Genomic DNA, 111,112 nt, shown 5'->3' with positions numbered 1-111,112 from the left:
GCGAGGCGCTGGGCACCGACTGGGTGAAGCTGGAGGTCGTCGCCGACGAACGCACCCTCCTCCCCGACCCCATCGAGACGCTGGACGCCGCCGAGACCCTGGTGGACGACGGCTTCACGGTCCTGCCGTACACCAACGACGATCCGGTGCTGGCCCGGAAGCTGGAGGACGTCGGCTGCGCGGCGATCATGCCACTGGGCTCGCCGATCGGCTCCGGCCTCGGCATCCGCAACCCGCACAACTTCCAGCTGATCACCGAGCGCGCCGGGGTCCCGGTGATCCTCGACGCGGGCGCGGGCACGGCGTCCGACGCCGCGCTGGCCATGGAGCTGGGCTGCGCGGCCGTCATGCTGGCCTCGGCCGTGACACGCGCCCAGGAGCCGGTGCTGATGGCGGGTGCCATGCGGCACGCGGTCGCCGCGGGGCGGCTGGCGCACCGGGCGGGCCGTATCCCCCGCCGCCACTTCGCCGAGGCGTCCTCCCCCGCGGAGGGCCTGGCCGCGCTCGACCCGGAGCGGCCCGCGTTCGCGTAACGGGCTGAAACGGACCGGCATACCGTGGGAGGCGGAGGTGGTCGCCGTGACCGTGACCGTGGCCGACCGGATCGAGCGCGAGATCTACGTCCCCGCCCCCGCCGACCGCGTCTGGCGGGTGCTGACCACTCCGGAGCACATCCGCACCTGGTACGCCCCCGGCGGCTGCGAGATCGATCCGCGCCCCGGCGGCACCGTCCGCTTCCGCTGGGACGAGCACGGTGAGTTCCACGGCCAGGTCGAGCGGGCGGTCCCGGACGCCCTCTTCCGCTTCCGGCTGGCCCATGCGCCCGACCGCGCCCCGCTCGGGCCCGGGCAGACCACCGTGGTCGAGTTCACGCTCTCCCCGGAGGGCGCGGGCACCCGCCTCCGCCTCGCCGAGACCGGCATCCGCGCGCTCGACCTCCCCGACGAGGCCAAGGCCAAGCACGCCGAGTACGCCGCCCTGGCCTGGACCTCCGCCCTGGAGGAGCTGACCGCCCTGGCCGCGGCCTCCCACAACTGACGCCGCCCGGGGCTGGGGGCTGGGAACGGTCTACGCACAGGTCACCGTTCTGTCGCAGTACGTACCGGACATCCGGGCACCGGTCCAACGCGTCGGTGACGGATCGTAGACTGCACTCTCGTGGATACGACGCTCCAGGACCCCCTTGTCGGGCAGGTGCTCGACGGCCGCTACCGCGTTGAGGCGCGCATCGCCGTGGGCGGGATGGCGACGGTCTACCGGGCCGTCGACACGCGGCTCGACCGCGTGCTCGCCCTGAAGGTGATGCACCAGAGCCTCGCCTCGGACACCGCCTTCGTGGACCGCTTCATCCGCGAGGCCAAGTCCGTCGCCAGACTCGCGCACGCCAATGTGGTCGGCATGTACGACCAGGGCACGGACGGCGCGCACGTCTACCTGGCCATGGAGTACGTCGCCGGGTGCACCCTGCGGGACGTGCTGCGCGAGCGCGGGGCCCTCCAGCCGCGCGCCGCCCTGGACATCCTGGAACCGGTCCTGGCCGCCCTCGGCGCCGCCCATCGCGCGGGCTTCGTCCACCGCGACATGAAGCCGGAGAACGTCCTGATCGGCGACGACGGCCGGGTCAAGGTCGCCGACTTCGGCCTGGTCAGGGCCGTGGACACCAACACCAGCGCCTCCACAGGGTCCGTCCTGGGCACCGTGTCCTACCTCGCGCCGGAGCAGATCGAGCACGGTACGGCCGACACCCGCGCCGACGTCTACGCGTGCGGTGTCGTCCTGTACGAGATGCTCACCGGCTCCAAGCCGCACGGCGGCGACACCCCAGCGCAGGTGCTCTACCAGCACCTCCACCAGGACGTCCCGCCCCCGTCCGTCGCCGCGCCCGAGGTCGCCCCGGAGCTGGACGCGCTGGTCGCCTCCGCCACCGCGCGCGACGTGGCCCTGCGGCCCACGGACGCCGTCGCGCTCCTCGGCCAGGTCCGGACCGCGCGGGCCGCCCTCACCGACGCCCAGCTGGACGCCGTACCGCCGCAGGCCCACGAGGAGGCGCCGGGCGGCGGCTCCGAGGACCGTACGACGGTGATCCCCCGGCCCGCCGGTGCGGCCCAGCAGGACGACCTGCACCACACCAGCCGCCTGGACCTCCCCCAGGACCCGCCCGAGCCCCCGCGGCAGCGCCGCCGGATGCCGCGCCGCGGCGTGGTGACGATCGTCGCCGCCGTGCTGCTGGCGCTCGGCATCGGCGCCGGGGTCTGGTACATCAGCGCCGGGCAGTTCACCAATGTGCCGTCCGTGCTGAAGATGACCCGCACGGACGCGGAGAAGAAGCTGCACAGCGCCGGTCTGGACGTCAAGGTCGTCCAGGATTACAGCGACGTGGTCGACAAGAACAAGGTCATCAGCTCCAACCCCGGCGTCGGCGAGCGCATCCGCTCCACCGGCACCGTCACCATCCACGTCTCCCAGGGGCCGCCGCGCGCCGAGGTCCCGAACGTCGTCGGCCGACCGCTCACCGAGGCCAAGCAGAAGATCGCCGACGCGGGTCTGACGGTGGGCACCATCACGCGCGACTTCAGCACCGAAACCCCCCAGGACTCGGTGCTCTCCACCACCCCCGGCCCGGACTCCGTACGCCGCCCCGACACGCCCGTGAACATCCGGGTCAGCAAGGGCGAGAAGATCAGCATCCCGGACGTCACCGGCGACGACCCGTCCGACGCCCGCTCCGAGCTGAGCGACGCGGGCTTCAAGGTCAAGTTCGCCGAGCGCGGCGTCTTCTCGGACGAGGACAAGGGCACGATCGCCGAGCAGTCCCCCTCCGGCACCGAGGGCGCCAAGGGCGACACCGTGACCCTCACCCTCTCCAAGGGCCAGGAGATGATCGAGGTCCCGGACGTCGTGGGCGACAAGATCGACGACGCGAAGCAGCAGCTGGAGGACGCGGGCTTCACGGTGAACGTCGACAAGCCGCTGCTGTTCCCGGGCGACACGGTCAAGGACCAGTCGGTGTCGGGCGGCGACAAGGCGCCGAAGGGGAGCGAGATCACCATCACCGTGAAGGGCGGGGTCTTCTGACCCTCCCCGCCCGGCGTGGCGTGGTCGGTGTCAAAGCCGTGTAAGCCGTATGTCAGGGCCGTCGGCGAGGGTGGCCGCAACAGCGGCCACGAAAGGACTCCGATGAGTCGGACGGTTCCCCTCCCGCACGGTCTCCCCATGCAGCGCGACGCGGGTCCCTTCGACCCGCCACGCCAGATCACCCGGCTGCGCGAGGCTCGCCCCGTCAGTCCCCTGGTCTTCCCCGACGGTCACGAGGGCTGGCTCGTCACCGGGTACGAGGCGGTCCGCCAGCTCATGGCCGACACCCGGTTCAGCTCCCGCGGGGACATCGGCATTCTCCACCTGCCGTACGAGACCCCCGGCATGCCCGCCCCCACCGAGCCGTCCCCGCCGGTGCCGGGCCTGTTCATCAGCATGGACCCGCCGGACCACACCCGGATGCGGCGCAAGCTCACCGGCGCCTTCACCGTCAAACGCATGAAGACGCTCGAAGAGCAGATCACCGAGATCACCGAGCGGCAGCTGGACGATCTGGCGCGGCTGGCTCCGCCGGTCGATCTGGTCAAGGAGTTCGCGCTGCCGGTGCCCTCGCTGGTGATCTGCGAACTGCTCGGCGTCCCCTACGCGGACCGGGAGACCTTCCAGGCCAACTCCGCCACGTTCATGTTGAAGGACGTGACGCTCGACGAGAAGATGGCCGCGTACGGGGCCATGACCTCGTACCTGGCCGAACTGGTCACGCGCAAGCGCGCCGAACCCGGCGAGGACATCCTGTCCGACCTGGCCCGCGATGACGACCTCAGCATCGAGGAACTGACCGGCGCCGCCTTCCTGTTGCTGCTGGCGGGCCACGAGACCACCGCCAACATGCTGGCGCTGGGCACCTTCGCGCTCCTGGAGCACCCCGAGCAGATGGCCGAGCTGCGCGCCCGGCCGGATCTGATGCCCGGTGCCGTCGAGGAATTGATGCGCTATCTGTCCGTCGCCGACGTCTTCTACCGCTACGCCACGGAGGACATCGAGCTGGGCGGCGAGACAATCGGCAAGGGATCGACCGTCGTTGTCTCGCTGCTGGCCGCCAACCACGACCCCCGGCGCTTCACCGACCCCGGCACGCTGGACATCCACCGCAAGGCCCGCGGCCATCTGTCCTTCGGTCACGGCGTCCACCAATGCCTCGGCCAGCAGCTTGCCCGCATCGAGATGCGCGCCGGTTTCGACGGGCTGCTGCGCCGCTTCCCGACTCTCGCGCTCGCCGTCCCCGCGGACGAGGTGCGGCTCAGGACCGACATGAACATCTACGGCGTCCACGCGTTGCCGGTCACCTGGACGGAGACGGCGGGGTAAGCGGAGCCCGGGTCGGAGGGCGGGGCCGGGCTGGGATGCTGGAAGGGTGAGTACGAACCGCAGTCGCAATCCCATCGGCGGCCACATCCGCGTGGCCGGTGGCCTCGCCACTACCGGGCTCCCGCACGCGCAGGACATCGGCGCGGAGGCCGTGCAGGTCTTCGTCGCCAATCCGCGCGGCTGGGCCACGCCGACCGGCACCCCGGCGCAGGACGAGGCGTTCCGTACGGCCTGCGCCGAGCGGTCGGTGCCGGTGTACATCCACGCCCCGTACCTGATCAACTTCGGGTCGCACACCGAGGCCACCGCCGACCGCTCCGTGGAGTCGCTGCGGCATTCCCTGCGCCGTGGGCGGGAGATCGGAGCGCTCGGGGTCGTCGTGCACACCGGGTCGGCGACCGGTGGGCGGGCACGCGCGACGGCGATGGCGCAGGTACGGGAGCGGATGCTGCCGTTGCTGGACGAGCTGACGGACGACGGCGACCCGCCGCTGCTGCTGGAGCCGACGGCGGGGCAGGGCACGTCGCTGTGTGCGCTGGTCGAGGATCTCGGCCCGTACTTCGAGGCACTGGACCGGCATCCGAAGCTCGGCGTCTGCCTCGACACCTGCCATGTGTTCGCCGCGGGCCACGACCTGGCCGCGCCCGGCGGGATGAAGCACACGCTGGACGAGCTGGTGGACGTCACCGGCAAGGGGCGGCTGAAGCTGATCCACGCGAACGACTCCAAGGACGTGGTAGGCGCGCACAAGGACCGGCACGAGAACATCGGCGCGGGGCACATCGGCGAGGAGCCGTTCCGGGAGCTGTTCACGCATCCGGCCACGGCAGGGGTCCCGCTGGTGGTCGAGACGCCGGGCGGGGCCGACGGGATCGAGGGGCACGCGGCGGACATCGCCCGCCTCAAGGCGCTGCGGGACGGGTAGAGGGCTTCCGGGAATACCCCCTAGGGGTATAGCGTTCCTTCCGGCGAAGGTTCGCTACTACCCCTGGGGGCATCCGTCATGGATCACAGCACGGAGCACGCGCACCACCACCACGGCGCCACCTGGCCCATGGCCGCGCAGGCCACCCTGCACTGCCTCACCGGCTGCGCCATCGGCGAGATCCTGGGCATGGCCATCGGCACGGCGCTGGCCTGGCACAACGTCCCGACCATGATCCTGGCGATCGTGCTCGCCTTCGTCTTCGGCTACTCGCTCACGATGCGCGGCGTCCTGCGCGCCGGGCTCGACCTGCGGAGCGCGCTACGGGTCGCCCTCGCGGCGGACACCGTGTCGATCATCGTGATGGAGCTGGCGGACAACGGAACGATCCTGCTGTTCCCGGGCGCGATGGACGCGACGCTCTCCGACGCGCTGTTCTGGCTGAGCCTGGCCCTCTCCTTCGTGGTCGCCTTCGCCATCACCACACCGGTCAACAAGTGGATGATCGGGCGGGGGAAGGGCCACGCGGTGGTGCACCAATTCCACTGAGAACGACAGCTTCTACTGAGGACTACAGCTCGGGACCGTCGCCCGGCTCCTCCTGGTACGTGTAGCGCTGCTCCCGCCACGGGTCGCCGATGTTGTGGTAGCCGCGCTCTTCCCAGAAGCCGCGCCGGTCGGCGGTCATGTACTCGACGCCGCGGACCCACTTGGGGCCCTTCCAGGCGTACAGATGCGGGACGATCAGCCGCAGCGGAAAGCCGTGCTCGGCGGTCAGCAGCTCGCCGTCCTTGTGGGTGGCGAACATGGCCGCCTCGGTCATGAAGTCCGACAGCCGCAGATTCGAGCTGAAGCCGTACTCCGCCCACACCATGACGTGCGTGACGCCGGGCGCCGGCGGCGCCAGCTCGACGATCTCGCTCGCCGCGACGCCGCCCCATTCCGCGCCCAGCATGGAGAACTTGGTGACGCAGTGCAGATCGGCGACGACCGTCGAGTACGGCAGCGCGGAGAACTCCTCATGGGTCCAGCAGTGCTTGTCCCCGTCCGCGGTCGCGCCGAAGACGCGGAACTCCCAGCGGTCCGGCCGGAATTTCGGCACCGGTCCATAGTGCGTAACCGGCCACCCGCGCTGGAGTCGCTGTCCCGGAGGCAGCTGCGCAAGCTCTCCCTCACGGTGCTCCGACTGACCCATGGACTCCATGCTCTCAGACCGCCGGGGGTGGTCGGGACCAGGGCCGTGCGGCGCCGGGGCAACGCGCACTAAGCGTGCCCTTGCTGGACGCCCTAGCTGCGACGATGCAACGATGCCCGGAACCTGGCATTCCCCCTTCTGACGGGAAGGAGCCCCTTCGATGCAGGGCGACCCCGAGGTTCTGGAATTTCTCAACGAGCAGCTGACCGGCGAGCTGACGGCCATCAATCAGTATTTCCTGCATTCGAAGATGCAGGACAACAATGGCTGGACTCGGCTCGCGGCCTACACCCGGTCGGAGTCGTTCGATGAGATGAAGCACGCGGAGATGCTCACCGACCGCATCCTCCTCCTGGACGGTCTCCCCAATTACCAGCGGCTCTTCCACGTCCGGGTGGGCCAGACGGTCACCGAGATGTTCCAGGCCGACCGCCAGGTGGAGCTGGAGGCCATCGACCGGCTCAAGCGCGGCATCGAGCTGATGCGGTCCAAGGGCGACATCACCTCGGCCAACATCTTCGAGAGCATCCTCGCCGACGAGGAGGAGCACATCGACTACCTCGACACCCAGCTCGAACTGATCGAGAAACTGGGCGAGGCGCTCTACATCGCCCAGCAGATCGAGCAGCCGAGCAGCTGACCCGCTACGCCGCCTCGGCAGCCTCGACCGCCGCGGCAGGGAGCACGACGGGTTCGAGCGGGGTCTCGCGGCGCGGGCACGCGCCCCGGCCCAGCAGCGCCTGGATCTTGCGTACACAGGAACCGCAGTCCGTGCCCGCCTTGCAGGCACCGGCGATCTGGCGCGGTGTGCACGCGCCCGTGGCGGCGTGCTCGCGCACCTGCTTCTCGGTGATCCCGAAGCATGAGCAGACGTACACGGGCAGACTCTCCAGCGTTGATCAATAAGGTAACCCTTACCTTACCTTCCATGCCGGAGGCTTACAACGCCGTGGGGCGCGGATCGATGTGTGATCCGCGCCCCACCTGCGTAAATGATCTCTGCCAGGGTTACTGGTCCCGGTACATCTCCGCGACCAGGAACGCCAGGTCCAGCGACTGGCTGCGGTTCAGCCGGGGGTCGCAGGCCGTCTCGTAGCGCTGGTGCAGATCGTCGACGAAGATCTCGTCGCCACCGCCCACGCACTCCGTGACGTCGTCACCGGTCAGCTCCACGTGGATGCCGCCCGGGTGGGTGCCCAGCTCCTTGTGGACCTCGAAGAAGCCCTTGACCTCGTCCAGCACATCGTCGAAGCGGCGCGTCTTGTGGCCCGACGCGGCCTCGAAGGTGTTGCCGTGCATCGGGTCGCACACCCACGCCACCTGCGCACCGGACGCGGTGACCTTCTCCACCAGGTGCGGCAGCTTGTCGCGTACCTTGTCCGCGCCCATCCGCGTGATGAAGGTGAGGCGGCCCGGCTCCCGGTCCGGGTCGATCTTGTCGATCAGCGTCAGCGCCTCTTCCGGCGTGGTCGTCGGGCCCAGCTTGACGCCCACCGGGTTACGGACCTTCGACGCGAACTCGATGTGCGCCCCGTCCAGCTGCCGGGTGCGCTCGCCGATCCACACCATGTGGCCGGACACGTCGTACAGGTCGCCGGTCCGCGAGTCGGTACGGGTCATCGCCGACTCGTAGGCCAGGATCAGCGCCTCGTGCGACGAGAAGAACTCGACGGTCTTGAACTCCTCCGGGTCCACCCCGCAGGCGTTCATGAAGTTCAGCGCCCGGTCGATCTCGCGCGCCAGCGCCTCGTAGCGCTGACCCGACGGGGACGACTTCACGAAGTCCTGGTTCCAGGCGTGCACCTGCCGCAGATCGGCGTAGCCGCCGGTGGTGAAGGCGCGGACCAGGTTCAGCGTCGACGCCGACGCCTGGTACATCCGCTTCAGCCGCTGCGGGTCCGGGATCCGGGCCGCCTCGGTGAACTCGAAACCGTTGACGGAGTCGCCGCGGTACGTCGGCAGGGTGACCCCGTCGCGGGTCTCGGTCGGCTTCGAGCGCGGCTTGCTGTACTGACCGGCGATCCGGCCGACCTTCACCACCGGGACGGACCCGGCGTAGGTCAGCACGGCGCCCATCTGGAGGAGCGTCTTCAGCTTGTTGCGGATCTGGTCGGCGCCGACCCCGTCGAAGGCCTCGGCGCAGTCGCCGCCCTGGAGCAGAAACGCCTCACCCCGGGCCACGGCCCCCAGACGGTGCCGCAGCTGGTCGCACTCGCCCGCGAAGACGAGCGGCGGATAGGCCTCGAGCTCAGCGATGACATCGCGCAGAGCCTCTTGGTCCGGCCAGTCAGGCTGCTGCGCCGCGGGAAGGGACTGCCAGGTGTTGCCACCGGCGTGGGATTCAGCGTTCACGGTCACCCGGACAAGGTTACGGGGTCTTCATCCGTGTCCAGCCCGCCGCCCACGGTATGAGACGCCCCGACTCACGCTTTGATCTCGAACCACACCGTCTTCCCTGGTCGGTCCGGGTCCCGCTCCACGCCCCACGCGTCCGTGGCCAGCTCCACCATCGCCAGCCCCCGCCCGTTCTCGTCCCACGGCCCGGCCGCACGTTTCGCGGGCACGGCGGCCGAGCCGTCCCCCACCTCGACCCGCAGCTTCCCCTCCTGTGCGAGGAGCACCACGGTGCAGCTCCGGTCCGGCACGTGCTTGATCACGTTCGCGAGGAGTTCGGTCACGGCCAGCCCGGCGGGCTCGGCCAGGTGCGGCATGTCCCACATGGCGAGGAACGTACGGACGATACGGCGGATGTGGCAGGCCGCGTGCGCGGACAGCGCGGTGAAGTTCAGGTGGTAGTGGGGCGGCGGGTACGCAATGTCTTCGTTCACGCCACAAGGATGGATTCGGACGATTACCGTGGGCTACCTCGCGAACACAACGTGCTGGTTGTTGGGGGCTGTCTATGCCGAACATCCGAAAGCTGGACCCGACTACGTCTCCGATGCATCACCTCGGCGCGGAGTTACGCCGGTACCGGGAGGCCGCGGGCCTCACACAGGATCAGTTGGGCGGGAAGGTCTACTGCACGGGTTCGCTCGTCGGTCAGTACGAGACCGCCAGGAAGATCCCTACCCGGCGGTTCACAATGCAGCTCGACGACACGTTGGGCACCGGGGGTGCGTTGCTGCGGCTGCTGGAGATGGCGTTGTGCTTCCAGGTACCGCTACAGGCCCAGGAAATCGCCGACCTAGAAGCGGAGGCCACTCAGGCGTACTTCTTCGAACCATCAGTGGTGCACGGTCGTCTCCAGACCAAGGAGTACGCACGGGAGGTACTCGGCGTCCTCCACAAGGACAGCCTCGACGCCCGGTTGGCGAACCGATTGGATCGTCAACTCATCCTGGAGCGGCAGAATCCGGCGCTGATCTGGGTGGTTCTCGGCGAAGCCGCGCTGCATCAGATCGTCGGCAGCCGGGAGATCATGCGAAACCAACTGGCCCATCTGTTGGAGATCCGCGACCACCGGTCGGTGCACATCCAGGTGCTGCCCTTCGCCGCCGGCGCGCACGCCGGACTTCTGGGCGCGTTCAGCCTCTTCCGCTTCCGCAATAGCCCGGACCTCGCCTTCAGCGAGGATTACGAAGTCGGCCACTTGACCGCCAATCCGGAGGACGTCACCGACCGCACGCTCCGTTACGCTCACCTCCAGGCCGCCGCGCTGTCCATCCAGGACTCGGCCAAGCTGATCACCCGCGTGATGGAGGAACGCTATGGAACGCAGTCCTGAGTGGCGCAAGTCCAGCTACAGCGCCGACCAAGGCGAATGCGTGGAGATCGCCGAGATACCCGGCCGGGTGGCCGTCCGCGACTCCAAGAACCCCGACGGGCCCGTCCTGCTCCTCTCCCCCGCCGCCTTCGGTGACTTCATCTCGGCCCTGAAACGACCGTGACCGCCACCCGGCGTGCGGGCGGCGGTCACGGACACCGCGTCACTTGCTGACGTGCTCCATGCACAACGTGAACTGCGGCCTGCCGTTGCGCGTCAACTGGTACGTGGCGTACTGCGGATCGCAGGTGTAGTCCAGCACCTCGCGCTGCTTCACCTTGTAGTCCGCGGCGGCGCCACCGCAGTCCACGATGGTGAGGTCCGGGTCGCTCTCGGAGCCCTTGTTCTGGAGGCAGTCGCCGACCTCGGCGGAGGACGCGCTGTTGCTGTCCGTGTTGGCCGGGGTGGACGTGTCGTGGTCGCCCACGGCGTACCAGATGCCGTAGGCGATCACGGCCAGCGGGATGGCGATCAGACGGATCTTCGTCTGACGGCTGAGGCCGCCGAAGCGGCTCGGCCGGGGCGGAGGCGGCGGAGCGGGCTGGCCGTACGGCGGCTGCTGGCCGTACTGGGGCTGACCGTACGGGTACGGCTGCTGCGCCGGGTAGGAGGGGCTGTGGCCGTGGGGCGGCGGTGCGTTCGTGGACAGAGCGGTTCTCCCCGTTGAAGAGCATGGTGATGATCGCGCATCAGACCGATGCGCGGGCCCCGTAACGTAACCGCCCGCACCGACACCCCCGACACCCGGGGTGGCGGCCTCCACACCGTCCACACACGCGGAAGGGAAGGATGGTGCATTTCTCCCCGCCTGCGGCCCCTTCTGCCGCGTACTCTGTCCTCATGAGTGCCGAGCCGCTGCCCGACTGGGTGATCCCGCCTCCCGGCGGCTTCACCGCCGAGGACCTGCTGCGGCTGCCCGGACTTCCCCCGCACACCGAGCTCATCGACGGGAGCCTCGTCTTCGTGAGCCCGCAAGAAAAATGGCACAGCCGGGTGATCAATCTGCTGGTCGCGGAGCTGGACCGGCAAGCCCCCGGCGGATTGCGGGCCGACCGGGAGATGACCGTGCGGCTCGCCAAGCGCCAGGCTCCCGAACCGGACGTCGTCGTGGTGACCAGCGAGGCCTACGAGCGCGACGAACCGTCCACGTACTACCTCCCGGAGGACGTCGCGCTGGCTGTCGAAGCCGTGTCGCCGGACTCGGAGGAGCGGGACCGCGACACCAAGCCCCGGAAGTACGCGAAGGCGGGCATCCAGCACTACTGGCGGGTGGAGAACGACAAGGGGCGCACCGTGGTCTACGTCTACGAGCGCGACCCGGCCACGGAAGGCTTCTCCTTGACCGGCATCCATCACAACCAGCTCAAGGTCACGACGCCGTTCACCCTCGACATCGACCTCACCTCCGTCGGCAGGCGCTCCGCGTAACAAAGGTCCGTACCAAGCACACGCGGGACGCGTCGCGCAAGAACGGACGTTCGGGCATCCCTCGGCCACTTACGGCCATGCCGTGAAGAAAGCGCGATGGAACCGTGCGCTCCTCGGACGCTGTTCGGGTGACCGGCCCGCCCCGTGGCCGGTGCGTCCAGCCGAAGGAGTGCCCTATGAGGAAGTTGCTCCGCCGCAGCGCCGCCGCCTTCGCGGCCGCCGCCTCGCTCGTGCTGATGTCGCTCAACGCCGCCGCGCCCGCGCAGGCGGACTCCTCCGCCATCCCGTCCGGGATGACGTGGACCGTGCTCGCCAAGGGCAACGGCACGGTGCGGGTCGGCGCCGACGCCGCGACCGACGCGTACAACGGCGACACCGCCGCCACCGCGACGCTCCCCATGCTGTGCCTGAGAATCAACGGCAGCGCGGTGCCCAGCGGGATCACGCCGGACTTCTACGCGGGCTGGGCCCGCGGCACCGTGGCCGCGACGCCGCCCGTGCTGGGCAAGTCGCTGACCAGCCGGGCCGCGGCGGACGCCGTGTGTGCGCAGTACTACGGCGCGGACTGGCGGATGGCCGAGTTCCACGACGGCCGGTACGGCGCGAACCTGGAGGCCAGCGGTGGCTGGTCCTTCTGGGCGTACGGCTATGTCCCGGACGGCACCCGCTTCTGGGCGGCGATCAACGACCAGCCTGCGAACCCGTGGAACTGAGGTAGAGTCCTGCACATGTTCGCGCGACTGACCATGACCTGGTGGTGGACCGCTCATCCGGCGGCCCACTGAATCGCGCGCACCCAGACACACGCGAAGGCCGCCCGAGGGGCGGCCTTCGGCGTTTCCGCGGGTCGTTCCTCCTCTCCGGAAGGAACAACGATCCCGCCATGCACAACGCAGACGCTCAGGCCGTCGTCGCCCGGCTGCTCTCCGACGACTGCCCGCCCTTCGCCCTGCTGCACCGCCGTACGCCAGGGCATGCCGCCGACACCGTCGAGGTGCTGATCGGCCCGGCCGACGAGGTCGAGCGGCTGACCGACATCCCGTTGCCGACCGGGGCGCCGGAGGGCGGCGGTCCGGTGAGCGACGCGCTCGCGCTGGTGCCGTTCCGGCAGATCCGGGAGCGCGGGTTCGACGTACGGGACGACGGGACGCCGCTGGCCGTGCTGCGGCCCGAGACCACGTACGCGCTGCCGCTCGCCGAGCTGCTGGAGGCGCTGCCCGCGCACGCCGTGCGGGTCGAGGGCGGGCGCTTCGACGTCGGCGACGACGCGTACGCGGACATCGTGAGCCGGGTCATCGAGGACGAGATCGGCACCGGGGAGGGAGCCAATTTCGTCATCCGGCGGACCTTCGAGGGGGAGATCCCGGGCTTCGCGAGTACCGACGCGCTCGCGCTCTTCCGGCGGCTGCTCGCGGGTGAGCGGGGCGCGTACTGGACGTACGTCGTACGGCTGGACGGCGGGCGGACGCTGGTCGGGGCCAGCCCGGAGGTGCACGTACGGATGTCCGGGGGCACGGTCGTCATGAACCCGATCAGCGGGACGTACCGCTATCCGGAGGGCGGGGCGTCGGCGGACGGGCTGCTGGAGTTCCTGCACGACCCCAAGGAGGTGGAGGAGCTGTCCATGGTCGTGGACGAGGAGCTGAAGATGATGTGCACCGTCGGCGACATGGGCGGCGTCGTGGTCGGGCCCCGGCTCAAGGAGATGGCGCACCTCGCGCACACCGAGTACGAGCTGCGGGGGCGGTCCTCGCTGGACGTGCGGGAGGTGCTGCGGGAGACGATGTTCGCCGCGACGGTCACCGGGTCGCCGGTGCAGAACGCGTGCCGCGTGATCGAGCGGTACGAGCCGGGTGGGCGGGGGTACTACGCGGGGGCGCTCGCGCTCATCGGGCGGGACGGCGGGGGCGCGCAGACTCTCGACTCGCCGATCCTCATCCGCACCGCCGACATCGACGGCGGTGGCGCGCTGCGGGTGCCGGTCGGGGCGACGCTGGTGCGCCACTCCGACCCGCGCGGCGAGGTCGCCGAGACGCACGCCAAGGCGGCCGGGGTGCTGACCGCGCTGGGTGTGCGAGCCGCGCCCGTACGGTCCGGTTCCGGGGGCGCCGGGACTCGGCTCGCGGACGATCCGCGGGTACGGGCGGCGCTGGACGCGCGGCGGGCGGACCTGGCGCCGTTCTGGCTGCGGATGCAGTCGGCCGAGGGGCTGCTGTCCGGGCACGCGCTGGTGATCGACGCCGAGGACACGTTCACGGCGATGCTCGCGCATCTGCTGCGGACGGCCGGGCTGACGGTGACCGTGCGGCGGTACGACGAGCCGGGCGTCCGGGAGGCCGCGCTCGCGCACGAGGGGCCGGTCGTGCTGGGCCCCGGGCCGGGCGATCCGCTGGATGTGACGGACGTGAAGATGCGGTTCCTGCGGGGGCTGGCGGCCGAGTTGGTGGCCGGGCACCGGCACGGGCTGCTCGGGGTGTGCCTGGGGCACGAGCTTCTCGCGGCGGAGCTGGGGCTGGAGATCGTGCGCAAGGATGTGCCGTTCCAGGGGGCGCAGGAGCGGATCGACTTCTTCGGGCGGGAGGAGACGGTGGGGTTCTACAACACGTTTACCGCGCGGTGCGATGAGGGGGTGGAGGCGGAGTTGGCGATGCACCGGGTGGAGTTGAGCCGCGACCCGTCGACGGGGGATGTGCATGCGCTGCGCGGGCCTGGGTTCGCGGGGGTGCAGTTCCACCCGGAGTCGGTGCTGTCGCGGGGTGGGGTGGGGCTGGTGGCGGAGCTGCTGGCGGCGGTCCGCGTCTGACTGTTCCCCACCCCGCCCCTTCCCGCCCCGGGGCTCCGCCCCGGCCCCCGGGTGGGGGCTCCGCCCCCAAACCCCCCGCTCCTCAAACGCCGGAGAGGGCGGGGGCACCCTGTGGGGGGTTGGGAGGTGCCGCCTGGGGGTGCGCCATGAATGGGCTGAGGGATACGCCCTGGAGGAAGGGGCATGCCCCGAGAGGCTGGGCCGCGCCGGCATCCCCGGCGGGGCGGGGGCGGCCGGGCTCATGCCGTCTTCGGGGCCGCGCGCATGCCTATGTAGACGCATCCGGTGCCGTCGGCGAGGGTCGAGAAGACCACCGGCATCCAGTCCGCGCTGTACGCCCCGGAACCGGGACCCGCGAAGACGTTCGGCGCCACGGGCACGAGGTCCATCTCCAGCGGCGGCGAGAAGTCCTTCATCCCGTCGACGAACTCGTACACCAGGTGCCCCTTCGCACCCTCCCCGCTGACGGTGATGCGCACGCCCTCCCGCAGGTACGTGCCGGTCAGCGGCGTGATGTCCACGGCGGGCGGTTCGGCGGGCGGCCCGAACGGCTCCGGCATCCGCACCCCGGCGAGATCGCGCAGCAACGCGGTGAACAGCTCCTCGTACAGCCGGCGCGCGTCCCCTCCGTTGGTGAGCAGGACGAGCACGACATCCGACTCCGGCACCACCCGCAGGAAGCCGTACTGCCCGATGGAGGCCCCGTCATGCCCGAACCCGGCGGTGCCCGACCAGTCGTAGAGCGTCCACCCCAGGCCCCAACCGTCCGCGCTGACCGTCCACTTGTCCGGGACGTCGACCTCGCGCCGATGCATCGCGCGCACGCTGTCCGGGGTGAGCAGCCGGGTGCCGTCCCCGGCGATACCGCCGTCGAGGTGCATCTTCGCGAACCGCGCGGTGTCCCCGGCGGTCGCGAGGACCCGTCCGTACGGCCCCGCCGACCGGGGCATCAGATCCCAGGCCGGTGCGGGCTCGGGGTCCTGCCCCAGCTCCCCTAGGTGCCCCATCGCCGCGCGGTGCGCGAGCGCCTCCTCCGGCAGGGTCATGGTCCCGGTGAGTCCGAGGGGCGCGACCAGCCGTTCCTTGAGGGCCTCGTCCCAGGTGAGCCCGGTGAGGACCTCAACGATCCGGCCGAGCACGTTGTACCCGAGGCTGCTGTACGAGACCGCCGTGCCGGTGGGGCAGTCGAGCCCGACGTCCTTGGCGGCCTCGACGTACCGGGCGAGGCAGTCGTCGCCGCGTCCGGAGTCGTAGGTGAAGTCGCAGGTGAGGCCGCTGGTGTGGGAGAGCAGTTGGCGGGTGGTGATGGTCTCGGTGGCGACGGGGTCGCCGACGGCGAAGTCGGGCAGGACCTCCTTGACCGGCGCGTCGAGGTCGAGCTTCCCCTCGTCCACGAGCTGCATGACGAGGGTGGCCGTGTAGGTCTTGGCGAGCGAACCGAGCTGGAAGACGGAGTCGGTGGTCGCCTCCACTCCGGTCCCCCGGTGAAGGACACCGCTCGCCATCTCGTACAGCCGGCCGTGGCTGAGAACGGCCAGGGTGGCGCCCGGCACGTGGTGGGCCTCGCGTAACCGGTCGAGCCGGGCCTGCCATTTGCCCAGGTGGAAGGCTCGTCCCCGCGAGTCGCGCACCCCCCAGTCACCGCCGGCCTCCCAGTTGCCCTCGGCGTCCCAGGTGACCTCGCGCTTCTCGGTCTGCGACATGACCTCTCCTTCGATGATGCGTACGGCGTTCCCGTTGATGCGCACACTGTACGCAGCAGCGCGAGCTGTGCGCAAGGTACGGAGTGTGTACGCATTCGCGCATGGTGTCCACTACGCTCACCGGAGGTACGCACCCCATGAGGAGGAGGAAGCACCCATGCCGTCTCCGGCCCCGCCCCCTTCACCGGAGCAGATGCTTCCGTCGGTGTGGACACGACCGCGGGGCAAACGGGAGCAGCCGGCGCTGAGCCGGGAGCAGATCGTCGTCGAGGCGGTACGCCTGCTGGACTCGGAGGGCATTGACGCGCTCAGCATGCGCAAGCTCGGGCAGCGGCTGAGCGCGGGGGCGACGTCGCTGTACCGGCACGTGGCCAACAAGGACGAGTTGATCGAGCTGGCCGTGGACGAGATCTACGGCGAGATCGAGGTGCCGGAGACCATGGCCGCGGCGCGCTGGCGCGAGGACGCGGCGCACTGTGCGCACAGCCTCCGCGCCACGATGCTGCGCCATCCGTGGATCGCCTCGGTGCTGGGCGAGATGGGCCTGTCGTACCTGGGCCCCAACTGGATGCGCCTCTCCGAGGGGATGCTGAGCCTGTTCACGACGGCGGGACTCGTGGTGGACGAGGCGGACCAGGCGGTGGCGACGGTTCTCGGGTACGTCACGGGCATGGCGACCAGCGAGGCCGCCTGGCTGACGGTCCTGGCCCGCAGCGGCCAAGACGAACGGGAGTGGATGGAACGCCTCTGGCCCGCCGCGGAGCAAGCGGCCGAGGCATACCCCCGCCTGCGCGAGGGCTACGCGGAGCAACGGGGCAAGGACCCGCAGGCGGCGCGCGAGGAGACGTTCCGCTACGGGCTGGAGCGGGTGCTGGACGGCCTGGAGACCCGGCTGCGGTAGCGACCGCGCTGCTCCCCGCCGGGGGCGGCGCCCCGGCGGGGAGCAGCGGGCTCAGCCGAAGAAGACCTCGGCCTCGGCGTACAGGGACGGGTCCACCGTCTTGAGGCGGGCCGTCGCGTCGGCCAGGGGGACCCGGACGATGTCGGTGCCGCGCAGGGCGACCATCTTGCCGAAGTCGCCGTCCCGCACGGCATCGATCGCGTGCAGACCGAAGCGGGTGGCCAGCCAGCGGTCGAACGCACTGGGGGTGCCACCCCGCTGGACGTGGCCCAGGACGGTCGTACGGGCCTCCTTGCCCGTGCGCCGCTCGATCTCCTTGGCCAGCCATTCCCCGATGCCGGAGAGCCGGACGTGGCCGAAGGAGTCCGTCGAGTCGTCCTTCAGGACCGCGTCGCCGTCCTTCGGCATCGCGCCCTCCGCCACGACCACGATCGGCGCGTAGCGGATCTTGAAGCGGGATTCGACCCATGCGCAGATGCGGTCGACGTCGAAGCGCTGCTCAGGGATGAGGATGACGTTGGCGCCGCCCGCGAGACCGGCGTGGAGGGCGATCCAGCCCGCATGGCGGCCCATCACCTCCACCACCAGCACCCGCATATGGGATTCGGCGGTGGTGTGGAGGCGGTCGATGGCCTCCGTCGCGATGTTCACCGCCGTGTCGAAGCCGAAGGTGTAGTCCGTGGCGGAGAGGTCGTTGTCGATGGTCTTGGGGACGCCGACGCAGGGAATGCCGTAGTCGCCGGAGAGCCGGGCGGCGACGCCGAGGGTGTCCTCGCCGCCGATGGCGATGAGCGCGTCGACCTCCTGCTTGGCCAGGGTGTCCTTGACCCGGCGGATGCCGTCCTCGCTGTTGAAGGGGTTGGTGCGGGACGAGCCGAGGATGGTGCCTCCGCGCGGCAGGATGCCGCGTACCGCGCGGATGTCGAGGGGAACGGTGTCGTTCTGGAGGGGACCGCGCCAGCCGTCCCGGAAGCCGACGAAGTCGTAGCCGTATTCCTTCACGCCCTTGCGCACGACGGCGCGGATGACCGCGTTGAGCCCGGGGCAGTCACCGCCACCGGTCAGCACTCCGACCCGCATCCTTTTCATCCCTTCTGTCGCTGAAATCCCGAGATTGGGCCCGGTACGGGGCCACGCTAACGGTGATCCAGGTCACAGGGGATGGGGCGGAAAGTGATTCCCGCGTCTGCCAAGGGAGTTGGGGCGGAAGTTCACCCGTTCGAGCGGACGGGCCGGCGACGGGACTCAGGCGTCGTCCAGACCCGCCTCGATGGCGTACCGCACCAGCTCCACCCGGTTGTGCAACTGAAGCTTGCCCAGGGTGTTCTGGACGTGGTTCTGCACGGTCCGGTGGGAGATCACCAGGCGCTCGGCGATCTGCTTGTACGACAGCCCCTTGGCCACCAGCCGCAGCACCTCCGTCTCCCGCTCGGTGAGCTGGGGGGCGACCGGCTGGTCGGCGGTGGCGGGGGCGGGCTCGCTGGCGAGCCGCCGGTACTCGCCGAGTACGAGACCCGCGAGGCCCGGGGTGAACACGGCGTCCCCGACGGCGGTACGGCGCACCGCGTCGGTCAGCTCTTCGGTGCTGGCCGACTTCACCAGATAGCCGGTGGCGCCGGACTTGACCGCCTCCAGGACGTCCGCGTGCTCACCGCTCGCGGAGAGCACCAGCACCCGGAGCTTGGGGTGGGCGGCGACGACCTCCTTGCAGACCTCGACGCCGGGCAGCCCGGGCAGGTTGAGGTCGAGCACCAGGACGTCGGGCTCGGCGGCCTTGGACCGGCGGACCGCCTGCGGGCCGTCCCCCGCGGTGGCCACCACGTCGAACCCGGCCTCGGACAGATCGCGGGCGACGGCGTCGCGCCACATCGGGTGGTCGTCCACCACCATCACCGTCACCGGCCGTTCCACCGGCCGCTCGGCTTCCCGGTCGTCGTCGGTCATCGCGCAGTCGTCCCTTTCATCGTCGCCACGGGCTTCGGAACGGTCAGTTCCACCTCGGTGCCCTGACCCGGCGCCGAGATCCACTCGGCGGTGCCGCCGAGGTCGCGCAGCCGCCCCCGGATCGACAGGGCGACGCCGAGCCGCCCTTCCCGCTCGGCGTCGGCGAGCCTGCCTTCGGGGATGCCGGGCCCGTCGTCCCGTACGGTGACCATCACCGCGCCCGGCTCGTCCTCCAGCAGGATCCACGCCCGGGCCGCCTCCCCCGCGTGCACCCGTACATTGTCCAGCGCGGCACCGACAGCGGCCGCCAACTCCCCCGCCGCGGCCGCCGGGAGGACCACCGGGGCGCCCGGTTCGGAGAAGGTGACCCGGGATCCGGCGTGCGGGGCGATCAGGGCCCGCAGATCGCACGGTTCGGCGCTGTCCTCGGGCAGGCGGGGATCGGGCTGGGCGGCAGCGAGGTCGGGTTCGGGCAGCGATGCCTCGTCGGCGGCGTCCGTACGGGCGTCAGCCGCACCGCGCGGCGGGGTGACCAGGCCGGTGGCCACCAGCGACCGCAGCGCGACCTCCTGCTCCCCCGCCATCCGGCCCAGTTCGGCCGCCTCGCCACCGATCGCGGCGCCCCGGCGCTGCACCATGGCCAGCACCTGGAGCACGCTGTCGTGGATGTCCCGGGCCAGCCGCTCACGCTCCCGGGTCGCCGCCTCGATGCGCAGCGCGCGTTCCAGGGTGCGTTCACTGGCGCGGGCGACCTCCACGACGTACCCGATGGCCACGCTCGCCACCCACACCAGCATCAGCATGTGGACGGTGTCCTGGGCGAAGCCGCCGCGCTCGATGATGTTGGCCGCGCACACGACGGTCGACGCCCACGCGGCCCACCGCCAGCCGCCCTTGATGGCGAAGCCGAGGACCGCGCCCGCCGTCCATATGGAGGGCAGCGTCGGAGTGCCCTCGACGATCCGGTCGTGGTTGTCGACCAGCGGGGTGAGCAGGATGCCGGTGATGGCCACCGCCAGGTCGCCGATCAGGAAGCGCCGGGTGCAGCGCTCGGCGGAGGAGACCATGCGGAAGGTGAGCGCCGTCCACACGGTCAGCACCGCCATGTACGCGCCGGCGCCGAGCGGACGGTCGTAGTCGTGGAAGGAGTAGACGAAGAGGCAGAGCGCGTAGACCAGCGTGAGCACCCGGTAGGCGGTCAGCGCCTGCCACAGCGGCTGCTCCACGGACATGCGTACGACACGCTCGCGCTTGGACGGCAGCGCCAACTTCCCCCCACCCCCGGGTCCGGCGCGACGTTACGCCCCGGTCTTGTCCTTGTCCGTACTCTTGTCCGTACTCTTGTCCGTGCCCTTGTCCGTGCCCTTCTCGGTGGCCTTCTCGGACTTCTCGGCCTGCTTGCGGGCCGCCTCCGCGTCCGCGATCTGCCGCTTGGCGGCGGTCGCGTAGATGTCGACGTACTCCTGGCCGGACAGCTTCATGATCTCGTACATGACCTCGTCGGTCACCGAGCGCAGGATGAAGCGGTCGCCGTCCATGCCGTGGTAGCGGCTGAAGTCCAGCGGCTTGCCGATCTTGATGCCGGGACGCATCAGCTTGGGCATGACCTTGCCCGGCGGCTGGATCTTCTCGGTGTCGATCATCGCGACCGGGATCACCGGTGCGCCCGTCGCCAGCGCGACCCGCGCCAGGCCGCCGGGCTTGCCGCGGTAGAGGCGGCCGTCCGGTGAGCGCGTGCCCTCCGGATAGATGCCGAACAGCTCACCGCGCTTGATGACCTCGATCCCGGCCTTGATCGCGGCCTCGCCCGCGCCCCGGCTGCCCGAGCGGTCCACCGGCAGCTGGCCGACGCCCTTGAAGAACGCCGCGGTCAGCCTGCCCTTGATCCCCGGAGTGGTGAAGTACTCCTGCTTGGCGATGAAGGTGACCTTCCGGTCGAGCATCGCGGGCAGGAAGAAGGAGTCGGAGAAGGACAGGTGGTTGCTCGCGAGAATGGCCGGCCCCTCGGCGGGGACGTTCTCCAGTCCCTCAACCCAGGGCCGGAAGGCGAGCTTCAACGTCCCACCCACCGACAGCTTCATTGCGCCGTAGAACAACCGAGAACCTCCTGTATCCGACGAGGAGACCTTAACCTGCCTACCCCAGGTCCGGCGCGCCGCGTACGCTGAGGTCCCGTTGACCGCTTCACCACCGAACGGAGATCCGTGGTGCCGCTCCTCCCCGGAGCCGAGCCGTTCCGCCACGACGGCGGAGAGATCGGCGTCCTCGTCTGTCACGGCTTCACCGGTTCCCCGCAGTCGGTGCGCCCCTGGGCCGAGCATCTGGCCCGGCGCGGACTCACCGTCTCGCTCCCCCTGCTCCCCGGCCACGGGACCCGCTGGCAGGACCTCGCGGTCACCGGGTGGCAGGACTGGTACGCCGAGGTCGACCGGGAGCTGCGGGCGCTGCGCGAGCGGTGCGCCCGGGTCTTCGTCTGCGGGCTGTCGATGGGCGGCGCGCTCGCGCTGCGGCTGGCCGCCCAGCACGGCGCGGAGATCAGTGGTCTCGTCGTGGTGAACCCGGCCAACCGGATCCACGATCCGCTGGCCGTGGCGCTCCCGGTGCTGCGTCATCTGGTGCCCTCCGTCAAGGGAATCGCGAGTGACATCGCCAAGCCGGGTTCCCAGGAATGGGGATACGACCGGATGCCGTTGCACGCCGTGCACTCGATGCGCCGCTTCTACCGGCTGGTGGACGCCGAACTGCCGCAGGTGACCCAGCCGCTGCTGGTGATGCACAGCCCGCAGGACCACGTGGTGCCGCCCGCCGACTCCGAGCGCATCCTGAGCCAGGTCTCGTCCCGGGACGTCACCGAGCGGCTGCTGGAGCGCAGCTACCACGTGGCGACGCTGGACTACGACGCCGAGTTCATCTTCGAGGAGACGGACACGTTCATCACCCGGTTGACGGCGGGTATGGGAGAGGACACCGGGACGGATTCCGGGGACGTCGGCGGGAAGGAGGGGGCGGCGGCCAGTGGCTGAGCGCGATTCGAACGAGAACGGGGCGGGGGCGCGCCGGGACGACGATGCCGCCTTCGCGGCGATCGTCGCCGCGTACGGGGAGGAGCCGCCGGACCCGCCGGGCGCGGAGCGGTGGCCCGTCGCCGACGACCTGACGGAGAAGTGGGGCCGCGAGGACGCCCGCCGTGAGGACTCCGGCCGGGACGACCTGCGCGGCGACGACCTGCGCCGTGACGATTCCCGCCGTGACGACCCGCTGGACGAGCTGGACGAGCGGTTCGAGGACGACTTCGACCCCGACGTCGAGGACGACCGCAGGGGCGCGGCCGCCCCGGACGCCCTCACCAAGACCGAGAAGGCCGAGAAGGCCGCCAAGGGCGAGCAGGGCGACGAGGGGAACAAGGCCGACAAGGGCGACAAGCCCGTCGGCAGCTTCATCGTGTACGCGCCGGGCGTGGGCCCGCGCGACTGGGATGCCGCCGAGCCCTCCGACAGCGACTTCGACGAGACCGACGAGGACCACTTCGTCCCGCCCGAGCCGCCGCCGCTGCCCGAGTCCGACACCACGTCCCGGTTCGCCTGGCTGGGCGTGCTGGGCGGGCCGCTGCTGCTGCTCGGCGTGGTGCTGTTCCAGGTGGAGATGGTCTGGTGGATCGCGACGCTGGGCGTCGGCGGCTTCCTGGGCGGCTTCGTCACGCTGGTGCTGCGGATGAAGGAGAGCGACGACGAGGAGGACGACGACCCGGGCCGGGGCGCCGTCGTCTGACGTCTGAGCTAGACCCTGGGCAGCCGGAGCGCGGCCAGGACCGGAAGGTGGTCCGTGGCCGCCCGCAGATCGGCGTCGCTGACGCCGGGCAGCCCGTACGGCACCCCACAGCCGATGATCTCGATGCCGTCGGACGCGAACAGCGCGTCGATGCGGCGGCGCGGATCGCCCGGGTCGAACGTGGCCTCGCTCCCCCACGGCTCGGTCGTCCAGCCGTCCCGCAGCGTCCCGGCGATGCGGCGGAAGGCGCGGCCGTCGGGCTGCTCGTTGATGTCCCCGGCGGCGACGGCGTACGGCACGTCGAGCCCGGCGACCCGGTCCAGCAGCATCCCGGCCTGGTCGTAGCGCTCGGCCGCGGCCAGGCTCAGATGGCAGCTGACGACGCCGAGCCGGAAGACGCCGTCGGCGCCTCGGTGCCCGCCGCCGAACCGCAGCACGGCGGTGGCGAAGCCGCGCCGGTGCAGCCCGGGGATGTGGGGCAGCAGGACGTCCTCGGCGCGCTCGACCTGGGCGCGCAGCGAGGTGAGGATCATGGGGCCGGTGGCGGTGGCCCCGCCCGTGGCGTAGAGGAGGCCGGTCTCCCGGGCCAGCCAGGCGGCGGCCTTGCGCCAGCGGAAGAAGCGCGGCGCCTCCTGGACGCAGACGACGTCGGGGGCGCAGGCCCGGATCACCCGGGCCAGCGCCTCGCGGTCGTCGCGCAGCGAGTGGACGTTGTAGCTGAGCACCCGCACCACGGCCGCGTCAGGGCCGGTGGTGGAGGCGGGCAGATCCGCGAGCACCCCGGCCCCTCGGCCTCAGCCCTGGCGGGCGAGGTCGGCGGCGCCGACCAGCCCCGCCTTGCCGCCGAGCTGGGCGGCGAGCACCTGGGCGTGCGGCCGCCACTGGTTGCCGACCAGCCAGCGGCGGAACGACTTGCGGATCGGCTCCAGGACGAGATCGCCCTCGTCGGAGACCCCGCCGCCGACGATGAACGCCGAGGGGTCGAAGAGCGAGGCGAGGTCGGCGAGCCCGGCCCCGGCCCAGCGGGCCAGCTCACGGAAGGAGTCGATGGCGACCGGGTCGCCCTGACGGGCGGCGTCGCTGATGTGCTTGCCCTGGATGTTCTCCGGGGTGCCGTCGCCGAGGCCGAGCAGCAGCTCCGCGTTCTCCGGGGTGGCGTTGGCGCGCTGCTGGGCGTAACGCACCAGGGCACGGCCCGAGGCGTACTGCTCCCAGCAGCCCTGGCTGCCGCAGCCGCACAGCAGACCGTCGGGGACGACCCTTATGTGGCCGAACTCGGCCGCGACGCCGAAGCGGCCGCGGTGCAGCTTGCCGCCGATGATGATGCCGCCGCCGAGGCCGGTGCCGAGGGTGATGCACACGACGTCGTCATGGCCCGCCCCGGCGCCGAACCGGTACTCGCCCCACGCTGCCGCGTTCGCGTCGTTCTCCACGACGACGGGCAGGCCGACGCGCTGCTCGACCTTGTCCTTCAGCGCCTCGTGCCGCCAGTTGATGTTGGGCGCGAAGAGCACGGTGGCGCGCTTGTCGTCCACGTAACCGGCCGCGCCGATGCCGACCGCCTCGACGTCATGACCGGTGCTGACCTTGCGCACCGCGTCCGCGATGGCGTCGACGACGCCCTCGGGGGTCGGCGGGGTCGGCACCTTGCTCGTTTCGAGAATCGAGCCCTCTTCGTCGACCACGCCAGCCGCGATCTTGGTACCGCCGATGTCGACGCCGATGGTGAGTCCCATGAGTCCCTCAGTTATTTGGTCGAACCCCGCCATGGCTAACGGTACCGGAGTTAGCGCTCAATCGAGGTCGATGTGTTCACTACTCGAACTCTGACCTTCGTCCCCGCGCGAGGCGCCGCCACTGTCGTCGCGCTGGGTCCAACGCTGCTCCTGGCCCGTCACGGCGGCCCGGTAGGCGGCGAGCAGCTCACTCCCGGCGCTGGCGAGATGCTCGAATACGTCGGGATTGCGCTCTATGACCGGCTCGACGGCCGCCTTCGCCCCTGCGATCAACTGTTGTACGGCCCCTTCGACCGCCGTACCGGCGAGCGGGGTCTGCATCCCGGCCAGCTTCTCCGCGACGGCGTCGGCCAGCTTGCGCAGCTCCTCGGCGGCGCTGCCCGGCTCCTCATGCCCCTCGCCACGCTCCCGCGCCTTCCGCCGGGCCTTCTCGGCGGCCAGGTCCTCGGCGCAGGCGCGCTCCCAGGCGTCGGGGTCGATCTCGGTGACCGGTACGTCGGTGCCGGTGTCGGCGGGGCGCTCGGTGGCATCGCTCATGGCGAACTCCTGCGGCGGGGAGGCTGGCTGCCCGGCCGTTCGTTCAACCGGGCTTGCTCTCGACGTTACCGGAACGACGGCCCCCAGTCAGAGCCCGAGGCTGGCTCCGGAGGGGCGTACGGAAGCGGGCGTACCGGAGCGGGTCAGGGGCGCCTGGGCCACAGGTCGGGGTCCGGGGTGAAGCGGACCTGGAGGTGGCCGTCGCGCAGCCCGGCCCCGGAGACCGTGCAGCGGCGCAGCGCGGACGGCAGCGGCAGCACGCGGTGGAACGGTCCGACGGTGACGATCAGTTCGTCACCGCGCCGGACCAGGTTCAGCCCGTCCCGGTCGGCGCCGGGCAGCGGCAGCCGCCACAGCAGCACGCCCTCGTCGGCCAGCCGGTCCTCGACGCTCCACGGGTCGGCCGCCGGGCAGTCGGGCCGGGGGTCGGGCGGACCGACGGGACCGGCCAGCGCGGCGAGACCGGCGGCCGGGCGGGGGGCGCCGCCCGCGCCGGAGACCACCACGCCGGAGATCACTCCGGAGACGACACCGGGACCGCCGTCGCCGGACGCGTCATCGGGACCGCTGTCGTCCGGACCGCCGTCGCCGAGGCCGCTGTCGCCGGGGCCGCTGTCGGCGGGGCCGCTGTCGGCGGCGTCGCCGAGGCCCTGCGGGTCACGGCCCAGATGCGGCAGCTCGCGGACCGGCACGGCCGGTGCCCACTGCTCGTACAGGTCCTTCAGCGCCGCCTGCTGCTGCCCGGACAGAGCCCCCAGCCAGGGGTCGGGGGTGCCGGTGGGCAGCAGCCGGTTGGCGACGACCGACTCCACCCGGCAGCCGTGCAGCGCCAGCCCGGCGCGGGCGGTGCGCAGCGCGCGGTCGGTGAGCGGCCCGGGGTCCACCACCAGCCGCACGGTCGTGGCCTCCGACTCCAGCACGTCCTGGACGGCGGCCAGGTCCTGCTCCCAGCGCTCGGCCGTCTCGTACAGCTTCTGCGCGGGCATCGGCATCCCGGCCAGCTGCGCCAGCATCGGCCGCAGCGCGCGGGCCGCCTGCCGCTCGGCGGGCAGCAGCCGCCGCAGATAGCGGCGCAGCTGTTCGGGCAGGGCGAGCAGGGCGATGGTCTCCGGCGCCGGCGGCAGGTCGACCACGAGGACGTCCCAGCCGGTGCCGGGCGGCGCGGTCTGGGCGACGCGCAGCGCGCGCAGCAGGGCGATCGACTCGATCCCGGGGAGCGCGGTCAGCTCCTCGCCGTCCAGCGGGGACGAGCCGAGCATGTCGAGCACGCCGCGGCCGCGGTCCTGGAGGGCGGCCAGCTCGTCGCGGAACCACTCCTCGGTGACGACGCGGGCGGCCCACAGCCCGGGGGCCAGCGCGACGGGGACGGACCACGGAAGCCGCTCGGCACTGCCGCCGGGCGCGCCGCGCAGCGGGCCGATGCCGAGCAGCGCCTCGGGCGTGCCGTCCCGGTCCGCGGTGAGCAGCAGGGTGCGCTGTCCCTCGCGGGCGGCGGCGAGGGCGGTCGCGGCGGCCACGGTGGTGCGGCCCGCGCCGCCCGTACCGGTGACGAGGACCGTACGCATGAAAGGAGCCTCCGGCAGGGGTTGCGTGGGTGTGCGGTGCGGCTCCCGGTGGCCGCCCCGCCGGAGCGTACCCCGCCGCAGGCCCGCTCCCGCCCGGTGGCGGCCGCGCGCCGAAACGGCGTTACGCGGCCTCGACGCGCTTCTTCAGGCCCGCGAGCGCGCGGTCGATGATGACCTTCTCGGCCTTGCGCTTGATCATGCCGAGCATGGGGATCTTGACGTCCACGGTGAGCTGGTACGTCACCTCGGTGCGGGTGCCGCCGTCCCGCACGGCCAGGCTGTAGGAGCCGTCGAGGGTGCGCAGCATCTGGGACTTGAGCAGGGACCAGCTGACCTTGTCGCCGCTCCAGGTGTACTGGAGCGTGTAGTCGTCCTTGATCGCCCCGGCGTCGAGCACCATCCGCACCTGCTCGCCGCGACCCTGCTCGTCCTTGGTGAGGATCTCGGCCTCCTTCACCTCACCGGACCACTCCGGGTAGCGGTCGAAGTCGGCGATCACCTCCATCACGTCGGCCGGTGCCGCCTCGATCGTGATGCTCGAGCTGGTGTGTTCCGCCATCGCCGTGGCTCCTCCGTACCGGTCCGCCGCATGGGGTGTCTGCCGGTGAAGGCTATCGCGGGTGGGTCACCACTCCAGGCTCCAGGGGGTCCCGGTGGAGGCGAAGTGTCCGACGTTGACGCATTCGGTGGCGCCGATCCGCATGCGGCGGGCGAGCGGCTGGTGGACATGGCCGAAAAGCGAGTAGCGGGGGCGGAGGGTGTGGATCGCGTCCAGCAGCGCGGCGCTGCCGCGCTCGAAGCGGCGGGCGACGGTGTCGTAGCAGAGGTCCGGCACGTCGGGCGGGATGTGGGTGCACAGCACGTCCACGTCGCTCCGGCCGCCGAGCGCCGCGATCTTCGCGGCGTAGGTCTCGTCGTCTATCTCGTACGGGGTGCGCATCGGGGTGCGCAGGCCCCCGCCGACGAAGCCGAAGACGAGACCGCCGATCTCGACCCGCTCACCGTCGAGGATCGTGGTGCCGGATTGGGCGTATTCCGGCCAGAGTGCGGGGATGTCGACATTGCCGTAGGTGGCGTACGTCGGGGCCGGGAAAGCGGCGAACAGTTCGGCGTATTGCTTGCGTACCGCGGACTCGATGGCCGCGTTGCGGTCGAGCCCGTCCCAGAGCCGGTTGCCCAGCTCACGGGCCTCCTCGAAGCGGCGGGCGGTGCGGAGTTCGACCAGGCGGTCGGCGTTCTCGACGCCGAAGAGGTCGGGGAAGATGCCGCGGGAGTGGTCGGCGTAGTCGAGGAAGAGGACCAGGTCACCGAGGCAGATCAGGGCGTCGGCCCCGTCCCCGGCCTTCTCCAGATCCTGGCTGTTCCCGTGCACGTCACTCACCACGTGGACTCGCATGCGTGTCACCCTAAGACCTGTGACCATCCGTCCGTAAGGTGTTCCGTTCGCAGTGACCCGCGTCCACCTGCGGTTCCTCCCGGGCCCCGGCGGCCGTCGGCTAGTGTGCGGGCAACTCGAAGGCGGTGTGTGACGCATAAAACATCTGTACGGAAACCCCTATCCCACAGCCATACCGATGGGTAACGTCCGGGCAGTCCAGCACCCCCCATTGCCCTGTAGCGGCGCCGGCGCCCACGAGGAGCAGCAGTCTTGCGCGAGTTCAGCCTTCCGGCCCTGTACGAGGTTCCGGCCGACGGCAATCTGACGGACCTCATCCAACGCAACGCGGCGCAGCACCCGGATGTGGCGGTGGTCGGCCGCAAGGTCGGCGGTCGGTGGGAGGACGTCACCGCGGCGGACTTCCTGGCCGAGGTGCGGGCCGCCGCCAAGGGCCTGATCGCGGCCGGGGTGTCGCCGGGCGACCGGGTCGGGCTGATGTCGCGCACCCGCTACGAGTGGACGCTGCTGGACTTCGCCATCTGGAGCGCGGGCGCCGTCACCGTGCCGGTGTACGAGACGAGTTCGCCGGAGCAGGTGCAGTGGATCCTCAGCGACTCGGGCGCGGTCGCGGTCGTCGTGGAGACCGGGGTGCACGAGGCGGCCGTGGAGTCCGTGCGGGACACCCTGCCCGGCCTCAAGCACGTCTGGCAGATCGAGGACGACGCGATCGGGACGCTGGGGAGCCTGGGTTCGGACGTCAAGGACGAGACGGTGGACGAGCGCTCCTCGCTCGCCACCGCGGACTCCCCCGCGACCATCGTCTACACCTCGGGCACCACCGGCCGCCCCAAGGGCTGCGTCCTGTCGCACCGCAGCTTCTTCGCCGAATGCGGGAACGCGGTGGCCCGGCTCAAGCCGATCTTCTCCACCGGCGAGTCCTCCGTGCTGCTGTTCCTGCCGGAGGCGCACGTCTTCGGGCGGTTGGTGGAGATTTGCGCGGTCCTGGCACCGATCAAACTCGGCCATGTTTCGGACATCAAGACCCTCACCGATGAACTGGCCGCCTTCCAGCCGACCTTGGTGCTGGGCGTGCCGCGCGTCTTCGAGAAGGTCTTCAACTCGGCGCGGGCGAAGGCCCAGGCCGAGGGCAAGGGAAAGATCTTCGACAAGGCCGCCGACGCCGCCATCGCCTACAGCAAGGCGCTGGACACCCCGGCCGGTCCGTCCTTCGGGCTCCGGCTCAAGCACCGGGTCTTCGACCGGCTGGTCTTCAGCAAGCTGCGCGCCGCCCTCGGCGGCCGCGCCACCCACGCCATCTCCGGCGGCGCCCCGCTGGGCGAGCGGCTCGGCCACTTCTACCGGGGCATCGGCTTCACCGTGCTGGAGGGCTACGGGCTGACCGAGTCCTGCGCGGCCACCACCTTCAACCCGTGGGACCGGCAGAAGATCGGCTCGGTCGGCCAGCCGATGCCGGGCACGGTGGTGCGCATCGCCGACGACGGCGAGGTGATGCTGCACGGCGACCATCTGTTCACGGAGTACTGGAACAACGAGGCGGCGACGGCCGAGGCGCTGGCCGACGGCTGGTTCCACACCGGGGACGTCGGCACCCTCGACGAGGACGGCTACCTCACCATCACCGGCCGCAAGAAGGAGATCATCATCACCGCGGGCGGCAAGAACGTCGCCCCCGCGGTGATCGAGGACCGCATCCGGGCGCACGCCCTGGTCGCCGAGTGCATGGTCGTCGGCGACGGCCGCCCGTTCGTGGGCGCGCTGATCACCCTGGACGAGGAGTTCCTGCCCCGCTGGGCCGCCGAACACGGCAAACCGGCCGACGCGACCGCCGCCGACCTGTGCGAGGACGCCGATCTGCTGGCCGAGATCCAGACGGCCGTGGACGACGGCAACGCGGCGGTCTCGAAGGCGGAGTCCGTGCGGAAGTTCCGGGTGCTGACGAAGCAGTTCACCGAGGACTCGGGGCATGTGACGCCGTCGCTGAAGCTGAAGCGGAATGTGGTGGCGAAGGATTTCGCGCCGGAGATCGAGGCGCTGTACGGCGGGCGCTGAGCCGTTGTTCCTGGTCGAGCCCGGGGCCCGTGCGGCCCCGGGCTCTTCTCTTTTACAGCAACTACAGCAACGACCGCAGCCGGTCGGCCAGCAGGTCCCACCGCCAGCGCTCCTCGACCCAGGCCCGGCCCCGCTCGCCCATCCTGCGGCGCAGCGCCTCGTCCTTCAGCAGGACCACGATCCGCTCCGCGCACTGCTCCGCGGAACCGCCCGGCACCACCCAGCCGGTCTCGCCCTCCAGCACCGCGTCCGGTGCGCCGCCCGAGTCCCCGGCGACGACCGGGAGCCCCGTCGCTGACGCCTCCAGATAGACGATGCCCAGGCCCTCGACGTCCAGCCCGCCGCGCCTCGTACGGCACGGCATGGCGAACACGTCGCCCGCGCCGTAGTGGGCGGGCAGCTCCTCCCACGGCACCGGACCGGTGAACCGTACGGATCCGGCCACGCCCGTCGTCTCCGCGAGGCGGTGCAGATCCTTGCTGTACGGGCCGCCCCCGACGATCAGCAGCACCGCGTCCGGGACCCGCTTCAGGATGTGCGGCATCGCCTCGATCAACGTGTCCTGCCCCTTGCGCGGCACCAGCCGCGACACGCACACCACGACGGGCCGCCCCGCCAGCCCCAGCCGGGCCCGGACCGCCTCTCCGCCCGAGCCCGGGTGGAACGTCTTCTCGTCCACCCCCGGCGGCAGTTGGACCATCCGGTCGGCGGCCTCAGGGGTGAGCGCGGCGGCGATGCGGGAGCGGGTGTACTCGCCGAGGTACGTGATCGTGTCCGTCCCCTCGCCGATCCGGCGCAGCAGCGCGCGGGAGGCCGGGAGCTGGGCCCAGGCCGCCTCGTGGCCGTGCGTGGTCGCCACCGCGCGTTCGACCCCCGCCTTGCGCAGCGCGGGCGCCATCAGCCCGAGCGGGGCCGCCGCCCCGAACCACACCGAGCGGCAGCCGTGCTCGCGCAGCAGCTCGGTCGCGCGGCGGGTGACGCGGGGCGTGGGCAGCAGCATCGTCGTACGGTCGCGGATGACGGGGTACGGCTGCTCGGCGTCGAACCTCGCGGTGGCCTCGGTGCCTTCCGCTCCGCGCTTCCAGGTGGAGGCGTAGACGACGATCTGCTCCGGGTCCAGGTGGAGGGCCATGTTGTGCAGGAACGCCTGGATGCCGCCGGGGCGGGGCGGGAAGTCGTTCGTCACGAGCAGGGTCTTGTCCATCGCGCCGACAGTACCGTGCGGTGGTGGCCCGCCGGTTCTGTCCCCACCCCGCCCCTACCCGCCCCGGACCCCGGACCCCGGACCTCGGCGCCGGAGCCGGGCAGCCCTACTGGGCTCGGGGTTTCGTTGCCGGGTGCGGCCCGGTGGCCGGGTTGTGCCCACCCGTTCCTCCCCCAGCTACCGCTGGGAGGTGCCCCCTCCGCGGAACGATTGCCCACAACCAGGTCGCATGCCCGGCGTGCCGCCCTGGGCCCTCCGGGCTGTACCACCCAGCCCCTCCGGCGTTCGAGGAGCGGGTCCGGGGCGGAGCCCCGGTTCGGGTAGGGGCGGGGTGGGGAAAACCCACCGGGCCGCACCCGACGGGCTAGCTCAGGACCTTGGCCACGTACGTGCGCCACTGGGCCGTGAAGTCCGGCAGGCTCATGTCCAGGACATCGCGCAGGCCCGCCTCCACCGCGCCCTCACGCCGCGGAGCGGCGCCCACCGCGTGGTAGAGGGCTACCAGCTTCCGCGCGCCCCACCGGTCGGCGATCATGCGGCAGGCCAGCCAGCCCTGCTCGTACGCCTCCGAGAGGCGATCGGGGCGGCTGCCGAAGCGGAAGGCGTCATCGGGCGGGAGGGCCTTGGGGAGACGGCCGGAGGCCACGGACTCGGAGAGTTCGGGGGCGACTTGGCGCGGGGTGCGCCCGGGCGTGCGGTAGCCGGTCCAGTCGGCGAAGCCCTCGGAGAGCCACAGCGGCGTGGCCGCGGTCGTGGCGGCCCGGGTGGCGACATGCGCCGTCTCGTGGGTGACCACGACCTGACGGCCGAAGTCCCCGAGCGCCCGGTAGGCGTCGGGGTTGACGATCACACGATCGGCCGGAGAGGAGTCGCTCGCACCGCCGACCTCACCCGTGGTGACGGCAGCGATGCCCCGGTAGGCGCTCGCGGAGGCGCCGAGCAGGGCGGCCATCCGGTCCAGCGAGGCGGGCACCTCGACGACGACGCGCCGGGCCCAGGAGCCGGGCCAGACCTGGCTGAGGGCGGGTACGGCCCGGTCGGCGGTGGCGGCGACCCCCCGCAGCAGACGACGGTTCTGGCCCACCCCGAGGACGAGGCTGTGCTCGCCCCGGACGACGTCGACCCGGCCCTGGTCCCACAGCTGGTCGACACCGGGCTTGCCGTCCACGCGGCCGTCGTCGTCGGCGACGAACCACCGCCCGCCGCGCTGCGCGAGCGTCAGGTACTGGGGGGCGACGACGGGGGCGGTGTCGTATCCGGCGAGCCGGTAGCGGAGTTCGACCTGGGCGGCCAGGCGGTGGCCGGTGCCCACGGCGGGCCGGAAGCCGCCGGTGTGGACCAGTCGGTACGTCCAGGAGCGCAGCGGTACGGCGGACAGCCGCCGGAAGACCCGCCGCTGCTCGGCCCGGTAGTCCGCCGAGCCTCGGTCGACGGTGGCGAGGAAGGCGCCCGCGTCCCGGCCGCGTACGGCCGCGGCCCGCTGGTCGAGCATGCGCTGCACGGCGCGCCCGTCGCGCCCCGCGGGGTCGTCGGGCGGAACGCTCGTGCCGCATGAGGTGAGCGCGGCCAGCGGCAGCGCCCACACCACCGGCAGACAGAGTGCCGTCCGCCATCGCCCCGATCTCCACCGACCCGTCACGCCATAGATCGTACGAGCCGCCGCGGTGCCTCAGACACGAGTGATGGAAAAGATCGGCATCATGCCGACGGGGTCATAGCGGACCTTCGCCCCGGGGTAGGGCGCGTGGATCACCTGTCCGCCCCCGGCGTACATGGCGACGTGCCCGGCGTCGGAGCGGTAGACGATCAGGTCGCCGGGGCGGGCCTGGGTCAGCGCCACCCGCTGCCCGGTCTGCGCCTGGGCCTGGGAGGTGCGGGGGATCGCCACCCCGGCCCGGCGGTACGCCCACTGGGTCAGCCCGGAGCAGTCGAAGGCGGTGGGCCCGGCCTGCCCCCAGGCGTACGGCAGGCCGACCGCGGCCCGCGCCGCGCCGAACGCCGCGGCGGCGTGTGGTGAGGACGGCGGCAGACCGACCGTTGCGTGGGCGCCCCCCAGGGGCGCGCCCGGCACCGCGTACGCCCCGTGCCCGTCCCCGTCCCGGGAGGCGCGCGCGTACGCCTCCCACTCCCCCGGCCGCAGTCCGCCCAGCAGCCGCCGCGCGGTGGCCAGCTTGCGCTGGACCTCGCGCTTGTGGCGGGCCACGGCCAGGCGGCTGTGCTCCAGCTTCACCAGCCGCTCCGCGGCGTCCGCGCGCTGCCGCCCCAACGTGCGCTGGGCGCGCGCCAGGACCCGCATCTGACCGGCCTGGCGGCTGCTGATGCGGTCCAGCATGGCGGCCTGGTCGAGGTAGTGGTCCGGGTCGGCGGAGAGGAGCAGGGCGAGGCCCGGGTCGAAGCCGCCGGTGCGGTACTGCCCGCCCGCGATCGCGCCGAGCACCACCCGCAGCCGGTTGACCCGCTCCTGGCCGCGGGCGGCCCGGTCCTGGAGCCGGTCCACCTGGCGGCGCAGCCGGTGGGTCCGGGTGTCGGCCGCGTTGTAGCGCTCGGTGGCCCGCTCCGCCTGCTCGTAGAGCCGCTCGATCCGGTCGGCGGCGGTCCGGTCGGCGAAGGCCGGGGCGCTGGCCCGGTCGGCGGTCGCCGAGGCGGCGGTCCGGGCCAAGGGCTGGCCCGTCGTGGTGTCGTGGGGTTCGGCCCCGGCCGGGGCCGCGAGCACGGCGCCGGTGGCGGCGGCCGCCGAGGCGGCGGTCCAGACGACGGTGGCCCGGACGGGCCCGGGCTTCGAGTGGCGGCGAGAGGACGCCATGGGAGCCGCACTCCCTTCCGCGGTGTCGGTGAGGAACTGCGGGCAGACAGTAGCGGCGCGACCACCCGGGATCCAAAGCCGATCGCGAGCACACAAACTGACGCCCCGCCGGAGACCGCAGGTCACCGACGGGGCGGGAGTCGTGGGGAGTTGTACCGATTCGCCCGAACGGACGGACGTCGGAGCCGGACGTCAGACCCGCACGCCGAACTGGAACGGCATGTTGTCCATCGACTCGAAGCGCACACCGGCACCGGGCTTAGGGGCGTGCAGCACCTGCCCGTTGCCCGCGTACAGACCTATGTGGTGCAGGTCTCCGTAGAACAGCACCAGGTCGCCGGGCTTCAGCTCGCCGCGGCCGATGCGGGTACCGGCGTTGGCCTGGTCCTGGGAGATGCGCGGCAGCTGGACCCCGGCCTGCTGGTACGCCCAGCCGGTGAGGCCGGAGCAGTCGAAGGAGGACGGCCCGGTGGCGCCCCAGACGTAGGGCGAGCCGATCTTGGTCTTGGCGGCGGCCAGCGCGGCGGCGGCACGCTGCGAGTCGGGCACCTCGCTGCCCAGGTCGACCCGGCTGCTGGAGCGGTTGGCGCGCTCCTTCTCCTGCTGCGCCATCTTCGCGCGCTCCTGCGCGGTGAGGGTGTTGAGGAGGTTGCGGGCCTTGGTGAGCTTGCCCTGGATCTGCTTCTTCTTCTCGCCCAGGGCCTTCCGGGTGTCCGCCAGGTCCTGGAGCTTGGTGGACGCCTCCTCGCGCTGCTGCTTGAGCGTGCGCTGCTTGTCGGCGATCTTCCGCAGGGACTCGGCCTGCTTGCCGCTGACCTGGTCGAGGGTGGACGCCTTGTCGAGGTAGGTGTCCGGGTCGGAGGAGAGGATCAGCTGCACGGAGGGGTCGATACCGCCGGTGCGGTACTGGGCGGTGGCCATCGAACCCAGGCCGTCGCGCAGCTTGTTCAGGTCCTGCTGGCCGCGCGCCACGTTGTCCTGGAGGTCGCCGACCTGCTTCTCCAGCTTGTCCTGCTTCTCCTTGGCGCCGTTGTACTTCTCGGTCGCCTGCTCCGCCTCTTCGTAGAGTTTGTCGACCTGCTCCTTGACGTCCTTCTTGTCCTGCTTCGGAGCGGCCTGGGCGGCCTGGGACGTGAGCGCGACGGCGGCTGCGGCGGTCGCCGTGAGTACGGATACCCGAGTGCGGCTCGGCTGCTTGGGTCGACGGTGGGACGCCACGAAGGCGATCTCCTTCTTCCTCCGGCCGCCTACCAGGGGTTGAAACGCGACCCCGGCTCCACGGATACGCCGCGGACTCGGCGGTACCCCCGCTGTCACCCCGGATGGGTGATCAACCGCGCGAAGGTTCGAGCCGACATTAGTGACCCTGCCGTGATCCGTTCAAATCCCGACGACAAAAAAATTGGCCACGGACGCATCTTTTACAAACATCGCACGGGCAGTGACGGTCAATTGACGCTGTGCTGATGATGAGCGCCCGTCAGGTGCGCGCAAGTCGCTTCAGCAGCAGAGCGGATGCCACGGGGCGCGCTCCGGCGTGCGCGACCCCGTCGGCGACCTCGCGGTCAGTCGACACCACGACCACGGGACGGCCCGGCGGCTCGGCCCGCACCAGCTGCCGGATCAGCTCGTCCGCCGTCACGCCTGGCTTGCTGAAGAGCACCCTGACCCCGCGCGGCGGCGCCAGCAGCACCGGAGCCGCCAGCTCCGCGCCGTCGAAGACGCACGTCATCTCCGCGCCCGTCTGCGCCGCGAGCACCGCGAGCCCGCCCAGCAGCCGCAGCCGCTGCTTCTCCAACGGCATCGTGGGATAGCCGGTCTTGGTGACGTTGTAGCCGTCCACCACCAGATGCGCCTGCGGCAGCGCCAGCAACTGGTCCAGCAGCGCAGGGTCCATCTCGGAGAGCGCCCTGGTCGCTATGTCCTTCGGCGTCATCTTGCCCGGCTCGACCGCGTCCACCGTGTCCGCCGGGTGCATCGCCGCGGGCGGCAGCGCCAGTTCGCGGCGCAGCCCCTGGGCCGCGTCCAGCACCGTGTCCAGCAGCAGCCGCAGCCGCATGTCCTCCACGCTGCGGCCCTCGCGCACCGCGCGCCGGCTCGCCTCCAGCGCCGACTCGGCCTCCGCCAGCCGGGCCCGCAGCCGCCGCGCCTCGCCGTCGGCGGCCGCCTGCCGCGCCGCGGCCTCCGACCGTACGGTCTCCAGCTCGCCCTCGGTCTTGCGCAGCGCCGCCGCCCCGCGCTTCACATCGCTCTGCGCGCTGCGCAGCTTGCGCTGCACCGCGTCCGTCTCCTTGCGGGCGGCGTCCAGCTCGGAGCGGATGCGTTCCGTCTCCTTGCGGGCCGACCCGCGGGCGGCCACCAGCTCCTCGCGCAGCCGCTGGAGCTCGCGCTCCGCCTCCTCGCCCGCCCGCTCGGCCGACGCCCGCTGGGCCTCCTCGCCCGCCGCCTCGACGAGCTTCACCCAGCCCGCCGGGCGCAGTACGTACGCCACCGCCGCCACGTCCAGCGGATCGGCGGCAGCGGGCGGCGAACCGCCCTCGATGGCCTCGGCCAGCTCCGTCTGGGTGTCGCGCAGCCGCTGTCCGATCCGCTGCCGGAAGACGGGGTCGCTCTCCACCGCCGCCGCCATCGCGTTCCCCGCGAACTTGGCGCGCCGGTTCGGGGTGAAACGGGCGTACTGCCGCAACTGGGGTGGCAGTTCGGTGACCGTCAGCCCGCCGAACGCGTCCGCGACCAGCGCCACCACACGCCGCCGCACCCCTTCCGGCAGGGGGCGGTCCAGCGCCTCGGCGACGCCCTCGGCGTCACCGGCCGCCACGCGGCCGCCCGTCCGGTCCACCACCTGTCCGCTCCGTTTCTCAGGCGTTCGCGTTCGCACTCGGGCGGTCCACCAGTTCGATCTGGTCGACCGCGTTGCACCAACGACAACGCACTGACTCAATGGTCTCACTGACCACGTCGCGCTCCTCGATCCGAGGCTCCCCCGCGAGATCCAGGTGGACGAACTCGACCGCCTTCGTCGAGCGGGTCACATCGAAACGGGTGAGATTGCCGCACAGCGTGCAGCGCCAGCGGGTCTCGGCTGTGGGCGTGGGAACGGCCATGGTGTCGTGTCCTCGCTATCTCGGGCTCATCGGCGTCCTGTAACCCTACGGCCTGAGCCCCAGGCCGTGGCGGGCCCGTACCCCACCCTCCGGGCGGCGGCGAGGCACTCTGGGCAGGTTGTGCCGGGTACGCGATGATCTGCCCATGATCGAGAAGTCGGCGGGGTCCGGCCGTCCCGTGATGACGTACGCCCTCATCGTCAGCTGCTGCCTGATCTTCGTCCTCGGACCGGCCTCCGGGCTCGACCCCCGCTACGGCTCCGGCGGGGACCTCCTCCAGGCGCAGACCTCGTACTTCGAGCGCTGGGGAGTCGTCCCCAGCGCCCTGTGGAGCGGCACCCCCGCCGAGCCGCTGACCCCGCTGACCGCGCTCTTCGTCCACGGCAACTGGCTGCACCTCCTCGGCAACATGCTGTTCCTCTACGTCTTCGGAGCGATGACCGAGCAGCGCATGGGGCGTATTCACTTCGCCCTCTTCTACCTGGCCACCGGCTATCTCGCGCTCCTCGGCTACTCCGCCGCCCACGCCTCCTCGCCGCAGACGCTGGTCGGCGCCTCGGGCGCCATCTCCGGCGTCCTCGGCGCCTTCCTCTGGCTCTTTCCGCGCGCCCGGGTGACCAGTCTGTTCCCGTTCCTCTTCTTCCTCCCGCTGCGCTTCCCCGCCTGGGCCGTGCTGATCTTCTGGGTCACCCTCCAGTGGCTCGCCGCCCGCCAGGCCGACGCCCGCCCCGGGGTGGCCTACCTCGCCCATCTCGTGGGCTTCACCCTGGGATTTCTCTACGCGTGGGCCCGTTTCGGGAGGCCGGATAGAGTGGGCGGCGCAGCCAGGCCCAGCGAGGGAGAAAGCCAGCCGTGATCACTTCGATCGTGCTCATCAGGACCAGCGTGGACCGGATCCCGGAGATCGCCGAGAAGATCGCCGCGATCGAGGGCGTGAGCGAGGTCTACTCGGTCACCGGGGCGCACGATCTGATCGCCATGGTGCGGGTGGCCCAGCACGACGACCTCGCGGACATCATCCCGGGCCAGATCTCCAAGGTCCCCGGCGTGGCCTCCACCGAGACGCACATCGCGTTCCGCACCTACTCGCAGCACGACCTGGAAGCGGCGTTCGCCATCGGCCTCGACAGCTGAGCGCTGTCCTCGCGCCTAGGGGGTGTCTTGTCGATCAGGCCGGATCAGCGAGCGGCGTCAGGGGGCACCTCCCAGCGGTAGCTGGGGGCGCGGTAGCTCGCAACCCGCGTGAGGAGAGCGCAGCGGCGCTGCGTGCGACGAGCGCGGGGCCGCGAGGTGCCGTGCCAGGCGTCGGGAGCCCGGCATGATCGGCAAGACACCCCCTAGCGCACGGGCACGCAGCGGCCGTCCTCCGTGCGGTACTCCCACCGCGCGCCGTCCCGGACCAGCTCCTTCACCGCCCGGACGAAGCGCTCCACATGCTCGTCCGGGGTGCCGGCGCCGAAGCTGACGCGGATCGCGTTCAGGGAGCGCTCGCCCGGGGCGGCCTCGGGCGCGCCGCACTCCCCCGGGTCGCCCGGCTCGCTGTCCAGCAGGGTCCGCAGCAGCGGATGCGCGCAGAACAGCCCGTCCCGTACGCCGATCCCGTACTCCGCGGACAGCGCCGCCGCGAAGTGTGAGCTGTTCCAGCCCTCCACGACGAACGACAGCACGCCCACGCGCGGCGCGTCGTCGCCGAACAGCGACAGCAGCCGCACCTCCGGCACCTCCGCCAAGCCCTCGCGCACCTTCGCGATCAGCTGGCGCTCCCGGGCCACCAGGTTGTCGAACCCGGCCTCGGTCAGCGCCTTGCACGCCGAGGCGATCGCGTACACCCCGATCACGTTCGGCGAACCGGCCTCGTGCCGGGCCGCGGTGGTGTGCCACTCGACGTCCACCCCGCCGTCGTCCCGCCGCGCGACCTTGCGGCTCGCGCCGCCGCCCGCCAGATACGGCCGCGCCTCGCGCAGCCAGTCGGCCCGGCCCGCCAGGACGCCCGACCCGAACGGGGCGTACAGCTTGTGGCCCGAGAACGCCACCCAGTCCACGTCCGACGCGGTGATGTCCACCGGGTGGTGCGGGGCCAGCTGCGCGGCGTCCAGCACGATGCGGGCGCCGTGTGCGTGGGCCGCCGCGGCCAGCTCCTCCACCGGCCACAGCTCGCCCGTCACGTTCGACGCGCCCGTCACGCACACCAGCGCCGGGCCGCCGTCCCGGCCCTCTCGCTGTGCCAGCGCCTTCTCCAGCGTCTCCACCGCCTCGCGCGGCGAGCGCGGCGCGCTCAGGTAGGTCACCCGGGTGTCCTCCCGCTGCTCCCACGGCAGCAGCGAGGCGTGGTGCTCGGTCTCGAACACGAACACCTCCGTGCCGGTCGGCAGCGCGGCGGCCAGCAGGCTGAGCGAGTCGGTCGTCGACCGGGTGAACACCACCTGGTCGTCCGCGCGGCACCCGAGGAACGCAGCGACCTCCTTGCGGCTCGTCTCGAACAGATCCGTCGACAGCTGCGACAGATAACCCGCCCCGCGGTGGACGCTCCCGTAGTAGGGCGCGTAGGCGGCGACGTCGTCCCACACCCGCCGCAGGGCGGGCGCGCTGGCCGCGTAGTCGAGCGCGGCGTACGTCACCTCACCACCGGTGACCAGGGGCACGGTGACGTCGCTGCCGAGGACGGGCAGCGGGGTGGGGGTCGCGACAGCAGAAGGGCACACGGACATGGCGAATTCTCCCGAAGGGGTTGCGGAGCTGCGAAATTCGCTCGACGCACGGTGAGATTGTGCGGAGCCATGGGGGAACGGGCTCTACAGCCCTAGCGCATTCGCTGCGTCACGGAAGAACTCCCTCGACCACCAGGACCCCTAGTGCGAGGGGTCCGCGCTTGCCGCACGCCTCGCTGCGAGCGGCCTGGTCATCACCCGGGGCACCCCGCCACGGACGGAGGGTTGCCGGACAGCGGGCCGGGGCCGAAGTCGCTGTCGCTCGTGACCTGGGAGGAGTATGCCATGCCGTGGGCCGACCGCCACCCCCGTCCGCATCCCGGACGCCAAGTTCCCCACCCCGCCCCTACCCGACCCCGGGGCTCCGCCCCCGGACCCCGCTCCTCAAACGCCGGAGAGGCTGGAAGGTACCCCCGGAGGGATTGGCGGGCTTGGTGGGGGGGGGCACCCCGATGGCCGGGGGTGCGCCCGGAAACTGGGGGGACGACCGGAGGCTGAGGTACCTCCCGAGGCTGGACGCCCCGAGGTGCTGGGAGCACACCCGGAAACCGGGGGGTACACCCGAGGGCTGAGGGGCCCCCGAGGGGCCGGGCATGTGACCTGGGCTGTGGGCAATCGTCCCGCGGAGGGGGCACCTCCCAGCGGTAGCTGGGGGAGGAACGGGTGGGCACAACCCGGCCACCGGGCCGCACCCGGCAACGAAACCCAAAGGCCCCCAGCCGGGCCGCACCCAGCGCGCGTCCGTACCGCCTACGCGTTGCTCGCCCGCACCCACCGCTCCAGGGCATCCCGGGCCGAGCCCGAGTCGATCGACTCGGCGGCCCTCGCCGCGCCCGCGGCGATGCGGGTGGCGAGGGGGGTGTCGGCGGGCTCGCGGTGCCAGTCCAGGGTGGCCAGGGCGGCGCCCGAGTTCAGGAGGACCGCGTCCCGGACCGGGCCCGTCTCGCCCGCCAGGACGCGCCGCGCGACATCCGCGTTGTGGGAGGCGTCCGCGCCGCGGAGGGACTCCACGGGGGCCAGGTCGAAACCGATGTCGCGCGGGTCGAAGGTCTCGCGGCGGACCTCACCGTCCCGGACCACCCACACCTGGGACGTCGCGGTCACGGTCAGCTCGTCGAGCCCGTCGTCGCCACGGAAGACCAGCGCCGAGGAGCCGCGCTCGGCCAGCACCCCGGCCATGATCGGGGCCATCCGGGCGTCGGCGACGCCCGTGACCTGGCAGCGGACCCGGGCCGGGTTGGTGAGGGGGCCGAGGAAGTTGAACGGGGTGGCGATGCCCAGCTCGCGGCGGGCCGCGGCGACGTGCCGCAGCGACGGGTGGAACTTGACCGCGAAGCACATGGTGATGCCCGCCTCCTCCGCGATCTCGGCCACCCGCGCCGGGCTCAGCTCCAGGTTGACGCCGAGCTTCTCCAGGACGTCGGAGGCACCGCTCGCGGAGGACGAGGCACGGTTGCCGTGCTTGACCACGCGCGCGCCCGCGCCGGCGGCCACCAGGGCGGACATGGTCGAGATGTTGACGGTCTTGGCGCGGTCGCCGCCGGTGCCGACGATGTCGACGGCCGGCCCGGGGACCTCGATCGTCCTGGCGTGCCCGTACATGGCACGGACCAGGCCGGACAGCTCGGCGACGGTCTCGCCCTTGGCCCGCAGCGCGACCGCGAACCCGGCGATCTGGGCGTCGGTGGCCTCGCCGCGCATGATGCGGTCCATGGCCCAGGCGGTGTCGTCGGCACCGAGGTCCTGGCCGCCGAGGAGGGCGCTGAGCACGTCCGGCCAGGTGCGGGCCGCCGCGGTGCTGTCGCCTCCGGCTGGGGTCACAACGTCCATGGTCCGCTCCTGAATGATGCCTGGCTCAAATGGATCAGCGCTCGATCAGGGCAAGCCTATCGGCCTGCACACGGCCAGGGCCCCGGGCCGGACGGTGAGGTCCGGGCCGGGGCCCTGGTCTGTGGCGTCAGATGACGGAAGAGATCAGAAGAGATCAGTGGTGGCCGTGGCCGCTGGTGATCTCCTTGTACTCCTCGGAGGTCGGCTTCGGGATGAAGGCGTCCTTGCCGTAGTACGACTTGGACAGCCTGGCCCGCAGCTTCTGCGACGCCGTGACCTTGCGGCGGACGCCGTTCTCGTCGACCTCGGGGCCGATCTCGTACGCCTTCGGCTGCTCGTGCTGGGTGAGCACGTGCAGCTGCTCCTGCGTGAGGGGCTCGTGCACCTCGATGAACTCACCGTGCGGCAGGCGCTTGATGATGCCGGTCTCGCGACCGTGCAGCACCTTGTCCTTGTCGCGCCGCTGGAGGCCCATGCAGATCCGCTTGGTGGCGATGAACGCGAGGGCCGGACCGGCGAAGAAGGCGATCCGCACGAACCACGTGATCGAGTTGATCGACAGGTGGAAGTGGGTGGCCCACAGGTCGTTGCCACCACCGACCAGCATCACGAAGTACGCGGTCAGCCACGCGACACCGAAGGCCGTACGGGTCGGGGCGTTGCGCGGGCGGTCCAGGATGTGGTGCTCGCGCTTGTCGCCGGTGATCCACGACTCGATGAACGGGTAGAGGCCGATCGCGAAGAGGACCAGCGGGAAGGCCACGATCGGGATGAACACGCCCAGGACGAGCGTGTGACCCCAGGCGTTGATCTCCCAGCCCGGCATGACACGGACCAGACCCTCGGCGAAGCCCATGTACCAGTCGGGCTGGGCGCCGGTGGAGACCTGGTCGGGCCGGTAGGGGCCGATGGTCCAGATCGGGTTGATCGTGGCGATCGCGGAGATGACCGCGATGACGCCGAAGACCAGGAAGAAGAAGCCGCCCGCCTTGGCCATGTAGACCGGCAGCAGGGGCATGCCGACGACGTTCTTGTTGGTCTTTCCGGCCCCGGGGTACTGCGTGTGCTTGTGGTAGAAGACCAGGATCAGGTGCGCCACCAGCAGGCCGAGCATGATGCCCGGCAGCAGCAGGACGTGGACCGGGTAGAGCCGCGAGATGAGGTCCATGCCCGGGAACTCGCCACCGAACACGAACATCGAGATGTAGGTGCCCACGACCGGGATCGACAGGAACACGCCCTCGATGAACCGCAGACCGGTGCCGGAGAGCAGGTCGTCGGGGAGCGAGTAGCCGGTGAAGCCGGTCAGCATGCCGAGGAAGAACAGCAGGAAGCCGAACAGCCAGTTGATCTCACGCGGCTTGCGGAACGCGCCGGTGAAGAAGACGCGCATCATGTGCACGAACATCGCGCAGAGGAAGACCAGCGCGGCCCAGTGGTGGATCTGCCGGATCAGCAGACCGCCGCGCACCTCGAAGCTGATGTCCAGCGTCGAGGCGAAGGCCTCGGACATCCGGACGCCCTGCATCGGGACGTACGGGCCGTGGTAGACGACCTCTTCCATGCTGGGGTGGAAGAACAGCGTCAGATACACACCCGTGAGGATGATGATGATGAAGCTGTAGAGCGCGACCTCGCCCAGCATGAAGGACCAGTGGTCCGGGAAGATCTTGCGCATGTTGGCCCGGGCCAGGCTGTAGATGCCCAGCCGGCCGTCGGCCCAGTCGGCGACGCGCTCGCCGGCGGGCGCTTTGCCGCGCCGCTGCGCACCCGTGTCTGTTGCAGTACTCATCCGCGCTCCCAGTAAGCAGGACCGACGGGCTCCGAGAAGTCGCCCATGGCTTCGAGGTACCCCTGGTCATTGGCCCTGATCCGCAGCTGGGGCAGCGCGTGACCGGCCGGACCGAAGATCACTCGGCCACCGTCGGAGAGGTCGAACGTCGACTGGTGGCAGGGGCACAGGACGTGGTGGGTCTGCTGCTCGTACAGGTTGATCGGGCAGCCGACGTGGGTGCAGATCTTCGAGAAGGCGACGATGCCCTCGTGCGACCAGTCCAGCTCGCGCTTGTCCTTGATGTTCTCCGGCTGGAGCCGGACCAGCATCAGGGCGGCCTTGGCGATCTCGGTCTGGAAGTCGTGGTCCTCCTCGCTCATGCCCTCGGGCATGGCGAAGGTCAGGGAGCCCACGGAGATGTCCTCGGGCCGCAGCGGCTGCATGGTGTTGTAGTTCATGAGCCGCTTGCCCTTGGCCCACTCGGTGTGCCGGAGCTTGGTGCCCGGCAGCGGGCCGAGGTCGCGCAGCAGCACGACGCCGGAGAGCGGCACCAGGGCGAGCGCGCCGAAGAGGGTGTTGCGGGCGAGCTTGCGGCGGCCGAAGCCGGACTCCTTGGCACCCGCCGCGAAGTCGTCGAGGACCTTGGCCTTGACCTCGGGGCTGGCCTCGATGGCGTGCCGGTCGTCGGCGATCTCCACGTCGGACATCAGGGTGCGGGCCCAGTGGACCGCGCCGGCGCCGATGGCGAACAGCGCGATGCCGAGGGTGAGGCCCAGCGCGAAGTTCAGCGCGCTGATGTGACCGATCGGGAAGACGTAGATGTACTTGTCGACCGGGAGCGCCACGTAGGAGGCGATGAACGCGATCGTCGCCAGCATCGAGACCGTGAAGAGCAGGGCGACGGTGCGCTCGGACCGCTTGGCGGCCCGCTCGTCGATGTCCTGCTGGCGGTGCTCGTGCGGGGGCAGCCCCGGATCGGCGAACGGGTCCTCCGCGACCGCGGTCGCGCCGCCCTCCGCCCGTTCCGCGGGCAGCTTCTCTTCTGCTTCTGAAATCTCGTGGCTACTCATGACTTCTTGGCCTTTGCGGTCCGGGCGGCGACCCAGATGGTGAGGACGATCAGCGCGCCCATGCCGAAGACCCAGGCGAAGAGGCCCTCACTGACCGGGCCGAGCCCGCCGAGCTCAAGGCCACCGGGGGTCTTGGTCTTGTCGCTGTTGACCGTGTCGAGGTACGCGATGATGTCCTGCTTGTTCTTCTCCGGCATCGTGGTGTCGGGGAAGGAGGGCATGTTCTGCGGGCCGGTCTGCATGGCCTCGTACAGATGCTTCTTGCTCACGCCCTCGAGGGACGGCGCGTACTTGCCGTTGGTGAGCGCACCGCCCTTGCCGGCGAAGTTGTGGCACTGCGCGCAGTTCGTGCGGAAGAGCTCCCCGCCCTTCGCGGCATCCGCGCCGTCGGTGCTGTACTGGCTCTTGGTGGGCGTCACCGGCCCGGCGCCGAGTGAGGAGACGTACGCGGCCAGCTGCTCGATCTCGGCGTCCGAGTAGATGTTCTTCTTCTTCGGCACCTGAGCGCCCGGCTGCTGGGCGGGCATCCGACCGCTGCCGACCTGGAAGTCGACGGCGGCCGAGCCGACGCCCACCAGACTCGGGCCGTCGGAGGTCCCCTGACCGCCCGTTCCGTGGCAGCTGGCGCAGCCGACGGAATAGAGCTTCTTGCCCTCCTCGATGGCGAGGGACTGGGCGGAGCTGTCATCGGCCTTCGCCTCGCTCGGCGAGAACGCGGCGTACAGCCCCCCAGTGACCGCCAGCGCGAAGAGTAGGACGACGAGCGCAGCCAGCGGATGGCGCCGTCGTGCGGAGAGCTTTTTCACGGATTACCCCGGTGTCAGGATCTTCTGCGTCGATGCTTTAAGGACGTGGTTCCGGTCGCGGTGACCGGCTTACTTGATCATCCGACTTACTTGATCATGTAGATGGTGGCGAAGAGGCCGATCCAGACGACATCGACGAAGTGCCAGTAGTAGGACACGACGATGGCCGCCGTCGCCTGCTGGTGGGTGAACCTCTTGGCCGCGTACGTCCTCCCCAGGACCAGCAGGAAGGCGATGAGTCCGCCCGTCACATGCAGTCCGTGGAAACCGGTGGTCAGGTAGAACACCGAGCCGTACGGGTCGGAGGAGAGCGAGAGCCCGTCCTTCTTGACCAGTTCGGTGTACTCGAAGATCTGACCGCCGATGAAGATCGCGCCCATGATGAAGGTGATCACGAACCAGGAGCGCAGCTTCCTCACGTCGCCTCGCTCGGCGGCGAAGACACCGAGCTGGCAGGTGAGGGAGGAGAGCACGAGGATCGTGGTGTTCGTCGCCGAGAACGGGAAGTTCAGCGAGGACGCCATTTCCTTCCAGTGCTCGGCTCCGGTCACCGATCGCAGGGTGAAGTACATCGCGAAGAGGGCCGCGAAGAACATCAGCTCGGAACTCAACCAGATGATGGTTCCGACGCTGGTGAGGTTCGGCCGGTTGACCGACGGGTGCGCGTGCCCGGTATCTACTGCTGTTGCTGTCGCCACGACCGACATTATGTCGGTCGCTTATCCGGCCCTCACTCCCGGGGGTGCCGTTCGGAGTGTCCAGGGCCCTGTCAAGGGCATCGGTGCTGCTCGTCGCGGCGTTCCGGCGCGGTTCCCGGTGGTCCCTCGAAGGAGGGAGAGATCGGTTCACCCTCTCCTCCGGAAGGCTGTACGGGAGTAACATCCGCCACAGGAGCCCGGTAGTCCCCTTGGCTGATGCGGAGGAAACGATGCGGCCGACCGCCACTGTGCTGGTCTACAGCGACGACGCGAACACGCGCGAACAGGTGCGGCTCGCGACCGGTCGTCGGCCCGCCGCCGATCTGCCTCCGGTGGAGTTCGTGGAGTGCGCGACCCAGCCCGCCGTCCTGGCGGCACTGGAGGACGGCGGGATCGACGTGTGCGTCCTGGACGGGGAGGCGGTCCCCGCGGGCGGGATGGGCGTCTGCCGGCAGATCAAGGACGAGATCTTCCAGTGCCCGCCGGTAGTGCTGCTCATCGGCCGCCCGCAGGACGCCTGGCTGGCCACCTGGAGCCGCGCGGAGGCCGCGGTGACGCATCCGGTGGACCCGGTGGCCCTGGCGGACGCGCTGGCCGGACTGCTCCGCAAGCGGCTCGCGGTGGACGCCTGACCGCACCGGGTGCGGTCAGGCTCCGTACGGACTCGTGCGGTCAGGCCATGGGGCGGAGCCGGGCCGAGTCGGCCGGAGTGCTGCCGTCCCGCTGACCGGCGGCCAGCGCGCTGCCCTGGCGCCAGTCGGTCCAGGCCATGTTCCAGTCGCCGTAGCCGTTGCTGAACGGGGCCATGTCGTCCCCGTTGCTGTTGATGACCTTGACGATGTCGCCGATGTGCACGGTGTTGAAGAACCACCGGGCGTTCTCGGTGGACATGCCGGTGCAGCCGTGGCTGACGTTGGCGTATCCCTGCGACCCCGTCGACCAGGGCGCCGCGTGGACGTATTCACCGCTCTTGGTGACCCGGGCCGCCCAGTAGACCATCAGGTCGTAGGAACCGGCGCCCAGGCCGATGCTGGCACCCGTCATCCGCACCGCCGACTCCTTGGCCAGGATCACCTTGGTGCCGTTACGGGTGTCGAAGCCGGGCATACCGGTGGTGATCGGGATGGTCCGGATCACCTGCCCGTTCCGCCGCACCGTCATCTGGTGGGTCCCGGAGTCGGTCAGGGCCTCGATGCGGTCGCCGGTGGTGATCCGCAGCGACTTGGTCTCGCCGCCGTAGAGCCCGCCGCCGATCCTGATGCCCTTGAGGTTGGAACGCACCTTGACGGTGGCGTGGGCGGGCCAGTACTCGGCCGGGCGGTAGTGCAGCGTCTTGCTGTCCACCCAGTGCCAGACGCCGTCCACCGCGGGCTGTGAGTCGACCTTCAGGCCCCGCTCGATCACGGCCCGGGCCGAGGGGTCCTTGACCGCACGGCTCAGCGTGGCGGTGACCGGCTGGCCCACCCCGTACTCGCCCGACTTCGGTCCGAAGGTGACCTTCAGCAGCTTGCGCGCGGAGCTGGTGGTGAAGTTGATCGTACGGCGGCCCGGCGCGCCGCCCGAGTCCTCCGTGGACACCCGCAGCGTGTACCGGGCGCCCGCCGCCAGCGGCACGGTGGAGCGCCACCGGCTGCCGTCCGACGTCAGCTCGCCGCGTACGTACCTGCCCGCCGCGTCGGTGGCGGTGACGTCCGTGATGCGGCCGTCGTCGCCCTTGGCGGTCACTTGGAGCGGCCGGTCCGGGTCGGCGTTGCGCGCGCCGCTCTCACCGCTGAAGGAGACCTGGTCGGCGGCGTCGTACGGCTTGGCGGACAGCGGGTCCGAGGAGGGGCCCCCGCATCCGCTGAGCCCCGCTATCAGCGACGCCACCAGCAGGGCACTGGAGAGCACCGCCCGGGTTCGAGGAGATCGAGGTGTGTGGTTCATGCGCTCACGCTATGGACGCCCGAACCGGACGGCGCGCCGAGCGAGGCACGTGGGTGACCCGGCCGGGGGCACCTCCCAGCGGTAGCTGGGGGAGAACCGAGCCTCAAGAAGAAGGGGCCCGGCACCGTATCCGGTGCCGGGCCCCTCAAGCGATACAGCTACTGGTTCTGGTTCTCGCCGCGGTAGTACTCGAAGACCCACCCGAAGAGGCCGACCATGATGATCGGGGCGGAGAAGAACAGCAGCCACCAGCCGAAGACCACGCCCATGAAGGCCAGGGCGCCGCCGACGGCCAGGGAGAGCGGCTGCCAGCTGTGCGGGGAGAAGAATCCCAGCTCACCGGCGTCGTCCGCGACATCCGCTTCCTTGTTGTCCTGCGCTCCGACATCCACCCGGCGCGCGGTGAACGCCAGGTAGAAGCCGATCATGATGCTCAGGCCGAAGGCGAGGAACAGCGCCGTGGTGCCGGCGGGCTCCTTCGACCACACGCCGTAGACGATCGCCATCACCAGGATGAAGACGGCGAGCCAGATGAACATCCGGCCTTGGACCTTCACTTGTCGGCCTCCTTACCACCCGCGAGGGCCTTGTCTTCATCGGAGGCACCCTGGTGCTCGAGCTGGTCGAGCGCCGCGATCTCAGGGTGGTGCAGGTCGAACGCCGGGGATTCGGAACGGATCCGCGGCAGGGTGAGGAAGTTGTGCCGGGGCGGCGGGCAGGAGGTGGCCCACTCGAGCGAGCGGCCGTAGCCCCACGGGTCGTCGACCTCGACCTTCTTGCCGTACTTGGCGGTCTTCCAGACGTTGTAGAGGAACGGCAGGATCGACAGGCCGAGCAGGAACGAGCTGATCGTGGAGATCGTGTTCAGCGCGGTGAAGCCGTCGGCCGCCAGGTAGTCGGCGTACCGGCGCGGCATGCCCTCGGCGCCCAGCCAGTGCTGCACCAGGAAGGTGCCGTGGAAGCCGATGAACAGCGTCCAGAAGGTGATCTTGCCGAGCCGCTCGTCCAGCATCTTGCCGGTCATCTTCGGCCACCAGAAGTGGAAGCCGGAGAACATCGCGAAGACCACGGTGCCGAAGACCACGTAGTGGAAGTGGGCCACCACGAAGTACGAGTCGGAGACGTGGAAGTCCATCGGCGGCGACGCCAGGATGACGCCGGTGAGACCACCGAAGGTGAAGGTGATGAGGAAGCCGATCGCCCAGAGCATCGGGGTCTCGAAGCTGAGCGAGCCCTTCCACATCGTGCCGATCCAGTTGAAGAACTTGATACCGGTCGGAACCGCGATCAGGAACGTCATGAAGGAGAAGAACGGCAGCAGCACCCCGCCTGTGACGTACATGTGGTGCGCCCACACGGTCACGGACAGACCGGCGATGGAGATCGTCGCGGCGACCAGGGTGAAGTAACCGAACATCGGCTTGCGCGAGAAGACCGGGATGACCTCGGAGATGATCCCGAAGAACGGCAGCGCGATGATGTACACCTCTGGGTGTCCGAAGAACCAGAAGAGGTGTTGCCACAACAACGCGCCGCCATTGGCCGCGTCGAAGACATGCGCCCCGAATTTTCGGTCCGCCTCCAGGGCGAACAGCGCGGCGGCCAGCACCGGGAAGGCGAGCAGCACCAGAACGGCGGTCAGCAGCACGTTCCAGGTGAAGATCGGCATGCGGAACATCGTCATGCCGGGAGCGCGCATGCAGATGATCGTGGTGATGAAGTTGACCGCACCGAGGATCGTGCCGAAGCCGGAGAAGGCCAGACCCATGATCCACATGTCGGCGCCGACGCCCGGCGAGCGGACCGCGTCCGACAGCGGCGAATACGCGAACCAGCCGAAGTCGGCCGCGCCCTGCGGGGTCAGGAAGCCGCCCACCGCGATGAGCGAGCCGAAGAGGTACAGCCAGTACGCGAACATGTTCAGCCGCGGGAACGCCACATCGGGCGCGCCGATCTGGAGCGGCATGATCCAGTTCGTGAAGCCCGCGAACAGCGGGGTGGCGAACATCAGCAGCATGATCGTGCCATGCATGGTGAACGCCTGGTTGAACTGCTCGTTCGACATGATCTGCGTGCCCGGACGGGCCAGCTCGGCGCGCATGAAGAGCGCCATCACGCCGCCGATGCAGAAGAACGCGAACGACGTGACCAGGTAGAGCGTGCCGATCGTCTTGTGGTCCGTGGTGGTCAGCCACTTGACGACGACATTGCCGGGCTGCTTGCGGCGCACCGGCAACTCATCCTCGTACGAGGCGGTTGCGTCGGCACCCTGGGGTTCGTTGAGGATGCTCACTGTGTCTTGGTCTCCGCGTTCTTGGCGGGGTCCGTCTGCGCAATGCCCGCCGGGATGTATCCCGTCTGGCCCTTCTTCGCCAGGTCCTTCAGGTGCTGCTGGTAGCGCTCCGGGGAAACGACCTTGACGTTGAAGAGCATGCGGGAGTGGTCGACACCGCACAGCTCGGCGCACTTGCCCTTGAAGGTGCCCTCGCGGTTCGGGGTGACCTCGAACCGGTTGGCGTGGCCCGGGATGACGTCCATCTTCATCAGGAAGGGGACCACCCAGAACGAGTGGATGACATCGCGGGAGGTCAGGATGAACTCGACAGACTCACCCTTGGGCAGCCACAGGGTCGGGCCCGGGTTGCCGGTCTGCGGATTCCGCTCACCGGGGGTGCCGGTGTCGTAGACGCCCTCGGCGCCCTTGGGGGCGGTGGCGAGCATCTTGTCGGGGATGGTCGCCACCTCCTTCGGCGTCGCCTTGGGGCTGGCCGGATTCCCGTCCACGTTCTCCATGTAGTTGAAGCCCCAGCTCCACTGGTAGCCGACGACGTTGACCACGTGGTCGGGCTTCTTGGAGGTCTTGAGGAGAGCGTTCTCATCGCGCGCGGTGAAGTAGAACAGCACCGCGACGATGATGATCGGGACCACGGTGAACAGTGCCTCGAGGGGCATGTTGTACCGGACCTGGACCGGAACCTCGACCTTGGTCCTGGCCCTGCGGTGCAGGACGACCGACCACAGGATCAGGCCCCAGACCAGCACGCCCACGGCGAGCGCTGCTGCCCACGAGCCCTGCCACAGGGAGAGGATCCGCGGCGCCTCCTCCGTGGCCGGGGTGGGCAATCCGAGGCGGGGGAAGTCCTTGGATGTGCAACCGGTGGCGGTCGCCAGGACCGCGCCGGCGGACAGCGCCTGCAGCAGCTTCCGCCGCACCGGGCGCCGCGACGAGCGGTCGGAGCCGTTGGGACTCACGTAGCGCCTTCCCGAGAGTCTCGCCCGCGCGGTCGGCCGCGGCCGTCATCTGGTCGGTCGCCGGCCCGGTGCGGGCAGGGGTTTGGATGTTTATGCGGACCAAACCCTACTGGACGCCATTTGGCGCTGCGCGGGGAGGGTGCCCAACGCGCCGGACCCCTCCCCGAAGGGGTGGCACCACCGCCGGAACGCCGTGGAATCCCAACGGAATGACCTGCTCCGCCAGCGTTTCCGGGCCCGGGGTGTGACCGGGGGACGACACGGGTAGAGGTGGTGCGGGCACCGCCCGATCGTGTGATGGCGGCTAGCGTTCTTTACGTGCCCTATTTCGACGCGGCCTCGTCCGCACCGCTGCATCCCGTGGCCCGGCAGGCGCTGCTCGCCGCCCTCGACGAGGGGTGGGCCGATCCGGCCCGGCTCTACCGCGAGGGACGGCGCGCCCGGCTGCTGCTGGACGCCGCGCGGGAGACGGCCGCCGAGGCCGTCGGATGCCGCCCGGACGAGCTGGCCTTCACCCCCTCCGGGACCCGCGCCCTGCACGACGGCATCGCCGGGGCGCTGGCCGGGCGCCGCCGGGCCGGGCGGCGGCTGATCGTCTCCGCCGTGGAGCACTCCGCGGTGTTCCAGGCCGCGGCGGCGCACGAGGCGTCCGGCGGCGGGGTCACCGAGGTCCCGGTGGACCGTACGGGCCGGGTCGCCCCTGACGCGTACGCGGCGGCCCTGCGCGACTCCCCCGACGGCGTCGCGCTGGCCTGCCTCCAGTCCGCCAACCACGAGGTCGGCACGGTGCAGCCGGCGGCCGAGGCGGCGGAGGCGTGCGCGGCGGACGGCGTACCGCTGCTGGTGGACGCGGCCCAGTCGCTGGGCTGGGGCCCGGTGGAGGGCCGGTGGTCGCTGCTCACCGCGAGCGCGCACAAGTGGGGCGGCCCGTCCGGGGTCGGGCTCCTCGCTGTGCGCAAGGGCACGCGGTTCCGCCCGGCCGCGGCGGACGAGCGGGAGTCGGGTCGCGCCCCGGGCTTCGAGAACCTTCCGGCGATCGTCGCGGCCGCCGCCTCGCTGCGCGCCGTACGGGCCGAGGCCGCCGAGGAGGCGGAGCGGCTGCGGGGTCTGGTGGACCGCGTCCGGGCCCGGGTTCCCGAGCTGGTGCCCGACGTGGAGGTGGTGGGCGATCCGGAGCGGCGGCTGCCGCATCTGGTCACCTTCTCGTGTCTCTATGTCGACGGGGAGGCGCTGCTGCACGAGCTGGACCGGGCGGAGTTCTCGGTGTCGTCCGGCTCGTCGTGCACGTCGAGCACGCTGGTCCCCAGCCATGTGCTGCGGGCCATGGGGGTGCTGTCCGAGGGCAACATCCGGGTCTCGCTCCCGCGCGGGACGTCGGGGACGGACGTGGAACGGTTCCTGGAGGTGCTGCCGGGAGTGGTGGCCGGGGTGCGCGAGCGGCTGGGCGCCCCCGCGTCGGCCGGTGCGCCCGCGGACGAGCCCGCCTCCGGTCTCGTGGTGGACTCGCTCGGCAAGCGGTGCCCGATCCCGGTGATCGAACTGGCCAAGGTCATCGGCGAGGTGCCGGTGGGCGGGGTGGTGACCGTGCTGGCCGACGACGAGGCGGCCCGGCTGGACATCCCGGCCTGGTGCGAGATGCGGGGGCAGACGTACGAGGGCGAGCGCCCCGCCGAGCGCGGCACGGCGTACCGGGTGCGCCGCCGGACGTAAAGGCGGCCTGGCATAAAAGCGGCGGGGGCCGAAGGAACGTTCCCTCGACCCCCGCGCCTCATGCGCGCACTGCCCTCAGGCCAGGTGGTCGCCGATCTCGGCCGCCGCCTCGTGGCCGTACGCCTTGGCGAACCGCTCCATGAAGTGGCCGCGGCGCAGCTCGTACTCCTGCGTGCCGACCGTCTCGATGACGAGCGTCGCGAGCATGCAGCCCACCTGGGCGGCGCGCTCCAGCGACAGGCCCCAGGACAGGCCGGAGAGGAAGCCCGCACGGAAGGCGTCGCCGACGCCCGTCGGGTCGGCCTTCTGCTCCTCCTCCGCGCAGCCGACGACGACCGGCTCCTCGCCCTCGCGCTCGATCCGGACGCCCTGGGCGCCCAGCGTGGTGACGCGGGTGCCGACCTTGGAGAGGATCTGCTCCGAGGTCCAGCCGGTCTTGGTCTCGATCAGCGCGGCCTCGTACTCGTTGGTGAAGAGGTACTGCGCGCCGCCCACCAGCACCCGGATGTCCTCGCCGTCCATGCGGGCGAGCTGCTGCGAGGGGTCGGCCGCGAACGGGATGCCGCGCGAGCGGCACTCCTCGGTGTGGCGGACCATCCCCTCCGGGTCGTCCGCGCCGATGAGGACCAGGTCGAGACCGCCGACCCGGTCCGCGACCGGCTGGAGCTCGATCTGGCGGGCCTCGCTCATCGCGCCGGTGTAGAAGGACGCGATCTGGTTGTGGTCGTCGTCCGTGGTGCAGACGAAGCGCGCGGTGTGCTGGGTCCCGGAGATCCGGACGGACTGGGTGTCCACGCCGTGCCGGTCCAGCCAGGCGCGGTATTCGGCGAAGTCCTCGCCGGCCGCGCCGACCAGGATCGGACGCAGTCCGAGCATCCCCATGCCGAAGCAGATGTTCGGGGCGACTCCGCCCCGGCGGACTTCGAGGGTGTCGACCAGGAAGGAGAGGGAGACCGTGTGCAACTGGTCGGCGACCAGCTGATCGGCGAAGCGGCCGGGGAAGGTCATCAGATGGTCGGTGGCAATGGAGCCGGTGACGGCGATACGCACGAGAGCTGCTCCTGTTTCGGGGCGGCGGCGAAATCGGACGCTTCACGCTATCGGCTTCCCCGGCCGCTTACGAACGGGAGGAACTACCCGGTAGTAGGGCATACGGTGCAGAGATGACGGGGCGCGTGCCCGTACGGGCCCCTTTCGACCGGGAGGCTCCATGCCGCAGCACGTCACCCCCGCCCAGGCCGCCACCGGGGCGATCGAGCCCGACTCGCTGGCCGAACTGCGCGGCTACGGGGCGCGGATGGCGCCGCACTGGGCGGTCCCGGCGCTCACCGTATCGCCTCCCGCCGCGCCCGTGTCCCCGTCGCGCATCCGCGGGATCACGGTCCCCGCCGCGTCCGCCGATCTGGTCGGCGGCATGTCCGACTACGGGGACTGAGCGCGGCGGCTGGAAAGCGGCGGAACCAGCGGAAGGAACCAGCCGCCCCTTCAGCCCGTCACACCGGCAACCCCCTCGCGAGGGCATTGGGACCGGACAACGTGAGCGGAGCCGAAGGAGTAGAACGGTGAGCACCGAGGAGACCGACACCCCGCAGACCCCCGACGACGACCATCCGCAGCCGCGTCGGCGTTCCCGGCTGGCCGTCGTATCGGTGGCGGCCGCGGTGCTGGTCGCCGGTGGCGGCGGCGCCTACTGGGCCTCGACCGCGGCGAACGGCGGCGGCTCCCAGGGCTCGGCGGGCCGGGACGGATCACCCCGGCCCCTCGCACTGGACGCGTACGCCGCCCCGGCGGGGAACAGCGGTAACGGCGGGCGCGACGGCATCGCGGTCGGCGAGCCCGATCCGCACGGCGGCGGCCGCTACGTGGTCGACGGAAAGCTGCCGGACGGGCCCGACGAGGCACCCGTCTACCGGACCGACGCCAAGGTCGCCAAGGCCGACGTGGAGCGGCTGGCGAAGGCCCTGGACGTCTCCGGCAGCCCCCGCGACGACCACGGCAACTGGAAGGTCGGCGGTACGAAGGACGGCGGGGGCCCGGTGCTGCGGGTGAGCCAGAAGGGCCCGGGCAGCTGGTCGTACTCCCGCTTCGGGACGCCGGGCGGCGACACCTGTGTGCACCCGCCGGGCGCGGGGCCGAAAACCACCGACGACGAGCGCTGCCCGACCTACCGCGAGGGCGACAACAAGAACGACAAGGCCGAGAAGGCCGAGAAGGCCGGCCGGAGCGACAAGGCCGTGTCCGAGGAGAAGGCCAAGCGCACGGCCGAGCCGGTGCTGAAGGCGCTCGGGCTGACGGAGGCGAAGCTCGACGCGAGCGGCCGCTACGGCGCCGTGCGCATGGTGAACGCGGACCCGGTGCTGGACAAGCTGCCCGCCCAGGGCTGGACGACCAGCCTCCAGGTGGGCGCGGACGGCCAGCTGACCGGCGGGAACGGCGCGCTGTCGGCGCCCAAGGAGGGCGACAGCTATCCGCTGATCAGCGCGGAGCAGGCGCTGAAGAAGCTGAACGCCACGGCCCCCAGGAGCGGCCCGGACGGGTCCAAGAAGGTGACCGTGAAGTCGGTGACCTTCGGTCTTGCCGCGCACTCCGTGGACGGGCAGCGGGCGCTGGTGCCGTCGTGGATCTTCAAGACGGAGCCGACCGGGGCGAACGGCGTCGCGGCGACCCTCCCCTACCCGGCCGTGAAGCCGGAGTTCATCAAGAAGAAGGCCGCCCCGGGACAGGGCAAGAAGCACAGTGAGCCGGGCACCCCAGGCCGCGGCTCCAAGACCGACGACATCACCTCGTACAGCGCGGACGGCAAGACCCTGACGCTGCGCTTCTGGGGCGGGGTGTGCAACACGTACTCGGTCTCCGCCGACGAGACGGCCAAGCGGATCACGGTCGAGATCAAGAGCAAGCCGAAGCGTCCGGGCCAGGCGTGCATCCTCATGGCCAAGGAGATGACCAAGAAGGTCACGCTCGACAAGGCGCTGGACGGCCGTGAGGTCGTGGACAAGGCCACGGGCGAGAAGGTCCCGGCCGCGAAGAAGTAGGCGGCAGCCCCTCACACGCCGGAGGCGGCGGGTCCGGATGGACCCGCCGCCTCCGTATGTAGTTGTCCGCGCCTCAGCTGAAGGAGTCGCCGCAGGCGCAGGAACCCGTGGCGTTCGGGTTGTCGATCGTGAAGCCCTGCTTCTCGATGGTGTCGACGAAGTCGATCGAGGCACCGCCCAGGTACGGGGCGCTCATCCGGTCGGTCACGACCTTGACGCCGTCGAAGTCCTTGACGACGTCGCCGTCGAGCGAACGCTCGTCGAAGAAGAGCTGGTAGCGCAGGCCGGAGCAGCCACCGGGCTGGACGGCGACGCGCAGCGCGAGGTCGTCGCGGCCCTCCTGCTCCAGCAGGCTCTTGACCTTCGACGCGGCGGCGTCGGACAGGATGATGCCCTCGCTCGCGGTGGTCTCGTCCTGAACGGTCATCTGCTTCTCTCCCGGGTCGTACGGACTGCTTGCCGTCGGCACCAACCAACGGCGCCCCGGATTCATTCCGGGCCCAGCGCATGTTCCTGGGTCTCATGCTCGCACACGGGGCGCGCGGGCCGTAATGCGTCACATCGACGCGATGCCCATCGTCAATCTGACGTGAAGCAGCTATGATAGATAGCGTCAAATTGACGATTAGGGTTCCGAGTGAAGAAAGAAGGGTGCGTGCAGTGACCACCGCCCAGCCCCTCGACGTCCAGCCGACCCCGCTCGCGCTGCTCCTCCTCGGCCGTGACGCCGACCCCCGCAGCGAGCGCGGTGTGGAGTGCCCCGGCGACCTCCCCGCGCCCTCCGACCCGGATCTGGTGGCCCGGGCCCGCGCGGCCAAGGAGAAGCTCGGCGACAAGGTCTTCGTGCTCGGCCACCACTACCAGCGCGACGAGGTCATCGAGTTCGCCGATGTCACCGGTGACTCCTTCAAGCTGGCCAGGGACGCGGCCGCCCGGCCGGACGCGGAGTACATCGTCTTCTGCGGTGTGCACTTCATGGCGGAATCCGCCGACATCCTGACCGGCGACGGTCAGCAGGTCGTCCTGCCCGACCTGGCGGCGGGCTGCTCGATGGCCGACATGGCCACCGCCGAGCAGGTCGCCGAGTGCTGGGACGTGCTGACCGAGGCGGGCGTCGCGGAGACGACGGTGCCGGTGTCGTACATGAACTCCTCCGCCGACATCAAGGCCTTCACCGGCCGCCACGGCGGCACGATCTGTACGTCCTCCAACGCGCGCCGCGCCCTGGACTGGGCCTTCGAACAGGGCGAGAAGGTGCTCTTCCTGCCCGATCAGCACCTGGGCCGCAACACCGCGGTGCGGGACATGGGCATGTCGCTGGACGACTGCGTCGTCTACAACCCGCACAAGCCAGGCGGCGGGCTGACCGCCGAGCAGCTGCGCGCCGCCAAGATGATCCTGTGGCGCGGCCACTGCTCCGTGCACGGCCGCTTCTCGCTGGAGTCCGTGCGCGACGTCCGCGAGCGCATACCGGGCGTCAACGTGCTGGTGCACCCCGAGTGCAAGCACGAGGTCGTCGCGGCGGCCGACCTCGTCGGCTCGACCGAGTACATCATCAAGACCCTCGAAGCCGCCCCGCCCGGCAGCAAGTGGGCCATCGGCACCGAGCTGAACCTCGTCCGGCGGCTGGCGAACCGATTCGCCGCCGAGGACAAGGAGATCGTCTTCCTCGACAAGACGGTGTGCTTCTGCTCGACCATGAACCGGATCGACCTCCCGCACCTGGTCTGGGCCCTGGAGTCGCTGGTCGCGGGCAAGGTCGTGAACCGCATCCAGGTGGACGCGGAAACGGAAGCCCACGCCAAGGCCGCCCTGGAGCGGATGCTGGCGCTCCCGTAGCCCTCCTCTGGTTCCGGGCGCTCGGACTGCACTCCCTGATGAGCATCGAGCTGTGCAGACGGCTGGAGGAGTTCCCCGCCGGATGACGGCGGGCACCCGCCCGGGGGTCACGCCCCCGGGCGGACCAGGCCCGTCTCGTACGCGATGACCACCAGCTGGGCGCGGTCCCGGGCGCCCAGCTTGGCCATCGCCCGGTTGACGTGCGTCTTCACGGTCAGCGGGCTGACCGCCAGCCGGGTGGCGATCTCGTCGTTGGGGTGGCCGCCCGCGACCTGGACCAGCACCTCGCGCTCGCGCCCTGTGAGGGCGTCCAGCCGGGCGGCGTCGTACGCGGCATCGCCGGAGCCCGGGGTGCCCTGGGCCAGGAAGCGGGCGATCAGGCCCTTGGTGGCGGCCGGGGAGAGCAGCGCCTCGCCCGCGGCCGAGATGCGGATGGCGGCGAGGAGTTCGCCGGGTTCGGCGCCCTTGCCGAGGAAGCCGCTCGCCCCGGCGCGCAGCGAGTCCACCACGTACTCGTCGACCTCGAAGGTGGTCAGCATCACCACCCGGACGTCGGCGAGCAGCGGATCCTCGCTGATCATGCGGGTGGCGGCGAGCCCGTCCGTACCGGGCATGCGGATGTCCATCAGCACCACGTCGGCGCCCTTGGCCCGCACGATCTCGACCGCCTCCGCGCCGTCCGACGCCTCCCCCACCACCTCCATGTCGGGTTCGGAGTCCACCAGCACCCGGAACGCGCTGCGCAGCAGCGTCTGGTCGTCGGCGAGCAACACCTTGATCGTCACGATTCCCCTCCCCTGCGGGTCTGCAGGGGAAGTGTCGCCCGCACCTGGAAGCCGCCCTCGGGGCGGGGTCCCGCCTCGCAGGTGCCGCGCAGCGCGGTGACCCGCTCCCGCATCCCCAGCAGCCCGTGTCCGCCGCCCTCGTCGTCGGACGGGGTGCCGACGCCGTCATCCCGCACCGTGATCTCCAGCGCGCCGTCCGTGCGCACGATGCGCACCTCGGCCCTCACCTCGGGCCCGGCGTGCTTGTGCACATTGGTCAGCGCCTCCTGCACGACCCGGTACGCGGTGAGGTCCACCGAACCGGCGAGCGCCCCGAGGCCGCCCCGCGGGTGCGCCTCGACGTCGACCCGCATCCCGGCCCGTACGAAGCCGTCCACCAGCTGGTCGAGGACGCCGAGCCCCGGTGCGGGCTCGGTGGGGGCTGCGGGGTCGCCGTACTGCCGCAGCAGGCCGACGGTGGCGCGCAGCTCGTCCAGCGCCGAGCGGCTGGCCTGGCGTACGTGCGCGAGCGCCTCCTTGGCCTGGTCCGGGCGGTTGTCCATGACGTGCGAGGCGACCCCGGCCTGCACGTTGACCAGCGCGATGTGGTGCGCGACGACGTCGTGCAGCTCACGGGCGATCCGCAGCCGCTCCTCGGCGACCCGGCGCCTGGCCTCCTCCTCGCGGGTGCGTTCGGCCCGCTCGGCCCGCTCCTCGATCGCTGCGATGAAGGCGCGGCGGCTGCGGACGGCGTCGCCCACGGCGGCGGCGAGCCCGGTCCAGGCGAAGATGCCCCAGTTCTCCTGCGCGTACCAGGGGGTCAGCCCGAAGAGCATCCCGGTGCCGGTGAGCAGCGCGGCCGTGGCGGCGCCGATCCGCCAGGTGGTATGCCGGTCGGTGCGCGCGGCGACGGTGTAGAGCGCGACCACGACCCCGAAGACGATCGAGGTGCGCGGCGGGCCCTCGTCGTTGGTGACGATCTCGATGACGCTTATCGCGCAGGTGAACGCCAGCACCGCGCGCGGCAGGTCGCGGCGCAGCACGAGCGACGCCGAGGTGAGGGTGGCCAGCAGCACGAAGAAGACACCGATGGGCCGGTGCTCGCGCAGATGCGGGTTGGACGCCGCGCCGATGAGGATCAGCGCGAGGCAGCAGGCGGCCACGAGGGTGTCCAGGGCGCGTGGATGGGCGGCCAGCCAGCGGTACGGACGGGCCAGGCCCGGCCCGACGGCGAGGGGAGTCACGGGATCCAACGGTAGACGCCGCGCCGCACCGCTTCGGAAGCGTCCCGTCCCCGTCCGCCGTACGGCGTCGCTGGTATCCGCGGTGAGCTGGGCTGTGGCCTGGGACGACGCACGGTCTGCGGGCACGGCGGTCAGCCCGGGATGAGGCCGTCGTCCTTGAGCATCGCCTTGACTTCCTCAAGGGTCGCCTCCGGGGCGGGAAGGATCAGCCCCGAGGGCTCCAGCGCGTCGACGGGCAGCGGCTCGCCCGCCGAGCGCACCGCGTCGAGGAGCGCACCGAGGGTGCGCCGGAAGGCGTCGTGGTCGCCGCTCTCGATGGCGGCGAGCAGTTCGTCGTCCAGCGTGTTGAGCCGGGGCAGATGGCTGTCGTCCACCTGCACCTGCCCCTCCCCCATGATCCGTACGATCATGACGACCTCCTTGGGACGTCGGTACGTCGTGGGGCCTCGCCCGGGTGAGGGGCGGCGGCTACTGCTTGTCGAACTTGTGCTGGCCCTGGGACTGCTGCGACGAGTCCTGCTGGCCGCCCTCGATGGCCGCCTGCGAGCCGCCGCCCGCCAGCTCGGCCTTCATCCGCTGGAGCTCCAGCTCGACGTCCGTACCGCCGGAGATCCGGTCCAGCTCGGCCGCGATGTCGTCCTTGGCCATCCCGGACTGGTCGTCCAGCGCACCGGAGGCCAGCAGCTCGTCGATCGCCCCCGCGCGGGCCTGGAGCTGCGCGGTCTTGTCCTCGGCGCGCTGGATCGCCATGCCGACGTCGCCCATCTCCTCGGAGATGCCGGAGAACGCCTCGCCGATCCGGGTCTGCGCCTGGGCCGCGGTGTAGGTGGCCTTGATGGTCTCCTTGCGGGTGCGGAACGCGTCGACCTTGGCCTGGAGCCGCTGCGCGGCCAGGGTCAGCTTCTCCTCCTCGCCCTGGAGCGTCTGGTGCTGCGTCTCCAGGTCGGTGACCTGCTGCTGGAGCGCGGCACGACGGGACAGCGCCTCGCGCGCCAGGTCCTCCCGGCCGAGCGCGAGCGCCTTGCGGCCCTGGTCCTCCAGCTTGGTGGACTGGCCCTGCAACTGGTTCAGCTGAAGCTCCAGGCGCTTACGGGACGTGGCCACGTCGGCCACCCCGCGCCGGACCTTCTGGAGCAGCTCCAGTTGCTTCTGGTACGAGTAGTCAAGGGTCTCGCGCGGGTCCTCGGCCCGGTCCAGGGCCTTGTTGGCCTTCGCGCGGAAGAGCATCCCCATACGCTTCATGACACCGCTCATGGGCCTCGCGCGCCCCCTTCTTACGGACTTGTGACACCGGCACACCCAACAGACCCAGCCTACGGGCCCTGCTTCCATTACCGCACTGTTCCGCCCGTCTCGCGCTCCTCCTCCAGGACGATCGCGGTCCGGGCGCCTCCGGCGCAGGGAGGACAGGAACCTGTCCGTGTTGTCCGGGTTGGCCGCGGTTCACCGTGGCTCACGGCGGAAAGCGGTTGCCCGATCTTTCCCCCTGACGCTGGGGCCCACACCCGTGAACCCGTACCCTTGGGCTTTGTGTTCCGAAGCCGTTCCAAGGATGAGCAGGCCGCCGCCGCCAAGGTGACCGCGGACCAGCCGCAGCAGACCCGAGACCCGCAGGCGCCCAAGGGCCGCCCCACGCCCAAGCGCAGCGCCGCCCAGTCGCAGCGCCGCAGCCTGGCCAATACGCCGACGACCCGCAAGGAGGCCAGCAAGCGGCAGCGGGAAGCCCGCCGCTCCGACCTGGCCCGTCAGCGCGAGGCGCTGGCCGGTGGCGACGAGCGCTACCTCCCGGCCCGCGACAAGGGCCCGGTGCGCCGGTTCGCCCGTGACTTCGTGGACTCGCGGTTCGTCATCGCCGAGTTCTTCCTGCCGCTCGCCGTGCTGATCATGGTGCTCAGCATGATCCAGGCGGGGGCCATGCAGAGCTATGTGCTGCTGCTGTGGATGGTCGTCATCGTGCTGATCGTCCTGAACTCGTTCGTGATCGCCTTCCAGCTCAAGCGGCAGCTGCGCCAGAAGTTCCCGGACGAGAACCTGCGGGGCGTCGTCGCGTACGCCCTCATGCGCACCCTCCAGATGCGCCGGCTGCGCCTGCCCAAGCCGCAGGTCAAGCGCGGAGAGCGGCCCTGAGCGGGACCTCCGGCTTCGCCGGTGGGGCCGCCGGATGGCTCGGCGGCCTCGGAAGCTTACGGAACACGGTCCGGCAGGCCCTGGTCGCCCATCAGCTCGATGAGCAGATCACCTCGCGGTTCCGGTTCGACCAGCGCCTCAAGGTCCTCGACGTCGGCGTCGGCCAGGGCACCCAGGCGCTCCGATTAGCCCGCGCGGGCCATGAGGTGACGGGCCTCGAATCCGATCCGGCCATGCTGGAGGCGGCCCGTACCGCCCTCGCCGACGAACCCGAGGGCATCCGCGCACGGGTGCGGCTGCTGGAGGGCGACGGCCGCGACACCGGGGCGCAGTTCCTGCCCGGCGCCTTCGACGTGGTGCTGTGCCACGGCGTGCTCATGTACGTCGACGAGCCCGACCCGCTGCTCGCCGGGCTGGCCCGGGTCCTCGCCCCCGGCGGCCTCCTCTCCCTCCTGGTCCGCAACGCCGACGCGCTCGCCATGCGGCCGGGGCTGGCCGGTGACTGGACCACCGCGGTCAGCTCGTTCGACACTCCCACGTACACCAACCGGCTCGGGCTCCAGGTGCGCGCCGACCGGCGCGAGGAGCTGACCACCACGCTCACCGCGATCGGGGCGCCGCTGCACGCCTGGTACGGGGTGCGGGTCTTCACCGACCAGGCCCCCGACACCGCCGAGCCCCCGCCCTCCCCCGAATGGGACCACCTGCTGACCGCCGAGGAGCGGGCCGGGCGCACCGATCCGTACCGCGCGGTGGCGGCGCTGCTGCACCTGTGCGGGGTGCGCGGCGGAGGCTGACTTCCCCCTTTGACTCCGGTGACTCCGGAGCGGGGCCCGCACGGCGGACCGTGCGGGCCCCGCTCCGTATCCGGCTGCTCCACCTACTCCGCGTTCAGGCTCATCGGGCCGTAGATCTTCGACCCGTCCTCGAAGAGCGTGACCTGTTCCGCCCCGCCCTCCAGGAGCGCCTTCCACTCCTCACCGATCCACGACTCGGCGTCCCCCTGGGTCGGGAACTCCTCGGGCTGCACCGCGGGCTCCGTCTCCGTCCCGTCGGACTTCTCGAACCGCCACGTCCAGGCCATGTTCGCCTCCTCCATCCCACCGGTCCACACGTGATGTCTGCCCGCAGCCTAGGCGACTGATCACTCCGTACGGCTCCGAACGGATCGGTACGCCTGCGCGGAGGGTGACCCGGCGCGCCCGGCCCACGCGGACGCGAGACGATCGGGGCGTGGAACTCACTCTTCTGGGCACCGGGGCCCCCGACGGGCTGCCGCGCCACGGCTGCCCCTGCGCGGCCTGCGCCACCGCCGTCGGCGACGAGGCGCGGGCGGCGACGGCACTCCTGATCGACGGCTCGCTGCTCCTCGACCTCACTCCTGGCGCCGCCTTCGCGGCGGCGCGGGCCGGGTACTCGCTGGTCGGGGTGCGGCAGGTGCTGCTGTCCCATCCGCACGCGGGCCCCGCCGTCGAGTTCCCGGCCGGGCTCCCGGCGCCGGGACGGGTGCCGGACGGCCGCGAGCTGTCCCTGATCAGCGGGCACCGGGTGCGGGCGATGGCGCTGGACTCGCCCGGTACGGGGTACGAGGTGACCGGACCCGACGGCACCCGGCTGCTGTACCTGCCGCCGGGCGGCGCCCCGTCCGGGCTGTCCGCCCCGCCCGACCCGTCCGAGCCGTACGCCATGGTGGTGCTCGACGTACTCGGCCGACCGGACGCGCTGGCCCGGCTCCGGGCGTCCGGCGCCGTGGGGGCCACCACCGATGTGGTGGCCGTCCACGTCGACCACACCGTGCCGCCCGGCGCCGAGCTGCACCGCCGCCTCGCCACGGCGGGCGCGCGGACCGTACCGGACGGCAAGACGCTGATCGTCGGCGAGTACCACGAGGTGCCGGACCTGCCGCGGCGCACGCTCGTGCTGGGCGGGGCGCGGTCCGGCAAGTCGCTCGAAGCGGAACGTCGGCTGGCCGCCTTCCCCGACGTGCTGTACGTCGCGACCGGCGGCACCCGGGACGGCGACCGGGAGTGGGCCGCCCGCATCGCCGCCCACCGCGACCGGCGGCCCGGCTCGTGGCGCACCGCCGAGACCTGCGACCTGGTGCCGCTGCTGGCGGAGGACGGCCCTCCGCTGCTGATCGACTGTCTGGCGCTGTGGCTCACCGACGCGATGGACGCGGTCGGCGCCTGGGACGACGAGAAGTGGACCCACGGCGGTGAACGCGCCCTCCACGAGCGGGTCGCGGCGCTCGTCGCGGCGGTGCGGGGGACGGGGCGGACGGTGGTGGCCGTCAGCAACGAGGTCGGCGCCGGGGTGGTCCCCGCGACCGCCGCGGGACGCCGCTTCCGGGACGAACTGGGGCGACTGAACGCGGGGTTCGCGGGCGAGTGCGAGCAGGTCCTGCTGGTGGTAGCGGGCCAACCCCTCCCCCTGCGCGGCTGAGCCCGGGGGGCCGGGAGCGGGCGCTCGGCGTCGATCCACAGGTCGCGGCGTCCCAACACCGCACGGCCGGTAGGGTTCGGGGCGTGAGCAGTGGCCTGAATCTCGATGACTTCGTGGACCTGATCGAGCGCCCCGACGGGGGCATCCGGCGTGACGCCGAGGAGCGGCGGGAGCGGCTGGTGCCGCCGCCCGGGTCGCTCGGGCGGCTGGACGAGCTGGGCGAGTGGCTGGCCGCCGCTCAGCAGCAGGTGCCGGTCAAGCCCGTCGAGCGCCCCCGGGTCGTGCTGTTCGCGGGCGACCACGGGGTCGCGGAACTCGGCGTCTCCGCGCGCCCCGCGGGAAGCGCCCACCGGCTCGTGCGCGCCGTGGTCGACGGCGAGAGCACCGTCGCCGTGCTCGCGCGCCGCTTCGGCGTGCCCGTCCGCGTGGTCGACATGGCGCTGGACTGCGACCCCGACGAGCTGCCCGGGGAGGTCGCCCGGCACCGGGTGCGCCGGGGTTCGGGGCGGCTGGACGTCGAGGACGCGCTGACGGCCGAGGAGGCCGAGGAGGCGTTCCGTACCGGGATGGCCATCGCCGACGAGGAAGCGGACGCGGGGACGGACCTCCTGGTGCTGGGCGACCTCAGCGTCGGCGGCACCACCGCCGCGGCCACGCTGACGGCCGCGCTGTGCGGTACGGACGCGTCCGTGGTGACCGGGCGCGGCGGGGCCGGGATCGACGACCTGGCGTGGATGCGCAAGTGCGCGGCGATCCGCGACGGGTTGCGCCGGGCCCGCCCGGTCCTCGGCGACCAGCTCCAGCTGCTGGCCACGGTCGGCGGCGCGGACCTCACCGCGATCACCGGCTTTCTGCTCCAGAGCGCGGTGCGCCGCACCCCGGTGATCCTGGACGGCGTCGTCTCGGCGGCCTGTGCCCTGGCCGCGCAGCGGGTGGCGTTCCGGGCGCCGGACTGGTGGCTGGCGGGTCAGGCCAGCGGCGAACCGGCGCAGGAGAAGGCGCTCGACCGGATCGCGCTCACCCCGCTGCTCGACCACGGGGTCACGGTGGGCGAGGGCGCGGGGGCGCTGCTGGCGCTGCCGCTGGTGCAGGCGGCCGCGGCGCTCGCGGGGGAACTGCCCGAGAAGGAAAACGACTGACGGACCGTCAGGATGGTTCGGAGAAGCCGCCGATCCAGTCCTGGAGTCGCCGCCGCACTCCGTTCCAGCGGGCGTCGTGGCGGTCGGCCCGGCGCCGGGCCCGGGCGCGCGTCCGGGGCCGGCGGCGGTAGACGCGGCGCGCCCACGGCGATCCGGGGCGCGCCAGCCGTACGGCGCCGATGAGCGCGACCAGCGGCACCAGCACCCCGATCACCGCGATCCGCAGCTTGCCCTTGAGCAGGGCCAGTACGGCGAAGGCGAAGTTGACGGAGACCTCAGCGACCACCGCGCCGCGGTCGCTGCGTTCGGCGGCCGACACCTCGTTCACCCCGAACGGCAGGAAGCCGCTGAGCACCAGGCCGACCAGGGCCGCGGTGACCACGACGACCTCGACGCTCTGCCGTCCCTGCTCGGTCCAGTAGACGTCGTGCAGGTGGAGGATCAGCGCGAACTCGTCCAGCACCAGCCCCGCACCGACGCCGAAGAGCACCGCCGAGATGGCCGCCCCCACCCCGTGCCGCGCGCTCGCGACCGCGCCGAAGCCGCCGATGACGGTCAGGATCACGCCGGGCACCACATGGTGCACATGCACCCCGCCGGAGGCGACGTCACGGAACGGGCCCTTGCCCGCCCTGATCAGCCGGGTGATGGTGCGCGCGACCACGAACGACAGGAGGAACGAGGCCAGCGCGAGGAGCAGCGGCAGCTTGCCGGGTTCGGCGATGTTGCGTTCCCACCAATGGCCCATGGCCCGTCAGGGTCGCGCGATACCCTGCGGCGCGATGGACACCACGCCGGAGCAGTCCCCCGACCGCCAGCCGGACCCGGACCCGGAGCAGCCGCCGGAACCGGACCCGGAGATACCGCCGCGCCCCGGCGCGGAGGTACCGCCGCGCCCCGCGCACCCGCCACGGGCCTCCCTCGACGACGGCCTCCGCTTCGCCTTCGGCACGCTCACGGCGCTGCCCGTACGGGTGGCGCGCTGGGATCGTGAGGCGGCGCGCGTCGGCATGCTGTGCGCCCTGCCGGTCGGGCTGACGGTCGGGCTGTGCGCGGCAGCGGTGGGCGGAGTGCTGCTGTTCCTCGGCGCCGGGCCGCTGCTCGCGGCGGTCGCCACCGCCGCAGTACCCGCCGTACTGACCCGCGGGCTGCATCTCGACGGGCTCGCGGACACCGCGGACGGCCTCGGCAGCGGCAAGCCATCGGACGACGCGCTGCGGATCATGAAGCGGTCGGACATCGGCCCGTTCGGCGTGATCACCCTGCTGTTCGTGCTGCTCGCGCAGGTGGCGGCGCTGGCCGAGCTGTACGGGGAGAGCTGGACGCGCGGCGCGGTGGCGGCGGCCGCGGCGGGGCTGGTCGCCCGGTGCGCCCTGACGCTCGCGGCCCGCCAGGGGATGCCCGCGGCCCGTCCGGAGGGGCTGGGCGCCGCGGTCGCGGGGGTGGTGCCGCCGCGGGCGGCCGTGGCCGCGGCCGCGCTGGCCGTCCTCGCGTGCGCGGGGGCGGGCGCGCTGGTCGATGTGTACGCCATGCCGGTCCACGGGCTGGCGGCGCTGGCCGGGCTCGCCGCCGCCGATCTGCTGTCGCGCCACTGCGTACGCCGCTTCGACGGCGTGACGGGTGACGTCTTCGGCGCCCTCGCCGAAACCGCGGCCACGGCGGCCCTGCTGGTGCTCACCTTCGGCTGACGGGCCCCCGGGGCGTGCCGCGCGGCGGAATAAGCTGGGCGCGCGGCTGACCATCCGGTGTCGGCCGGCGAACTACCGGAAGAGGGACCCGACCACTGTGACTGCACTGACTCTCAGCACCTCCTCCGCCGCGTCGCTGCGCGCGGATGCCGTTGTCGTCGGCGTGGCGAAGGGGGCCAAGGGCCCCGTCATCGCCCCGGGCGCCGAGACCGTGGACAAGGCGTTCGGGGGGAAGCTCGCCACCGTTCTGGAGACGCTCGGCGCGACCGGCGCCGAGGGTGAGGTGACCAAGCTGCCCGCCGCGTCCGGGCTCAAGGCCCCGGTCGTGCTGGCGGTCGGCCTGGGCGAGGCCCCGGCGAAGGGCGACGGGTTCGACGCCGAGGCGCTGCGCCGCGCCGCGGGCGCGGCCGCCCGGGCGCTGGCGGGGTCGAAGAAGGGCGCGTTCGCGCTGCCGGTCGAGGACGCGGCGGCCGCGGCCGCGGTCGCCGAGGGCGCGCTGCTCGGGGCGTACGCGTACGACAAGAACAACAGCGACGGCTCGAAGAACGGCAAGGACGCCAAGGACACCAAGGGCGACAAGGACAAGAAGAACAACGGTCCGCTCGCCGAGGTGGCCCTGCTCGGCGGCAAGCCGCGCGACAAGGCGTACAAGGCGGCGGCCGAGCGCGCCACGGCGCTGGCCGCCGAGGTCAACCGGGCCCGCGACCTGATCAACACCCCGTCCAACGTGCTCGACCCGGCCTCGTTCGCGGCGGCCGCGGTGACCGCGGCCAAGGAGCACGGGCTGAAGACGGAGGTGCTGGACGAGAAGGCCCTCACCAAGGGCGGGTACGGCGGCATCCTGGGCGTCGGCCAGGGTTCGGAGGCCCCGCCGCGGCTGGTGCGGATCGCGTACACCCACCCCAAGGCGGAGAAGACGCTCGCGCTGGTCGGCAAGGGCATCACCTACGACTCGGGCGGCATCTCGCTGAAGCCGGCCGGTCACAACGAGACCATGAAGTGCGACATGAGCGGCGCGGCCGCGGTGTTCGCCGCGGTGGTGGCGGCGGCCAAGCTCGGCCTGCGGGTCAATGTGACCGGCTGGCTGGCGCTGGCCGAGAACATGCCGTCGGGTTCGGCGACCCGTCCCGGCGACGTGCTGTCGATGTACAGCGGCAAGACGGTCGAGGTGCTGAACACCGACGCCGAGGGCCGCCTCGTCCTCGCCGACGCGCTGACCCGCGCGTGCGAGGAGAAGCCGGACGCGATCGTGGACGTGGCGACGCTGACCGGTGCCATGGTGCTGGCGCTGGGCAACCGCACGTTCGGGATCATGTCGAACGACGAGGCGTTCCGCACCGCGCTGCACGAGATCGCGGACGAGGTGGGCGAGGCGTCCTGGCCGATGCCGCTGCCCGCCGACCTCCGCAAGAGCATCGAGTCCCCGGTCGCCGACCTGGCGAACATGGGCGAGCGCATGGGCGGCGGCCTGGTGGCCGGTATCTTCCTGAAGGAGTTCGTCGAGGACGGCATCGCCTGGGGTCACCTGGACATCGCGGGTCCCGCCTTCAACGAATCCGGTCCGTTCGGCTACACGCCCAAGGGCGGCACGGGCTCCGCGGTCCGCACCCTCGTGCGGCTGGCGGAGCGCACCGCCGACGGGGATCTAGGCTGAACCGCAGACCCCTATACCGGGTACCGCCGGGTAACCCCGGATCCCAGCTGATCCGGGGGCCGGAGATATCTCACACAGCGGCCCCGCGTCCCGCCTCCCGTCAACAAGTGCGAAGATGTTGTCTCGGCAGGACAGGGCCCCCACACCAGGGCTGCGAGCAAGATGCGGCCGAACAACCGCCGCCGCCCGGCCACCCACGGCCGGCCCGGCGCACCCATGCATGGAGGACGTGACGTGGCGAACGACGCCAGCACCGTTTTCGACCTAGTGATCCTCGGAGGCGGTAGCGGCGGTTACGCCGCTGCCCTGCGCGGAGCGCAGCTGGGTCTGGACGTCGCCCTGATCGAGAAGGACAAGCTGGGCGGCACCTGTCTGCACCGCGGCTGCATCCCGACGAAGGCTCTGCTGCACGCCGGTGAGCTCGCCGACCAGGCTCGTGAGGGCTCGGAATTCGGCGTGAAGACCACCTTCGAGGGCATCGACATCGATGGTGTGCACAAGTACAAGGACGGCGTGGTCTCGGGCCTGTACAAGGGGCTCCAGGGTCTGATCGCCTCCCGCAAGGTCACCTATGTGACGGGCGAGGGCCGGCTGTCCTCCCCGACCTCCGTCGATGTGAACGGCGAGCGCTACACCGGCCGCCACATCCTGCTCGCCACCGGTTCGGTGCCGAAGTCCCTGCCCGGCCTGGAGATCGACGGCGAGCGCGTCATCTCCTCGGACCACGCGCTGGTGCTGGACCGGGTTCCGAAGTCCGCGATCGTGCTGGGCGGCGGCGTCATCGGCGTCGAGTTCGCCTCCGCGTGGAAGTCCTTCGGGGCCGACGTCACCATCGTCGAGGCGCTTCCCCACCTCGTCCCGGTCGAGGACGAGAACAGCTCCAAGCTGCTGGAGCGCGCCTTCCGCAAGCGCGGCATCAACTTCTCCCTCGGCTCCCGCTTCTCGGGCGTCGAGAACACCGCCGACGGTGTCAAGGTCTCGCTGGAGAACGGCAAGACCTTCGAGGCCGAGGTGCTGCTCGTGGCCGTCGGCCGCGGCCCGGTCTCGCAGGGCCTCGGCTACGAGGAGGCCGGGGTCGCCATGGACCGCGGCTACGTCCTGGTCGACGAGTACATGCAGACCAACGTCGAGACCATCTCGGCCGTGGGCGACCTGGTCCCCACGCTCCAGCTCGCCCACGTCGGCTTCGCCGAGGGCATGCTGGTGGCCGAGCGTCTCGCCGGCCAGAACCCCGTTCCGGTCGACTACGACGGCGTGCCCCGGGTGACGTACTGCCACCCCGAGGTCGCCTCCGTCGGCATCACCGAGGCCAAGGCCAAGGAGCTGTACGGTGCGGACAAGGTCGTCGCCCTGAAGTACAACCTCGCGGGCAACGGCAAGAGCAAGATCCTCAAGACCACGGGCGAGATCAAGCTCGTCCAGGTCCGCGACGGTGCTGTCGTCGGCGTCCACATGGTCGGTGACCGCATGGGCGAGCAGGTCGGCGAGGCTCAGCTGATCTACAACTGGGAGGCGCTGCCCGCCGAGGTCGCGCAGCTCGTCCACGCCCACCCCACCCAGAACGAGGCGCTCGGCGAGGCCCACCTGGCGCTTGCCGGCAAGCCGCTGCACTCCCACGACTAGTAGTCCGAGCGCGCACCCCATTCCGTACAGATCGTTAAGGAGCACCCGAACACCATGGCGGTATCCGTAACCCTGCCGGCGCTCGGCGAGAGCGTGACCGAGGGCACCGTCACCCGCTGGCTCAAGGCCGAAGGTGAGCGCGTCGAGGCCGACGAGCCGCTGCTCGAGGTCTCGACCGACAAGGTCGACACCGAGATCCCGGCGCCCAGCGCCGGTGTGCTGACGTCCATCAAGGTGGCCGAGGACGAGACGGTCGAGGTCGGCGCCGAGCTGGCCGTCATCGACGACGGCGGCGCTGCCCCGGCCGAGGCCCCCGCCCCGGCCGCCGAGCCCGCTCCGGCGTCCCAGCCCGAGCCCGAGCCCGCTCCGGCCCCCGCCGCCGAGGCCCCGGCCCCGGCGGCCGCCCCGGCCGGTGGCGCCGAGGGCACCGACGTCGTCCTGCCCGCGCTGGGCGAGTCGGTGACCGAGGGCACCGTGACCCGTTGGCTGAAGGAGGTCGGTGAGTCGGTCGAGGCCGACGAGCCGCTGCTCGAGGTCTCCACCGACAAGGTCGACACCGAGATCCCGGCCCCGGCCGCGGGCACTCTGCTGGAGATCCTGGTCGGCGAGGACGAGACCGCCGAGGTCGGCGCCAAGCTCGCCGTGATCGGCGCCGCCGGTGCCGCTCCGGCCGCCGCGCCCGCCGAGGCCCCGGCCGCCCCCGCCCCGGCCCCCGAGCCGGTCAAGGAGGAGGCCCCGGCCCCCGCCCCGGCTCCGGAGCCCGCTCCGGCCCCGGCACCCGCCCCGGCCGCTCCGGCCCCGGCTCCGGCCGCCAAGGCCCCGTCGATCCCGGCTCCGTCCTCTCCCGAGGCCGAGGGCGCGTACGTGACCCCGCTGGTGCGCAAGCTCGCCGCGGAGAACGGCGTGGACCTGGGCACCGTCAAGGGCACCGGCGTCGGCGGCCGCATCCGCAAGCAGGACGTCATCGCCGCCGCCGAGGCCGCCAAGGCCGCGGCCCAGGCCCAGGCGCCGGCTCCGGCCGCCGCCGCGGCGCCGAAGGCCGCCAAGCAGGAGGTCTCCCCGCTGCGCGGCCAGACCATCAAGATGCCGCGGATGCGCAAGGTCATCGGCGACAACATGATGAAGGCCCTGCACGGCCAGGCCCAGCTGACCAGCGTGGTCGAGGTGGACGTCACCAAGGTCATGCGGCTGCGCGCCCAGGCCAAGGAGTCGTTCGCGCAGCGTGAGGGCGTCAAGCTCTCGCCGATGCCGTTCTTCGTGAAGGCCGCCGTCCAGGCGCTGAAGGCCCACCCGGCCGTCAACGCCCGGATCAACGACGACGACACGATCACGTACTTCGACGTGGAGAACGTCGGCATCGCGGTGGACGCCGAGAAGGGCCTGATGACCCCGGTCATCAAGGGCGCCGGTGACCTCAACATCGCCGGTATCTCCAAGAAGACGGCGGAGCTGGCGGGCAAGGTCCGCTCCAGCAAGATCAGCCCGGACGACATGTCCGGCGCCACCTTCACGATCAGCAACACCGGCTCGCGCGGTGCGCTGTTCGACACGGTCATCGTGCCCCCGAACCAGGTCGCCATCCTGGGCATCGGCGCGACCGTCAAGCGTCCGGTGGTCATCAACCACCCGGACCTGGGCGAGACCATCGCGGTGCGCGACATGACGTACCTGGCGCTCTCCTACGACCACCGCCTGGTGGACGGTGCCGACGCGGCCCGCTACCTGACCGCGGTCAAGGAGATCCTGGAGGCCGGCGAGTTCGAGGTCGAGCTGGGTCTCTGAGCCCCCTGTGGCAGACGGCCGCGCCCCGCACGGGCTTCCGTGCGGGGCGCGGCCCTTTGTCGTCCGGCCCCCCGCCGTGTCTTTCCCGCTCGGGACCGCGATGCTTCCGCTGCCTGGATAATGACTTCCGTTCACCTCTGGTTCCGAAGGAGCGCTCCCTATGATCCCGCCCGTCGTCCACTCGCTGCGCGAACAGATCCGCGAGCACATCGTGGAGGGGATCGTCAGCGGGCGGTGGAAGCCGGGCGAGCGGATCGTGGAGCGCCGTATCGCCACCGAGCTGGAGGTGAGCCAGACGCCCGTACGGGAGGCGCTGCGCGAGCTGGAGACGCTGCGGCTGATCGAATCCGCGCCGAACAAGGGCGTCCGGGTGCGGAACCTGACCGCGGCCGATCTGGAGGAGATCTATCCGGTGCGGGCCGGTCTGGAGCAGATCGCCGCCGAGCTGGCGGCGCCCCGGCTGGCCGAGGACACCTCGGCGCTGGAGCCCGAGGTGCGGGCGCTGTACGAGGCGGACCGCCGCGCCGACGGGGAGGCCCAGGTGCGGCACACCGTGGCCTTCCACCGGGAGCTGGTGCGGGCGTCGGGCAACAGCGTGCTGCTGCACACCTGGGAGTCGCTGGGCATCGAGATCTGGACGACGCTGTCGATCCGCTGGCTGGGCACCGTGCAGCAGTCGTACGCCGAGGAGCACCAGGCGGTCGTGGACGCGTTCCGGCGACGGGACCCACAGGTGGGCGAACTGGTCAAAGCGCATGTTCTCGGATGTGCACCGCGTGCCTGATTTCAAGGCACGGAATGCCAATTTCGCCGTACGGACAAGTTTTTCGCTTCATCTACTTTGATCGATCATCGATCAGAACTTACAGTCGATCGCATGACCGATCTCGCAAGCACGCAGCCGAGTGCGCTCGACCAGTTCCCCGACCGGGACCCCGAGGAGACCGCCGAGTGGGGCGCCTCGCTCGCGGCCGTCACCCAGGCCGCCGGGCCGCATCGCGCCTCGTACCTGATGCGCCGCACCCTGGAGCGCGCCGAGGGCGCCGGGCTTTCGCTGCCGCCGCTGCTGGAGTCGGACTACGTCAACACCATCCCGACCGCCGCGGAGCCCGCGTTCCCCGGTGACGAGGAGATGGAGCGCCGGATCACCGCCTGGAACCGGTGGAACGCGGCGGCGATGGTCACCCGCGGCAGCACGGACGGCCTCGGCGGCCACATCGCCACCTTCGCCTCCGCCGCCTGGCTCTACGAGACGGGCTTCCAGCACTTCTTCCGCGGCAAGGAGGCGGACGGCAGCGGCGACCAGCTCTACATCCAGGGCCACGCCTCCCCCGGCATCTACGCCCGCGCCTTCCTCGACGGCCGGCTGACCGAAGCGCACCTGGACAACTTCCGCCGCGAGGCGGGCGGCGACGGACTGCCCTCGTATCCGCATCCGCGCCGGATGCCGTGGCTGTGGGAGTTCCCCACCGTCTCGATGGGCCTCGGCCCGATCTCCGCGATCTACCAGGCCCGCTTCAACCGCTACCTCGCGGCCCGCGGCATCAAGGACACCGCCGGCTCCCACGTATGGGCCTTCCTCGGCGACGGCGAGATGGACGAGCCTGAGTCGACCGCCGCCCTCGCCCTCGCCGGGCGCGAGGGGCTGGACAACCTCACGTTCGTCATCAACTGCAACCTCCAGCGCCTCGACGGCCCGGTGCGCGCCAACTTCAAGATCGTGCAGGAGCTGGAGGCCCAGTTCCGCGCCGCCGGGTGGAACGTCGTCAAGTCGCTGTGGGGCTCCGCCTGGGACGAGCTGTTCGCGCTGGACACCTCCGGTGCGCTGGCCCGCCGGCTGCGCGAGGTGCCGGACGGCCAGTTCCAGACGTACGCGACCCGCGAGGCCGCTTACATCCGCGAGCACTTCTTCGGCTCCGACCCGGCCCTCGCCGAGCTGGCCAAGTCGCTGTCCGACGCCAAGCTGGCCGAGTGTTTCCACACCTCCCGCGCGGGCCACGAGCCCCGCAAGGTGTACGCGGCCTACCGCGCGGCCGTCGAGCACAAGGGCGCCCCGACCGTCGTCCTCGCCCAGACGGTCAAGGGCTACACGCTCGGCCCGACCTTCGAGTCGCGCAACGCGAACCACCAGATGAAGAAGCTGACCGGCAAGGAGTTCCGCGCCATGCGCGACCTCCTGGAGCTGCCCATCCCGGACAGCAAGCTGGACGAGTCGCTGGTCCCCTACGTCCACCCCGGCAAGGACTCCCCCGAGTTCCGCTACCTCCAGGAGCGCCGCGCCGAGCTCGGCGGCCCCGCCCCGGCCCGCAAGGTCCACGCCGTGGCCCTGCCCGAGCCCTCGGCCAAGCCGTTCGAGACCCTGGCCAAGGGCTCCGGCAGCCAGGAGATCGCCACGACCATGGCGTTCGTGCGCCTGGTCAAGGACCTGATGCGGGACAAGGAGACCGGCCGCCGCTGGGTGCCGATCGTGCCCGACGAGGCCCGTACGTTCGGCATGGAGTCGCTGTTCCCGACCGCCGGGATCTACTCCCCGCTCGGCCAGACCTACGACCCGGTCGACCGCGATCAGCTCCTGTACTACAAGGAGGCCGAGAACGGTCAGATCCTCAACGAGGGGATCACCGAGGCCGGTTCGATGGCCGACTTCACCGCCGCCGCCACGTCGTACGCGACGCACGGCGAGCCGATGATCCCCTTCTACATCTTCTACTCGATGTTCGGCTGGCAGCGCACCGCCGACCAGATGTGGGCGCTCGGCGACCAGCTCGGCCGCGGCTTCCTGATCGGCGCCACCGCGGGCCGCACCACCATGACCGGTGAGGGCCTCCAGCACGCGGACGGCCACTCGCACCTGATCGCCTCCACCAACCCGGCGGCGCTCGCCTACGACCCGGCGTTCGCGTACGAGGTCGGCGTGATCGTGCGGGACGGGCTGCGGCGGATGTACGGCCCGCAGGCCGAGGACGTCTTCTACTACCTCACGGTCTACAACGAGACCAAGGTGCAGCCGCCGATGCCGCAGCGCGAAGGCGTCGAGGAAGGCATCGTCAAGGGCCTGTACCGCTTCCAGGAGGCCGAGGCGCCCGCCGCCGACGCCCCCCGTATCCAGCTCCTCGCCTCCGGCACCGCCATCCACTGGGTGCTGGAGGCCCAGAAACTGCTCGCCGACGACTGGGGCGTGGCCGCCGACGTGTGGTCCGCCACCTCCTGGAGCGAGCTGCGCCGCGATGCCCTGTCCTGTGACGCGGCGCAGCTCAACGGCGAAGACCGGGTCCCGTACGTCACCCGTGCCCTGGCAGGCGCACCGGGCCCGGTCCTCGCTGTCAGCGACTGGATGCGGGCGGTCCCGGACCAGATCAGCCAGTGGGTCGAGCAGGACTGGTACTCGCTCGGCACCGACGGCTTCGGTCTGTCCGACACCCGCGAGGCGGCCCGCCGCCACTTCGGCGTGGACGTGCCGTCCATCGTGGTCACCGCGCTGGCCCGGCTCGCCAAGCAGGGCCTGGTCAAGGCCACGGCCCCGAAGGAAGCCGCCGAGCGCTACGGCATCTGAGCGCCTGAGCGCCCAGGGCGCCCCGAGCACCTGAGCGCTCGGGGCGCGCCGTCGCCCCGGCCCACCCGGCTCCCGCCCCTCCTCGCAGCCTCCGAACTGCGGGAAGGGGCGGGCTGGTGCGTATACCCCCCGGCGCCGCCCCGCGGCGCGGCATGATGGGGCGGTGCGTGCCGCCCGGCTGATCAAGATGGTGCTTCTCCTCCAGGCCCGGCCCTCGATGACGGGGGCCGAGCTGGCGCGTGAGCTGGAGGTCTCGGAGCGCACGGTGACGCGTGACGCCGCCGCGCTCTCCGAGGCCGGGGTCCCGGTGTACGCGGACCGCGGCCGGGCCGGTGGCTACCGGCTCATCGGCGGCTACCGCACCCGGCTGACCGGCCTCGGCCGCACCGAGGCCGAGGCGCTGTTCCTGTCCGGCGTGCCGTCCGCGCTGCGCGAGATGGGGCTCGCCGACGCCGCCTCCGCGGCCCGGCTGAAGGTCTCCGCCGCGCTCCTCCCCGAGCTGCGCGACGCCTCCCACACCGTGGCCCAGCGCTTCCACCTCGACGCTCCCGGATGGTGGCAGGAGCCCCAGACGCCCGCGCTGCTGCCGGACGTCGCCGACGCGGTGTGGGACGACCGGCGGCTCGCGGTCCGCTACCGCCGCCGGGACACGGAGGTGGACCGCGAGCTGGAGCCGTACGGGCTCGTCCTCAAGGCGGGCGTCTGGTACCTGGCGGCCCGCGTCCGTGCCTCCGGGGGCTCCCAGGCCGACTTCCGGGTCTACCGGGTGGACCGTCTCGCCGCGGTCGGGCCCGTGCCCGGGGAGGACCGTTTCCGGCGCGACGAAACGTTTGACCTGCCCGCCTTCTGGGACGAGCGGGCGGCCCAGTTCGCCCGCGCGATCCTCCGCGAGAAGATCACCGTGCGCCTCACCCCCGAGGGCGCCCGCGGCCTGCCGTACGCCACGGACCGCACTGCGGGCGAGGAGGCCGTACGGTCCGCCGGGGAGCCCGACGGGGAGGGGCGGATCACGGTGACCCTGCCGGTGGAGTCCGCCGAGGTCGCGTACGCCCAGCTGCTGTCCCTGGGCCCGGAGGCGGAGGTGCTGTCGCCGCCGGAGCTGCGGGAGCGGTTCGCGGTGGCCGCACGGCGCATGGCGGAGCGCTACGCCTAGCTACCGGTAGTCCGCGACGGTGCCCTCCTTGCCGCCGAAGACGACGTCACGGAAGTAGCCGGGCATGTCCGGCCGGGAGCCGTCGAGGTCGGTGAAGCCGTAGACCTTGGCGAGGTCGCCGCTGAAGACGGACTTCCCGTTCCAGCGCGCCCGTTCCGGGTCGGCGGCGAGCGCGGCGACCGCCCGCCCGACGAAGTGCGGGGTCTCGGCGATGGCGAAGTGCGGCTCCTTCTCCAGCGCGTCCCGCCAGTTCTCCTCGGTCACCCCGAAGTGGTCCAGCATCTGCTCGGAGCGCAGGAAGCCCGGAGAGACGCACACCGCCGTGCCGTCGTACTCCTTCAGCTCCTCGGCGAGCCCGAAGGCGGTGCGGATGGGGGCGTTCTTGGTGAGGTCGTAGAAGAGGTTCTCCCGGTAGGTCTTGTTGAACTCCTCGTTGCCGTCGGTCACCTCGATCACCAGGCCGCCCGGGTTCCGGACCAGCAGCGGCAGCGCGTAGTAGAGGGTGATCAGATGGGTCTCGACGCCGAGCCGGAGCATCCGCAGACCCCCGTCCAGGTCGTTCTCCCAGGTCTTCCCGCCGAACACGAGCAGGTGTTCGCCGCCCCAGACGTCGTTGACCAGGACGTCCAGCCGCCCCTGCTCACGGTCGACGCGCTCGATGAGCGCCCGCACCTGCTCCCGCTCCAGGTGATCGGTGGGCACCGCGATGCCCGTGCCGCCCGCCGCCGTGATCAGTTCCGCGGTCTCCTCGATGGTCTCCGTCGGCCGCCCGACCTCGCTGACCCGGTCCCGGGTGGTGCGGCCCGTCGCGTAGACGGTGGCGCCCGCCGCGCCCAGCTCGACCGCCATCGCCCGGCCAGCGCCGCGCGTCGCGCCCGCGACGAGGGCGATCGTGCCCGCCAGTGGCCTCTGTGTGCTCATGTGTGTGTCCCCTCACTGTGTCATTCGGCTGGAGACAGCGACCCTGACAGCGAATCCCGCCACCTTCTGTCGTCTTTGGGAAGCGGGCTTCAGGAGCGGCCCCGAGGGGCCGCTCCGCGTGCGCGCGGGCACATGGGGACAGATCCTGGTCCCGTGATGGTGACTCCTCCCCCTCCCAATGAAGGGGGCTTCTCACTCGGCCGCCGAGGCGACCTCATGACGGCCAAGCCCTGACCGGCACCAGAAGGCGCAACACAGAGTGTAACGGTTCGATCACGCTAGGCGATAATTGGGCCGTGGTTCCCCTGCGAAGGAGGGTGAATGGACGAGACGGAGTTCTGGGGGCTGGTCGACGGCGCTCGGGAGGCCGCCGACGGCGACCCCGAGGACCAGTCCGACCTGCTCGTCGAGCAGTTGTCACAGCTCGACCCGGACTCCGTGCTGGACTTCGCCCGGCACTTCGAGGCCCGCGCGAACCGGGCCTACCGCTGGGATCTGTGGGGCGCCGCCTCGGTACTGCTGGGCGGCGTCGGGGACGAGGACTTCGAGGCGTTCCGCTACTGGCTGATCGGCCAGGGCCGGGACGTCTTCGAGGGCGCGCTGCACGACCCGGACACCCTCGCCGAACTGCTGGAGGACTTCGACGAGCAGGTGGACGGCGACTGCGAGGACCTGGGGTTCGCGGCGGACGAGGCGTACGAGCAGCTCACCGGCGCGGTGCTGCCGGAGCTGGGGCTTCCGGCGCGGGCGGACGAGCCGATCGGCGCGACGGTCGACATCGAGGACGACGCGGCGCTGGCGGAGCGGTACCCCCGGCTCTGGCAGCGCTTCCGCGGCTGATCCGGCCGCGGGGTCACGCGGGCACGGGGTCGCGGGGTCACGGGGTGAGGGCGCGCCCCATCAGCACATCGTCCACGTAGACGCCGTCCAGCAGGAACTCCCCCGGCAGGACGCCCTCCACCGCGAACCCCTCCGACTCGTACAGCCGCCGCGCCGGGAGGTTGTGGCCGAGCACCCGCAGGGTGATCCGGCTCGCGCCCTGCCGCAGCGCCTCCTCGTACGCCGCGCTCAGCAGCGCCCGCGCGACGCCGCGGCCGCGCGCCGCGAGGTCCACCGCGAGCCCCTGTATCTGGCGGACGTGCGCGTTGCTGGCCAGCTGCGTCGGCGGGACGAGCCGCAGATACCCGACGGGGCACCCCTCCAGCTCGGCCACCATGACGTGCACGGGCCGGTTGCGGTGGGTGAAGAAGGCGTCGTACGGCGGCTCCGGGGCCGGGAGCACGGAGTGCAGCGTGGACCAGGTACGGCGCTCCAGCGCGACCAGCGCATGCTCGTCGTCGAGCACGGCGCGCCGGATGAAGGGCGCGGGCAGGGCGGACGGCTGGGGCGGGGCGGAGGGCTCGGACATGCTTGTCACTGTGCCACGCGCGCCTCGACGTCCGACATCCCCCGGAAGATCGGGGGCAGGATGGGGGCCATGCGCATCGCGGTCTCCGGTTCCACCGGGCTCATCGGCACGGCCCTCGTCAACTCCCTGCGCCGGGACGGCCACCAGGTCCTGCGTCTGGTGCGGCGAACTCCCCGCGAGGAGGCGGAGGTCGAATGGGATCCGCACCGGCAGTGGGTCGACACCGCGGGGCTGACGGGATGTGAGGCCGTCGTCCACCTCGCGGGCGCGGGCATCGGCGAGCACCGCTGGACCGAGGCGTACAAGAAGGAGCTGCGGGACAGCCGGGTGCTGGGCACGGCCGCCATCGCCGAGGCCGTGGCGTCACTCGACACGCCGCCACGGGTGCTGGTGAGTGGAAGCGCGGTGGGGTTCTACGGGGACACGGGGGAGCGCGCGGTGGATGAGAGCGCGCCCCCTGGGCACGGTTTCCTCCCGGATCTGTGCCAGGACTGGGAGGAGGCGACCGCCGCGGCGCAGGAGGCGGACGTCCGCACGGTGTTCGTCCGCAGCGGTCTGGTGATCGCGCCCGAGGGCGGGGCGTGGGGGCGGCTCTTCCCGCTGTTCAAGGCGGGGCTCGGCGGGCGGATGGGCAGCGGTCGGCAGTACTGGAGCTTCATCGCCCTGCACGACCACATCGCCGCGCTGCGCCACATCCTGGACACCGCCGACCTCAGCGGCCCCGTCAACCTCACCAGCCCCTCCCCCGTGACGAACCGTGAGATGACCGAGGCCATGGGCCGGGTGCTGCGCCGTCCGACGCTCCTCCATGTGCCCGCCCCGGCCCTGCGTATCGCGCTGGGCGAGATGTCCACGGACATCCTCGGCAGCGTGCGGGCCCTCCCCCGCAGGCTGCTGGACACCGGCTTCTCCTTCACCTACCCGCATGTGGACGAGGCCCTGAAGGCGGCGGTGGGCGGAGGCCGCTGAGGGGCCGTCGCCCCGGTCCTCGACGGGGCCTGAGGGCCCGTACGCGATCGGCGTGCGACCGTTGTGCGCCCATGCTCGGTCGATGCGCGTCTGTCATCGACCGTTTTTTTCCTTACCGTCGTGACCGTTCCGATCCGCTCCATCCCGAACCCGGGGAGGTCACATGCCCCAGCGCGCGCATCGCACGGACGTCGTCATCGTGGGAGCCGGACTCGCGGGGCTGGCCGCCGCCCAGTCGCTGACCGGCGCGGGGATGGAGGTCACGGTCCTGGAGGCCGCGCCCCGGGTCGGCGGCCGTATGACCACCGATACCGTCGACGGCTTCCGGCTGGACCGCACCGGACAGCTGGTCAACACCTCCTTCCCCGAGCTGCGGCACACCCCGGGGCTCGACGCGCTCGCCCTGCGCCCGTTCTCCCAAGGAGTGCTGGTGCACGGCGACGGCCGTACGCAGCGGATCGGCACGCCGCGCGGTCCCCGGAGCACAAGGGGCGCACTCACCACGGCGCGCGCTCTCGCGACCGCCGCCCGCGCGCCCCTGGGTGCCGGACTCGATCAGGCCCGACTCGGTGCCGCGCTCGGCAGGCTCGCCGCCCTGCCCGCGGACCGCCTCCTCGCCCGCCCCGACCGGCCGGTCCACGAGACCCTGGCGGGGCGGGGCCTTCCCGCTCGTACCGTCGAGAGCGTGCTGCGCCCGCTCCTCGTCTCGCTGCTGAGCGACCCGGGCCTGAACACCTCCAGCCGCTGCGCCGACCTGGCGCTGCGCGGCTACGCCCGCGGGCGGCTGTGCCTGCCCGCGGGCGGCGCGTCCACCGTCCCCGCCCTGCTGGCCGCCACGCTGCCGCCGGGGACCGTCCGTACCGGCGTACGGGCCACCTCGGCCGCCACCACCGCCGTGACCACCGCCGGACACGGCGAGATCCGCTGCCGTGCGGTGCTGGTGGCCACCGGGGCGCACGACGCCGCCGAACTCCTCCCCGGGCTGCGGCTGCCCGCCTTCCACCCGGTCACCGTGCTGCACCACACCGCCGACCAGCCGCCCCTGCGCGAACCCGCGCTGATCCTGGCGGCGGGCGGCCAGGGCCCCGTCGCCCACACCACGGTCGCCAGCGAGGTCGACCCCTCGCGCGCGCCGGACGGCCGGGTGCTGATCACCTCCACCGTGCTGGGCGCCGCCGCGGGCCTGCCGACCGCCGAACTCGACCGTCAGGCCCGGGCCCAGCTCGCCGCGGTCTACGGCTCCTCCACCGCCGACTGGGCCCTGCTGGCCGCCCACCACGACCCCCACGCGGTGCCCGCCATGCCCGCACCCCACGATCTGCGCCGCCCGGTGCGGCTGCTGTCCGGCCTGTACGTCTGCGGCGACCACCGCGACGCCAGCACCGTGCAGGGCGCCCTGGTCTCCGGCCGCCGCGCCGCCCGCGCGGTCCTCCACGACTTCGGCGCCACCCCCGACTCCGACACCCCGGCCCTCCCGGCCGCGGCGGCCTGACGGCCGGGAGGGAACACTAAGATCCGCGTCATGAGGTGATGACCCCGGGCGCACCGGTTTCCGCGAGGAGCACGGCCCGAGCCGCGCCCCAGCGCCCCTCCCGTGCGCCCCCCGGCCGCCCGTCATCCCTCCGTGCCCGATCGGATCCTCATGACCGACGAGACCTTCCTCGACCACGCCGCCGACCGGCTCGCCGCCCTGCCCGGCGTGCACGCCGTCGCCCTCGGCGGCTCGCGCGCCCAGCACACCCACACCCCGGACAGCGACTGGGACCTCGCCCTCTACTACCGCGACGGCTTCGACCCGGCCGATCTGCGCGCCGCCGGTTGGGAGGGCGAGGTGTCCGGCATCGGCGACTGGGGCGGCGGTGTCTTCAACGGCGGTGCCTGGCTCACCGTCGACGGCCGGCATGTCGACGTCCACTACCGCGACCTCGGTGCCGTCGAGCACGAACTCGCCGAGGCCCGGGAGGGCCGGTTCCACTGGGAGCCGCTGCTCTTCCACCTCGCGGGCATCCCCAGCTATCTCGTCGTCGCCGAACTCGCCCTCAACCAGGTGCTCCGCGGCACCCTGCCCCGCCCCGCCGGATACCCGGAAGCGCTGCGCGCGGCGGCGCCGCCGTTCTGGCGGGACCGGGCCGCGCTGACGCTCCGGTACGCCCGGGGCGCGTACGTCCCGCAGGGCCAGGTCACGGAGGTCGCGGGCGCGCTGGCCACCGCCGCGACGCAGACCGCGCACGCGGTGCTGGCGGCGCGTGGCGAGTGGGTCACCAACGAGAAGCGGCTGCTGCGGCGCGCGGGCCTGGGCCGCCTCGACACGATCACGGCCGGGCTGCGGCCGGAGCCCACCGCCCTGTCGCGGGCGCTCGCCGAGGCGGAGGAGGTGTTCGGGGCCGCGAGGCGGTGTGTTGCCGATCAGGCCGGATCAGCGAGCGGCGTCTAGTGCGGGAGTGCCCCGCATGATCGGCGAGACGCCCCGCTCCGGGGACGCGAACGCTTCGGCGGGTGCCGAAGCGACCGCGTCCTAGGCTGGACGCATGGCCGCCTCCCCCGTCTCCCCCGCCCGTGACGCGGACATCGCCCGCGCCGCCACCGCCCTCGCGGACGCCTCCCGCGCGCGCATCCTGCTGGCGCTGGCGGAGGGGCGGGCGCTGCCCGCGAGCGTGCTGGCCGCCGAGGCGGGCGTCAGCGCCTCCACCGTGAGCGGCCACCTGGCGAAGCTGCTGGAGGCCGGTGTCGTACGCGTCGAACGGCAGGGGCGGCACCGTTACTACCGGCTGACCGGCCCCGCCGTCGGCGAGGCCATCGAGGCGCTGGCCAGGATCGCGCCGCCACTGCCCGTCACCTCGCTGCGCGCGTCCACCCACGCCCACGCCCTGCGCCGGGCCCGCACCTGCTACGACCACGTCGCGGGCGCCCTGGGCGTGGCGCTCATGGGCGCCCTGCTGGAACGCGGCGTGCTGACCGGCGGCGACGGCCGCCACCACCCGGAGACGGCCGGACGCGACCGGCTGTCCGCCCCCGGCAACGACACCCCGTACCGGCTGACCGACCGGGGGCGGGCCGAGCTGGCCGCGTTCGGTGTGGACGCGGACCGGCTCCACGGCCGCCGCCCCCTGATCCGCTACTGCGTGGACTGGACCGAACAGCGCCACCACCTGGCGGGCGCCCTGGGCGCCGCGATCACCGACCGGCTCTTCGAGCTGGACTGGATCCGCAGGGGAACGCGGCGCCGGGCGGTCGATGTGACGGAGGCGGGCACGGCGGGCCTGGCACGCACGTTCGGGGTGGACACCCGCTACCCCAGCGCCGCAACCCGTTCGCGGTAGCCGCGGACCGGGGCGGCGTCGCGGTACGGCTCCAGGCGGCGTTCGAAGTCGCGTACGTAGTCCAGCGCCCGCGCCGACCGCATCTCCGACGCCTGCTGCGCCGCCTCCGCGCCCAGCGCGCACGCCTGCTCCAGCTCGCCGAGACCCAGCCGGGCCGTGGCCAGCACCACCCGGCTGAAGAGGCGGCTGCGGGCGAATCCGGCGCCGCGCAGCCGCAGCGAGCGCTCCGCGTGCTGGGCGGCCGCCCGGTACTGCTGGAGGTCCCGGTGGCAGTGGCCGAACTCGTCGGCCAGCTGCGCCTCGTCGAACGTCCGCGCCCAGTACGGCACGTCGTCACCCGGCCGCGACGTCTCCAGCGCCCGCTCGGCGCGGGCGAGCGAGGCGGTGCAGGCCCGCACCTCGCCGAGCACGGCGTGCCCGCGCGCCTCGACCGCGTGCAGCAGGGACTGGAGCACCGGCGGGGCGCCGCCGCCCACGCCCTGCTGGGCCACCCTGGCGAGCTGGACGGCCTCCCGGCCGTGGCCCAGGTAGACGGCCTGGCGGCTCATGGTCACCAGCACATAGCTGCCGTACGGCCGGTCCCCGGCTGCCTGGGCGAGCCGCAGCGCCTGGACGAAATACCGCTGGGCCAGGCCGTGCGCGGCGATGTCGTACGAGGTCCACCCGGCCAGCCGGGTCAGGTCAGCGACGGCGCCGAACAGCCGCCGCCCCGTGGTCTCGCCGTACGTGCCGCGCAGCATCGGCTCGCCCTCGTGCTCCAGGTAGCGCACCAGGGCCTGGCGGGCGTGGCCGCCGCCGTACGTCTGGTCCAGCGTCCGGAACAGCTCGCTGACCGAGCGCAGCGCCGCGATGTCGCCCGGCGTCACCCGGTGGCCGGGCCCGCGCTGGACCCGGTCCGCCTGCCGCTGCCGGGGCACCGGCACCCGGTCGGCGGCGGCACCTGCCCCGGCGGTGGCCGCCCCGGCCGGGGCGGGGGCAGCCGGGGCCGCCCGGCCCGCCACGGCTCCACGACCGGTGGCGGCGCCCCGGCCCAGAGCCGCGGCGCCCCGGCCGCCCTGGGCCGGGACCGTCGGGCCACCGGCCGCCGGGGGCTCGCCACGGGCGACCCGGTCGTCGGGGCGGCCGATCAGCCAGTCCCGGCTGGGAACCACGAGCCCGGCCGGGGTGAAGGCGATCTTCCGCAGCTCCGCATGGCTGCCGGAGTCCTTCCGCCACAGCCCGCTGACGATGTCCACCGCCTCCTGCGGGGTCGCGGCGAACTCCAGCCCCGCGTAGACCGGGGCACAGGCGTCGAGACCCAGGTCCTGGGCGGTCAGCCGGCGCCCCAAGCGCCGGGTGAAGACCTCGGCGATCAGCGCGGGGGTCGTGCCGCGCGGCTGCTGGCCGCGCAGCCAGCGGGTCACCGATGTCTTGTCGTACCGCAGGTCGAGCCCGTGCTCGATGCCGAGCTGGTCCACCCGCCGGGCCAGCCCGGCGTTGGAGAAGCCTGCCTCGGAAATCAGCGCGGCGAGCTGACGGTTGGGGATGCGCTGTGGGGGTCGTTCCGTCATCAGCCTGCCGGTCTCCCTGATTCGCCCTCTGGAACGGCGTGAATTTAACTGGCTGTAGCGGGCTGATCGCGCTGGTCGGACTCCTTTCATCCGATCGTGTGAGAACGAGCCGGATAGGGGTCGGAAAACGCGCGGCCGTACAGTGGCGGAGGCACCGCCATCTGTTACGAGGTCCGAAGAGGAGCTTGCCGTGACCGCAACGCCCCCGGGGGCGCCCCCCGCTTCGCAGCCGCGACTGTGCTACGTCCACTTGGGGTTCGGGGCGGAGGCCGTCGACTACCAGGAGGCGTGGCAGGAGCAGCGCCGGGTGCACGCGGCCCGCTTCGCGGACGAGATCCCGGACACGTGTCTGCTGCTCGAGCACCAGGCCGTCTACACGGCCGGGCGGCGCACGGAGGACAACGAGCGCCCCCTCGACGGCACCCCGGTGGTGGACGTGGACCGCGGCGGCAAGATCACCTGGCATGGTCCAGGGCAGCTCGTCGGCTATCCGATCCTCAAGCTGCCGCGCCCGGTGGATGTCATCGCGCATGTCCGGCGGCTGGAGGAGGCCATGCTGCTGACCTGCGCCGACTTCGGCGTGGAGGCCACCCGGGTGGAGGGCCGCAGCGGGGTGTGGGTGCTGGGCGACCCGATGGACCAGCGCCCGGCGCTCGGCGGGCTGAAGCTGGACTTCGACCCGCGGGTGGAGGACGAGGAGTTCGACCCGCGGCTGAGCGGCCCGGAGTACGCCCCGTCCAACGCCGGACAGCGCCGTGAGGACCGCAAGATGGGCGCGATCGGCGTACGGGTCGCCAAGGGTGTGACCATGCACGGCTTCTCGTTCAACTGCAACCCGGACAACACCTCGTACGACCGGATCGTGCCGTGCGGCATCCGGGACGCGGGGGTGACCTCGCTCTCGGCGGAGCTGGGCCGGGAGGTCACGGTCGCCGAGGTGACCCCGGTGGTCGAGAAGCATCTGCGGGCCGTCCTGGAGTCCTCCGCCCCGCTGCCGCGCGCCGTATAGCGGCGTCACCGTACGGCGGCATTACGACGTCGAGGGGAATGCGCCCCCGACGTCACCGGTTGCCCTGGACGTAAATCCGTACGAATTGATGGGCGTACCCTGGTGACCGCCGACGATTCGAAAGCCGCGCCACCCAGACTCGCCAAGCAAAGAGGAGTGCCGGACGTGTCCGCAGTCGCACCCGACGGACGCAAGATGCTGCGTCTGGAGGTCCGGAACAGCCAGACCCCCATCGAGCGCAAGCCCGAGTGGATCAAAACCCGGGCGAAGATGGGCCCCGAGTACACCGAGCTGCACGGCCTGGTGAAGCGGGAGGGCCTGCACACGGTGTGCCAGGAGGCGGGCTGTCCCAACATCTTCGAGTGCTGGGAGGACCGCGAGGCCACGTTCCTCATCGGCGGCGACCAGTGCACCCGGCGCTGTGACTTCTGCCAGATCGACACCGGCAAGCCGCAGCCGCTGGACCGCGACGAGCCGCGCCGGGTGGCCGAATCCGTACAGACGATGGAGCTGCGCTACGCGACGATCACCGGCGTCGCCCGCGACGACCTGGACGACGGCGGCGCCTGGCTGTACGCGGAGACCGTGCGCCAGATCCACTCCCTGATGCCGGACACCGGCGTCGAGCTGCTGATCCCGGACTTCAACGCGGACCCCGACCAGCTCGCCGAGGTCTTCTCGTCCCGCCCCGAGGTGCTCGCGCACAACGTGGAGACGGTCCCGCGGATCTTCAAGCGCATCCGCCCCGGCTTCCGCTACGAGCGGTCGCTGGAGGTCATCACCAAGGCCCGCGAGGCCGGTCTCGTCACCAAGTCCAACCTGATCCTGGGCATGGGCGAGACCCGCGAGGAGATCAGCCAGGCGCTCCAGGACCTGTACGACGCGGGCTGCGAGCTGATCACGATCACCCAGTATCTGCGCCCCTCCGCGCGGCACCACCCGGTGGAGCGCTGGGTGAAGCCGCAGGAGTTCGTGGAGCTGAAGGAGGAGGCCGACGAGATCGGCTACGCCGGTGTCATGTCCGGCCCCCTCGTCCGCTCCTCGTACCGCGCCGGGCGCCTGTACCAGCAGGCCATCGACCAGCGCGCGGTCACGGCGCAGGCGGGCTGACAGCGCGGAAGGACAGGGCCGGTGTGAGCAACACGCTGTGTGAGTACGGGCACACCGGCCACTCTGCGCGTTTTATGAAACCGCAGGTCACAGCCGCATTGAGAACCCAATCCGAGGCTTCATCAGTGTTTGACCGACCGGTCACACACTGGTAACACCATTGAGTAACGATAAAACCACGCACCGCTCATAGCCGCGTGCGTCGTGATAGTCCGCCGCTCTCGAGGGGTTCCCATGCCGGCTGCGCCCGTACGCCCGTCCGTCACCGACGCGCTGCTCGCCCTGGAGGGGCTGCTGCTGCGCGGAGGCCAGCGCACCGCCCGGCGTAACGCCTGGACCGCGGTGCTGGAGGACCGGCGCCGCGCCAAGGACCGGAGCGAGGCCCAGCACGTACTGGAGGCCGTGTCCACCGGGGCTTCCCAGGCCACGTAAACTTCGCCTTATGGCGCGGAAGGAAACATCCGAGAACCCCGGGCGACTGAAGCAGATCGCCCTGACCTACAAGATGACCAAACGGGTCGACTCGAAGGTCGGCCTTGTGGTCGCCGGCGTGGGGATCATCACCTTCGGTGTCCTCCTCGCCATCGGCTTCCTGATCGGCCATCCCGTCTTCCTGGGCATCCTGGGCTTCGTCCTGGCGTTCCTCGCGATGGCGATCATTTTCGGCCGCCGCGCCGAGCGGGCGGCCTTCGGACAGATGGAGGGCCAGCCGGGCGCGGCCGCCGCCGTTCTGGAGAACGTGGGCCGCGGCTGGTCGGTGACCCCGGCGGTGGCGATGAACCGCAACCAGGACGTCATCCACCGGGCCGTCGGCAAGGCGGGCGTCGTGCTCGTCGGCGAGGGCAACCCGAACCGGCTCAAGGGCATGCTGGCCGCCGAGAAGAAGCGCATGAGCCGCATCGTCTCGGACGTCCCGGTGCACGATGTGATCGTGGGCACCGAGGAGGGCCAGGTGCCGATCAAGAAGCTCCGCACCACGCTGCTGAAGCTGCCGCGGGTGCTGCCGGGCGCGCAGGTGACGGTCGTGAACGAGCGGCTGCGGGCGCTGGGCGACCTCATGAGCAACATGCCGATCCCGAAGGGCCCGATGCCCAAGGGCATGCGCATGCCGAAGGGCCGCTGAGACGTCGCCCGAGACGCTGGCCGCCGAGACTCCACGTGACAAAGGCGGGCCGGGACAAGAGTCCCGGCCCGCCTTTCGTATGCAATACGAGCGGTACGAGCGCCCTGCACCCGCCCTACACCCGGATCTGCACGGCCCGGGAGAGCCGGTCGTGCAGCCCGCGGCCGTCGCGGTCGAAGACGACCGCGGGGATGACCAGCAAGAGCAGCACGCTGCGCAGCACGGCCCGCGGCAGGCTGAGCCGCGCCCCGTCCTCGCCGACCACCCGCAGCCTGAGCAGCAGCTTGCCGGGGGTGGCGCCGACGGTGCCCACGGTCAGCAGGCTGAGCACCAGGAAGACGAGCAGCGCCCAGTTCCCGGCGGCCTGCGGATTACGGCCCGCCAGCAGCGCGTACGAGACGAGCACGCACAGCCCCCAGTCGATGAAGAGCGCCCCGAAGCGGCGCCCGAGCGGCGCGATCGCGCCCGGTCCGCTCTCGGGCAGCCCCAGCCCCTGGCCGCGGTGGCCCAGGTCGACGCCCATCTCCTCGGCGGCCGCGCGGGGGCCGGAAAGCCAGGATCCGATTGCTTGCCTCTTGTCCACGCTCCATACGGTACTGGGGCCGTCCGCATACGCCCGTAACGGCCCCTGACCCGGTTAACCTGGGTGAAACAATTGGGTCATGCCCGGGAAATCCCGCCTGCTTATCGTCGGCGACAGCGCGCCACGCACCCGGACCGCGCGACCGAACAAATCCCCGTCCCCCCGCGGCCGGGCTAGGAGGAGTTGGATGTTCCAGAACGCCGACGACGCTCGGAAGTTCATCTCGGACGAGGACGTCAAGTTCGTCGACGTCCGGTTCTGTGACCTTCCCGGCGTCATGCAGCACTTCACCGTACCGGCGGAGGCGTTCGACCCGCACGAGGAGCTGGCCTTCGACGGCTCGTCGATCCGCGGCTTCCAGGCGATCCACGAGTCGGACATGGCGCTGCGTGCCGACCTGTCGACGGCCCGTCTCGACCCGTTCCGCCGCGACAAGACGCTCAACATCAACTTCTTTATCCACGACCCGATCACGGGCGAGCAGTACAGCCGCGACCCGCGCAACATCGCCAAGAAGGCCGAGGCCTACCTCGCCTCCACCGGCATCGCGGACACCGCGTTCTTCGGCCCCGAGGCCGAGTTCTACGTCTTCGACAGCGTGCGCTTCGAGACCAAGGCGAACGAGGCCTTCTACCACATCGACTCCGAGGCGGGCGCCTGGAACACCGGCGCGCTCCAGGACAACCGTGGTTACAAGGTCCGCTACAAGGGCGGCTACTTCCCGACCCCGCCGGTCGACCACTTCGCCGACCTGCGCGCCGAGATCAGCCTCGAGCTGGACAAGGCCGGCCTCCAGGTCGAGCGCCAGCACCACGAGGTGGGCACCGCCGGCCAGGCCGAGATCAACTACAAGTTCAACACGCTGCTGGCCGCGGCCGACGACCTGATGCTGTTCAAGTACATCGTCAAGAACGTGGCGTGGAAGAACGGCAAGACCGCGACCTTCATGCCGAAGCCGATCTTCGGCGACAACGGCTCGGGCATGCACGTCCACTCGTCGCTGTGGCAGGGCGGCGTGCCGCTCTTCTACGACGAGCAGGGCTACGCGGGCCTCTCGGACACCGCCCGCTACTACATCGGCGGCATCCTCAAGCACGCCCCGTCGCTGCTGGCCTTCACCAACCCGACGGTGAACTCCTACCACCGCCTGGTCCCGGGCTTCGAGGCGCCGGTCAACATGGTGTACTCGCAGCGTAACCGCTCGGCCGCGATGCGTATCCCGATCACGGGCTCCAACCCGAAGGCCAAGCGCGTCGAGTTCCGCGCCCCGGACTCCTCCGGCAACCCGTACCTGGCGTTCTCCGCCCTCCTGCTCGCGGGCCTGGACGGCATCAAGAACAAGATCGAGCCGGCCGAGCCGATCGACAAGGACCTCTACGAGCTGGCCCCCGAGGAGCACGCGGGCGTCCCCCAGGTCCCGACCTCCCTCCCGGCCGTCCTCGACGCGCTCGAGGCCGACCACGAGTACCTCCTCCAGGGCGGTGTCTTCACCTCCGACCTGATCGAGACGTGGATCGACTACAAGCGCACCAACGAGATCGCCCCGCTCCAGCTGCGGCCGCACCCGCACGAGTTCGAGCTCTACTTCGACGTCTAAAGACCCCGCGGGTCCTCGACGGGTGACTGAGCCCCGCCACTGCCCCTCGGGCGGTGGCGGGGCTCAGTGCTGGGCGGGCCGGGTGAGTGGCCTAGGAGGAGGGGTTCACCGTCTGGGTGTCCACGCCGGACGACGGCAGGAAGCTGGCGTCGCCGCTGTAGATGGCGATCACCGCGTGGGTGCCGACGCCCAGGGTGGAGAGGGTCAGCGTGGCCACTCCGGCCGTCACGGGCTGGGTGAAGGTGCCGCCGCCCGAGCCGCCGATGACGAAGGTCATCGTCCCGGTCGGGGCACCCGCGCCGGGTGCGACCGGCGTGACGGTGGCCGTGAACGTCACCGGGGCACCGAGGGTCGACGGGTCCGGGGTGGACGCCACCGAAGTCGTCGTCGACGCCTGGACGACCGCGATGACGGTGGTGCCGGTGGAGGAGAGGAAGTTGGTGTCGCCGCTGTAGGTGGCGACGACGGGGTGGATGCCGGCGCTCAGCCCGGAGGCGGTGACCGAGGTGGTGCCGCCCGACAGGGTGCCCGTCAGGATGGGACCGCCGGTGATGGTGAAGGTGACGGTGCCGGTGGGGGTTCCGGCGCCGAGCGGGAGCACCGTGGCGGTGAGTGTGACCGTCTGTCCGAACGTCGCCGGGTTCGGCGTTGCCGTCACCAGGGTGATGGTGGGGGTAGCCATGATGGCCCTCCAAGTGAGGTGAGGTGGTGGGCCGTTGGTCGCCGGCCGGCGCCTTGGTCAGGGCGCGGCGGCGCATCGGATACCAGGGGGTGCACACTTACGGCGATCGACGCCGGGGCCTGCCCGCGTCACCGTCCCCCGGCAGATGTGGAACCCACCGGTCTGTAGCACCAGTAGGCGCGCGGGTGGCGGCACAACGCCAGGTACGCTGGGGTGAATTGCCCTGAATGGCGCAGCGCCCAGCGGGGTGCGCCGGGTGCGCCGCGGGTACCGTCGAGCGCGGGTTTCCTGACCGGTGCGCACCGCGCGGGCGCTGTGCGCGGCGGTACGGGCGTCCCGTACCGCCGCGCCGCCCCGGTCATCGCGTGGTGAAGGCTCCGCCGTTGACGTGGATGGCCTGCCCGGTGATGTGCCGGGCACCCGGGGAGGCGAGGAAGCCGACGGTCCGGGCGATGTCGTCGACCGTGCCGGGACGCTTGTTGTGGGTCTCCGCCACGAGCGCGTGGTAGCGGTCGTCGGTCATCTGGCCGCGGAGGAAGTTGGTGCCCTCGATGTATCCGGCGGAGATGACGTTGCAGGTGACGCCCTTGGGGGCGAGTTCGGCGGACAGTGTGGTGTTCCACGCGGCGAGCGCGGCCTTGGCCGCCCCGTACGAACCGCCTTTGCGCTCGGCGCCGATCGAGCCGATGCTGATGACGGAGCTGTCGCCGGAGAGCTTGTCCTGCACGGAGGCGGTGGTGAGCACCGCGGTGAGCAGGTTCTGCGTGAGGCTGGAGTGCCACTGGGCGCGCAGCTCTTCGAGGGGCGATCCCTCGCCGGACCCGGCGTCGGGCAGCCCGCCCACGGCGTTGACGAGGACGTCCATCGAGGTCGCCACGCCCATCTGGCAGCTGGCCAAGCTGTTCGCGGACGACCGCAACCGGGTGCTGCACGAGGCGGGCATCGACGCGGCCACCCTCGACCTGCTGTCCGTCATCCGCCGCGCCGGGCCGCCGTACAGGCTCAGCACCCGGGAGATCGCACGGCGGACCCTGGTCACCGCGGGGGCGATCTCCCAGCGCGTCGCCCGCGCCGAACGCGAAGGACTCGTCGAGCGGACCCCGGGCACCACCGGCCGCCGGACCGTCCTGGTGCACCTCACACCCGACGGCCACGCGCTCATCGAGCGCTCCGTCGACCAGGTCCTCGGCCAGGAGGCCCGGCTCGTCGAGGGCCTGTCCCCCGACGAACGCGCCACGCTCACCGCCCTGCTGAACAAGCTGATGGCCGACGTACGACGACGCACCGCCGCGGACAAGCCGGGCCACGCCGACTGACGTTGGACTTTCGGCAGTGTCCGGCAGGGGCTTGGGTTCCGTAGCGTCGGCGCGGTGAAGACGATTGCGCGGGTCGCGGGACAGGGCCGACTCCCAGCGGCGGGGGCGGCCGCGGGAGCCGGGTTGAGCGTGCTGAGCCTGTGGTGGGTGGTGCCGACCGCAGTGGCCGCGTTCCGGGTGGGGCGGGGGCGCGGGCGTACGGGGGCCGCGGTCGTGGTCTTCGCGGGGGTGGTCTCGGCGGGGGTCGTCGCGGCGGCGGTGGTGCCGTCCCTGCTCGGGCTGGGAAGCCGGTTCGTGGGGGTGGTGGTGTGCGCGGTGATGGTGCCGTGGTTCGCGGGACGTTTCCGGCGGCAGTACGAGGAGCTGGTACGGGCGGGCTGGGAGCGAGCCGAACAGGCGGAGCGCGAGCGGTGGTTGATCGCCGAACGGGCCAGGCTGCGGGAGCGGGCCCGGATCGCGCGGGACATGCACGACGCCCTGGGGCACGACCTCAGCCTGATCGCGCTGTCGGCGGGCGCGCTGAAGCTGGCGCCCGGTCTTGAGGAGCCTCATCGGCGGACCGCTCAGGACATCAGGGCGCGGGCGGCGGTCGCGGTGGACCGGCTCGGGGAAGCGATCGGGGTGCTGCGCGAGGAGGCGGAGGAGTCCGCCGCGGGCATCGCACGGCTGGTGGACGAGGCGTCCGCCGCCGGACTCGCCGTCGAACTCCGCGCCGAGGGGGCGGACACGGGGCTGCCGCCGCTGGTGGAGCGGGCCGCGTACCGCGTCGTCCAGGAGGCGCTGACCAACGCCGCCAGGCACGCGCCCGGTGCGGCGGTGACCGTACGGGTGGCGTACGGGGAGGAGGAGACGGCCGTCCGGGTGGAGAACGCGGCGGCCGGTGCGACGGAGGCGCGCACGCGGGGCGGAGGGCATGGGCTCGACGGACTCGCCGAGCGCGTCACGCTGGCCGGGGGCTCGTTCGCGTACGGCCCCCGGGACGGCGGCTTCGCCGTCGAGGCCCGGCTTCCGCATACGCCTCCGGAACAGACCACGGAATGCGCGCCCCAGGAACAGCGGCGGGCGCGGCACCGGGTGCGGCGGGTGGTGGTCGCGGCGGTCCTGGTGCCGCTGGTGAGCGGTGCGGCCCTGAGCGCCGCGCTGATGGGATGGGACCAGGTGACGGCGTCGCGCGCGGTACTGGACCCGGGTGACTTCGCCCGGCTGCGGGTGGGGCAGGATCGCTCGGAGGTGGAGCGGGTGCTGCCGGGCCGTCAGCTGGCGCATCACCCCTCGGCCGCGGAACCGGAGGGACGGGGCATCAGATGCGAGTACTACGCGATGACGGCGGATCGTTTCGACGACCGTTCTGGCGACGCGTACCGGCTGTGCTTCCGCGACGGCGTTCTGGTGGCGCGCGATGCCCTCACGCCATGAGCACGCTGGGCCGCCGATGATCCGGGTGCTGGTCGCCGACGACGAGGCGATGATCCGCGCGGGCGTACGCGCCGTACTGGCCACCGATCCGGCCATCGAGGTCGTGGCGGAGGCGGCCGACGGCCGGGACGCCGTGGAACTGGTGCGGCGGCACCGCCCGCAGGTGGCCGTGCTCGACATCCGCATGCCGGGGACCGGCGGCATCAAGGGCCGTGGAGAGGGCGGCGTCGAAGGCGGCATCGAGGCGGCGGAGGAGATCCGCAGGACGGTGCCGGAGACCGGCGTGATCATGCTGACGACGTTCGGGGAGGACGACTACATCCTGCGGGCGCTCGGCGGCGGCGCCGCCGGTTTCCTGATCAAGTCGGGTGAGCCCGAGGAACTGATCGCGGGAGTCCGCGCGGTGGCCGACGGTGCCGCCTATCTGTCACCGAAGGTCGCCGCCCGGGTGGTCGCGCACCTCGCGGCCGGTGGCGCCGGTGCCCTGGCCGGACGGCGCGGCGCGGCCCGGGAGCGGGTCGCGGCGCTCACCGCCCGGGAGCGGGAGGTGCTGGCCTTCCTCGGCGGCGGTCTGTCGAACGGGCAGATCGCGCGTCGGCTCCATGTGGTGGAGGGCACGGTCAAGGCGCACGTCAGCTCCATCCTGGCCCGGCTGGGCGTGGACAACCGGGCCGCGGCCGCCGTCGTGGCGCACGAGGCCGGTGTCGTACCGCCGCGATCGGCCGAGCGCTAGAGCCGTCATCCGTACGGCGAGCGGCTCCAGCGCGAGCAGCGCGGCCGCCACCGCGCATCCGCCCAGGATGGCCCCGGCGAGCACGTCGTGCGGATAGTGCACCCCGACCAGGACGCGCAGCAGCGCCGCCGCCGCGGCCGTCGGGAGGGTCAGGGCGGCCCAGCGCGGCCGCAGGAGGGCCGTCCCGATGGCGAGGGCGACGGCCAGGGTGGCGTGGTTGCTGGGGAACGACCAGTCCCCCGCCGGAGGGCAATGGGCGATCGCCGCGGCTCCGCGCACCGCACGGCAGGGCCGCTCCTCGTCCACCACCAGCTTCAGGGCCTCGCTGAGCGCGTACGCGGCCGCGGTGGCGAGGCCGACGACGGCGGTTCCGGCGATGCCGCGCGCGTCCTTGCGGCGCAGCGCCGTCCAGCCCAGTAAAGCCAGCAGCAGCCCGAGGACGGCCACGGTGCCCTCGCTCGCCGCTTCCAGCAGCGCGGGCGGGGCGTCGGCCGCCGCTGCGGTGAGCGTGCGGTACGCGGATACGGAGGCTCCGCGTCTGGCCTCTACGGGGCCGGGGTCGCCAAGCCCGCCCGGGGCGAGCCGGACGACCGCCCCGGCGCCCGCGGCGAGCAGCGCCGCGGACCGCAGGAGCCGGGAGGTGTGGTGAGAGTGCGTTGGCATGGCCCCGAACGTAGGGGCGGCGCACGCCGGTGACCCGGGCCGAACGGCAAGGCGGGGACTGGACGTTCGTCAGGGGCGGGCGAAGGGGCCGCGCTCAGGCCAGGCGGGCGCGGGAGGCGGCTATCTCGGCGTATGCCTGGTCGCGGCCCTCCCAGTGGGAGCCTTCGACGGACTTGCCGGGTTCGAGGTCCTTGTAGACGTCGAAGAAGTGGGTGATCTCCATGCGGTCGAACTCGGGGACGTCGTCGATGTCCTGGACGTCCACGTAGCGCGGATCGTGGGCGGGGACGCACAGGATCTTCTCGTCGGGCCCCTTCTCGTCGCGCATGCAGTACATGCCGATCGCCCGGCAGAGGATGACGCAGCCGGGGAAGGTGGGCTCGCCGACCGTGACCAGGGCGTCGAGCGGGTCGCCGTCGCGGCCGAGGGTGTGGTCGATGTAGCCGTAGTCGGCCGGGTACTTGGTGGCGGTGAACAGCATCCGGTCCAGGCGGATGCGCCCGGCCTCGTGGTCCATCTCGTACTTGTTGCGGGACCCCTCGGGGATCTCCACGACGACGTCGAATACGGCGGCGGACTCCATCGCGACCTCCGGTCACCGGTGGGCGTGCTTCCAGTGTGCGCCGCGTGCGCGGCCCACGCACCGCGCCTTCCCGTCTCGTACGGAGGGAAAAGCGGGGCTTGACACGGCGAGGGGATGAGACCATTGTCTTCGTTAGAGACTCTCACAGTTGAGAGAATACTTCACGAGAAATGGACTCCGACCATGTCGCTCACCGAAGTCGTCCTGCCCGGTCCGGTGGAGCCGGAGGGGCTTCAGCTCCGCACCGGCCCGGTGCCCGCGCCCGGGGCCGGGCAGGTGCTGGTGGCCGTCGAGGCGTCCGGGGTGTCGTTCGCCGAGCAGCAGATGCGCCGCGGGAAGTACTACGACCAGCCGCCGTTCCCCTTCGTGCCGGGGTACGACCTGGTGGGCACGGTCGCCGAGACGGGGGCGGGGGTGGATCCGGGGCTGCGCGGGCGGCGGTTCGCGGTGCTGACCAAGGTCGGCGGCTGGGCCAGCCATGCGCTGGCCGACGCGGGCGACCTGGTCGCCGTGCCGGAGGGGGTGGGCGCGGCCGAGGCCGAGACGGTGGTGGTCAACGGGATCACGGCCTGGCAGATGCTGTACGGGGTGGCCGGGGCCCGCGCCGGGACGACCGTGCTGGTCCACGGGGCCAACGGCGGGGTGGGCTCCACCCTGGTCCAGCTCGCCCGCCGCGCCGGTATCACCGTCATCGGCACCGCGTCGCCCCGCCACCACGACGCGGTACGGGCGCTGGGCGCCACCCCCGTCGACTACCGCGACCCGGAGCTGGCCGCGCGGGTGCGCGAGCTGGCGCCCGGCGGGGTGGACGCGGTGTTCGACCACGTCGGCGGCGAGGGGATCGTGGACTCGTTCCGGCTGCTGGCCCGCGGCGGCACGCTCGTCTCGTACGGCACGGCCGCCACCCGGGACGTGCCCGGCTCGTCCCGGGCGCCGGTGCTCAAGCTGTTCGCGCGGCTCGCGCTGTGGAACCTGCTGCCCAACGGCCGGAAGGCGCACTTCTACAACCTGTGGGCCGGACGCAGGCGGCGCGCCGCCTACCAGGCGCGGCTGCGTGAGGACCTGGGCCAGGTGTTCGCGCTGCTGGCGAGCGGTGAGTTCACCGCGCAGGTGGCCGCGCGGATCCCGCTCACCGAGGCCGCGCGGGCGATGCGGCTGGCGGAGTCCGGCACGGTCACCGGCAAGGTCGTCCTCGTCAACGGCTCGTGAACGACGGGCCCGGGCCCTCCGTGCCGTGATAATTTTCGTATACGAGTGGTATGCGAGGAGGCATGGGCCCAGTGCAGTCCGGACGAGAAAAGGCGTACGCGTTCCTCAAGGAGACCGTGCTGACCGATCCCGACATGCAGGGCCGGTTCCTCACCGAGCAGGAGATCGCCGACCGGATCGGCATCTCCCGGACCCCCATCCGCGAGGCGCTGCTGCTGCTCGCGGCCGAGGATCTGGTCCAGTTGGTGCCCAAGCGGGGCGCGCACATCGCGCCGCTGTCCGGCCGGGAGATCACCGAGCTGATGGAGCTGCGCGGGATCGTGGAGCGCCATGCCGCGGAGCAGGCCATCGAGCAACACAAGGTTCCCGTCGAGAAGTTGACGGAGCTGCTGGAGCGGCAGCGCGGGCTCAGCGGGCCCGAGCACGCCAAGGAGTTCATCGCCGTGGACCATCTGTTCCACGCGACCATGGTCGCCGCGGTCGGCAACGAACTCCTCAACCGGCACTACGAGGGGCTGCGCAGCCGCCAGATCCGGGCCGGGGTGGTGGCGCTGTACAACCGGACCGGACGCCAGGAGGCGGTGCTCGCCGAGCACCGGGCCATCCTGGACGCGGTGGCCGCCGGGGACACCGAGGCGGCCCGCGCGGCGATCAGCTCCCATCTGGAGTCGACGCTGAAGGTGCTGCTCGCCGGGTGAGCCGCCCCGCCGGGTGCGTTACGGCCCGGCCGCCGTGTCGGGGTAGGTGATCACCAGCATGGTGACGCCCTCCTCCGAGACCCAGGGCCCATGGGGCATCCCCGGTGGCCGACAGGCGTAGAAGCCGCGCGAGAACGTCTCCCCGAGCGTCAGGTCGCGCATGCTGCCCTCCAGGAGATAGACCTCCTCCCAGCCGTCGTGGCGGGCGACCCCGGACGCGGAGGTGTCCGTCCCCGGTTCCCACCGGACGAGCGCCGTGCGGTGCGCACCGCTCCCGTCCGCGGCGAGGGTCTGCTCCCGGACACCCGGGGCCGCCCCCTCGGGCGCCTGCCAGGCGCCCGAGGGACGGTGGAATTCGAGTTCGGGCTTGGCCGACCCGCTCATGACCGCACGCCCAGCTTGCGGTTGGCCAGGACGGAGACGGTGCGGCGCACCGCGGCGACCTCCTCGGTGACGACGTCCGCCACCAGCAGCCCCGGCGCCGCGTCCAGCCGCTCCCGTACGGTGCCGTCGGGGCCGACCAGGGCGCTGTGGCCGATACCGGTGGGGGCGGAACCGGTGGTGGACAGACCGGACGCCGCCGGGTCGGCCTGGCCCACGGCGGCCAGCCACACGGTGGCGTCCAGCGCCCGCGCCCGGGTCAGCAGCTCCCACTGCTCGCGCTTGCCGGGGCCCGCGCCCCAGGAGGCCGGAAGCAGCGACAGCACGGCGCCCTCGTCTGCGTGCGCCCGGAACAGCTCGGGGAACCGTACGTCGTAGCAGGTGGCGAGGCCGATCCGGACGTCGTCCAGCTCGAAGGTGACCACCTGGGAGCCGGGAGCCACGGTCTTGGACTCGGCGAAGCCGAACGCGTCGTACAGATGGATCTTGTCGTAGGCGGCCTCGACACCCTGGCCCGTGGCGAGCAGCGTGTTGGTGACCCGCCCGTCGGGGGCCGGGGTGAACATGCCCGCCACGACCACCAGCCCGGCGTCCCGCGCGATCCGCCGGACCTCGGTGGCCCAGGGGCCGTCCAGCGGTTCGGCGAGCGGTCCCAGCTTGGTGCCGAAGCAGGCCATGGCGGCCTCCGGGAAGACGACGATCCGGGCGCCGTCCGCCGCCGCGCGCAGGGCCTGCTCGCGCAGGGTGACGAGGTTCGCCTTCGGGTCCGGGCCGCTGGTGATCTGGCTCAGTGCGATGCGCATGGGGTGTGCTGCCTTCCCTGGTCGGCGCAGTGGGTGACGGTGTGACGGTGGTGATGATGCCCCGAACGGGGCGTCGCCGCCCGTTCCGGGGGTGGGTCAGCCGGTCGCGGCGGACGGGTGGTGCTGCACGGCCACGGCCTCCGGCTCCTCGTCCTCGGCGGGCGCCGCGTCCCGGCCGAGCCACAGCCCGGCGACGGTGGCCACCGCCGTGACCGCGATGTAGAGCGCGAGCGGCAGCCAGGCGCGGTACGTACCCAGCAGCGTCGTGAACAGCAGCGGCGCGACCGCCCCGCCGACGACCCCGGCCAGGGTGTACGCGAGGGAGGAGCCCGTGTAGCGCAGCCGCGGCGAGAACTGCTCGGCGATGAAGGCCGCCTGCGGCCCGTACATCAGCGAGTGGATCACCAGCGCGACGATCACACCGAGCGTGAGCAGCGCCCAGCTCCCGCCCGCGACCATCGGGAAGAAGACGAACGGCCAGACGCCCGCGGCGACCGCGGAGACGCCGTACAGCCACCGCCGGTTGACGCGGTCGGAGAGCGCCCCGGCCAGCGGGATCAGGAAGATCTGAAGCGAGGAGCCGATGAGGACGGCGGTCAGCGCGGAGCCGCGCGACATGCCCAGTTCCCCGGTGGCGTAGGTGAGCACGAAGACGGTGAACATCGCGTACAGCACATCGGGGGCGATCCGGCAGAGGATCGCCGCGGTCAGCGCGCGGGGCTGGGAGCTGAACACCTCGCGCACCGGAGCCTCGGGGCGGTCCTGCGCGGCCTCCATCGCCTTGAAGACCGGGGTCTCCTCCAGCTTGGCCCGGATCCACAGCCCGAAGACCACCAGAAGGCCGGAGAGCAGGAACGCCACTCGCCAGCCCCAGGACAGGAACTGGTCCTCCGTCAGCGCGGCGCCGAGACCCGCGAGCACACCGTTGGCGAGCAGATTGCCCGCGGGCGGCCCGACCTGGGCGGCCGAGGCGTAGAAGCCGCGCCGCCGCGGATCGCCGTACTCGCTGGACAGCAGCACCGCGCCGCCCCACTCGCCGCCCACGCCGACGCCCTGGGCGAAGCGCAGCAGCACCAGGGCGGCGGGGGCGGCGACGCCGACGGTGGCGTAGGTGGGCAGCAGCCCGATCAGCAGGGTCGCGGCGCCGATGAGCACCAGGGTCGCGATGAGCACCTTCTTGCGGCCGATGACGTCGCCGAGCCGTCCGAAGACGAAGCCGCCCAGCGGGCGGGAGACATAGCCGACGGCGTAGGTGGAGAACGCCAGGAGGGTGCCGGTGAAGGGGTCCTTGGAGGGGAAGAAGAGATCGCCGAAGACCAGCGCCGCTGCGGCGGAGTAGACGGCGAAGTCGTACCACTCCAGGGCGGTTCCGGTGAGACTGGCGACGAAGGCGCGGCGGACCGCGGGTCCGTCGGCCCGGGGTGCTGGTGCGGCCGTGGAGGTGCGCTGCATGGTCCGTCCTCGGGGTGGTGCGGGGTCGAGTGGGTCGGAAGGGTTGCGTGCCGTGGGGCTTCCGGCATACTTGTTGTATACCGAGCGTATGCGCAACCCCCTTGAGGGAAGTTCCTCGCGATTCTGGAGTGCACGCCCCATGACGACGCAGCCCCCGCAGTCCCCCCGCCCCGCCCTGACCTTCGAACTCCCCGACGGCTCCACCCGGCATGTGGAGGTCGTCCAGGTGCTCAACGCGGGCTACGCCGGGCGCAGCCAGGAGGACGTGGCCGCCCACGTCGCCGAGCTGGCCGAACTGGGCGTCCCGGCCCCGAGCGTGACGCCCGCCCTCTACCCCGTCGCCCCCTATCTCGCCCAGCAGACCGGCCGGGTCAGCGTCCAGCACGGCCGCACCTCGGGCGAGGCGGAATGGGCGCTGATCGTGGCCGACGACGGGGAGCTGCTGCTCAGCGCCGCCTGCGACCACACCGACCGGGAGCTGGAGGTGCACGGCGTGGCGTGGAGCAAGAACGCGGGCCCGGATGTGCTCGGCGCCCGCGCCTGGCGCCTCGCGGACGTGGAGGAGCGGCTGGACGGGCTGACCCTGCGGGCCTGGGTCACCCACGGCGGCGAGGAGACGGAGGTGCAGAGCGGCACCCTGGCCGAGCTGCTGACGCCCGCGTACTGGGTCGAGGTGCTGCGCGAGCGCGGCGACCTGGTGCCGGGCACGGTGCTGATCTCCGGGACGATCCCGATGACGGAGGGTGTCGACCAGTTCGCCGACCGCTGGCGGGTGGAGCTGGGCGATCCGGCCACCGGGGACACCATCGAGTGCGCCTACGAGGTGGTCCCGATGCCGGAGCCGATCGGCTGACGCGCACCGCACACAACGCGCACCACGCACCACACACAAGCAAGTCGGCCGCACACCCACGCGGGGCGTGCGGCCGACGGCCTGAATCGTGGTGCGTGATTCCGTGCGTGTCGTTCAGGTCTCGGTCAGGTCTCCCGTCCCTTCCGCATCACCATGCCCGCGGCGATCAGGCCGAACAGGCAGGTGAGGGCGCCGACGAGAATGTTGTTCCAGATCATTCCGGCATCCGGCCCCCGGGCGACGACCCAGGGAGAAATGATCATCCATACACCGATCGCGGACATGGCCCAGCACAGGCTGTACATCCTCCTCGGCGCCGACGTGAGACCGATGCCCAGCAGGGCGATGGCCACGCCGAGGATGAGGTTGTTGACCATGAGGTCGGGGCTGGTGCTCGAAAAGTGCACCACCCAGGGGGAGATGGCGAAGTACAGACCGGCGAGCAGCACCGGTCCGTCGAGGAAGACAACATCCCGCGCGTCCATCATGCGAGCGAAGCGCTCACGCATCTCGGACACGTCGGGGTGGCCCTTGAGATCACCTCGGGTACGTGAGACGTCGGCCATACGACTCGCCTCCTTCGTTCATGCAAGTCTGACCGCGCAGTGGGTAATACCGCCGCACCACTATTGTGCGCCTCACCTTGCTTTATAGGTAGATGTCGGTTTTGGCGTACCAGGCGCGGTCCAGGTCGGTGATGTTCACGGTGGCCTGCACGGTCAGGTCCGGCACCGGCGTCACATGGCCGCGCAGCACGTCCAGCACGGCGCGGGACAGCTCCGCCTTGGTCTCGGCGTCCCGCCCCGACAGGATCGCCACCTCGATGTGGATCATGGCGATGGCGGACGCACCGTCGGCGAGAACCGCCTCCTCGACCCGGCGGAACCGGGTCTTGCACCCGGCCACCGCGGTGTCGATGGTCTTGGCGACGACCGGGTGCAGGGCGGTGCCGAAGCCCTGGCGGTCGAAGGCGTCGGTCAGGGTGTCGGAGTATTCGACGACGATGTGCGGCATGGGCGGGGCTCCTCATCTGATCCGCGAGGTGGAGTGGGCATCGTCGCACCCTGCCCGGGGGCCGAGCGCTCCGGGCCGTTCTTCTGCTTCAATAGGGGCATGGTCAGCCTCATCAACGCCGCGACGGGTCGTCTCGACCTCGAGCCGTTCTGGCCGTCCCGGCAGGCGCACCACTACGACCGCGAGTGTTGCCGCGCATCCGTAGCGCGGGCCCGCTCGCTCGGCTGCTGACGCCGCCCCACCAGGCCGCTCGGCATTCCGCCCGGTTCCGGGGGCATCGTCTCTCCCCGGTCCGAACGCTCAGGCCCAGCCCGCGCGCACGACGTCCACCCGACGCCCCTCAGCGCGAAAGAGCCGATTCCCATGACGAACGTCCGTAGCCTGTCCGCTTCCCCCTCCACCACCCCCGCGGCCACCGCCAGCGCCACCGCCCCGGCGGCCACCGTGCCCGGGCGGAACGCGCTTGCCGGCCGCCAGCGGCTACGAGCCGTCGCCCGGGACGAGGTGCCCCCGGTCGACGAATTGCTGCACCCCCGCGCCACCTGGCTGCCCGCTCCCCCGCACACCGTCCCCGCCCTCCCCGGGCAGCCTCCGATGATCGGCTACCTGGTGCTCGTCCCGGCCGACCAGCAGGAGCCCGCGAAGACGACACCGGCCGTGCCGCTCACCACGAACGACGGCCCGGTGTGGATCGACCCGGAACAGCGGGCCGTGCGGGTCGGCGGGCGTCCGCTGGACCTCACCTATCTGGAGTTCGAGCTGCTGGCCCATCTCGTCGCCCATCCGCACCGGGTGCACACCCGCGATCAGCTGGTGACCACGGTGTGGGGCTACGGACACGTCGGCGACGGCCGGACCGTGGACGTCCATGTGGCCCGGCTGCGCCGCAAGTTGGGCGCGGAGCACCGGGGCTCGATCGTCACGGTGCGGCGCGTGGGCTACAAGTACGTGCCGAGCGCGTAGCAGCACGGCAAGGAGCGCCGTACGGACCGCGACTCGGCCCGTACGGCGCTCCCCTGTGGGTGCCGCCCTCAGCGATCGGCGCCCACCAGCGGGCGGGACTCCGCGGGGGTCGGAGCCTCGCCATGGCTGACGTTCGGCAGCCACCGCAGCGCCCGCGGCAGGTACCAGGTGCGCTCGCCGAGCAGCGCCATCGCCGAGGGCAGCAGCAGCATCCGTACGAGGGTGGCGTCCACCAGCACCGCGACCGCGAGCCCGACGCCCATCTGCTGCATGTCCTGCATCCGCAGCAGCGCCAGGACCGCGAACACCGCGACCATGATGGTGGCCGCCCCGGTGACGGAGCCAGCGGTGGTGCGGATGCCCTCGCGGATCGCCTCGCGGGTCGTCAGGCCCCGCTCGTGCGCCTCACGGATCCGCGACACCACGAAGACGTGGTAGTCCATCGACAGTCCGAAGAGGATGACGAGGACGAACAGCGGCATCCACGACTCGATCGCGCCGGCCGGTTCCATGCCCAGCAGCTCCGCGCCCCAGCCGTGCTGGAAGACGGCGGTCATGGTGCCGTAAGCGGCGCCCACCGACAGCAGGTTGAGCAGGATCGAGACGATCGCGATCGGCAGCGACCGGAAGCACACCAGCATGAGCAGGAAGGTCACGGCCGCGATGAAGAGGAAGACCGGCGCGAGGTCCGTCTTCAGCTGGTCGGTGAAGTCGCGGCTCTCGGCGAGTTCACCGCCCACGTACGCCTTGTCGGAGACCGGGCCGAGGACGTCCGGCACCAGGTCGTCGCGCAGGGTGTCCAGCGCCCGCCGCGACTCCGCGTTCTCGCCGTTCCCCGCGAGCGGCACCTCGATGCGGGCCACCCCCTGCTTCGGGTGCAGCTCGACCTCGACGGCCTTGCCGAACCGGCCGGACTCGGCCAGCTGCTTCTTGAAGTCCGTGACGGCCGCGCCGAAGCGGGGCGAGGAGATGTCGTCGCCGCGCACCACGACCTCGGCCGGGGCCGGGCCGCCCGGGAACGCCCCGGTGATCTCCTTGTACGCCACCGTCAGCGGGGCGTCCGAGCCGAACTGCTGCTCCATGCCGAGGTTTTCGGTCTTCATCCCGAGCGCGGGGGCGGCGAGCACCAGCAGCAGGGTGCCGGAGATGGCCGCGAACAGCTTCGGCCTGGCCAGGACGGGCCGCATGAGCTTGCCGGAGATCCCGCCGCTCGCCTGGTGGACGCCCTTCTGCCGACGGCGGTTCAGCAGCGGCACCCGGCCCGCGTCGATCCGGTCGCCGAGCCAGGACATCATGGCGGGCAGGACCGTCACCGACCCCAGCATGGCCATCAGGACGACCAGCAGGGTGGCGACCGCGAAGCCCTGGAAGAGCATCAGCCCGGACAGGAACATGCCCGACATCGCCAGCATGACCGTGATCCCCGAGACCAGCACCGCCCGGCCGCTGGTCTCCGCCGCGATGCGCAGCGCGGTCTCCGCGTCCCGGCCCGCGGCCCGCTCGTCCCGCTCGCGCCGCAGGTAGAACAGGCAGTAGTCGACACCGACGGCCAGCCCGACCAGGAACATCACCGAGTTGGTGGAGTCGTACAGCGGCAGCTGGTGGCTGACCAGAGCCAGCAGCCCGAAGGTGCCGATGCAGGCGGTCACCCCGAGCAGCACCGGCAGCAGGGCCGCGACCAGCGCCCCGAAGACCACCAGCAGGATGCCCAGCGCCAGGGGGACGGCCGTGAACTCGGCCTTCTTGAAGTCGTTCTTCAGCATGCCGTCGAGTTCGTGCTGCGCGGTGGCGTCGCCGAACTCATGGACGGTGATCCCGCTGTGCGCGGACTTCGTCGCCGCAACCGCGTCCAGGACGGGCTTCACCCGGTCCCCCGCGGTGTCCGGATCGCCCTTCATCTGGAAGGTGACCAGCCCCTCCCGGCCACTGGCCGAGCGCACCGGCGGCTGGATGCGCGCGGTCTCACCGGTCTTCTCAAGACGGGTGGAGAGGTCGCCCGCCGCGGCCTTCCAGCCGTCCGGGTCCGCGCTGCGCAGCATCACCATCTCGCCGGCCGGTGTGCTGAGCCCCGCGTCCTCCAGGATCTTCTGGGCACGTGCGGAGTCGCCCGCGCCGTTCTCGGAATTCGTCATCTGCCGGGATCCGGACATGCCGCCGACGACGGCGACGACCACCACGAACAGCAGCCATCCGATGATCGCGGACTTGCGGTGGCGGGTGCTCCACCCGCCGAGCCGCACTGCCAGGCCTCGCCTCGTTGTGCTCATGGCGTCTCTCCCACTGGGGATGTGTACGGGATACGGACCGGATCGGTCATGTCCTAGACGCTAGAAAACGGGGCCTTCCCGACCCAGCCGGGCAGCACCCGAATCCCCGAGGCGTAGGGCGAGGCAGGGGGGTGGTGCCAGGTGTACCCCCGGCTGGGGCGCGGCCCCCGTGACCGATCTTGCGGCGTCCAGCAGACTGAGACATCTGAAGAAGCGGAAAGCCGCACAGCACACGAACCGTGGAGGGCGTCGGATGACGGTCCGCAGCAGACTGTTGGCCTGTGTACGGGGCTTAGCCCTGATGTTCATCACGCTCGCGGGGTCGATCCCGCTGTTCGTGCTGACGGTGCTGTCCCTCGCGTTCATGGCGCTGGGCCTGGGTGTCCTCACCACCCCGGCGATGATCGGCGCGGTGCGCTGGCACGCCAACCGGCGACGGCTGCTGGCGGCCGAGTGGTCCGGAGTCCAGATCCGGATGCCGTACCGGCCGCTGCCCGACGATCTGCGCACGGGGCTCACCGGGCAGGTGGAGCGGTGCAGCCATCTGCTGAAGGACCCGGCGACCTGGCGGGACCTGCTGTGGCTGCTTCCGGACATGACGGCGGGCTGCGTCATCGCGGCGCTGGCGTTCGTCTTCCCGCCGTACGGCCTCGAGGGCTCCGTCCTGGCCGCCGGGGTGTGGGAGCCGATCGTCGAGGCGGGCGGCACCTACTGGTACGCGTTCGTCCCCGTGACCTCGCAGACGACCGCCAACCTCGCCGCCCTCACCGGTGTGGGCCTGATCGCCCTCGGCCTGTTCGCCGCGCCCGCGCTGCTGCGCGTGCACTTCCTGCTGGCCCGCGCCTTCCTCGCCCCCACCCCGCAGATGGCCCTCGCCGCGCGCGTCGACCGGCTCACCGAGACCCGGCACGACGCCGTGGACACATCGGCCGCCGAGCTGCGCCGCATCGAGCGCGATCTGCACGACGGCGCACAGGCCCGGCTCGTCGCCATGGGCATGAGCCTGGGCACGATCGAGGCGCTGATCGAGAAGGACCCGGCGAAGGCCAAGGAACTCCTCGCCGCGGCCCGCACCAACTCCGCCGAGGCCCTGGCCGAGCTGCGCGACCTGGTCCGCGGCATCCATCCGCCGGTCCTGGCCGAGCGCGGGCTGGGCGACGCGGTGCGCGCCCTCGCGCTGCGGATGTCCCTCCCGGTGGAGACGGAGGTGGATCTTCCGGGCCGGTTCGCTGAGCCGGTCGAGGCGGCCGCGTACTTCGCCGTCAGCGAGGTGCTGACCAACGCGGCCAAGCACTCCGGCGCCGCGCGCATGTGGCTGGACCTGCACCACGAGGGCGGGATGCTGCGCATCTCGGTCACCGACAACGGCAGCGGCGGCGCCCGCGTCGCGCCGGGCGGCGGCCTGTCCGGCATCGAACGGCGGCTGGGCACCTTCGACGGCGTCCTCGCCGTCAGCAGCCCGCCCGGCGGCCCCACCATGGTGACGATGGAGATCCCCTGCGTCCCGACCGCCCCACGACCGGCGGTCTGACCCCCGGCGGGGACCGTACGACGGTACATTCGACGCGTTCGGCCCGGTGGTCCGTTCCGGGCCCGATGACGTCATGGAGCCCGCCGTGCGCGTAGTCGTTGCCGAGGATCTGTTCCTGCTCAGGGACGGACTGGTGCGGATGCTGGAAGCCTACGATTTCGAGATCGCGGCCGCCGTCGAGAGCGGTCCCGAACTGACGCGGGCACTGGCCGAGCTGAAGCCGGACGTGGCCGTGGTGGACGTGCGGCTGCCCCCGTCGTTCACCGACGAGGGGCTCCAGTGCGCGCTGGCGGCGCGGCGGGACCGCCCGGGGCTGCCGGTGCTGGTGCTGTCGCAGCACGTGGAGCAGTTGTACGCGCGGGAGTTGCTGGCCGACGGCAGCGGCGGCATCGGCTATCTGCTCAAGGACCGGGTCTTCGACGCCGACCAGTTCATCGACGCGGTGCGCCGGGTCTCCGAGGGCGGTACGGCGATGGACCCGCAGGTGATCTCGCAGCTGCTGTCCCGGCGTTCGCAGGACCGGCCGATGGGGCATCTGACGCCTCGGGAGCGGGAGGTGATGGAGCTGATGGCGCAAGGCAGGTCGAACACGGCGATCGCGGCGCAGCTGGTGGTGACCGAGCGGGCCGTCGCCAAGCACACCTCCAACATCTTCGGGAAGCTCGGCCTGCCGCAGTCCGACGACGACAACCGCCGGGTGCTGGCCGTGCTGGCGTACCTGGACCGGGGGCGGACGGGCAGCGAGGCGCGCTGACCCCCGCTTCCTCCGGTACGCCGCGTGCCCCATTGCTCCCGCCCCGCATCGCTGGTTTAGTGCCCTGCGCACCACAACCGTTGGCCGTTGTCCGTTGGGGGGCGCATGAGCGACCTGAGCAGACGCACGCTGATCGGAACCGCCGGAGCACTTGGGGCCGGGGCCGCGTTAGGGGCTCACTCCCCCGCGCTGGCCGACACGCCGCGGCCCCCACACGACATTGCACAGGACACCGCCGTGACCGCATTCTCCACCGCCCCCGCACGTGCCGCGCTGCGGCGGCTGCTGCCGGAACACGCCGAGCAGTTCCGGCTGGTGGCACTCCCCCGGGGCACCAAGGAGCGGTTCGAGGTCACGGGGTCGACGGGGCGGATCACCGTGGCCGGGACCAGCCCCGCGGTGCTGCTCACCGGCGTCCACTGGTACCTCAAGTACACCTGCCACGCCCAGATCACCTGGGCGGGCGATCAGCTGGAGCTGCCGAAGGCGCTGCCCGCGCCGCACGGCACCGTCACGCGGTCGACCGCGCTGCCGCACCGGTTCGCGTTCAACGACACCCACGACGGCTACACCGCACCGTTCGCCGACTGGGACCGCTGGGAACACCTGATTGACGTCGCGGCCCTGCACGGCTGCAACGAACTGCTGGTCACCGCGGGCCAGGAGGCCGTCTACCACCGGCTGCTCCAGGACTTCGGCTACACCGACGCGCAGCTGCGCGCCTGGCTGCCCACCCCGGCCCACCAGCCGTGGTTCCTGATGCAGAACATGAGCGAGTACGGCGGCCCGGTATCCCCGGAGCTACTGGAGAAGCGGACCGCGCTGGGGCGGCGCATCGCCGACCGGCTGCGGGAGCTGGGCATGCGGCCGGTCTTCCCCGGCTACTTCGGCACCGTCCCCGACGGCTTCGCCGACCGCAACCCGGGCGCGGACACCGTGCCGCAGGGCGACTGGAACGGGCTCCGGCGGCCCGACTGGCTCGATCCGCGCACCGACGCGTTCCACGAGGTGGCCGCGGCCTTCTACCGCTACCAGCGCGAACTGTTCGGCGAGTGCGACCTGTTCAAGATGGACCTGCTTCATGAAGGCGGCAATGCCGGTGACGTTCCGGTGCCGGACGCCGCGCGCGCCGTCGAGAAGGCGCTCCAGACCGCCCGCCCCGGCGCCATCTGGGTGATCCTGGGCTGGCAGGCCAACCCCCGGCGCGATCTGCTGGACGCGGTGGACCATGACCACATGCTGGTCGTGGACGGTCTGTCGGACCTGGACACGATCACCGACCGGGAGAAGGACTGGGGTGCGGTGCCGTACGCGTTCGGCACCATCCCCAACTTCGGTGGCCGCACGACGGTCGGCGCCAAGACCCATATGTGGGCCGAGCGGTTCACCGTCTGGCGGGACAAGCCGGGCAGCAAGCTGGTCGGCACGGCGTACATGCCGGAGGCGGTCGAACGCGATCCGGCGGCGTTCGAGCTGTTCAGCGAGCTGGCCTGGCGGGATGCGGCGGTGGACCGGGACGAGTGGTTCCGCGGCTACGCCGACGTCCGCTACGGCGCGAAGGACGGCAAGGCACGGGAGGCGTTCGCGGCGCTGCGCGACACCGCGTACCAGATCAGCAGCAAGGACGGCCGCCCGCACGACTCCGTCTTCGCCGCCCGGCCCTCCCTCACCGCCCGCTCCGGCACCAACTACGCCACCCACACCCCCGCCTTCGACCCGGCCCGCTTCGACGCCGCCCTGGCGGCACTGCTGGGAGTGCGGGCCGGGCTGCGCGACAGCGACGCATACCGCTACGACCTCGCCGACACCGCGCGGCAGGCGCTCGCCAACCGCTCCTGGCAGCTGATCCCGCAGCTGGCGGACGCGTACGCCCGCAAGGACCTGGACACCTTCCGGGCGCTGTCCCAGCTGTGGCTGAAGCTGATGCGGCTGAGCGACGACATCACCGGCACCCACCGGCTCCTGCTCCTCGGCCCCTGGCTGGAGGACGCCAAGCGGATGGCCTCGGGCGAGAAGGAGTCCGCGCAGCTGGAGTACGCGGCGCGCGCCCTCATCACCACCTGGGCGGACCGGGGCGCCGCCGACCCCGGCAAGCTCGCCAACTACGCCAACCGCGACTGGCACGGCCTCATCGGCGACTTCCACCTGCCCCAGTGGCAGACCTATCTGGACGAGCTGGAGGACGCGCTCGCCGAAGGCCGCGCGCCGCGCACCTTCGACTGGTACGCGGTCGAGGAGCCGTGGACGCGGGAGCGGAAGAGCTATCCGGTACGGCCGGTGGCGGACACCTGGCGCACCGCGAGCCGGGTGCACGACGCGCTGGCCAAGGCCCCGTACCAGGGGACGCTGGCCGTCGGCACCGAGCCGGGCACCCTGCCGCCGGGCGGCGCCGGGGTCATCACCGCGGCGCTGCGCAACGTCAACGGGCTGCGGGCCACAGGCCGCGTCGACTTCGACCTGACCGTGACCGGCCTCGATCCCGCGCCGCAGGGCCCCACCTCGCTGCCGTCGGTGCCCGCGGCGGGCACGGGCGAGGTCCGCTGGCGGGCCACCGCGCCCGACGGGCCGCTGGACGATCCGCTGAAGGCGTACCCGTACGAACTGGCCGTACGGTACGGGCCGCGCGGCGAGGACCGGGTGCGGGCGGTGGGCACCGGCACCCTGTGGGTGGCGGGTCCGCTGGCCGACGGCTGGAAGACGGTCACCACCAACGGCGCCGCGTTCGGGCAGCTGGGCGAGCGGTTCGCGATCGACGGGGCGGGCCAGGACCTGTGGAAGGCCACCGCGGAGTTCGGCGCCGCGTACCGGCCGGGCGCGTTGAAGACCGATACGTCGGTGACGGTGAAGGTGGCCGCGCAGGCCGTCACCGGGCCCTGGGCCCGCGCCGGGATCGTCGTCCGCAACGCGCTGGCCACGGCGGGCTCGCCGGGGTTCCTGAACCTGTCGGTCACGCCCGCCAACGGTGTCGTCCTGTCGTACGACTCCAATGGCGACGGCACGCTCGACACCTATCAGCGGATCACCGGCGTGAAGGCGCCGGTGCTGCTGCGGCTGACGCGCGCCTCCGCCACCTCGTACACCGGTGAGCTGTCCACCGACGACGGCGCGAACTGGCGCAAGGTGGCCACGGTGACCGTGCCGGGCGCGGCGGCC

108 protein-coding genes, 1 pseudogene and 1 riboswitch (2 of these 110 cut by a window edge) are annotated in these 111,112 nt (G+C 71.7%); of the genes and pseudogenes, 55 read left to right on the top strand and 54 right to left on the bottom strand.

What is annotated here, in order from left to right:
• From ACH4TL_RS27015 to ACH4TL_RS26990, 6 genes are all read left to right on the top strand, one after another.
• Window positions 1-533: the 3' portion of a thiazole synthase gene (locus ACH4TL_RS27015; RefSeq protein WP_398320666.1), read on the top strand. The gene continues 211 nt to the left of window position 1, outside the view; only the last 533 of its 744 coding nucleotides appear in the window; its start codon lies off the left edge, out of view; the stop codon is at window positions 531-533.
• Between the two features lie 46 nt (window positions 534-579).
• Complete coding sequence (locus ACH4TL_RS27010; protein WP_398320091.1) at window positions 580-1,038, top strand: SRPBCC domain-containing protein; 459 nt, start codon at window positions 580-582, stop codon at window positions 1,036-1,038.
• 120 nt (window positions 1,039-1,158) lie between these two features.
• A complete protein-coding gene (gene pknB / locus ACH4TL_RS27005) occupies window positions 1,159-3,075 on the top strand; it encodes a Stk1 family PASTA domain-containing Ser/Thr kinase (protein ID WP_398320094.1) in 1,917 nt (638 codons plus the stop codon).
• A gap of 102 nt (window positions 3,076-3,177) precedes the next feature.
• Window positions 3,178-4,404, top strand: a complete 1,227-nt coding sequence (locus ACH4TL_RS27000; RefSeq protein ID WP_398320097.1) for a cytochrome P450 — start codon at window positions 3,178-3,180, stop codon at window positions 4,402-4,404.
• A 46-nt stretch (window positions 4,405-4,450) separates the two neighbouring features.
• Window positions 4,451-5,329 carry a deoxyribonuclease IV gene (locus ACH4TL_RS26995; protein ID WP_398320100.1) on the top strand — a complete coding sequence of 293 codons (879 nt, stop codon included), beginning with the start codon at window positions 4,451-4,453 and terminating at the stop codon, window positions 5,327-5,329.
• 78 nt (window positions 5,330-5,407) lie between these two features.
• On the top strand, window positions 5,408-5,878 hold the full coding sequence (locus tag ACH4TL_RS26990; RefSeq protein WP_398320103.1) for a DUF4396 domain-containing protein: 471 nt from the start codon (window positions 5,408-5,410) through the stop codon (window positions 5,876-5,878).
• Between the two features lie 22 nt (window positions 5,879-5,900).
• Here ACH4TL_RS26990 and ACH4TL_RS26985 read toward each other — a convergent pair whose 3' ends face one another.
• The gene (locus tag ACH4TL_RS26985) at window positions 5,901-6,524 is read right to left on the bottom strand and encodes a sulfite oxidase-like oxidoreductase (RefSeq protein WP_398320106.1); all 624 of its coding nucleotides are present in this window, start codon (window positions 6,522-6,524) and stop codon (window positions 5,901-5,903) included.
• Between the two features lie 160 nt (window positions 6,525-6,684).
• Between ACH4TL_RS26985 and bfr the strand changes: the two genes are divergently transcribed.
• On the top strand, window positions 6,685-7,164 hold the full coding sequence (gene bfr / locus ACH4TL_RS26980) for a bacterioferritin (protein WP_398320109.1): 480 nt from the start codon (window positions 6,685-6,687) through the stop codon (window positions 7,162-7,164).
• A 4-nt stretch (window positions 7,165-7,168) separates the two neighbouring features.
• Here the strand turns inward: bfr and ACH4TL_RS26975 are convergent, their stop codons facing one another.
• The 3 genes from ACH4TL_RS26975 to ACH4TL_RS26965 all read right to left on the bottom strand — a co-directional run bounded on the left by ACH4TL_RS26975 (window position 7,169) and on the right by ACH4TL_RS26965 (window position 9,352).
• A complete protein-coding gene (locus ACH4TL_RS26975; RefSeq protein WP_398320112.1) occupies window positions 7,169-7,402 on the bottom strand; it encodes a bacterioferritin-associated ferredoxin in 234 nt (77 codons plus the stop codon).
• A gap of 130 nt (window positions 7,403-7,532) precedes the next feature.
• A complete protein-coding gene (locus ACH4TL_RS26970; RefSeq protein ID WP_398320115.1) occupies window positions 7,533-8,882 on the bottom strand; it encodes a class II 3-deoxy-7-phosphoheptulonate synthase in 1,350 nt (449 codons plus the stop codon).
• 65 nt (window positions 8,883-8,947) lie between these two features.
• Window positions 8,948-9,352 carry an ATP-binding protein gene (locus ACH4TL_RS26965; protein WP_398320118.1) on the bottom strand — a complete coding sequence of 135 codons (405 nt, stop codon included), beginning with the start codon at window positions 9,350-9,352 and terminating at the stop codon, window positions 8,948-8,950.
• A 113-nt stretch (window positions 9,353-9,465) separates the two neighbouring features.
• On the opposite strand from ACH4TL_RS26965, the gene ACH4TL_RS26960 reads away from it, so the two are divergent.
• A complete protein-coding gene (locus ACH4TL_RS26960; protein WP_398320121.1) occupies window positions 9,466-10,251 on the top strand; it encodes a helix-turn-helix domain-containing protein in 786 nt (261 codons plus the stop codon).
• Window positions 10,235-10,414 (top strand): DUF397 domain-containing protein, encoded by a 180-nt coding sequence (locus tag ACH4TL_RS26955; RefSeq protein ID WP_398320124.1) that lies wholly within the window; start codon window positions 10,235-10,237, stop codon window positions 10,412-10,414. Before ACH4TL_RS26960 ends, ACH4TL_RS26955 begins: the two co-directional genes overlap by 17 nt.
• Before the next feature lie 39 nt (window positions 10,415-10,453).
• Here ACH4TL_RS26955 and ACH4TL_RS26950 read toward each other — a convergent pair whose 3' ends face one another.
• Window positions 10,454-10,744 (bottom strand): hypothetical protein, encoded by a 291-nt coding sequence (locus ACH4TL_RS26950; protein WP_398320127.1) that lies wholly within the window; start codon window positions 10,742-10,744, stop codon window positions 10,454-10,456.
• A gap of 386 nt (window positions 10,745-11,130) precedes the next feature.
• On the opposite strand from ACH4TL_RS26950, the gene ACH4TL_RS26945 reads away from it, so the two are divergent.
• From ACH4TL_RS26945 to ACH4TL_RS26930, 4 genes are all read left to right on the top strand, one after another.
• Entirely contained in the window at window positions 11,131-11,718 is a 588-nt protein-coding gene (locus tag ACH4TL_RS26945) for a Uma2 family endonuclease (RefSeq protein WP_398320130.1), read from the top strand.
• 176 nt (window positions 11,719-11,894) lie between these two features.
• The gene (locus tag ACH4TL_RS26940) at window positions 11,895-12,431 is read left to right on the top strand and encodes a hypothetical protein (RefSeq protein WP_398320133.1); all 537 of its coding nucleotides are present in this window, start codon (window positions 11,895-11,897) and stop codon (window positions 12,429-12,431) included.
• Between the two features lie 15 nt (window positions 12,432-12,446).
• On the top strand, window positions 12,447-12,503 hold the full coding sequence (locus ACH4TL_RS26935; protein ID WP_106516695.1) for a trp operon leader peptide: 57 nt from the start codon (window positions 12,447-12,449) through the stop codon (window positions 12,501-12,503).
• A gap of 98 nt (window positions 12,504-12,601) precedes the next feature.
• Window positions 12,602-14,521 (top strand): anthranilate synthase family protein, encoded by a 1,920-nt coding sequence (locus ACH4TL_RS26930; RefSeq protein ID WP_398320136.1) that lies wholly within the window; start codon window positions 12,602-12,604, stop codon window positions 14,519-14,521.
• Between the two features lie 239 nt (window positions 14,522-14,760).
• On the opposite strand, the gene ACH4TL_RS26925 is transcribed toward ACH4TL_RS26930, so the two are convergent.
• A complete protein-coding gene (locus ACH4TL_RS26925) occupies window positions 14,761-16,224 on the bottom strand; it encodes a serine hydrolase domain-containing protein (RefSeq protein WP_398320139.1) in 1,464 nt (487 codons plus the stop codon).
• Between the two features lie 157 nt (window positions 16,225-16,381).
• Here ACH4TL_RS26925 and ACH4TL_RS26920 point away from each other — a divergent pair, with 157 nt between their 5' ends.
• Window positions 16,382-17,125: a TetR/AcrR family transcriptional regulator gene (locus tag ACH4TL_RS26920; RefSeq protein WP_398320142.1), complete on the top strand. Its 744-nt coding sequence runs from the start codon at window positions 16,382-16,384 to the stop codon at window positions 17,123-17,125.
• A 51-nt stretch (window positions 17,126-17,176) separates the two neighbouring features.
• Here ACH4TL_RS26920 and ACH4TL_RS26915 read toward each other — a convergent pair whose 3' ends face one another.
• The 4 genes from ACH4TL_RS26915 to ACH4TL_RS26900 form a co-directional block, all read right to left on the bottom strand.
• Window positions 17,177-18,205, bottom strand: coding sequence for a 6-phosphofructokinase (locus ACH4TL_RS26915; RefSeq protein ID WP_398320145.1), 1,029 nt, complete (start codon window positions 18,203-18,205; stop codon window positions 17,177-17,179).
• A gap of 165 nt (window positions 18,206-18,370) precedes the next feature.
• Window positions 18,371-19,069: a response regulator gene (locus ACH4TL_RS26910; protein ID WP_398320148.1), complete on the bottom strand. Its 699-nt coding sequence runs from the start codon at window positions 19,067-19,069 to the stop codon at window positions 18,371-18,373.
• The gene (gene macS, locus ACH4TL_RS26905; RefSeq protein ID WP_398320669.1) at window positions 19,066-20,301 is read right to left on the bottom strand and encodes a MacS family sensor histidine kinase; all 1,236 of its coding nucleotides are present in this window, start codon (window positions 20,299-20,301) and stop codon (window positions 19,066-19,068) included. Before macS ends, ACH4TL_RS26910 begins: the two co-directional genes overlap by 4 nt.
• A gap of 66 nt (window positions 20,302-20,367) precedes the next feature.
• Window positions 20,368-21,150, bottom strand: coding sequence for a lysophospholipid acyltransferase family protein (locus ACH4TL_RS26900; RefSeq protein WP_398320672.1), 783 nt, complete (start codon window positions 21,148-21,150; stop codon window positions 20,368-20,370).
• A 126-nt stretch (window positions 21,151-21,276) separates the two neighbouring features.
• Between ACH4TL_RS26900 and ACH4TL_RS26895 the strand changes: the two genes are divergently transcribed.
• Together ACH4TL_RS26895 and ACH4TL_RS26890 are read left to right on the top strand one after the other, a co-directional pair.
• On the top strand, window positions 21,277-22,092 hold the full coding sequence (locus tag ACH4TL_RS26895) for an alpha/beta hydrolase (protein WP_398320151.1): 816 nt from the start codon (window positions 21,277-21,279) through the stop codon (window positions 22,090-22,092).
• Window positions 22,085-22,837, top strand: a complete 753-nt coding sequence (locus ACH4TL_RS26890; RefSeq protein ID WP_398320154.1) for a hypothetical protein — start codon at window positions 22,085-22,087, stop codon at window positions 22,835-22,837. The genes ACH4TL_RS26895 and ACH4TL_RS26890 overlap by 8 nt, the downstream gene beginning before the upstream one ends.
• A gap of 8 nt (window positions 22,838-22,845) precedes the next feature.
• Here ACH4TL_RS26890 and ACH4TL_RS26885 read toward each other — a convergent pair whose 3' ends face one another.
• From ACH4TL_RS26885 to ACH4TL_RS26860, 6 genes are all read right to left on the bottom strand, one after another.
• Entirely contained in the window at window positions 22,846-23,616 is a 771-nt protein-coding gene (locus tag ACH4TL_RS26885) for an endonuclease/exonuclease/phosphatase family protein (RefSeq protein WP_398320157.1), read from the bottom strand.
• A 15-nt stretch (window positions 23,617-23,631) separates the two neighbouring features.
• Entirely contained in the window at window positions 23,632-24,573 is a 942-nt protein-coding gene (locus tag ACH4TL_RS26880) for an ROK family glucokinase (RefSeq protein WP_398320160.1), read from the bottom strand.
• 57 nt (window positions 24,574-24,630) lie between these two features.
• On the bottom strand, window positions 24,631-25,110 hold the full coding sequence (locus tag ACH4TL_RS26875; protein ID WP_398320163.1) for a DUF5304 domain-containing protein: 480 nt from the start codon (window positions 25,108-25,110) through the stop codon (window positions 24,631-24,633).
• A 143-nt stretch (window positions 25,111-25,253) separates the two neighbouring features.
• Window positions 25,254-26,675: an ArsA family ATPase gene (locus tag ACH4TL_RS26870; protein WP_398320166.1), complete on the bottom strand. Its 1,422-nt coding sequence runs from the start codon at window positions 26,673-26,675 to the stop codon at window positions 25,254-25,256.
• Window positions 26,676-26,796: 121 nt separating this feature from the next.
• Window positions 26,797-27,234, bottom strand: a complete 438-nt coding sequence (locus ACH4TL_RS26865; protein ID WP_398320169.1) for an SRPBCC family protein — start codon at window positions 27,232-27,234, stop codon at window positions 26,797-26,799.
• Between the two features lie 66 nt (window positions 27,235-27,300).
• Window positions 27,301-28,071 carry a metallophosphoesterase gene (locus tag ACH4TL_RS26860; protein WP_398320172.1) on the bottom strand — a complete coding sequence of 257 codons (771 nt, stop codon included), beginning with the start codon at window positions 28,069-28,071 and terminating at the stop codon, window positions 27,301-27,303.
• Between the two features lie 252 nt (window positions 28,072-28,323).
• Here ACH4TL_RS26860 and ACH4TL_RS26855 point away from each other — a divergent pair, with 252 nt between their 5' ends.
• Complete coding sequence (locus ACH4TL_RS26855; protein ID WP_398320175.1) at window positions 28,324-30,123, top strand: AMP-dependent synthetase/ligase; 1,800 nt, start codon at window positions 28,324-28,326, stop codon at window positions 30,121-30,123.
• A gap of 61 nt (window positions 30,124-30,184) precedes the next feature.
• On the opposite strand, the gene ACH4TL_RS26850 is transcribed toward ACH4TL_RS26855, so the two are convergent.
• From ACH4TL_RS26850 to ACH4TL_RS26825, 6 genes are all read right to left on the bottom strand, one after another.
• Window positions 30,185-31,327, bottom strand: a complete 1,143-nt coding sequence (locus ACH4TL_RS26850) for a glycosyltransferase family 4 protein (protein ID WP_398320178.1) — start codon at window positions 31,325-31,327, stop codon at window positions 30,185-30,187.
• A gap of 364 nt (window positions 31,328-31,691) precedes the next feature.
• Window positions 31,692-32,966, bottom strand: a complete 1,275-nt coding sequence (locus tag ACH4TL_RS26845) for a hypothetical protein (RefSeq protein WP_398320181.1) — start codon at window positions 32,964-32,966, stop codon at window positions 31,692-31,694.
• 30 nt (window positions 32,967-32,996) lie between these two features.
• Window positions 32,997-34,130 carry an NlpC/P60 family protein gene (locus ACH4TL_RS26840; RefSeq protein ID WP_398320184.1) on the bottom strand — a complete coding sequence of 378 codons (1,134 nt, stop codon included), beginning with the start codon at window positions 34,128-34,130 and terminating at the stop codon, window positions 32,997-32,999.
• A gap of 192 nt (window positions 34,131-34,322) precedes the next feature.
• Window positions 34,323-35,348, bottom strand: a complete 1,026-nt coding sequence (locus ACH4TL_RS26835) for an NlpC/P60 family protein (RefSeq protein ID WP_398320187.1) — start codon at window positions 35,346-35,348, stop codon at window positions 34,323-34,325.
• A gap of 262 nt (window positions 35,349-35,610) precedes the next feature.
• Complete coding sequence (locus tag ACH4TL_RS26830) at window positions 35,611-36,972, bottom strand: NYN domain-containing protein (protein WP_398320190.1); 1,362 nt, start codon at window positions 36,970-36,972, stop codon at window positions 35,611-35,613.
• 16 nt (window positions 36,973-36,988) lie between these two features.
• A complete protein-coding gene (locus ACH4TL_RS26825) occupies window positions 36,989-37,234 on the bottom strand; it encodes a hypothetical protein (RefSeq protein ID WP_398320193.1) in 246 nt (81 codons plus the stop codon).
• Between the two features lie 145 nt (window positions 37,235-37,379).
• Between ACH4TL_RS26825 and ACH4TL_RS26820 the strand changes: the two genes are divergently transcribed.
• Window positions 37,380-38,090: a rhomboid family intramembrane serine protease gene (locus ACH4TL_RS26820; RefSeq protein ID WP_398320196.1), complete on the top strand. Its 711-nt coding sequence runs from the start codon at window positions 37,380-37,382 to the stop codon at window positions 38,088-38,090.
• A complete protein-coding gene (locus tag ACH4TL_RS26815) occupies window positions 38,087-38,368 on the top strand; it encodes an Lrp/AsnC family transcriptional regulator (RefSeq protein WP_398320199.1) in 282 nt (93 codons plus the stop codon). Before ACH4TL_RS26820 ends, ACH4TL_RS26815 begins: the two co-directional genes overlap by 4 nt.
• Before the next feature lie 203 nt (window positions 38,369-38,571).
• On the opposite strand, the gene ACH4TL_RS26810 is transcribed toward ACH4TL_RS26815, so the two are convergent.
• From ACH4TL_RS26810 to ACH4TL_RS26785, 6 genes are all read right to left on the bottom strand, one after another.
• Complete coding sequence (locus ACH4TL_RS26810; RefSeq protein WP_398320201.1) at window positions 38,572-39,942, bottom strand: aminotransferase class V-fold PLP-dependent enzyme; 1,371 nt, start codon at window positions 39,940-39,942, stop codon at window positions 38,572-38,574.
• A gap of 152 nt (window positions 39,943-40,094) precedes the next feature.
• Window positions 40,095-40,212, bottom strand: a riboswitch (SAM riboswitch).
• Between the two features lie 480 nt (window positions 40,213-40,692).
• Window positions 40,693-41,772 (bottom strand): anthranilate phosphoribosyltransferase, encoded by a 1,080-nt coding sequence (gene trpD, locus ACH4TL_RS26805; RefSeq protein WP_398320204.1) that lies wholly within the window; start codon window positions 41,770-41,772, stop codon window positions 40,693-40,695.
• A 154-nt stretch (window positions 41,773-41,926) separates the two neighbouring features.
• Complete coding sequence (locus ACH4TL_RS26800) at window positions 41,927-43,564, bottom strand: cytochrome bc complex cytochrome b subunit (RefSeq protein WP_398320207.1); 1,638 nt, start codon at window positions 43,562-43,564, stop codon at window positions 41,927-41,929.
• Entirely contained in the window at window positions 43,561-44,616 is a 1,056-nt protein-coding gene (locus tag ACH4TL_RS26795) for a Rieske 2Fe-2S domain-containing protein (RefSeq protein ID WP_398320210.1), read from the bottom strand. Before ACH4TL_RS26795 ends, ACH4TL_RS26800 begins: the two co-directional genes overlap by 4 nt.
• Entirely contained in the window at window positions 44,613-45,422 is an 810-nt protein-coding gene (locus ACH4TL_RS26790) for a c-type cytochrome (RefSeq protein ID WP_398320213.1), read from the bottom strand. Before ACH4TL_RS26790 ends, ACH4TL_RS26795 begins: the two co-directional genes overlap by 4 nt.
• 86 nt (window positions 45,423-45,508) lie before the next feature.
• Window positions 45,509-46,129, bottom strand: a complete 621-nt coding sequence (locus tag ACH4TL_RS26785; RefSeq protein ID WP_398320216.1) for a heme-copper oxidase subunit III — start codon at window positions 46,127-46,129, stop codon at window positions 45,509-45,511.
• Between the two features lie 221 nt (window positions 46,130-46,350).
• Between ACH4TL_RS26785 and ACH4TL_RS26780 the strand changes: the two genes are divergently transcribed.
• Window positions 46,351-46,752 carry a hypothetical protein gene (locus ACH4TL_RS26780; protein ID WP_398320675.1) on the top strand — a complete coding sequence of 134 codons (402 nt, stop codon included), beginning with the start codon at window positions 46,351-46,353 and terminating at the stop codon, window positions 46,750-46,752.
• Window positions 46,753-46,792: 40 nt separating this feature from the next.
• Here the strand turns inward: ACH4TL_RS26780 and ACH4TL_RS26775 are convergent, their stop codons facing one another.
• The 4 genes from ACH4TL_RS26775 to coxB form a co-directional block, all read right to left on the bottom strand.
• A complete protein-coding gene (locus ACH4TL_RS26775; protein WP_398320219.1) occupies window positions 46,793-48,046 on the bottom strand; it encodes an Ig-like domain-containing protein in 1,254 nt (417 codons plus the stop codon).
• Window positions 48,047-48,204: 158 nt separating this feature from the next.
• Complete coding sequence (locus tag ACH4TL_RS26770; protein ID WP_398320222.1) at window positions 48,205-48,603, bottom strand: cytochrome c oxidase subunit 4; 399 nt, start codon at window positions 48,601-48,603, stop codon at window positions 48,205-48,207.
• Window positions 48,600-50,339 carry a cytochrome c oxidase subunit I gene (gene ctaD / locus ACH4TL_RS26765; RefSeq protein ID WP_398320225.1) on the bottom strand — a complete coding sequence of 580 codons (1,740 nt, stop codon included), beginning with the start codon at window positions 50,337-50,339 and terminating at the stop codon, window positions 48,600-48,602. The genes ACH4TL_RS26770 and ctaD overlap by 4 nt, the downstream gene beginning before the upstream one ends.
• Window positions 50,336-51,298 (bottom strand): cytochrome c oxidase subunit II, encoded by a 963-nt coding sequence (coxB, locus tag ACH4TL_RS26760; RefSeq protein WP_398320228.1) that lies wholly within the window; start codon window positions 51,296-51,298, stop codon window positions 50,336-50,338. The genes ctaD and coxB overlap by 4 nt, the downstream gene beginning before the upstream one ends.
• A gap of 318 nt (window positions 51,299-51,616) precedes the next feature.
• On the opposite strand from coxB, the gene ACH4TL_RS26755 reads away from it, so the two are divergent.
• On the top strand, window positions 51,617-53,008 hold the full coding sequence (locus tag ACH4TL_RS26755) for a cysteine desulfurase/sulfurtransferase TusA family protein (RefSeq protein WP_398320231.1): 1,392 nt from the start codon (window positions 51,617-51,619) through the stop codon (window positions 53,006-53,008).
• Between the two features lie 75 nt (window positions 53,009-53,083).
• Here ACH4TL_RS26755 and ACH4TL_RS26750 read toward each other — a convergent pair whose 3' ends face one another.
• The gene (locus ACH4TL_RS26750; RefSeq protein ID WP_398320234.1) at window positions 53,084-54,058 is read right to left on the bottom strand and encodes a carbohydrate kinase family protein; all 975 of its coding nucleotides are present in this window, start codon (window positions 54,056-54,058) and stop codon (window positions 53,084-53,086) included.
• 160 nt (window positions 54,059-54,218) lie between these two features.
• On the opposite strand from ACH4TL_RS26750, the gene ACH4TL_RS26745 reads away from it, so the two are divergent.
• On the top strand, window positions 54,219-54,443 hold the full coding sequence (locus tag ACH4TL_RS26745) for a hypothetical protein (protein ID WP_398320237.1): 225 nt from the start codon (window positions 54,219-54,221) through the stop codon (window positions 54,441-54,443).
• Window positions 54,444-54,570: 127 nt separating this feature from the next.
• Window positions 54,571-56,043, top strand: coding sequence for a hypothetical protein (locus ACH4TL_RS26740; protein WP_398320240.1), 1,473 nt, complete (start codon window positions 54,571-54,573; stop codon window positions 56,041-56,043).
• 73 nt (window positions 56,044-56,116) lie between these two features.
• Here the strand turns inward: ACH4TL_RS26740 and erpA are convergent, their stop codons facing one another.
• Window positions 56,117-56,470, bottom strand: a complete 354-nt coding sequence (gene erpA, locus ACH4TL_RS26735; protein ID WP_135340779.1) for an iron-sulfur cluster insertion protein ErpA — start codon at window positions 56,468-56,470, stop codon at window positions 56,117-56,119.
• 224 nt (window positions 56,471-56,694) lie between these two features.
• On the opposite strand from erpA, the gene nadA reads away from it, so the two are divergent.
• On the top strand, window positions 56,695-57,882 hold the full coding sequence (gene nadA, locus ACH4TL_RS26730) for a quinolinate synthase NadA (RefSeq protein ID WP_398320244.1): 1,188 nt from the start codon (window positions 56,695-56,697) through the stop codon (window positions 57,880-57,882).
• A gap of 107 nt (window positions 57,883-57,989) precedes the next feature.
• Here the strand turns inward: nadA and ACH4TL_RS26725 are convergent, their stop codons facing one another.
• From ACH4TL_RS26725 to ACH4TL_RS26710, 4 genes are all read right to left on the bottom strand, one after another.
• Window positions 57,990-58,667 (bottom strand): response regulator, encoded by a 678-nt coding sequence (locus tag ACH4TL_RS26725; RefSeq protein ID WP_398320247.1) that lies wholly within the window; start codon window positions 58,665-58,667, stop codon window positions 57,990-57,992.
• A complete protein-coding gene (locus ACH4TL_RS26720; RefSeq protein ID WP_398320250.1) occupies window positions 58,664-59,899 on the bottom strand; it encodes a sensor histidine kinase in 1,236 nt (411 codons plus the stop codon). The genes ACH4TL_RS26725 and ACH4TL_RS26720 overlap by 4 nt, the downstream gene beginning before the upstream one ends.
• Before the next feature lie 122 nt (window positions 59,900-60,021).
• The gene (locus tag ACH4TL_RS26715; protein WP_398320253.1) at window positions 60,022-60,300 is read right to left on the bottom strand and encodes a hypothetical protein; all 279 of its coding nucleotides are present in this window, start codon (window positions 60,298-60,300) and stop codon (window positions 60,022-60,024) included.
• A 58-nt stretch (window positions 60,301-60,358) separates the two neighbouring features.
• The gene (locus tag ACH4TL_RS26710) at window positions 60,359-61,132 is read right to left on the bottom strand and encodes a PspA/IM30 family protein (RefSeq protein ID WP_398320256.1); all 774 of its coding nucleotides are present in this window, start codon (window positions 61,130-61,132) and stop codon (window positions 60,359-60,361) included.
• 288 nt (window positions 61,133-61,420) lie between these two features.
• Between ACH4TL_RS26710 and ACH4TL_RS26705 the strand changes: the two genes are divergently transcribed.
• Window positions 61,421-62,017, top strand: coding sequence for a DUF3043 domain-containing protein (locus ACH4TL_RS26705; protein ID WP_398320259.1), 597 nt, complete (start codon window positions 61,421-61,423; stop codon window positions 62,015-62,017).
• Between the two features lie 80 nt (window positions 62,018-62,097).
• The gene (locus ACH4TL_RS26700; RefSeq protein WP_398320678.1) at window positions 62,098-62,814 is read left to right on the top strand and encodes a class I SAM-dependent methyltransferase; all 717 of its coding nucleotides are present in this window, start codon (window positions 62,098-62,100) and stop codon (window positions 62,812-62,814) included.
• An 83-nt stretch (window positions 62,815-62,897) separates the two neighbouring features.
• Here ACH4TL_RS26700 and ACH4TL_RS26695 read toward each other — a convergent pair whose 3' ends face one another.
• Complete coding sequence (locus tag ACH4TL_RS26695) at window positions 62,898-63,101, bottom strand: hypothetical protein (RefSeq protein ID WP_398320262.1); 204 nt, start codon at window positions 63,099-63,101, stop codon at window positions 62,898-62,900.
• Between the two features lie 149 nt (window positions 63,102-63,250).
• Here ACH4TL_RS26695 and ACH4TL_RS26690 point away from each other — a divergent pair, with 149 nt between their 5' ends.
• Together ACH4TL_RS26690 and cobT are read left to right on the top strand one after the other, a co-directional pair.
• The gene (locus ACH4TL_RS26690; RefSeq protein ID WP_398320265.1) at window positions 63,251-64,459 is read left to right on the top strand and encodes a bifunctional adenosylcobinamide kinase/adenosylcobinamide-phosphate guanylyltransferase; all 1,209 of its coding nucleotides are present in this window, start codon (window positions 63,251-63,253) and stop codon (window positions 64,457-64,459) included.
• A 95-nt stretch (window positions 64,460-64,554) separates the two neighbouring features.
• Complete coding sequence (gene cobT, locus ACH4TL_RS26685; RefSeq protein WP_398320681.1) at window positions 64,555-65,598, top strand: nicotinate-nucleotide--dimethylbenzimidazole phosphoribosyltransferase; 1,044 nt, start codon at window positions 64,555-64,557, stop codon at window positions 65,596-65,598.
• A 7-nt stretch (window positions 65,599-65,605) separates the two neighbouring features.
• Here cobT and ACH4TL_RS26680 read toward each other — a convergent pair whose 3' ends face one another.
• Window positions 65,606-66,346 carry a hypothetical protein gene (locus ACH4TL_RS26680; RefSeq protein WP_398320268.1) on the bottom strand — a complete coding sequence of 247 codons (741 nt, stop codon included), beginning with the start codon at window positions 66,344-66,346 and terminating at the stop codon, window positions 65,606-65,608.
• Between the two features lie 34 nt (window positions 66,347-66,380).
• On the opposite strand from ACH4TL_RS26680, the gene ACH4TL_RS26675 reads away from it, so the two are divergent.
• From ACH4TL_RS26675 to ACH4TL_RS26645, 7 genes are all read left to right on the top strand, one after another.
• Window positions 66,381-67,286, top strand: coding sequence for an adenosylcobinamide-GDP ribazoletransferase (locus ACH4TL_RS26675; protein ID WP_398320271.1), 906 nt, complete (start codon window positions 66,381-66,383; stop codon window positions 67,284-67,286).
• A 97-nt stretch (window positions 67,287-67,383) separates the two neighbouring features.
• Complete coding sequence (locus ACH4TL_RS26670; RefSeq protein ID WP_398320274.1) at window positions 67,384-68,940, top strand: leucyl aminopeptidase; 1,557 nt, start codon at window positions 67,384-67,386, stop codon at window positions 68,938-68,940.
• A 234-nt stretch (window positions 68,941-69,174) separates the two neighbouring features.
• On the top strand, window positions 69,175-70,563 hold the full coding sequence (gene lpdA / locus ACH4TL_RS26665) for a dihydrolipoyl dehydrogenase (protein ID WP_398320277.1): 1,389 nt from the start codon (window positions 69,175-69,177) through the stop codon (window positions 70,561-70,563).
• Between the two features lie 54 nt (window positions 70,564-70,617).
• Complete coding sequence (gene sucB / locus ACH4TL_RS26660) at window positions 70,618-72,345, top strand: 2-oxoglutarate dehydrogenase, E2 component, dihydrolipoamide succinyltransferase (RefSeq protein WP_398320279.1); 1,728 nt, start codon at window positions 70,618-70,620, stop codon at window positions 72,343-72,345.
• 160 nt (window positions 72,346-72,505) lie between these two features.
• Window positions 72,506-73,129, top strand: a complete 624-nt coding sequence (locus ACH4TL_RS26655; RefSeq protein WP_398320282.1) for a GntR family transcriptional regulator — start codon at window positions 72,506-72,508, stop codon at window positions 73,127-73,129.
• A 93-nt stretch (window positions 73,130-73,222) separates the two neighbouring features.
• A complete protein-coding gene (aceE, locus tag ACH4TL_RS26650; protein WP_398320285.1) occupies window positions 73,223-75,898 on the top strand; it encodes a pyruvate dehydrogenase (acetyl-transferring), homodimeric type in 2,676 nt (891 codons plus the stop codon).
• Window positions 75,899-76,061: 163 nt separating this feature from the next.
• Window positions 76,062-77,051 carry a helix-turn-helix transcriptional regulator gene (locus ACH4TL_RS26645; RefSeq protein ID WP_398320288.1) on the top strand — a complete coding sequence of 330 codons (990 nt, stop codon included), beginning with the start codon at window positions 76,062-76,064 and terminating at the stop codon, window positions 77,049-77,051.
• Here the strand turns inward: ACH4TL_RS26645 and ACH4TL_RS26640 are convergent, their stop codons facing one another.
• Window positions 77,052-77,972: an SDR family oxidoreductase gene (locus ACH4TL_RS26640; RefSeq protein WP_398320291.1), complete on the bottom strand. Its 921-nt coding sequence runs from the start codon at window positions 77,970-77,972 to the stop codon at window positions 77,052-77,054. It lies immediately after the preceding gene.
• 321 nt (window positions 77,973-78,293) lie between these two features.
• Between ACH4TL_RS26640 and ACH4TL_RS26635 the strand changes: the two genes are divergently transcribed.
• Window positions 78,294-78,812, top strand: a complete 519-nt coding sequence (locus ACH4TL_RS26635) for a DUF4240 domain-containing protein (protein ID WP_398320294.1) — start codon at window positions 78,294-78,296, stop codon at window positions 78,810-78,812.
• Window positions 78,813-78,849: 37 nt separating this feature from the next.
• Here the strand turns inward: ACH4TL_RS26635 and ACH4TL_RS26630 are convergent, their stop codons facing one another.
• Window positions 78,850-79,380: a GNAT family N-acetyltransferase gene (locus tag ACH4TL_RS26630; RefSeq protein WP_398320297.1), complete on the bottom strand. Its 531-nt coding sequence runs from the start codon at window positions 79,378-79,380 to the stop codon at window positions 78,850-78,852.
• A 60-nt stretch (window positions 79,381-79,440) separates the two neighbouring features.
• Between ACH4TL_RS26630 and ACH4TL_RS26625 the strand changes: the two genes are divergently transcribed.
• The 4 genes from ACH4TL_RS26625 to ACH4TL_RS26610 all read left to right on the top strand — a co-directional run bounded on the left by ACH4TL_RS26625 (window position 79,441) and on the right by ACH4TL_RS26610 (window position 83,669).
• Entirely contained in the window at window positions 79,441-80,349 is a 909-nt protein-coding gene (locus ACH4TL_RS26625) for a TIGR01777 family oxidoreductase (RefSeq protein ID WP_398320300.1), read from the top strand.
• A 163-nt stretch (window positions 80,350-80,512) separates the two neighbouring features.
• Entirely contained in the window at window positions 80,513-81,841 is a 1,329-nt protein-coding gene (locus tag ACH4TL_RS26620) for an NAD(P)/FAD-dependent oxidoreductase (RefSeq protein ID WP_398320303.1), read from the top strand.
• Between the two features lie 150 nt (window positions 81,842-81,991).
• A complete protein-coding gene (locus ACH4TL_RS26615; RefSeq protein WP_398320306.1) occupies window positions 81,992-82,783 on the top strand; it encodes a nucleotidyltransferase domain-containing protein in 792 nt (263 codons plus the stop codon).
• Window positions 82,784-82,877: 94 nt separating this feature from the next.
• On the top strand, window positions 82,878-83,669 hold the full coding sequence (locus ACH4TL_RS26610) for a metalloregulator ArsR/SmtB family transcription factor (protein ID WP_398320309.1): 792 nt from the start codon (window positions 82,878-82,880) through the stop codon (window positions 83,667-83,669).
• Here ACH4TL_RS26610 and ACH4TL_RS26605 read toward each other — a convergent pair.
• Window positions 83,639-85,219 carry a regulator gene (locus ACH4TL_RS26605; protein WP_398320312.1) on the bottom strand — a complete coding sequence of 527 codons (1,581 nt, stop codon included), beginning with the start codon at window positions 85,217-85,219 and terminating at the stop codon, window positions 83,639-83,641. The two genes, ACH4TL_RS26610 and ACH4TL_RS26605, sit on opposite strands and share 31 nt — an antisense overlap.
• A gap of 190 nt (window positions 85,220-85,409) precedes the next feature.
• Between ACH4TL_RS26605 and lipB the strand changes: the two genes are divergently transcribed.
• From lipB to ACH4TL_RS26585, 4 genes are all read left to right on the top strand, one after another.
• Complete coding sequence (gene lipB / locus ACH4TL_RS26600) at window positions 85,410-86,228, top strand: lipoyl(octanoyl) transferase LipB (RefSeq protein WP_398320315.1); 819 nt, start codon at window positions 85,410-85,412, stop codon at window positions 86,226-86,228.
• 165 nt (window positions 86,229-86,393) lie between these two features.
• Window positions 86,394-87,338, top strand: a complete 945-nt coding sequence (gene lipA / locus ACH4TL_RS26595) for a lipoyl synthase (RefSeq protein WP_398320318.1) — start codon at window positions 86,394-86,396, stop codon at window positions 87,336-87,338.
• A 234-nt stretch (window positions 87,339-87,572) separates the two neighbouring features.
• A complete protein-coding gene (locus ACH4TL_RS26590; protein ID WP_398320321.1) occupies window positions 87,573-87,770 on the top strand; it encodes a hypothetical protein in 198 nt (65 codons plus the stop codon).
• A 10-nt stretch (window positions 87,771-87,780) separates the two neighbouring features.
• Window positions 87,781-88,461: a DUF4191 domain-containing protein gene (locus ACH4TL_RS26585; protein WP_398320324.1), complete on the top strand. Its 681-nt coding sequence runs from the start codon at window positions 87,781-87,783 to the stop codon at window positions 88,459-88,461.
• A 115-nt stretch (window positions 88,462-88,576) separates the two neighbouring features.
• On the opposite strand, the gene ACH4TL_RS26580 is transcribed toward ACH4TL_RS26585, so the two are convergent.
• Entirely contained in the window at window positions 88,577-89,044 is a 468-nt protein-coding gene (locus tag ACH4TL_RS26580) for an RDD family protein (protein WP_398320327.1), read from the bottom strand.
• Between the two features lie 187 nt (window positions 89,045-89,231).
• On the opposite strand from ACH4TL_RS26580, the gene glnA reads away from it, so the two are divergent.
• A complete protein-coding gene (glnA, locus tag ACH4TL_RS26575; protein ID WP_398320330.1) occupies window positions 89,232-90,641 on the top strand; it encodes a type I glutamate--ammonia ligase in 1,410 nt (469 codons plus the stop codon).
• Window positions 90,642-90,732: 91 nt separating this feature from the next.
• On the opposite strand, the gene ACH4TL_RS26570 is transcribed toward glnA, so the two are convergent.
• Window positions 90,733-91,323: an Ig-like domain-containing protein gene (locus ACH4TL_RS26570; protein WP_398320333.1), complete on the bottom strand. Its 591-nt coding sequence runs from the start codon at window positions 91,321-91,323 to the stop codon at window positions 90,733-90,735.
• Between the two features lie 358 nt (window positions 91,324-91,681).
• Window positions 91,682-92,188 carry an SDR family NAD(P)-dependent oxidoreductase gene (locus ACH4TL_RS26565; RefSeq protein ID WP_398320336.1) on the bottom strand — a complete coding sequence of 169 codons (507 nt, stop codon included), beginning with the start codon at window positions 92,186-92,188 and terminating at the stop codon, window positions 91,682-91,684.
• Here ACH4TL_RS26565 and ACH4TL_RS26560 point away from each other — a divergent pair.
• From ACH4TL_RS26560 to ACH4TL_RS26550, 3 genes are read left to right on the top strand one after another with little or no spacing between them, the layout of a single operon-like run.
• Entirely contained in the window at window positions 92,172-92,639 is a 468-nt protein-coding gene (locus tag ACH4TL_RS26560) for a MarR family winged helix-turn-helix transcriptional regulator (protein WP_398320339.1), read from the top strand. The genes ACH4TL_RS26565 and ACH4TL_RS26560 overlap by 17 nt on opposite strands.
• Window positions 92,640-92,693: 54 nt before the next feature.
• A complete protein-coding gene (locus ACH4TL_RS26555; protein ID WP_398320342.1) occupies window positions 92,694-94,055 on the top strand; it encodes a sensor histidine kinase in 1,362 nt (453 codons plus the stop codon).
• A 16-nt stretch (window positions 94,056-94,071) separates the two neighbouring features.
• The gene (locus ACH4TL_RS26550) at window positions 94,072-94,788 is read left to right on the top strand and encodes a response regulator (RefSeq protein WP_398320684.1); all 717 of its coding nucleotides are present in this window, start codon (window positions 94,072-94,074) and stop codon (window positions 94,786-94,788) included.
• A gap of 45 nt (window positions 94,789-94,833) precedes the next feature.
• Here the strand turns inward: ACH4TL_RS26550 and ACH4TL_RS26545 are convergent.
• Both ACH4TL_RS26545 and ACH4TL_RS26540 read right to left on the bottom strand, forming a co-directional pair.
• Window positions 94,834-95,451: pseudogene (locus tag ACH4TL_RS26545) on the bottom strand (phosphatase PAP2 family protein); the annotation flags it as partial.
• Between the two features lie 94 nt (window positions 95,452-95,545).
• Window positions 95,546-96,034, bottom strand: coding sequence for an inorganic diphosphatase (locus ACH4TL_RS26540; RefSeq protein WP_398320345.1), 489 nt, complete (start codon window positions 96,032-96,034; stop codon window positions 95,546-95,548).
• A gap of 183 nt (window positions 96,035-96,217) precedes the next feature.
• Here ACH4TL_RS26540 and ACH4TL_RS26535 point away from each other — a divergent pair, with 183 nt between their 5' ends.
• Together ACH4TL_RS26535 and ACH4TL_RS26530 are read left to right on the top strand one after the other, a co-directional pair.
• Window positions 96,218-97,243: a medium chain dehydrogenase/reductase family protein gene (locus ACH4TL_RS26535; protein WP_398320348.1), complete on the top strand. Its 1,026-nt coding sequence runs from the start codon at window positions 96,218-96,220 to the stop codon at window positions 97,241-97,243.
• Between the two features lie 71 nt (window positions 97,244-97,314).
• Window positions 97,315-97,941, top strand: a complete 627-nt coding sequence (locus ACH4TL_RS26530) for a GntR family transcriptional regulator (RefSeq protein ID WP_398320687.1) — start codon at window positions 97,315-97,317, stop codon at window positions 97,939-97,941.
• An 18-nt stretch (window positions 97,942-97,959) separates the two neighbouring features.
• On the opposite strand, the gene ACH4TL_RS26525 is transcribed toward ACH4TL_RS26530, so the two are convergent.
• The 3 genes from ACH4TL_RS26525 to ACH4TL_RS26515 all read right to left on the bottom strand — a co-directional run bounded on the left by ACH4TL_RS26525 (window position 97,960) and on the right by ACH4TL_RS26515 (window position 100,577).
• A complete protein-coding gene (locus tag ACH4TL_RS26525) occupies window positions 97,960-98,325 on the bottom strand; it encodes a cupin domain-containing protein (protein WP_398320351.1) in 366 nt (121 codons plus the stop codon).
• Window positions 98,322-99,125: a carbon-nitrogen hydrolase family protein gene (locus ACH4TL_RS26520; protein WP_398320355.1), complete on the bottom strand. Its 804-nt coding sequence runs from the start codon at window positions 99,123-99,125 to the stop codon at window positions 98,322-98,324. The genes ACH4TL_RS26525 and ACH4TL_RS26520 overlap by 4 nt, the downstream gene beginning before the upstream one ends.
• A gap of 96 nt (window positions 99,126-99,221) precedes the next feature.
• Window positions 99,222-100,577, bottom strand: a complete 1,356-nt coding sequence (locus ACH4TL_RS26515; RefSeq protein WP_398320358.1) for an MFS transporter — start codon at window positions 100,575-100,577, stop codon at window positions 99,222-99,224.
• A 139-nt stretch (window positions 100,578-100,716) separates the two neighbouring features.
• Here ACH4TL_RS26515 and ACH4TL_RS26510 point away from each other — a divergent pair, with 139 nt between their 5' ends.
• On the top strand, window positions 100,717-101,430 hold the full coding sequence (locus ACH4TL_RS26510; RefSeq protein WP_398320361.1) for a DUF2848 domain-containing protein: 714 nt from the start codon (window positions 100,717-100,719) through the stop codon (window positions 101,428-101,430).
• A gap of 125 nt (window positions 101,431-101,555) precedes the next feature.
• Here the strand turns inward: ACH4TL_RS26510 and ACH4TL_RS26505 are convergent, their stop codons facing one another.
• Both ACH4TL_RS26505 and ACH4TL_RS26500 read right to left on the bottom strand, forming a co-directional pair.
• Window positions 101,556-101,996, bottom strand: a complete 441-nt coding sequence (locus ACH4TL_RS26505) for an SPW repeat protein (RefSeq protein WP_398320364.1) — start codon at window positions 101,994-101,996, stop codon at window positions 101,556-101,558.
• A gap of 82 nt (window positions 101,997-102,078) precedes the next feature.
• Window positions 102,079-102,444 (bottom strand): 5-carboxymethyl-2-hydroxymuconate Delta-isomerase, encoded by a 366-nt coding sequence (locus ACH4TL_RS26500; protein ID WP_398320367.1) that lies wholly within the window; start codon window positions 102,442-102,444, stop codon window positions 102,079-102,081.
• Window positions 102,445-102,807: 363 nt separating this feature from the next.
• On the opposite strand from ACH4TL_RS26500, the gene ACH4TL_RS26495 reads away from it, so the two are divergent.
• The gene (locus tag ACH4TL_RS26495; RefSeq protein ID WP_398320370.1) at window positions 102,808-103,407 is read left to right on the top strand and encodes a winged helix-turn-helix domain-containing protein; all 600 of its coding nucleotides are present in this window, start codon (window positions 102,808-102,810) and stop codon (window positions 103,405-103,407) included.
• Window positions 103,408-103,475: 68 nt separating this feature from the next.
• Here ACH4TL_RS26495 and ACH4TL_RS26490 read toward each other — a convergent pair whose 3' ends face one another.
• Window positions 103,476-105,674, bottom strand: a complete 2,199-nt coding sequence (locus ACH4TL_RS26490) for an MMPL family transporter (RefSeq protein WP_398320373.1) — start codon at window positions 105,672-105,674, stop codon at window positions 103,476-103,478.
• 253 nt (window positions 105,675-105,927) lie between these two features.
• Between ACH4TL_RS26490 and ACH4TL_RS26485 the strand changes: the two genes are divergently transcribed.
• The 3 genes from ACH4TL_RS26485 to ACH4TL_RS26475 all read left to right on the top strand — a co-directional run.
• Window positions 105,928-107,205, top strand: a complete 1,278-nt coding sequence (locus ACH4TL_RS26485; protein WP_398320376.1) for a sensor histidine kinase — start codon at window positions 105,928-105,930, stop codon at window positions 107,203-107,205.
• A gap of 85 nt (window positions 107,206-107,290) precedes the next feature.
• Complete coding sequence (locus tag ACH4TL_RS26480; RefSeq protein WP_398320379.1) at window positions 107,291-107,959, top strand: LuxR C-terminal-related transcriptional regulator; 669 nt, start codon at window positions 107,291-107,293, stop codon at window positions 107,957-107,959.
• Window positions 107,960-108,064: 105 nt separating this feature from the next.
• Window positions 108,065-111,112: the 5' portion of an alpha-N-acetylglucosaminidase gene (locus ACH4TL_RS26475; protein ID WP_398320382.1), read on the top strand. Its footprint extends 90 nt past the window's final position; 3,048 of the gene's 3,138 nt are visible here — the first part of the coding sequence; the start codon lies at window positions 108,065-108,067; its stop codon lies beyond the right edge, outside the window.

The sequence above is a fragment of the Streptomyces sp. NPDC021115 genome (assembly GCF_044333065.1).
Classification (GTDB): Bacteria; Actinomycetota; Actinomycetes; order Streptomycetales; family Streptomycetaceae; genus Streptomyces.
Note: the sequence above shows the minus strand (reverse complement) of the source record. Positions and strands in the feature narration are given on the sequence as shown.

Excerpts from the sequence above, each read along its gene's own strand:
- sucB (WP_398320279.1), top strand. The coding sequence starts at position 70,618 with ATGGCGGTATCCGTAACCCTGCCGGCGCTCGGCGAGAGCGTGACCGAG.
- ACH4TL_RS26825 (WP_398320193.1), bottom strand. The coding sequence starts at position 37,234 with ATGGCCGTTCCCACGCCCACAGCCGAGACCCGCTGGCGCTGCACGCTG.
- ACH4TL_RS26515 (WP_398320358.1), bottom strand. The coding sequence starts at position 100,577 with ATGCAGCGCACCTCCACGGCCGCACCAGCACCCCGGGCCGACGGACCC.
- ACH4TL_RS26605 (WP_398320312.1), bottom strand. The coding sequence starts at position 85,219 with ATGACGGAACGACCCCCACAGCGCATCCCCAACCGTCAGCTCGCCGCG.
- ACH4TL_RS26610 (WP_398320309.1), top strand. The coding sequence starts at position 82,878 with ATGGCCGCCTCCCCCGTCTCCCCCGCCCGTGACGCGGACATCGCCCGC.
- ACH4TL_RS26565 (WP_398320336.1), bottom strand. The coding sequence starts at position 92,188 with ATGGACGTCCTCGTCAACGCCGTGGGCGGGCTGCCCGACGCCGGGTCC.
- ACH4TL_RS26930 (WP_398320136.1), top strand. The coding sequence starts at position 12,602 with ATGCACAACGCAGACGCTCAGGCCGTCGTCGCCCGGCTGCTCTCCGAC.
- ACH4TL_RS26795 (WP_398320210.1), bottom strand. The coding sequence starts at position 44,616 with ATGAGTAGCCACGAGATTTCAGAAGCAGAAGAGAAGCTGCCCGCGGAA.
- glnA (WP_398320330.1), top strand. The coding sequence starts at position 89,232 with ATGTTCCAGAACGCCGACGACGCTCGGAAGTTCATCTCGGACGAGGAC.
- ACH4TL_RS26505 (WP_398320364.1), bottom strand. The coding sequence starts at position 101,996 with ATGGCCGACGTCTCACGTACCCGAGGTGATCTCAAGGGCCACCCCGAC.
- ACH4TL_RS26920 (WP_398320142.1), top strand. The coding sequence starts at position 16,382 with ATGCCGTCTCCGGCCCCGCCCCCTTCACCGGAGCAGATGCTTCCGTCG.
- ACH4TL_RS26510 (WP_398320361.1), top strand. The coding sequence starts at position 100,717 with ATGACGACGCAGCCCCCGCAGTCCCCCCGCCCCGCCCTGACCTTCGAA.
- ACH4TL_RS26940 (WP_398320133.1), top strand. The coding sequence starts at position 11,895 with ATGAGGAAGTTGCTCCGCCGCAGCGCCGCCGCCTTCGCGGCCGCCGCC.
- ACH4TL_RS26695 (WP_398320262.1), bottom strand. The coding sequence starts at position 63,101 with ATGGCCTGGACGTGGCGGTTCGAGAAGTCCGACGGGACGGAGACGGAG.
- ACH4TL_RS27000 (WP_398320097.1), top strand. The coding sequence starts at position 3,178 with ATGAGTCGGACGGTTCCCCTCCCGCACGGTCTCCCCATGCAGCGCGAC.
- ACH4TL_RS26540 (WP_398320345.1), bottom strand. The coding sequence starts at position 96,034 with ATGGAGTCCGCCGCCGTATTCGACGTCGTCGTGGAGATCCCCGAGGGG.
- erpA (WP_135340779.1), bottom strand. The coding sequence starts at position 56,470 with ATGACCGTTCAGGACGAGACCACCGCGAGCGAGGGCATCATCCTGTCC.
- bfr (WP_398320109.1), top strand. The coding sequence starts at position 6,685 with ATGCAGGGCGACCCCGAGGTTCTGGAATTTCTCAACGAGCAGCTGACC.
- ACH4TL_RS26775 (WP_398320219.1), bottom strand. The coding sequence starts at position 48,046 with ATGAACCACACACCTCGATCTCCTCGAACCCGGGCGGTGCTCTCCAGT.
- ACH4TL_RS26880 (WP_398320160.1), bottom strand. The coding sequence starts at position 24,573 with ATGGGACTCACCATCGGCGTCGACATCGGCGGTACCAAGATCGCGGCT.
- ACH4TL_RS26820 (WP_398320196.1), top strand. The coding sequence starts at position 37,380 with ATGATCGAGAAGTCGGCGGGGTCCGGCCGTCCCGTGATGACGTACGCC.
- ACH4TL_RS26960 (WP_398320121.1), top strand. The coding sequence starts at position 9,466 with ATGCATCACCTCGGCGCGGAGTTACGCCGGTACCGGGAGGCCGCGGGC.
- ACH4TL_RS26925 (WP_398320139.1), bottom strand. The coding sequence starts at position 16,224 with ATGTCGCAGACCGAGAAGCGCGAGGTCACCTGGGACGCCGAGGGCAAC.
- ACH4TL_RS26985 (WP_398320106.1), bottom strand. The coding sequence starts at position 6,524 with ATGGGTCAGTCGGAGCACCGTGAGGGAGAGCTTGCGCAGCTGCCTCCG.
- ACH4TL_RS26500 (WP_398320367.1), bottom strand. The coding sequence starts at position 102,444 with ATGCCGCACATCGTCGTCGAATACTCCGACACCCTGACCGACGCCTTC.
- ACH4TL_RS26615 (WP_398320306.1), top strand. The coding sequence starts at position 81,992 with ATGACCGACGAGACCTTCCTCGACCACGCCGCCGACCGGCTCGCCGCC.
- ACH4TL_RS26860 (WP_398320172.1), bottom strand. The coding sequence starts at position 28,071 with ATGCGAGTCCACGTGGTGAGTGACGTGCACGGGAACAGCCAGGATCTG.
- aceE (WP_398320285.1), top strand. The coding sequence starts at position 73,223 with ATGACCGATCTCGCAAGCACGCAGCCGAGTGCGCTCGACCAGTTCCCC.
- ACH4TL_RS26655 (WP_398320282.1), top strand. The coding sequence starts at position 72,506 with ATGATCCCGCCCGTCGTCCACTCGCTGCGCGAACAGATCCGCGAGCAC.
- ACH4TL_RS26785 (WP_398320216.1), bottom strand. The coding sequence starts at position 46,129 with ATGTCGGTCGTGGCGACAGCAACAGCAGTAGATACCGGGCACGCGCAC.
- ACH4TL_RS26990 (WP_398320103.1), top strand. The coding sequence starts at position 5,408 with ATGGATCACAGCACGGAGCACGCGCACCACCACCACGGCGCCACCTGG.
- ACH4TL_RS26875 (WP_398320163.1), bottom strand. The coding sequence starts at position 25,110 with ATGAGCGATGCCACCGAGCGCCCCGCCGACACCGGCACCGACGTACCG.
- ACH4TL_RS26525 (WP_398320351.1), bottom strand. The coding sequence starts at position 98,325 with ATGAGCGGGTCGGCCAAGCCCGAACTCGAATTCCACCGTCCCTCGGGC.
- ACH4TL_RS26495 (WP_398320370.1), top strand. The coding sequence starts at position 102,808 with ATGACGAACGTCCGTAGCCTGTCCGCTTCCCCCTCCACCACCCCCGCG.
- ACH4TL_RS26490 (WP_398320373.1), bottom strand. The coding sequence starts at position 105,674 with ATGAGCACAACGAGGCGAGGCCTGGCAGTGCGGCTCGGCGGGTGGAGC.
- ACH4TL_RS26675 (WP_398320271.1), top strand. The coding sequence starts at position 66,381 with ATGGACACCACGCCGGAGCAGTCCCCCGACCGCCAGCCGGACCCGGAC.
- ACH4TL_RS26780 (WP_398320675.1), top strand. The coding sequence starts at position 46,351 with ATGCGGCCGACCGCCACTGTGCTGGTCTACAGCGACGACGCGAACACG.
- ACH4TL_RS26710 (WP_398320256.1), bottom strand. The coding sequence starts at position 61,132 with ATGAAGCGTATGGGGATGCTCTTCCGCGCGAAGGCCAACAAGGCCCTG.
- ACH4TL_RS26840 (WP_398320184.1), bottom strand. The coding sequence starts at position 34,130 with ATGGCGTCCTCTCGCCGCCACTCGAAGCCCGGGCCCGTCCGGGCCACC.
- ACH4TL_RS26865 (WP_398320169.1), bottom strand. The coding sequence starts at position 27,234 with ATGGCGGAACACACCAGCTCGAGCATCACGATCGAGGCGGCACCGGCC.
- ACH4TL_RS26680 (WP_398320268.1), bottom strand. The coding sequence starts at position 66,346 with ATGGGCCATTGGTGGGAACGCAACATCGCCGAACCCGGCAAGCTGCCG.
- ACH4TL_RS26630 (WP_398320297.1), bottom strand. The coding sequence starts at position 79,380 with ATGTCCGAGCCCTCCGCCCCGCCCCAGCCGTCCGCCCTGCCCGCGCCC.
- ACH4TL_RS26520 (WP_398320355.1), bottom strand. The coding sequence starts at position 99,125 with ATGCGCATCGCACTGAGCCAGATCACCAGCGGCCCGGACCCGAAGGCG.
- ACH4TL_RS26910 (WP_398320148.1), bottom strand. The coding sequence starts at position 19,069 with ATGACCGACGACGACCGGGAAGCCGAGCGGCCGGTGGAACGGCCGGTG.
- macS (WP_398320669.1), bottom strand. The coding sequence starts at position 20,301 with ATGTCCGTGGAGCAGCCGCTGTGGCAGGCGCTGACCGCCTACCGGGTG.
- ACH4TL_RS26745 (WP_398320237.1), top strand. The coding sequence starts at position 54,219 with ATGCCGCAGCACGTCACCCCCGCCCAGGCCGCCACCGGGGCGATCGAG.
- ACH4TL_RS26945 (WP_398320130.1), top strand. The coding sequence starts at position 11,131 with ATGAGTGCCGAGCCGCTGCCCGACTGGGTGATCCCGCCTCCCGGCGGC.
- ACH4TL_RS26810 (WP_398320201.1), bottom strand. The coding sequence starts at position 39,942 with ATGTCCGTGTGCCCTTCTGCTGTCGCGACCCCCACCCCGCTGCCCGTC.
- ACH4TL_RS26955 (WP_398320124.1), top strand. The coding sequence starts at position 10,235 with ATGGAACGCAGTCCTGAGTGGCGCAAGTCCAGCTACAGCGCCGACCAA.
- ACH4TL_RS26590 (WP_398320321.1), top strand. The coding sequence starts at position 87,573 with ATGCCGGCTGCGCCCGTACGCCCGTCCGTCACCGACGCGCTGCTCGCC.
- ACH4TL_RS26850 (WP_398320178.1), bottom strand. The coding sequence starts at position 31,327 with ATGGACAAGACCCTGCTCGTGACGAACGACTTCCCGCCCCGCCCCGGC.
- ACH4TL_RS26635 (WP_398320294.1), top strand. The coding sequence starts at position 78,294 with ATGGACGAGACGGAGTTCTGGGGGCTGGTCGACGGCGCTCGGGAGGCC.
- ACH4TL_RS26485 (WP_398320376.1), top strand. The coding sequence starts at position 105,928 with ATGACGGTCCGCAGCAGACTGTTGGCCTGTGTACGGGGCTTAGCCCTG.
- ACH4TL_RS26870 (WP_398320166.1), bottom strand. The coding sequence starts at position 26,675 with ATGCGTACGGTCCTCGTCACCGGTACGGGCGGCGCGGGCCGCACCACC.
- ACH4TL_RS26570 (WP_398320333.1), bottom strand. The coding sequence starts at position 91,323 with ATGGCTACCCCCACCATCACCCTGGTGACGGCAACGCCGAACCCGGCG.
- ACH4TL_RS26715 (WP_398320253.1), bottom strand. The coding sequence starts at position 60,300 with ATGATCGTACGGATCATGGGGGAGGGGCAGGTGCAGGTGGACGACAGC.
- ACH4TL_RS26535 (WP_398320348.1), top strand. The coding sequence starts at position 96,218 with ATGTCGCTCACCGAAGTCGTCCTGCCCGGTCCGGTGGAGCCGGAGGGG.
- ACH4TL_RS26585 (WP_398320324.1), top strand. The coding sequence starts at position 87,781 with ATGGCGCGGAAGGAAACATCCGAGAACCCCGGGCGACTGAAGCAGATC.
- ACH4TL_RS26900 (WP_398320672.1), bottom strand. The coding sequence starts at position 21,150 with ATGAAGCTGTCGGTGGGTGGGACGTTGAAGCTCGCCTTCCGGCCCTGG.
- ACH4TL_RS26640 (WP_398320291.1), bottom strand. The coding sequence starts at position 77,972 with ATGAGCACACAGAGGCCACTGGCGGGCACGATCGCCCTCGTCGCGGGC.
- ACH4TL_RS26625 (WP_398320300.1), top strand. The coding sequence starts at position 79,441 with ATGGGGGCCATGCGCATCGCGGTCTCCGGTTCCACCGGGCTCATCGGC.
- trpD (WP_398320204.1), bottom strand. The coding sequence starts at position 41,772 with ATGGACGTTGTGACCCCAGCCGGAGGCGACAGCACCGCGGCGGCCCGC.
- ACH4TL_RS26550 (WP_398320684.1), top strand. The coding sequence starts at position 94,072 with ATGATCCGGGTGCTGGTCGCCGACGACGAGGCGATGATCCGCGCGGGC.
- ACH4TL_RS26915 (WP_398320145.1), bottom strand. The coding sequence starts at position 18,205 with ATGCGGGTCGGAGTGCTGACCGGTGGCGGTGACTGCCCCGGGCTCAAC.
- ACH4TL_RS26800 (WP_398320207.1), bottom strand. The coding sequence starts at position 43,564 with ATGAGTACTGCAACAGACACGGGTGCGCAGCGGCGCGGCAAAGCGCCC.
- ACH4TL_RS26620 (WP_398320303.1), top strand. The coding sequence starts at position 80,513 with ATGCCCCAGCGCGCGCATCGCACGGACGTCGTCATCGTGGGAGCCGGA.